Raw genomic sequence first — 115,343 nt, 5'->3', positions numbered from 1 at the left:
GCGGAGTCGTGACCGTCGGCGGCATCCCCGTCACCCGGCTCGCCGAGGAGTACGGCACCCCGGCCTACGTCTTGGACGAGGCCGACTTCCGGGCCCGTGCGCGGGCCTGGCGCACGGCCTTCGGGGCCGAAGCCGACGTCTTCTACGCCGGCAAGGCCTTCCTCTCCCGTGCCGTGGTGCGCTGGCTCGACGAGGAGGGGCTGAACGTCGACGTCTGCTCGGGCGGCGAGCTGGCCACCGCCCTCTCCGCCGGCATGCCCGCCGACCGCATCGCCTTCCACGGCAACAACAAGTCCGTCGACGAGATCACCCGGGCCGTCGAGGCCGGGGTCGGGCACATCGTCCTCGACTCCTTCCAGGAGATCGTCCGCGTCGCCCACATCGCGCAGAGCCTCGGCACGAGGCAGAAGGTCCTCATCCGGATCACCGTCGGCGTGGAGGCCCACACCCACGAGTTCATCGCCACGGCCCACGAGGACCAGAAGTTCGGCATCCCGCTGGCCGGCGGTCAGGCCGCCGAGGCCGTACGCCGGGCGTTGCAGCTCGACGGGCTCGAGCTGGTCGGCATCCACAGCCACATCGGGTCGCAGATCTTCGACATGTCGGGGTTCGAGGTCGCCGCCCACCGGGTGGTCGGGCTGCTGAAGGACATCCGCGACGAGCACGGCGTCGAGCTGCCCGAGATCGACCTCGGCGGCGGGCTCGGCATCGCGTACACCAGCGACGACGACCCCTGCGAGCCGCACGAGATCGCCAAGGCGCTCACCGAGATCGTCACGCGGGAGTGCGAGGCCGCCAAGCTGCGGACTCCTCGTATCTCGGTCGAGCCGGGGCGGGCCATCGTCGGGCCGACCGCCTTCACGCTCTACGAGGTCGGCACCATCAAGCCCCTCGACGGGCTGCGCACCTACGTGTCCGTCGACGGCGGCATGTCGGACAACATCCGCACCGCGCTGTACGACGCGGAGTACAGCGTCGCGCTGGTCTCGCGCACCTCGGACGCCGAGCCGATGCTCGCCCGCGTCGTCGGCAAGCACTGCGAGAGCGGGGACATCGTGGTCAAGGACGCGTTCCTGCCGTCCGACCTGGCACCGGGTGACCTCGTCGCCGTACCGGCCACCGGCGCGTACTGCCGCTCCATGGCCAGCAACTACAACCACGTGCTCCGCCCGCCGGTCGTCGCCGTCGACGGCGGTGAGGCGCGGGTGATCGTCCGCCGGGAGACGGAGGAGGACCTGCTGCGTCTCGACGTCGGCTGAACGACAAAAGGCCGAAAGCCGAAGCAAGCGGGCGGCGGAAGATCTCCTGTCTGCCGCCCCCGTGAAAATGAAATAGACGTCTCACGATCCGGACCGGGGGCAGAAACTCCCGTCCGGTGAGTGAGACTGGTTCCACCGTAGACGGTAAAGAGGAAACGAGGTCGGATGATGCGTACGCGTCCGCTGAAGGTGGCGCTGCTGGGCTGTGGAGTGGTCGGCTCAGAGGTGGCGCGCATCATGACGACGCACGCCGACGACCTCACGGCCCGGATCGGGGCCCCGGTGGAACTCGCGGGTGTGGCCGTGCGGCGCCCCGACAAGGTGCGCGAGGGCATCGCCCCCGAGCTCGTCACCACCGACGCCACCGCCCTCGTCAAACGCGGCGACATCGACGTCGTGATCGAGGTCATCGGCGGCATCGAGCCCGCGCGCGGCCTCATCACCACCGCCTTCGAGCACGGCGCCTCCGTCGTCTCGGCCAACAAGGCGCTGCTCGCCCAGGACGGTGCCGCCCTGCACGCCGTCGCCGAGCAGCACGACAAGGACCTCTACTACGAGGCCGCCGTCGCCGGTGCCATCCCGCTGATCCGGCCGCTGCGCGAGTCCCTCGCCGGCGACAAGATCAACCGGGTGATGGGCATCGTCAACGGCACGACGAACTTCATCCTCGACGCGATGGACTCCACCGGCGCCGGCTACCAGGAGGCCCTCGACGAGGCCACCGCCCTGGGGTACGCGGAGGCCGACCCGACCGCCGACGTCGAGGGCTTCGACGCCGCCGCCAAGGCCGCGATCCTCGCCGGCATCGCGTTCCACACACGCGTGCGCCTCGACGACGTCTACCGCGAGGGCATGACCGAGGTGACCGCGGCCGACTTCGCTTCCGCGAAGGAGATGGGCTGCACCATCAAACTGCTCGCCATCTGTGAGCGGGCCGAGGACGGGGGCTCCGTCACCGCGCGCGTGCACCCGGCCATGATCCCGCTGAGCCACCCGCTGGCCTCCGTCCGCGGCGCCTACAACGCCGTGTTCGTCGAGTCCGACGCCGCCGGGCAGCTCATGTTCTACGGGCCCGGAGCGGGCGGTTCCCCGACCGCCTCCGCCGTGCTCGGCGATCTCGTCGCCGTCTGCCGCAACCGGCTGAGCGGCGCGACCGGACCGGGCGAGTCCGCCTATGCCGCGCTGCCGGTGTCCCCGATGGGCGACGTCGTCACGCGGTACCACATCAGCCTCGACGTGGCCGACAAACCGGGTGTTCTCGCCCAGGTCGCGACCGTCTTCGCCGAGCACGGAGTCTCGATCGATACGGTTCGCCAGTCGGGGAAGGACGGCGAGGCCTCCCTCGTCGTCGTCACGCACCGTGCGTCCGACGCGGCCCTCACCGGGACCGTCGAGGCGTTGCGCAAGCTCGACACCGTGCGTGGTGTCGCCAGCATCATGCGGGTTGAAGGAGAGTAACCAGCAATGACCCACCAGTGGCGCGGAATCATCGAGGAGTACCGGGACCGGCTGCCCGTCTCCGACAGCACGCCGGTCGTGACGCTCCGCGAGGGCGGTACGCCCCTCGTGCCCGCGCGGGTGCTCTCCGAGCGCACGGGCTGCGAGGTCCACCTCAAGGTCGAGGGCGCGAATCCGACCGGGTCCTTCAAGGACCGCGGCATGACCATGGCCATCACCCGGGCCAAGGAGGAGGGCGCGCAGGCCGTCATCTGCGCCTCCACCGGCAACACGTCGGCCTCCGCCGCCGCGTACGCCGTGCGGGCCGGGATGGTCTGCGCCGTGCTCGTGCCGCAGGGCAAGATCGCGCTCGGCAAGATGGGCCAGGCCCTCGTGCACGGCGCGAAGATCCTCCAGGTCGACGGCAACTTCGACGACTGCCTCACACTCGCCCGCGGCCTGAGCGACAACTACCCCGTCTCGCTGGTCAATTCGGTCAACCCGGTACGTATCGAGGGTCAGAAGACGGCGGCGTTCGAGATCGTGGACATGCTCGGCGACGCGCCCGACATCCACGTCCTGCCGGTCGGCAACGCGGGCAACATCACGGCCTATTGGAAGGGCTACACGGAGTACGCCGCCGACGGCGTGGCGACCCGGAAGCCGCGGATGTGGGGCTTCCAAGCCTCCGGCAGCGCCCCTATCGTGCGCGGCGAGGTCGTCAAGGACCCCTCGACCATCGCCACGGCCATCCGCATCGGCAATCCGGCCTCCTGGCAGTACGCGCTCGCCGCGCGGGACGAGTCGGGCGGCTCCATCGACGAGGTGACGGACCGTGAGATCCTGCGCGCCTACCGGCTGTTGGCCTCGCAGGAGGGCGTCTTCGTCGAACCGGCGTCCGCCGCGTCCGTCGCCGGTCTGCTGAAGGCCGCCGAGCAGGGCAAGGTCGACCCGGGGCAGCGGATCGTGTGCACCGTCACCGGCAACGGGCTGAAGGACCCCGACTGGGCCGTCGCCGGCGCCCCGCAGCCGGTGACCGTACCCGTCGACGCGGCGGCCGCCGCGGAGCGCCTCGGCCTGGTCTGACCTGCGGCGACGCACCGGGCGCCGGTGCAGCGCCGGACACGGTCCGGCGTAGGACGGCGCGCGCCCGGGGGCGATTCCCACGGGGGGTGCACAGGGGGCTTACGACACGCATCGTGCGCCTCCTGTGCGCCCTATGTCGCCACAGAACCTTCCTTCGATAGGCTGTACTGAACCCGCCCGCCGCATATGCCTCCGCACGGAGCGCGGTGCCGCGCCGTCTCCACGGCCGGGACAGCGGCCGGCCATCGCGGTCGGCAGCGGCCCCCGGGGTTCTCGTACGCCATCGAATGTCCACTGAACGTCATTCGACAATCACCGCAGCTCAAGGAGAGTCATCGAGCGATGGCCGGTCCAGCGTTCCGCGCCGCCGCCGTCCGGGTGCGCGTCCCCGCCACCAGCGCCAACCTCGGCCCGGGCTTCGACGCCCTCGGCCTCGCGCTGGGCTTGTACGACGACGTGGTCGTCCGGGTGGCCGACTCCGGGCTGCACATCGACATCGCGGGTGAGGGAAGCGAGACGCTCCCGCGCGACGAGCAACACCTTCTCGTGCGTTCCCTGCGCACCGCCTTCGACCTGCTGGGCGGACAGCCTCGCGGTCTGGAGATCGTCTGCGCCAACCGCATTCCGCACGGCCGGGGCCTCGGCTCCTCCTCGGCCGCCATCTGCGCCGGGATCGTCGCCGCCCGCGCCGTGACCATAGGGGCCGACGCCAAGCTCGACGACACGGCGCTGCTGGAACTCGCCACCGAGATCGAGGGCCACCCCGACAACGTCGCGGCCTGCCTGCTCGGCGGCTTCACGCTGTCGTGGATGGAGGGCGGCGCCGCCCGCGCGATCAGGATGGACCCCGCCGATTCCATCGTTCCGGTGGTTTTCGTCCCCGGAAAGCCGGTCCTGACCGAGACGGCGCGCGGCCTGCTCCCGCGCACCGTTCCGCACGTCGACGCAGCCACCAATGCGGGCCGGGCCGCCCTGCTCGTCGAAGCCATGACGCGCCGCCCCGAACTGCTGCTGCCCGCCACCGAGGACCGTCTGCACCAGGAGTACCGCGCACCGGCCATGCCCGAGAGCACGGCACTGGTGGAGCGGCTGCGGGGCGACGGCATCCCCGCGGTCATCTCCGGGGCCGGACCCACGGTCATGGCCCTGGCCGACGCGGAGACCGCCGACAAGGTCGAGGCCCTGGCGGGCGTGGACTGGGCCGCGAACCGGCTGAGCCTCGATCAGCGGGGCGCGAGCGTGCTGCCGCTCGCGGCCTCCGGTGACATCTGAAACGGCGCGATTACCGGATTTCGAGAGGGGGAATGTTTGTTGGATCCGGTAGTGTTAACCTCAAGTCTGCACCCGGCCCCACCATGGCGAGGTGCCTTGTGTCCCCGTCCGGGACAGACATTCTTCCGGGAGCCCCCCAAGCCGCACTGTGTTCCGTACGTCGGACCGTACGCCGTACAAGGGCACTGAGCGGGGCGCAGGGCATGCTCCGGAACCGGTGCGACCACGCCGCGTGACACTGACACTGGGTGCCACGACTCAAGGAAGCGCCATCACCAGATTCCTCCGCCGTTCAGGCGGACCACCGCCCCGGCACGGTTCACACCACACGGACCGAAGTCGGACAGCACAACCGGTCGCCGAGCCAGACAGGCCGACGTCCGCTCCAGGGAAGGACCCTTCGTGAGCGACACCACCGATCTGATGGGCGCACGTGTCGAGGAGACCGCTGCCGCGCCCTCCACGGACGCCTCCGCGCCTGCCACCGGTGCCGGCTCCCGGCGGCGCCGCGGTACCGGCCTCGAGGGCATGGTGCTGGCCGAGCTGCAGCAGGTCGCATCCGGCCTCGGCATCAGGGGCACCGCGCGTATGCGCAAGAGCCAGCTGATCGAGGTCATCAAGGAGGCACAGGCGTCCGGCGGCGCCGCTCCGGCCGCGAAGGCCGACGCGCCCGCCGAGACCAAGCCCAAGCGCCGCGCCACCTCGCGCACCCGTACGGGCGACAACGCCGAGAAGGCGGACAAGAAGGCGGACGCGAAGGAGGCCTCCCAGGCCCCCGCGGACAAGGCCGACAAGGCCGTGGCCCAGCAGCAGATCGAGATCCCCGGCCAGCCGGCCGGCGGCCCCTCCCGCGACGGGGGGGACGACGCGCCCGAGCGCCGTCGTCGCCGGGCCACCGCAGAAGCCGGAGCCCCGGCCTCCGCTGCCGCGGAGACCATCGTCGCCGAGGCGAAGAACGACACCAAGGCCGAGGCGCCCGCTCAGTCGCAGCAGCAGTCCCAGGGCAACAACGAGGCCAAGTCCGACGCCGGTGACGGCGGCGAGGGCCGTCGTCGCGACCGCCGTGACCGTGACCGCGGCCGGGACCGTGACCGGGACCGCGACCGTGACCGCCGTGGCGGCAAGGGCGACGACCAGCAGGGCGGCCAGCGCGGCCAGCAGCAGGGCCAGGGCGGCGGCGGCAGGCCGGACCGCGGCCAGCAGCAGCAACAGGACGACGACGACTTCGAGGGCGGGCGTCGTGGCCGTCGCGGGCGCTACCGCGACCGCCGGGGCCGTCGCGGCCGCGACGACATCGCCTCCGAGCCGCAGATCAACGAGGACGACGTCCTGATCCCCGTCGCGGGCATCCTGGACATCCTCGACAACTACGCGTTCATCCGCACGTCGGGCTACCTGCCCGGCCCGAACGACGTGTACGTCTCCCTCGCCCAGGTCCGCAAGAACGGCCTGCGCAAGGGCGACCACGTCACCGGTGCCGTGCGTCAGCCCAAGGACGGCGAGCGGCGCGAGAAGTTCAACGCGCTGGTGCGTCTGGACTCCGTCAACGGCATGGCGCCCGAATCGGGGCGCGGGCGGCCGGAGTTCAACAAGCTGACGCCGCTGTACCCGCAGGACCGGCTCCGTCTGGAGACGGACCCGGGCGTCCTCACCACCCGCATCATCGACCTCGTCGCGCCGATCGGTAAGGGCCAGCGTGGTCTGATCGTGGCCCCGCCGAAGACCGGCAAGACCATGATCATGCAGGCGATCGCCAACGCGATCACCCACAACAACCCCGAGTGCCACCTGATGGTCGTCCTCGTCGACGAGCGTCCGGAAGAGGTCACCGACATGCAGCGGTCGGTGAAGGGCGAGGTCATCTCCTCGACCTTCGACCGCCCGGCCGAGGACCACACCACGGTCGCCGAGCTGGCCATCGAGCGCGCCAAGCGTCTGGTGGAGCTGGGCCACGACGTGGTCGTGCTGCTCGACTCGATCACCCGTCTGGGACGTGCGTACAACCTCGCCGCCCCGGCCTCCGGCCGCATCCTGTCCGGTGGTGTCGACTCGACGGCGCTGTACCCGCCGAAGCGCTTCTTCGGTGCGGCCCGCAACATCGAGGACGGCGGCTCGCTGACGATCCTCGCCACCGCCCTGGTGGACACCGGGTCCCGCATGGACGAGGTCATCTTCGAGGAGTTCAAGGGCACCGGCAACGCCGAGCTCAAGCTCGACCGGAAGCTCGCCGACAAGCGCATCTTCCCGGCGGTGGACGTCGACGCGTCCGGCACCCGCAAGGAAGAGATCCTGCTCGCTCCCGACGAGCTCGCCATCGTCTGGAAGCTGCGCCGGGTGCTGCACGCCCTCGACCAGCAGCAGGCGGTCGAGCTGCTTCTCGACAAGATGAAGCAGACGAAGTCGAACGCCGAGTTCCTCATGCAGATCCAGAAGACCACCCCGACGCCGGGCAACGGCGACTGAGGCAGGTCTGCCGAGTAACGACCGCACAAGAGGGCCGTCCCCCGAACTGGGGGCGGCCCTCTGTGGTGTTCGTGTGCGGGTAGGATCACGCTCTCTTCGAACTTGTGATCCCGAGGGGGGACATTCGTGGGTACAGCCATGCCCGGGGGCGGTCGGCACAGACGCCGAATACGCATCGCACTTCCCGTCGCCGCGGCGGGTGTCGCCGCCGCCGTGGCCGGCGCGCTGCTGACGACGTCCGCCGGGGCGACCACCCCGCTGCCCGAGCCGATGGTCAGGCCCGCCACCGCCTCGCCGTCGCCCGCCGAGCTGCAGAAGCGCGTCGCGGGCGCCATGGCCGGTGACGACGTCGCCGGCAAGACGGGCAAGGCCGCGCTCACCGCGGGCACCGTCGCCGGCCGCATCGACCCGAAGGTCATCGGCGGCAACGAGACCACCATCAGTACGGCCCCGTGGATGGCGCAGCTCCTCTACTCCGACAACCGGGGCACCTCCAGCACTCGTGACGACATCGGGTTCTTCTGCGGCGGCGCGGTCATCGCGCCGACGAAGATCCTCACCGCCGCGCACTGCGTCAAGGGCTACAACTGGGGGGCCCACGGCGCCGTCGTCACCGGCACCTCCAGGCTGCCCTCGGACAACGGCACCGACCTGCACGGCGGTACCGCCACGGCAGTCCTGAGGCAGTGGAACCACCCGTTGTACAACGCGACGACCATCGACAACGACATCGCGGTACTGACGCTCGACACACCGGTCAAGGCCACGCCCATCCGGATGACGACGTCCGGTGACACCGCGTCGTACAAGGCGGGCACCAACGCCAAGGTCTACGGCTGGGGCCGCACCAGCTCCACCAGCGACGACATCTCCGAGACGCTGAAGACCGCCACGCTGCCCATGCAGTCCGACACGACCTGCTTTGGCGCGTACGGCAGGGACTTCGTCAAGGGCCACATGGTCTGCGCGGGCAAGCCCGCCACCGGCAGCGACGCCGACACCGTCTCCGCCTGCAACGGCGACTCCGGTGGCCCCCTGGTGGTCGGCAACCGGATCGTCGGCGTCGTGTCCTGGGGCGTCACCGACTGCGTCGCCAAGGGCGCCTACAGCGTCTTCAGCAAGGTCAGCACGTACGTCGGCGCCGCCTACCCGCGCGTCGACGACGCCAACCTCAGCGGCGACAGCAAGGCCGACCTGTGGGTGCGCAACGCCTCCACCAAGACCGGCTACTCCAAGAACTCCAACGGCACGTCCTTCGCCGCCCGCGAGTCCTGGGGCAACTGGAACGGCGTGAACGTCGTCCTGCAGACGGACCTCGACCGTGACGGCTACCAGGACCTCGTCCACCGGCGCAGCAGCGACGGCGACGTCTTCTGGGCCTCCGGCCGTACGGGCACCACCAAGCAGATCGCCGACAACTGGAAGACCCGCACCCGGATCGTCGCCCCCGGTGACGTCACCGGCGACTACCTGCCCGACCTGCTCTCGGTCGACTCCGCGGGCGTCATGTGGATCTACCCGGGCAAGGGCAACGGCACCTTCGCGTCCCGTGTGAAGGTCGGCTCCGGCTGGAACCAGTACAACTCCGTGCGCGGCAAGGGCGACTTCACCGGGGACGGCAAGACCGACCTGATCGCCCGCAGCAAGTCCGGCAGTGCCATCTACCTCTACAAGGGCACCGGCAAGGCCGGCTCGGGCGCCTTCTCGGCCCGGGTCAAGGTGCGCACGTGGGACGGCTACAACGCCTTCGACGCGCCCGGCGACGTCACCGGCGACGGCAAGGCCGACTTCCTGGCCCGCACCCCCGGGGGCACGCTCTACCTGTACGCGGGCACCGGCAAGGGGACCAGCGAGATCTTTGCCACACGGAAGTCCGTCGGCACCGATTTCAAGCAGTACGACATCTTCGGCTGAAATTGCAGGTGAGCGAGGCTCACCCCGCTGTGACGAACACGGACTGTGCCCACCGCCGCACGCGGTGGGCACAGTCCGTTGTGCAACCCTTTCCCGAGTTTCTCCGTCTGACCAGGTGGGGCGACGATAGTGCGAGGAAGGGCCTTTCTCGGCCACGCCTGGCACTGACCGCAGGGGGTAACCGACCGTAGAAGAGCTGAGGAGTACATGTCTGCCGAGAGCACGCCGGATCCGGGTATACCGGGCAATACCGGCACCAACGGAGCGCGTCACCGCGGCAAGGGCAAGCGCCGCAAGCCCCAGCAGCGACGCAAGGGCTTGATGATCGCGGCCTGGACGGCCGCGGGCATCGTCGTGCTGGGCGGCACCGGGGCCGGGTACCTGTACTTCAAGCTCAACGGCAACCTCAAGAGCGTCGACATCGACCAGGCCCTCGGCACGGACCGGCCCAAGAAGGCCGACAACGGCTCCGAGAACATCCTGGTCCTCGGCTCGGACACCCGCGCCGGCGGCAACAAGAAGCTCGGCGGCGGCACCGACGACGGCAGCGCCCGCTCCGACACGGCGATGATCGTGCACGTCTACAAGGGCCACAAGAAGGCCAGCGTGGTCTCCATCCCGCGCGACACCCTCATCGACCGCCCCTCGTGCACGGACACCAAGGGCGACGAGCACCCCGCCGCCCGCAGCGTGATGTTCAACTCCGCGTACTCCACCGGTGGGGCCGCCTGCGCCGTGAAGACCGTCGAGTCGATCACCGACCTGCGCATGGACCACTACCTCGAGGTCGACTTCGCCGGCTTCCAGAAGCTCATCGACGACCTCGGCGGCGTCGAGATCACCACGACCAAGAACATCGACGACCCCGACAGCCATCTGAAGCTGAAGGCCGGCACCCACACGCTCGACGGCAAGCAGGCCCTCGGCCTGGTCCGCACCAGACACGGCGTCGGCGACGGCTCCGACCTGGGCCGCATCCAGCTCCAGCAGGCCTTCATCAAGGCCCTGGTCAACCAGATCAAGGACGTCGGCGTCTTCTCGAATCCGAAGAAGCTGCTCGACCTCGCGGAAACCGCGACCAGGACGGTGACGGCCGACTCCGACCTCGGCTCGGTCAACAAGCTCGCGTCCTTCGCGAACGGACTCAAGGGCATCAGCCCGTCCAACATGCACATGATCACGATGCCGGTGGCCTACGACCCGGCCGACCCCAACCGCGTCCTCCTCCAGGAGAAGAAGGCCGACCAGATCTGGAAGGCACTGGAGCAGGACAAGCCGATCCCGAAGAGCGCGACGAAGGGCGGCGCCTCCGGCGAGGCCAAGGGGGTCGTCAGCGCCCCGTAGGGGCGCGTGGCCGTGCCGATGGGCCGCTCCGCCGCACGGGCGCGAACAACCCCCACCGGCCCGCGGGGGAATAGATCACCACAACCCCCGGTTTTGGGAGTAGGCCCCAGTCCTGGCAGACTGGTACGTCGGCTCCGGTTCACGCTCCCGCACCCCGCGTCAGCGACCCGGCGCCCTCCCGAACCTAGGAGACACCTTGAAGCGCGACATCCACCCCGAGTACGTCGAGACGCAGGTCAGCTGCACCTGTGGCGCGTCGTTCACCACCCGCAGCACCATCGAGTCCGGCAGCATCCGCGCCGATGTCTGCTCCGAGTGCCACCCGTTCTACACGGGCAAGCAGAAGATCCTCGACACCGGTGGCCGTGTGGCCCGCTTCGAGGCCCGCTTCGGCAAGGCCGCCGGCTCCAAGAAGTAGCGAGCCTCAATTCGCCGGTCCACGGAGGCGCCCCACACCGGGCGCTCCGGGACCGGCGTTTTTGGTCGCCCGCCCTTCACCCCCGTCCGTTCACAGGAGCCCAAGATGTTCGAGGCCGTCGAGGAACTCGTCGCCGAGCACGCCGACCTTGAGAAGAAGGTCGCCGACCCGTCGGTCCACTCCGACCAGGCCAACGCGCGCAAGCTGAACAAGCGTTACGCCGAGCTCACCCCGATCGTCGCCACGTACCGCTCCTGGAAGCAGACCGGCGACGACATCGAGACCGCGCGCGAACTGGGCGCCGACGACCCGGAGTTCGCCGCCGAGGTCAAGGAGCTGGAGAAGGCCCGCGAGGAGCTGACGGAGAAGCTGCGGCTTCTCCTCGTCCCGCGTGACCCCAGCGACGACAAGGACGTCATCCTCGAGATCAAGGCGGGCGCGGGCGGCGACGAGTCGGCGCTGTTCGCAGGCGACCTGCTGCGCATGTACCTGCGCTACGCCGAGCGGGTCGGCTGGAAGACCGAGATCATCGACGCCACCGAGTCCGAGCTGGGCGGCTACAAGGACGTCCAGGTCGCCGTGAAGACCAAGGGCGGCCAGGGCGCCACGGAGCCCGGCCAGGGCGTCTGGGCGCGGCTGAAGTACGAGGGCGGCGTGCACCGCGTGCAGCGCGTCCCCGCGACGGAGTCCCAGGGCCGTATCCACACCTCCGCGGCCGGTGTGCTCGTCACGCCCGAGGCCGAGGAGGTCGACGTCGAGATCAACCCGAACGACCTCCGCATCGACGTCTACCGGTCCTCCGGGCCCGGCGGACAGTCCGTCAACACCACCGACTCCGCCGTGCGCATCACGCACATTCCCACCGGAGTCGTCGCCTCCTGCCAGAACGAGAAGAGCCAGCTGCAGAACAAGGAGCAGGCACTGCGTATCCTGCGCTCCAGGCTGCTCGCAGCGGCGCAGGAGGAGGCGGAGAGGGAGGCCGCCGACGCCCGCCGCAGTCAGGTCCGCACCGTCGACCGCTCCGAGAAGATCCGCACGTACAACTTCCCGGAGAACCGTCTCTCGGACCACCGTGTCGGCTTCAAGGCGTACAACCTGGACCAGGTCCTGGACGGCGATCTCGACGCGGTGATCCAGGCCTGCGTCGACGCGGACTCCGCTGCGAAGCTGGCGGCCGCGTAAGGCAGGCACGAGCACGTACGAGTAATACGGAGGACTTGCGTGAATCTGCTGCTCGCGGAGGTGGCCCAGGCCACCCAGCGGCTCGCCGACGCCGGCGTGCCCTCGCCGCGTACCGACGCGGAGGAACTCGCCGCGTTCGTGCACGGCGTCAAGCGCGGCGAGCTGCACTCCGTCAAGGACTCCGACTTCGACGCCCGCTACTGGGAGGTCATCGCCCGCCGCGAGGCCCGCGAACCGCTCCAGCACATCACCGGGCGTGCCTACTTCCGCTACCTGGAACTCCAGGTCGGTCCCGGGGTGTTCGTGCCGCGGCCCGAGACGGAGTCGGTGGTCGGCTGGGCCATAGACGCCGTGCGGGCCATGGACGTCGTCGAGCCGTGCATCGTCGACCTGTGCACCGGCTCCGGAGCCATCGCGCTGGCCCTCGCCCAGGAGGTGCCGCGCTCGCGCGTGCACGCCGTGGAGCTGTCCGAGGACGCCCTCAAGTGGACCCGCAAGAACGTCGAGGGATCCAGGGTCGACCTGCGGCAGGGCAACGCCCTCACCGCCTTCCCGGACCTGGACGGCCAGGTCGACCTGGTCATCACCAACCCGCCGTACATCCCGCTCACGGAGTGGGAGTACGTCGCCCCCGAGGCGCGGGACTACGACCCCGGCCTCGCCCTCTTCTCCGGTGAGGACGGCCTCGACCTCATCCGCGGCCTGGAACGCACCGCGCACCGGCTGCTGCGCCCGGGCGGTGTGGTCGTCGTCGAGCACGCGGACACCCAGGGCGGCCAGGTGCCGTGGATCTTCGCCGAGGACCGCGGCTGGACCGACGCGGCCGACCACCCGGACCTGAACAACCGCCCGCGCTTCGCCACGGCCCGCAAGGCGCTGCCGTGAGCACACCGGGCACCCCGCGCTCTTCGCGGACTTCATCCCAGCAGCACGTGTACGAGGAGGCCAGCTAAAGATGGCACGGCGATACGACACCAACGACGCGACCGACCGTGTGACCGGTCTGCGCGAGGCAGCGTCCGCCGTCCGCCGTGGCGAGCTCGTGGTGCTGCCGACCGACACGGTGTACGGCATCGGCGCCGACGCGTTCTCCTCGGAGGCGGTCGCCGACCTGCTGGACGCGAAGGGCCGGGGCCGCAACATGCCCACCCCCGTCCTCATCGGCTCGCCGAACACGCTGCACGGCCTCGTCACGGACTTCTCCGAGCTGGCCTGGGAGCTGGTCGACGCCTTCTGGCCGGGCGCCCTGACGCTCGTCGCCCGGCACCAGCCGTCCCTCCAGTGGGACCTCGGGGACACCCGGGGCACGGTCGCCGTGCGCATGCCGCTGCACCCGGTCGCCATCGAGCTGCTGACCGAGGTCGGTCCCATGGCCGTCTCCTCCGCCAACCTGACCGGCCACCCGGCGCCGGAGGACTGCGACGCCGCTCAGGAGATGCTCGGCGACTCCGTCTCCGTCTACCTCGACGGGGGCCCGACCCCCGGCATCGTGCCGTCGTCGATCGTCGACGTGACCCGGGAGGTGCCGCTGCTGCTGCGCGCGGGCGCCATCTCGGCGGACGAGCTGCGCAAGGTCGTACCCGACCTCGAGGTGGCGAATTGACGGCCCCTGGATCGGGGCGTGGCATAGGCAACGGGGAAAGCGCGGCGGAGATCACGACGACCTTCGTGGGACTTCCGCGCGACAGCTTCCGCATCCTCCACGTCAGCACCGGCAACGTGTGCCGCTCGCCCATCACCGAGCGGCTGACCCGCCATGCCGTGCGGGAGCGGCTCGGGATCCTGGGCGGCGGGCTGATCGTGGAGAGCGCGGGCACCTGGGGCCACGAGGGCGCGCCCATGGAGTCCCACGCGGAGACCGTCCTGGCCGACTTCGGTGCGGACGCCTCCGGCTTCACCGGGCGCGAGCTCCTCGACGAGCACGTGATCCGCGCCGACCTGGTGCTGACCGCCACCCGGGACCACCGGGCGCAGGTCATCTCCATGGGGCACTCGGCGGGCCTGCGCACCTTCACGCTCAAGGAGTTCACCCGCCTGGTCAAGGCCATCGACCCGGCGACCCTGCCGCCCCTGGAGGAGGGTGTGGTCTTCCGCGCGCGTGCGCTGGTCCGCGCGGCGGCCGCTCTACGCGGGTGGCTGCTGGCGCCGACCGCCGAGGCGGACGAGGTCTACGACCCCTACGGTGCGCCGCTGACGTTCTTCCGTTCCATCGGGGACGAGATACACCAGGCACTCGATCCGGTCGTCACGGCTCTCACGGGCGTCCCCGCAAAGACGTAACAGCCGAGCGCTCCGCAGGCCCCGGGCCTACATTGGTCGTACGTGCCACCGTCGACGCCCGGAGCCCACCATGACGGTCACCCCTGCCATCGAGGCCGACGTCCTGCGCCGCCAGGACCCCGAGCTCGCCGACATCCTGCTCGCGGAGCGGGAGCGGCAGTCGACGACGCTCCAGCTGATCGCCGCCGAGAACTTCACGTCCCCGGCCGTGCTCGCCGCGCTCGGCTCCCCGCTGGCCAACAAGTACGCCGAGGGCTACCCGGGGGCGCGGCACCACGGCGGCTGCGAGATCGTCGACGTCGCCGAACGCGTCGCGGTCGACCGGGCCAGGGCGCTGTTCGGCGCCGACCACGCCAACGTCCAGGCCCACTCGGGCTCTTCGGCGGTGCTCGCCGCCTACGCCGCCCTGCTCCGGCCCGGCGACACCGTCCTCGCGCTCGGCCTGCCCTACGGCGGGCATCTCACGCACGGCTCGCCCGCCAACTTCTCCGGCCGCTGGTTCGACTTCGTCGGCTACGGCGTGGAGGCCGAGTCCGGGTTCATCGACCACGAGCAGGTGCGCACGCTGGCCCGCACGCGCCGGCCCAAGGCGATCGTGTGCGGCTCGATCGCCTACCCGCGCCATGTCGACTACGCCTTCTTCCGCGAGGTCGCCGACGAGGTGGGCGCGTACCTCATCGCGGACGCCGCGCACCCCCTCGGCCTCGTCGCCGGAGGAGCGGCCCCGAATCCGGTGCCGTACGCGGACATCGTCTGCGGGACCACCCACAAGGTCCTGCGGGGCCCGCGCGGCGGCATGATCCTGTGCCGTGCGGAGCTGGCCGAGCGGGTCGACCGGGCCGTGTTCCCTTTCACACAGGGTGGTGCGCAGATGCACACCATCGCCGCCAAGGCCGTCGCCTTCGGGGAGGCGGCAACACCGGCATTCGCCGCGTACGCCCATCAGGTGGTGGCGAACGCGCGGGTTCTGGCCGCCCGGCTGGCCGCGGCGGGCATGGTCGTCACCACGGGCGGCACGGACACGCATCTGATCACCGCCGACCCGGCGCCGCTCGGCGTCGACGGACGCACCGCCCGGGGGCGTCTCGCCGCGGCGGGCCTGGTCATGGACTGTTGTGCGCTGCCGCACGGCGACGCCCGGGGCCTCAGGCTCGGCACGGCCGCGATCACCACACAGGGCATGGGCGAGGCGGAGATGGTCCGGATCGCCGAGCTGCTCGCCGGGGTCCTGCGGGGCGTGACGGAGATCTCGAGCGCCCGTGAAGATGTGCGGGAGCTGGCCGGTGGATTTCCGCCGTATCCCGCTTGAGCCGGGGTAAGCGCATCAGGGTGCACAGCCACTCGTGCAACCATCGTCGCTACCCGGAAGTCCACACTCATATGCGCGCATCGCTAGGGTGTGGGGCTGAGATGGCCAGCGAGACCTGTGGGGAAGCCCGTGCGTGAATACCTCCTGACGCTCTGCATCACGGCCGCGGTGACGTATCTGCTGACAGGGCCGGTACGGAAGTTCGCGATCGTGGCCGGAGCGATGCCGGAGATCCGGGCACGTGACGTGCACCGGGAGCCCACTCCGCGCCTCGGCGGTATCGCGATGTTCTTCGGCCTGTGCGCGGGCCTGCTGGTCGCCGACCACCTGACCAACCTCAACCAGGTCTTCGAGACGTCGAACGAACCCCGGGCGCTGCTGTCCGGGGCGGCCCTGATCTGGCTGATCGGGGTGCTGGACGACAAGTTCGAGATCGACGCCCTGATCAAGCTGGGCGGCCAGATGATCGCCGCGGGCGTGATGGTCGTGCAGGGTCTGACGATCCTGTGGCTGCCGATCCCGGGCGTCGGCTCGGTCGCGCTCACCCCGTGGCAGGGCACCCTGCTCACGGTCGCGCTGGTCGTCATCACCATCAACGCGGTCAACTTCGTCGACGGCCTGGACGGCCTCGCGGCGGGAATGGTGTGCATCGCCGCCACGGCGTTCTTCCTGTACGCCTACCGCATCTGGTACTCGTACGGCATCGAGGCCGCCGCTCCGGCCACGCTCTTCTCGGCGATCCTGATGGGCATGTGCCTGGGCTTCCTGCCGCACAACATGCACCCGGCGCGGATCTTCATGGGTGACTCGGGCTCGATGCTGATCGGCCTGGTCCTGGCCGCCGGCGCGATCTCCGTCACGGGCCAGGTCGACCCGGACGCGCTCAACCTGTACGTGGGGTCCGAGAAGGAGGCCGTGCACCAGACGGTCCCCGTCTACATCCCGCTGCTGCTGCCGCTGACGATCATCGCGGTGCCGGCCGCCGACCTGATCCTGGCGATCGTGCGCCGCACCTGGCGCGGCCAGTCCCCGTTCGCCGCCGACCGCGGCCATCTGCACCACCGGCTGCTGGAGATCGGCCACTCGCACAGCCGCGCGGTGCTGATCATGTACTTCTGGTCGGCGCTGATCGCCTTCGGCGCGCTCGCCTACTCGGTCAACTCGGCGTCCATGTGGATCGTGCTGGGGGTGGTGTTCCTCAGCGCGATCGGGCTGCTGCTGCTTCTGCTGCCGCGCTTCACGCCGCGCGCCCCGCGCTGGATGGAGCGCTTCGTGCCGCCGCGCTACCGGCGCCGCGGCTCGGTCGCCGTCGCCGAGCCGGCCGTCCCATCCTCCGCCGACGCCCCCGCCCAGGCCTCCGGCGCGGCCCGCGAAGCGGATGCCAGGATCCCGCACGGCAGCACCGCTCTGTCGGAGCTGGAGAAGGCGGCTGCGCCGGCGGGCTTCCGTGCACACGAGAGGGAGCGGGCGTAGCGCCTGTTCCTGCGGCTGAGCGGGCGTAGCGCGTGTTCTTGCGGTTGAGCGGGCGTGGGGCCTGTTCCTGCGGCTGAGCGGGCGCAGGGCCTCTTCCTACGGCTCGGTGGGGGAGGGCCGGGGGTTGGGCGCCCAGGTCTCGCGCAGTACGGTGCAGACCTCGCCGAGGGTGGCCCGGGACGCCAAGGCCTCTCGTAGCGGGTGGAGGATGTTCCCGTCGCCCTGCGCGGCCCTGCACAGCCGCAGGAGGGCCTCGTCCACGGCGGGCTGGACACGCCAGGCGCGGAGCTTGGCCAGACGCTCGGTCTGAAGGGCCCGCACGGCGTGCGACGACGTCCAGGGACGGGCCAGGCGGGGGTGGGGCGCGGGCCGGCCGGCGCCGTGGACGCCGAACAGCTCGGGGCCGCGGTGCCGCTCCAGGACCGCGAGCAGCCCGCCGAGTCGTCCGACGCGGTCCAGCAGGTCGGCCACCGCCGCTTCGAGGCCGGCCGACGCCGGCGCCGCGGTGAGGGTGTGGCCGGGGACGACCACGTGCAGGCGTGGGGTGGGGGCCGGGCCGAGGCGGGCGTGGACCGTATCGGCCCACAACCGGCGTACGACGCGCAGCTTGGCCCGGGTGCCGCGCCCGGTGCGGGCGGCGGCGACGCACAGCGCCGTACGGGCGGCGACGGCAGCGGGATCCAGGCCGGCCGCGGCCGCGGCCAGCAGGTACTCGGCGCCGGCCGCGACGGTGAAGGCGATCTCCTGGGTGGGGTCCGCTCCGGCGCCCGCGAGCCGGTGGCCCCGGACGGTCAGACATCGCCAGCGGGGCAGCTCGGCCAGGCCGTAGGCGCACACGTCCCGTGCGAGCCGCAGGGACGCCCGCAGCGGGAACGGGCCGGGGTCGGCCAGCAGGAGCTCCGTCAGGACGTCGTTGCCGACGCTTCCCGCCAGCCGGCCGGCCGGCGCCCCGTGCTCCTCGGCGACGAGCCGGTACAGGACGAGGAGCGGTGCCGCGCAGGCGTCGGCGGCCAGGGACACCGTGATGCGGGCCAGCGGCAGCCCGCCCAGCAGCACCCGCATGTCGTCGATGGAGTCGACGGGCACGCCCCGGTGGCCGACCAGGCCGAAGGCGGCCGGTGCCGGCGAGTCGAGGCCGGTTCGGGTGGGCGTGTCGAAGCCCACCGCAAGCTCGCGGGCGCCGCCGCCGACCAGGTGCCGCAGCCGGGCGTTCGCCTGTACGGCACTCTCACAGCCGCTCACGGCCCGCCCGGCCTCTCCTCGCGTTCCGTGCGGGATCGTCGCGGTCGGTACCGGCCGTCCGGGCGTGGCGCGGGGCCGCTGGTGGCCGGGGGCAGGGTGGTGGCGTGGTGCACGGTCGAGGTGGTGAGGCGGGGGTTGACGGTGGCCGTGTCGGAGGGCTCGGGGGTGGGCCGTCTCCGCGGGTTCTGGCGGGGTGGTGCCGGGGGCCTGGCGAGTCCGGGCGCCCGGGGGCATGGCGGCGGTAGGTGCTGGCTCATGGCTCCAGATCGGGTTCCGGCGGGGTGGGCGCGCGGGCGGCCCCTCGCTCAGGAGGGGATCGTGACCGGTGCGGCGACGGGTGAGGAGCCCAGGACGGGGACCGGCCATTGGGCGGGGCGGGGGAACCGCTGCCATTCCCTGGGATAGCCCAGGGACACCTCGTGGTGCGGCACGCCGTCACATCGCAGGGTGCGGGGGATGTGCAGGTGGCCGTACACCACGGCGGCGGCCCGGTACCTCAGGTGCCAGTCGGCGGTGGCGGTGGTGCCGCACCACAGGGCGAACTCGGGGTGGCGCAGGATGTGGAGCGGGTCGCGGACCAGGGGGAAGTGGTTGACCAGGACGGTGGGCAGACCGTCGGGCAGCGCGTCCAGCCGGGGCAGTGTCTCGGCGATGCGAGCCCGGCACCACGCCTCGCGGCTGGGGTACGGGGCGGGGGACAGCAGGAACTCGTCCGTGCAGACCACGCCGGCCTCGTCGGCCAGGCGCAGTGCGTGGGCCTTGGAGAAGGCGCCAGGGGGCCTGAAGCTGTAGTCGTAGAGCAGGAAGAGCGGGACGATGACGGCCGGGCCGCCCGCGCCGTGCCATACGGGGTAGGGGTCCTCGGGGGTGTCGATGCCCAACGTGCGGCAGACGTCGACCAGATGGCGGTACTTCCTCTCACCACCCAGCTCCTCCGGGTCATCGGGTGCGGTCCACAGCTCGTGGTTGCCGGGAACCCAGATCACGCGGGCGAACCGGTCACGCAGCTGCTTCAGGGCCCACGTGACGTCCGCGACGGACTCGCCCACGTCACCGGCGACGAGCAGCCAGTCGTCGGGGGACCCGGGGCGCAGGTTCCGTACGATGTCGCGGTTCTGCTCATGGCGTACGTGCAGGTCGCTGACGGCGAGCAGGCGGCCGTCACGGGAGGGGGAAAGGGGAGCGTCGGTGGCATCGACGTGGTGACCTCGGCCCACTGCTCCCCCTCCCGTGTGAAGGACGGGGCCACCGTGCTCGGCGACCCGTGGCTCACAGCCTGGGCCACTCGCCGGGCCGGCGGGAACCCCTAAACCGCGCGCTGCCACGTCGTGCCCGCCGCCCTGCCGGGCATCGGGGTGGTCGGTACGGGTGCCGACGGCGTGGCTTGAACCCAGCGGTGCGGAGCACCGGCCGGACTGTGGTGTGGGCCACACCCTGGAGTGAGATGTCCGTCACCTCTTGCGCCGGGTCGTCCGCGGAGCGCGGTCGGCCGGAATCCGGCACCGCCGTTGCCCGCTCGGTGTGCGCGGTCCCGGCGCTCCGGGGATCGGCCACCCCGAGCGTGAGCCCGGTAGGGGGGTGCTGTTCCGGTTAGGGGTTGTGGGGGCCTCACGGGGCGTCCAAGCATGGTTGTGCGAGTCAACAACCCTTGTGTGTAAGCCCGCGAGCCACGAAGGAAAGGTTCTATCGTGAGTACCCCCCACGTGGACGAGAATCTGTGGGTGCGTCAATTCCACCCTGCCCCGGCCGCGGCGACCAGGCTCGTCTGCTTCCCCCACGCCGGTGGATCCGCCCCGTACTTCCTCCCGGTCTCCAAGGCCCTGAGTCCAGGGGTCGACGTACTGGCCATCCAGTACCCGGGGCGGCAGGACCGCCGCCAGGAGAAGTGCGTCGACAACATCGCCGACCTGGCCGACGCGGTGACGGCGGAGCTGCTGCCTTGGACGGACCGGCCGCTGGTGCTCTTCGGGCACAGCATGGGAGCCACGCTCGCCTTCGAGGTGGCCCTGCGGCTGGAACGCAAGGACATCGTGCCTCTCGCGCTGTTCGCCTCGGGCCGGCGGGCGCCTTCGCGGTACCGCGACGAGCGCGTGCACCAGCGCAGCGACGACGAGATCATCCAGGAGCTGAAGGCTCTGAGCGGGACCAGCTCCGAGGTCCTCGGCAACGAGGAGATCCTGCGGATGGCGATGCCGGCCATCCGCGGTGACTACACGGCCGCCGAGACCTACCGGCACACCGGCGGGGCGCGGCTTTCCGCGCCGATCCACGTGCACTACGGCACGGAGGATCCCCGAGTCAGCCGCGAGGAGGCGGAGGCCTGGGCGGAGCACACCAGCGGCCGCTTCGACATCCAGTCCCATCCGGGCGGGCACTTCTACCTCAACGACGAGGGGCCGCGCGTGATCGAGGCGATTGCCCGCGTCTGCTCAGCGGCCACGACGTAAGGCGCATCGGGACGGGCAAGGTGCGGCCCGATGGGGGTCCTGCTGTGAACTGCGGCGGCATTTCTCTTTCCCCCGGTTTATTAACCGGCGCGTAATTCAGCGGTCCTTGTAGCGCCCTGTCCTGCACGTGAATGGCTGTGATTTCTCTCTGGGGCGCCTGTGGGCCGCTCCCCGCGGCCCCGCTCGTGGCCTGCTGGTATACAGACCGGCTGGGCGTCGTGGGGCAATGATGGCCGGGTTCTTGCCGATCCATGGCCAAAAGTTTTCGACGTTGACATGCGTTGCGTGCAAGTGTTCTACTCGTATGGGATTCGGGGTCCGAAAGCATTGACCGACGGGGCGGTGAGTGGTGAGTGGGGGATTTCTTGCCCCATTTGCCGGTCGCTGTGTGCCGCGGCCCCCGGCTTGGCTTGGATCGATACGGGGTGTTTAGCGATTCATGGTGTTTACTGGGCGACGTCTGGAAAAAACTCGACTGCACGCGGCCTATTCTTCGGTCCGGACCACCGGTAGATCCCATGTCGTGGTCGTCGAGGCGGCGGCGGGATGCGGCAAGAGCGAGCTGCTGGAAGAGTTCGCGCACCGCGTCGAACCTCTCGGCCCGAGCCTGCTGCAGGCCACCGCGATCGCCGAAGAGCGCGGCACCCCGCTGAGCGTGCTGCGGAATCTCGTCAACGGCGCGCCCTTCCCGGACGACGTGGTGCGCCGCTTCCAGACCACGAGCGATGCCACGATCCGGAAGATCTCGGCCGAGGGCCGGGAGCGGGCGCGGCATGACGCCGCCTGGTACGACCTGACGCGGACGTTCTGCGGCGAGGTACGGGCCCTGGCGCAGCGCACGCCCGTCGTGGTGGCTGTCGACGACCTCCACCACGCGGACCCCGACTCGGTGCGGCAGCTGGTCCACCTGGCCCGGCACTGCCGCAACGTCCCCCTGCTGCTGGTGCTCACGCGCTCGCCCGTCGGCGGCCCGGCCGACCGGACCGTCGGTGACGAGCTGTTCAGGCAGCCGAATGTCGAACGCATCCAGCTGCCCAGACTCCGCCTCGAGGACGTCGTCGACATCCTGGGCCACCAGAGCCGGCCGGACACCGCGGTGGCGGAACGCTACCTGGCGGTCAGCGGCGGCAATCCGCTGCTGCTCGGGGCGCTGCTGGAGGACACCCGCGCCGAGCCCGGCTCCGTGGGCGGCGCCCCGGACACCGGGCCCCGGCCGGGACAGGCGTACGGCAAGGCGGTCCTCGCCTGTCTGGACCGCGGCGGCGAGCGCACCCGCGAGGTGGCCACCGGCATGGCGGTGCTCGGCGAGGCATGCACCGACGAGCTGCTGTCCCGGCTCCTGGACGTCTCGCTGGTCGAACTCGCCGAGAACCTCGGAGCCCTGCGCGGCTCCGGAATCGTCACCGGGGACGCGTTCCAGCACCCGGCGGTCGAGGCGGCGGTGCTGGAATCCCTGGAGCCGTCCTTCCGGCTCGACCTGCACTGGCGCTCAGCGCGGCTGCTGCACGCCTCCGGCGCCGCGGCGGCCCTGGCCGCCGAGCACCTGCGGGAGGCCGGCCGGGCCGAGGGCGCCTGGGCCGTCGGGGTGCTCATGGAGGCCGCCGACGACGCACTGTCCGCCGACGAGGTGCGACGGGCCGTCTCCTACCTCGAACTGGCCCACGGCGCCGCCGCCGACCCGCTGGTGCGCACCGACATCAAGATCAAGATGGGCGCGGCCACCCGGCGGATCAGCGCCGGCGAGGCCGAACTCCATGTCGACGACGCCCTGCGGAACCTGCGGGCCGACCGGCTCGACCCCGCCGACGCGCGGGGTCTCGGCGCCGCGCTGCTCGCCCACGGCCGACTGGAGCAGGCACAGGCCCTGCTCGGCCCGGGGCTGCTGCCGGCCGAGGGCGAGGCCGTCCTGGCAGTGGCGGGGCGGCGGATCGCCGAGCCGCAGGAGGGCGCACCCGGCGGCGGACCCTACCCCGCGGCCGCGCTGCGGGCGCGGACCGGCGAGGCCACCACGGACGGCCCGCAGCTGCGCCGCACGGGCATCCCCGTCCTCACCCGGCGTGCCGCCCCCCGCCCCGACCGGCTCACCCAGCGCGTCGCGGACGCCGACGGGCTGCTGGAGGCCAACCGGCTGACCGACGCCACCTTCGACCTGGTCCTCGACGCCCTGTGGACGCTGCTGTCACTCGGCGCTCTCCAGCGGGTCCGGCGCTGGTGCGACCACTTCATACACGAGTCGGCGACGCGTGGCGCGCCGGGATGGGAGGCGGCCTTCACGGCCGTACGCGCCGAAGGAGCCCTGCACGGCGGCAACCTCGCCGAGGTGGACCGCGACGCGCGCCGCTGTCTGACGCTGCTGTCGGGACGGCACCCGGCGCCCCTGGAGGCCAGCGCGGTCTCACACCTGGTGACGGTCCTGGTGGTGCGGGGCAAGTGCAAGGAGGCGGCCCGGCAGCTGAGCCGGCCCATGGCGGACTCCCTGTCGGGCACCATCCACTGGCTCGACTACCTGCGCGCCCGGGGGCTCTACTACCTGGCCACCCAGCAGCATCACGCGGCGCTGCGGGACTTCCACGAGGTGGGCCGCATCGCCGAACGGTGGGGAGCCGACCGGCCCGCCCTGCTGCCGTGGCGCACCGACATCGCGCAGGCCCTGCTGTTCCTGGGGGAGCGGGAGCAGGGACTGAGGCTGGCCACCGAGCAGCTCGCCATGACCGAGGGTGACACCCCCCGCATCCGCGGCATCTCGCTGCGCATGCAGGGGCTCGCCTCGGAAGGCGCAGCCCGGCTGGACCTGCTGGACCGGGCCGTGGTGGAGCTGGACCGGGCGGACGACCGGCTGGAACTGGCCCGCGCCCTGTTCGACCTGGCGGACGCCCACCGCCAGGCCCGCCAGTCCCGGCAGGCGGCGATGACGCTGCGCAAGGCGCGGCAGGTGGCCAAGGGCTGCGGGATGCGACCGGCCCCCAACCGGATCGGTTCGTCCGGCGGCGCGCCCAGGGGGGAGCGCATCTTCGCGGCGACGCCCGAGCAACGCGACGACTGGGGGCATCTCAGCGAGTCGGAGCGCAAGGTGGCGAGCCTGGCGGCCGGCGGTTACACCAACCGTGAGATATCGGTGCGGCTTTACATCACCATGAGCACGGTTGAACAACATCTTACTCGTGTATACCGGAAGCTGAAGATAAGGGGGCGAGAGGAATTACTTGCCGCTCCCCGGGCTTACGATTTCGAAAACTCTGCATGAGCCGATGGCGCAGGCCGTCGTGGTCTTTGTGAATAGGGGGGTGGAAATATAGGGGTGGGCTCCCGGTCCGACGCTGGATAGGCTGAATATGCCGGAACGGCGACGAGCGAGACCAACTGCGGTCGGACACGGGGAGAACGAGTGGTACTGGGAGAGTCCAGTGGCTTTTCGGAAATCGTAGAACGCGCCGAGGAAATGTCGGTGCTCACGCGGGCGCTGGCGAACACCGAGTGCGGCGAGGGCCGTGTGGTCCTGGTCAATTCGGGACCGGGGGTCGGTCGTACCACACTGCTCAACGAATTCCTGCGGCAGGCCGCCGACTCCGGGGCCCGGGTGGGCGCCGCCACCGGGTCGTCCGCGGAGACGGGGATGGAGCTCGGCGTCGCCGCACAGCTCTTCCCGTCCGATGGGCCGCTCGCGGCCGGGCTCCGTCTCGCCCGGGCGATCGGCGGCGGCGACGGCGGCGGCGACGGCGTCCTCCCGCCGGATGCCGACCGGCTGTTCGAGGAGCTGTGCGGGGAGTTCAGGCACGGACCCGTGGTGCTGGCGGTCGACGACGTCCAGCTCGCCGATGCCGCGTCACTGCGGGTCCTGCTCTACCTGGTGCGCCGGCTGCGCACCGCCCCGGTCCTGATCGTGCTCACCGAACCCACCGGCCCGGACGCGATGTCCCCGGCCTTCCAGGCGGAACTTCTGCGGCACCCGCGGTGCCGGCGCCTCCGGCTGCAGCCGCTGTCCCCGGACGGCGTCACCCGGATGATCGCGCCGTACGTGGACGCGGCCGACACCGCGCGGGTGGCGGCGGAGTTCCACGCCGTCAGTGGCGGCAACCCTCTTCTGCTGCGAGGGCTCGTGGTGGACCACAGGGCCGCGCGGCGAGCGGACCGGCAGGGCCAGGGGGCGACTGTCCAGCCCGTCGGCAGCGCGGCCTTCGCCCACGCCGCTCTCGCCTGGGCCTATCGGGACAAGCCCGTGCTCTTCGACGTCGCCTGCGGTTTCGCCGTACTCGGCAGGAACGCCACCCCGGCCCTGGTGGCCTGTCTGGTCGACCGGGGGGCCGACGCGGTGGCCCGGGTCATGACAGCGCTGGACACGGCGGGCTTGCTGGACGGCACGGCCTTCCGCAGTGCCCTCGTCAGCAAGGCGCTGCTGGAGCACGTGGACGTGGAGGTCCGGGCGGGACTGCACCGCCGCGCAGCCTGGCTGCTCCACGGCGACGGCGTACCCGCGGTCGACGTCGCGCACCATCTCCTCGCGGCCCCGGTGGCCGAGCCCTGGGCGGGCCGCACCCTGATCGCCGCGGCGGAGCAGGCCGTACGTGACGGGCAGGAGGAATTCAGCCTCGACTGTCTCCGGCTGGCCGGTCAGTACGCGACGACCGAGGAGGACCGCGCCGCCGTCGTCATGGCGCGGGTGCGGATCGGCTGGGAGATCGACCCCCGCCTGGTGAGCCCGTGGCTCGACGAACTCGGCACCGCGCTCGAGCGGGGCCACGTCGACAGTGCGGACGCCGCCTGGATCGTCAAACACCTCGCTTGGCAGGATCGCTTCCCGGAAGCGGCGCAGAGCCTCTCCGTCCTCGCCGGGCGCGCCGGTGACGAACCCGGGGCGCAGGCCGAACTCCACCTCGTCCGGCAGTGGTTGCGGCACACCTGCCCCGCGCTGGATCCGGACGCCGACCCCGCCGCGTCCACCGCGCAGGCCACCGCCCCGCAGCCCCGCCGGCTCAGCCCGGCCTCGTACGCCGTGGAGATGCTCGGCAGGGTCCTGGCCGAGGGGCCCGGCGACCACGCCGTCGCCATGGCCGAGGAGATCCTGCGCGGTTGCCGGTTCGGCGAGACGGCCGTGGAAGCCCTGGAAGCGGCGCTGCTGGTCCTCGTCTACGCCGAGCACCCCGAACGGGCGCTGTTCTGGTGTGAAGCGCTGCTGCGGGAGGCCGGCGACCGGCCGACCGGGACGCAGGTGGCGATCCTCTCCGGGATTCGCGCCGAAGCGGCCCTGCGACAGGGCGCGTTGCAGGCCGCCGAGCAGTACGCGGGCCGAGCCCTGGAGGCGATCTCCCTGCACGGCTGGGGCGTGGCCATCGGCTCCCCCCTGGCCGCCCTGGTACGGGCCGCCACGGCGTCGGGCAGGACCTGGGAGGCCGGTGCGTGGCTGAACCAGGACGTGCCCGAGGGCGTCTTCCGCACTCGTCACGGGCTGCTCTACATGCATGCGCGCGGCCACTACCACCTCGCGGTGGACCGGCCGGCGGCGGCCCTGGAGGACTTCCTGACCTGTGGTGCGCTCGCCAAGGAGTGGGGCATGGACATGCCCGCCTTTCTTCCCTGGCGTACCTCGGCCGCGCAGGCGCACCTGGCCCTGGGCAACGGCGGCCAGGCGCGGACGCTGGTGCGGGAGCAACTGGCACGGCCTGGGGGGAGCACCCCGAGATCCCGGGGTGTCTCGCTGCGACTCCTCGCGGCCACGAGTGAAATCGCCTGCCGCCCCGCTCTGTTGCGGGAGTCCGTGAACCTGCTGGAGAGCTGTGGCGACCGTCTGGAGCTGTTGCGCTCCCTGGCCGATCTCTCCGACGTCCAGCACCGGACCGGCGCACCCGCCAAGGCGCGGATGACCGCCCGCCATGCCCGGACCGTCGCCGACACCTGCGGAGGGGACGCGCTGTTCCGCAGGCTCTTCAAGGAAGAGGCATCCGAGGGCGACGACGAACCGGTGCCCCTGGCAGGCGACCACCACGGCTCGGCCAGCCTGACGGCCGCCGAGCGGCGGGTCACCGCCCTGGCCGCCCTGGGCCACTCCAACCGGGAGATCGGGCGCAAGCTGTTCATCACCAAGAGCACCGTGGAGCAGCACCTCACCCGGGTGTACCGGAAGCTCGGCGTGCGCAACCGGGCCGACCTCGGCGACCTGCTCGCCGGGACCAACCTCGCCGCCCAGGCCCAGGCCATGGGCAGGGCGAGCTCGGTCGCCGCCGGCTGACTCCGCGCACAGCGGCCGGCGCCCCGTCGGCCGCCGGCCGTGGACGACGGGCGTGCTCGGGTGCGACGACCGGCGCGCTCGGGTACGGCGACCGGCGCGATCCGAACACCGCGACTGTCGAGCCCGGCGCGACGACTGCCGAGCTCCGACACGAGACCCGCCGAGCCCGGCGCGATGACCACCGAGCCCTGACACGACGACCGCCGAGCCCCGGCGCGATGACCACCGAGCCCTGACACGACGACTGCCGAGCCCTGACACGACGACTGCCGAGCGCCGGCGCGACAACCGCCGAGCCCGGCGCGACGACTGCCTCGCCCCCCACGAGAACCGTCACGACACCCGTCATGACGACCGACACGAGGAGATCCACCGTGACCACCGAGCATGCCCTGACCGTGCCCTCCCCCCGCGAGGCCGGCTGCCCCTTCGACGTGCCGCGCCCGTACAGGCAGGCGGCGGAGGAGGGTCCCGTCGTGAAGGCCGCGACCTTGAGCGGCGGCGAGTGCTGGATGATCACCCGGCACGAGGAAGTGCACGCGGTCCTGGGCGACCGGCGGTTCAGCGCGGACGCACTGCTGCCCAACTTCCCCCTCATGACCGAGGAACTGCGCAAGATGGTCGCGGAGTCCCGCAAGTCGACCCCGGAGATCGACGAGCAGGAACACATCCGGCGTCGCCGGATGCTGACCGCGGAGTTCAAGGGCAAGCGGGTCGAAGCGCTGCGCCCGCAGATCCAGAGCATGGTCGACGGCATCCTGGACGGGATGATCGCGGACGGCGGCCCGGTGGACCTGGTGTCCCGGTTCGCGCTGCCCGTGCCGGCCGCGGTCATCTGCCTGCTGCTCGGCGTCCCCTTCGAGGACCACCAGTTCTTCAAGGACCGCGCCCGTCAGATGCTGGACTTCCGGGTCGGCCCCGAGGCGATGATGAAGGCCCGCATCGAGCTCACCGAGTACATGAACAAGCTCACGGCCGAGAAACAGCAGCAGCCGGACGAGGCGCTCATCAGCACCTTGCTGACCAAGGGAGAGCTGGCCACCGACGAAGTGGCGGGCACCGCACTGCTGTTGCTGCTCGGCGGTCTCGAGACGACCTCCAGCATGCTCAGCCTGTCCACCCTCGCCCTGTTGCAGCACCCCGAGCAACTGGCACAGCTGCGTGCCGACTCGTCCCTGATCAAGGGCGCCGTCGAGGAACTGCTGCGCTACCTCACGGTCGTGCAGAACGGCCTCGCACGCGTGGCCCTGGAGGACGTCGAGATCGGCGGGCAGCTGATCAAGGCGGGCGACGGCGTGCTGTGCATGCTCTCCATCGCCAACCGGGACGAGACGGTCTACCCCGGCGGCCACGAACTCGACCTGCAACGCGGCGCCCGCACCCATCTGAGCTTCGGCTTCGGTATCCACCAGTGCGTGGGTCAGACCCTGGCACGCGCCGAACTCCAGATCGCCCTGGAGACGCTGCTGCGCAGGCTGCCGGAGTTGCGGCTGACCGTCCCCGTCGAGGAACTGCGCTTCCGCGACTCCCTCGGGTTCTACGGCGTGGAGGAACTGCCCGTCGACTGGTGAACCGCGGCCGGTTCCGGCAACGGACGAACAGCGGTGCGGCGGCACCCCGGAGCGGGGGTGCCGCCGCACCGCTGTGCCCGGCCCCCGCCCCTGGGGCGACGACCCCGCCCCGGATTACGGAAAGGGCCGGTCAGCAGGGGTGAAAGCCGCACCGGAGTCCCGTCTAAGGGGTCGCGTAGTGGTTGAGGCTAGGGGCCGTCCGATCGGATATTCGGTGTGACCTGCGGCCGCCGCGCCGCATGGAGTGCGCTTCGTAGATTCCGAGCGACGTAAGGGAAACGCATGGCGGGTGGATCCGAGTCAGAGGTCGCTGAATTCGCGGCGCGATCCGCCCAGCCGATTGCGGTGGTCGGAATGGCGTGCCGGCTGCCCGGTGCGGCTGGGCCGGCCGAATTCCGCGCCATTCTGCGAAACGGTACGGATGCCGTCGGCGCCGCCGCACCGGATCGTCCGTACGCACCCCGGCGGGGTGGCTTCCTGGATTCGGTCGACCGTTTCGACGCCGGATTCTTCGGCATCTCACCGCGCGAGGCCGCGGTCATGGACCCGCAGCAGCGGCTGATGCTGGAACTGTGCTGGGAAGCCCTCGAGGACGCCGGCGTCCTGCCCGCCCGCCTCGACGGTGGCAACGCCGGTGTCTTCGTCGGCACCATCGCCGACGACTACGCCGCGCTGTCCCGGGCCTCCGGTGCGGACGCCACCACCCCGGAGACGACCACCGGCCTCAACCGGGGCATGATCGCCAACCGCGTCTCCTACACGCTGGGCCTGCACGGGCCGAGCTTCACGGTCGACTCGGGGCAGTCGTCGTCCCTGGTCGCCGTGCACCTGGCCGCCGAGAGCCTGCGTCGGGGCGAGTGCTCCGTGGCTCTGGCCGGAGGCGTGAACCTCATCCTCGCCGAGGACAGCACGGCCGCCGTGGAACGGTTCGGGGCGCTCTCCCCGGACGGCCGCTGCTACACCTTCGACGCGCGCGCCAACGGCTATGTGCGCGGCGAGGGCGGCGGTGTCGTCGTCCTCAAGCCGCTGGCCGACGCCGTCGCGGACGGCGACGACATCCTGTGCGTGCTGGCCGGCAGTGCGGTGAACAACGACGGCGGCGGCGAGGGGCTCACCGTCCCCGACCGCGAGGGCCAGCAGGCGGTGCTGAGCACCGCGTACGAGCAGGCCGGGATCTCCCCGGACACCGTCGGCTACCTGGAGCTGCACGGCACCGGCACGCCCGCCGGCGACCCCGTGGAGGCCGCTGCCGTCGGCGCCGTGCTCGGCGCGGGCCGCAGTGCCGAACGGCCCCTGCTGGTCGGCTCGGTGAAGACCAACATCGGCCATCTCGAAGGCGCCGCCGGCATCGCGGGCCTCCTCAAGGCCGTGCTGGCCGTACGCCACAGGGAGATCCCCGCCAGCCTCAACCACGCCACCCCGAACCCCGCCATTCCCCTGGAGGAGCTGGGCATCCGGGTGGTCACGGCGCTCGAACCCTGGCCGCGGGAGGCCGGCCCGCTCACCGTGGGCGTGAGCTCCTTCGGCATGGGCGGCACCAACTGCCATGTGGTGCTCACCGAATGGGACGGCGTCGCCCCGGACGCCGGGCCCGGCGTCCGGCCCACCGGCGCACCCGTGCCGCTGCTCGTCACGGGCCGGGACGAGCAGGCGCTGCGCGACCAGGCACACCACCTGCGCCGGCACCTCGACGAACACGGTCCGCTGCGCGTGAAGGACGTCGCCCACACCCTGGCCACCGGCCGCACCGCGTTCGACCACCGTGCCGTGCTGCTCGCCCACGAGCCGCGGGACATGGCCGACGGCCTCGCCCGGCTCGCCGACGGCGCGCCCGGCCCGGACGTGGTGCGCGGCACCGTGACCGGCGGCCTGCTCGCGGTCCTCTTCACCGGGCAGGGCAGCCAGCGTCCCGGCATGACCGCCGGGCTGTACCGGTCGTCGCCGGAGTACGCGGCCGCCCTGGACGAGGTGTGCGCCCACCTGGACCCCCAGCTGCCGGTGCCCCTGCGGGAGGTGCTCTTCGCCGCGGAAGGGTCCGAGCAGGCGGCCCTGCTGGACCGGACCGAGTTCACCCAGCCCGCGCTGTTCGCCGTCGAGGTCGCCCTGTTCCGGCTCGCCGAGCAGTGCGGCCTGACTCCTGGGCTGCTGCTCGGCCACTCCGTCGGCGAACTGGCCGCGGCGCACGTCGCCGGCGTGCTGTCCCTCGCGGACGCGTGCAGGCTCGTCGCGGCGCGCGGCCGTCTGATGCAGGCCCAGCCGACGACCGGGGCGATGGTGTCCGTCCAGGCCACCGAGGAGGAACTGGCGCCGTTCCTCGGTGAGTCGGTGGCCTCGGCCGCGCTGAACGGCCCGGCCTCCACCGTGCTCGCCGGTGACGAGGACGCCGTCCTGGCCGTCGCCGCGCACTGGGCGGCCCAGGGCCGCAAGACCAAGCGGCTGCGCGTCAGCCACGCCTTCCACTCGCCGCACATGGACGGCATGCTCGCTGAGTTCCGCCGGATCGCCGGGGAACTGACCTTCGCGGCACCGCGCATCCCGATCGTGTCGAACGAGACGGGCGCCCTGCTCACCGAGGCCGAGGCGCGCTCGCCGGAGTACTGGGTACGGCACGCCCGCGCCACCGTGCGCTTCCTGGACGGGGTGCGCCTGCTGGAGGAGCAGGGCGCGACCACCTTGCTCGAACTCGGCCCCGACGGCACGCTGTCGTCCCTGGCCCGGGACTGCCTGCTCGGCGCCGAAGCCGTGGCCGTGCCCCTGCTGCGCGGCCGGGACCGGGAGGAGCCGGAGGCGGTTGTCGCCGCGCTGGCCGCCCTGCAGGTCCGCGGTGTGCCGATGCACTGGGAGGAGTTGGCCACCGAGGCCGGTGCCCGGCGGGTGCCGCTTCCCACGTACGCGTTCCAGCGGCGGCGCCACTGGCTGCCCGACACGGCCGCCCCGGCCTCCTCGTCCGCCCCCCGCAGGGGCCCCGGCGGACACCAGCCCCGTCGCGCCGACGAGCCGACGCCACAGCGCGCACCGCGCGGCGACCGTACGACGCTGGAGACCGTCCGGGCGGCCGCGGCACTGGTGCTCGGGCACGACTCCCCGGACGACATCGCCGCACACGCGCCGTTCAAGGAGCTGGGGTTCAGCTCCCTGATGCTGTCCGAGCTCGGCGAGCGGCTCACCGAGGCGACCGGGCGCCGGGTCCCCACCACCCTGCTCTTCGACCATCCGACCCCGGACGCCCTCGCGCGCAGGCTGTCGTCCGACGGCGCCGACCGGCCCGCCGCCCTGCCCTCGGTTCCCCCGGCGGCGCACACCGACGACCCCGTCGTGATCGTGGGCATGGCCTGCCGGCTGCCCGGAGGGGTCCGCTCGCCCGAGGAGTTCTGGCAGTTCGTGTCGGCGGACGGCGACGCCATCTCCCCGTTGCCCGCGGACCGGGGCTGGACCCTCTCCCGGGACTTTCCCGGCGAGGGTGGTTTCCTCGCGGACGCGGCGGGGTTCGACGCGGCGTTCTTCGGGATCTCGCCGCGTGAGGCGCTGGCGATGGACCCGCAGCAGCGGTTGCTGCTGGAGACGTCGTGGGAGGCGCTGGAGCGGGCCGGGGTGGACGCGCTGTCGCTGCGCGGCAGCCGCACCGGCGTCTTCGTCGGCGCCAGCCCCTCCGAGTACGGCCCCAGGCTCCACGAGCCCTCGGAGGCCGACGGGCACGTGCTGACCGGTACGGCGCCCAGTGTGCTGTCCGGTCGGATCGCCTACGTGCTGGGCCTGGAGGGCCCGGCGCTGACGGTGGACACGGCCTGCTCCTCCTCGCTGGTGGCGCTGCATCTGGCGGCGCAGGCACTGCGCAACGGCGAGTGCGACCTGGCCCTCGCGGGCGGTGTCACGGTGATGGCGACCGCGGGCATGTTCGCCGAGTTCGCGCGGCAGGGTGGTCTGGCGCCTGATGGCCGGTGCAAGGCGTTCGCCGACGGTGCGGACGGCACCGGCTGGGGCGAGGGTGTCGGCCTGCTGGCGGTGCAGCGGTTGTCGGACGCGGTGCGTGACGGGCGTCCGGTCCTGGCGGTGGTACGCGGCTCGGCGGTGAATTCCGATGGTGCGTCGAACGGTCTGACGGCGCCGAACGGTCCGTCGCAGCAGCGGGTGATCCGGCAGGCGCTGGCGTCGGCGGGGCTGTCGCCGGCCGATGTGGACGTGGTGGAGGCACACGGCACCGGGACCAGCCTGGGTGACCCGATCGAGGCGCAGGCGCTGCTGGCCACCTACGGTCAGGACCGTGCGGACGGCCGGCCGTTGTATCTCGGGTCGGTGAAGTCGAACATCGGTCATACGCAGGCGGCTGCCGGTGTGGCGGGTGTGATCAAGTCGGTGCTGGCGCTGCGGCACGGGACGCTGCCGAAGACGCTGCACGTGGACGCGCCGTCGCGGGAGGTCGACTGGTCGGCGGGGGCGGTCGAGCTGCTCACCGAGGCCAGGGAGTGGCCGGAGACGGGACGGCCACGCCGGGCGGGTGTGTCGGCGTTCGGGATCAGCGGCACCAACGCCCACGTGATCCTGGAAGAGGTCCCGGAGCAGACGCGTGTCGACGACCGTGCGGAGCGGCCCGCCGGGGTGGTTCCGTGGGTGGTGTCCGGCCGTGGTGAGGACGCGCTGCGTGCGCAGGCCGCACGGCTGCTGGACCGGGTGGCGGGCGACCCCGGCCTCGATCCGCTGGATGTGGGCTGGTCGCTGGCCGGAACGCGTGCGGCGCTGGAACACCGGGTGGTCGTGTCGGGCGCGGATCGGGACGAACTGCTCGCCGGGCTTCGCGCCGTTGCCGAGGGCGTTTCGGCGGCCGGTGTGGTGCGGGGTGTGGCCGGTGACGGTGGGACGGCGTTGCTGTTCACCGGCCAGGGCGCACAACGCCTGGGTATGGGCCGGGAGTTGTATGAGGCGTTCCCGGTGTTCGCGGCCGCCTTCGACGAGGTGTGCGCGCACGTGGACGCCGGGCGGGAGCGGCCTCTGAAGGAGGTCGTCTACGGCGGTGACCCGGCCCTGCTGGAGGGCACGGGGTGGGCGCAGCCGGCGCTGTTCGCGGTGGAAGTGGCCCTCTACCGGCTGCTGGAGGCGTGGGGCGTGCGGCCGGACGTGCTGCTGGGCCACTCGATCGGTGAGCTGGCGGCGGCGCATGTGGCCGGTGTGTGGTCGTTGGAGGATGCCTGCCGGGTGGTGGTGGCGCGGGGCCGGTTGATGCAGGCGCTGCCCGCCGGTGGGGCGATGGTCGCGGTAGAGGCAGCCGAGGACGAGCTGCCGGAGTTGCCGGGCGGGGTCTCTGTGGCGGCGGTGAACGGGCCGCGGTCGCTGGTGCTGTCCGGGGACGAGGAGCCGGTGCTGGAGCTGGCGGCGCGGCTGGCGGGGGAGGGCCGGCGTACCAAGCGGCTGTCGGTGTCGCACGCTTTCCATTCGGCGCGGATGGAGCCGATGCTGGCCGAGTTCGCCGAGGTGCTGGCATCGGTGGAGTTCCGGCCGGCCGCGCTTCCGGTGATCTCCAACCTGACCGGTCAGCCGGCCGGTGCGGAGCTGACCACACCCGAGTACTGGGTGCGCCAGGTCCGCGAGGCCGTCCGCTTCGCCGACTGCGTCACCACCGCGCACGGCCAGGGCATCCGGCGCTACCTCGAACTCGGACCCGACGGCGTCCTGACCTCACTCACCCACGACACCCTGGCCGAGCAGGGCCTCGACGCGGAAGTCGTCGCCGTACCCGCGCTGCGCGGTGACCAGCCCGAGCCCCACGCGCTCCTGACCGCACTCGGCCGGCTGCACGCCACCGGCCTGGACGTGGACTGGGAGGCCTTCTTCGCGCCGTACGGCGCCCGCACGGCCGAGCTGCCCACGTACGCCTTCCAGCACCGCCGCTACTGGATGGAACCCGTCACGCCGTCCTCGGCGCCGGTGGATCCCGTCCGCTACCACGCCGAGTGGGAGATCGTGCCGGACGGCGCCACGCCGTCGCTCGGTGGTGCCTGGGCCGTCGTAGTCCCCGCGGGCGACGACCACGACACCACCGTCCTGCCGGAGGTGACGGCCGCCCTCCGGGAGCACGGTGCGCGGCCCGTGGTGGTCGAAACCGACCCGGCGGGCGCCGACCGTGAAGAGATCGCCGACGCCCTGCGCGCGGCGCTCGGCGAAGAAGAAGTCCGCGGAGTGATGTCGCTGCTCGCCCTGGACAGCGGGCCCGCCGCAACCGCCGTGCTGCTGCAGGCCCTCACCGGGCTCGGCGGCAGCGGCCGGCTCTGGTCGCTGACGCGGGGCGCGGTGTCGGTGGGCCGCACCGACGCGCTCACCGCGCCCGCACAGGCCCAGGTGTGGGGCATGGGCCGGGTCGCGGCACTGGAACACCCCGAGCGCTGGGGCGGCCTCCTCGACCTGCCCGACGTGCTGGACGAGCGGGCGCGGACCCGGCTGGCCGCCGTCCTGGCGGGCGGCACGGGCGAGGACCAGGTGGCGGTGCGGGCGGCGGGGATGTACGCCCGGCGACTGCACCGCGCGGCGCCCCGGACGCCCCTCACCTCCGACGCGGGCACCACGTCCGAACCGGGCGCGGGGGACCGCGGCCGGCGCCCGCACGGCACCGTGCTGGTGACCGGCGGCACCGGCGCCCTGGGCGCGCACATCGCCGACTGGCTCGCCGGGTCCGGAACACGGCACGTGCTGCTCACCAGCCGGCGCGGCCCCGACGCCGAGGGCACCGCCGAACTCACCGCGCGGCTGCGGGAGCTGGGCACCGAGGTGACCGTCGCCGCATGCGACGTGGCCGACCGGGAGGCCCTGGCGGACCTGATCGCCGCACTGCCCGCCGACCGCCCGCTGACCGGAGTGGTGCACGCAGCCGGTGTCCTCGACGACGGGGTCCTCGACTCGCTCACCCCCGACCGGTTCGCCGCGGTCGCCGGACCCAAGGTGACCGGCGCCCGGCACCTGCACGAACTCACCCGCGACCTCGACCTCTCCCTGTTCGTGATGTTCTCGTCCTTCGCCGGCACGGTCGGCCTGGCCGGACAGGGCAACTACGCGGCCGCCAACGCCTACCTGGACGCCCTCGCCGTGCACCGGGCCCAGCTCGGCCTGCCGGCGACGGCCGTGGCCTGGGGCTCCTGGTCCGGCGCGGGCATGGCCGGAGACAGCCGGGTGGCCCGCGACCGGCTGGCGCGCACCGGCCTGGTGCCCCTCGACCCCGCCGCCGCCCTCGCCGCGCTCGACCGGGTCATCGCCGACGGCGAGACCGCCGTCACGGTCGCCGACGTCGACTGGGAGCGGTTCGCCGCCGGGTTCGCCCCCGGCAGGCCGCACCCGCTGCTCACCCGGATCCCCGAGGCGGTACGGGCCCGGCCCCAGGAGACCGGACCGGGCTCCGCCCGCCCGGCGGACCGGCTCGCCGGACTGGCGGGCGACGAACTGCGCCAAGCGCTCGACGACATGGTCGGCGCCGAGGCCGCCGCCGTGCTGGGACTCCCGGCCACCGACCGGGCGCCGGCCGACCGCACCTTCAAGTCCCTCGGCTTCGACTCGCTCATCGGTGTCGAGTTCCGCAACCGGCTCGCCGCCGCACTCGGCACCCGGCTGCCGCCGAGCCTGATCTTCGACCACCCCACGCCGGGCCGGCTCGTGGAGCACCTGGCCGCCGGGCTGGAGAACACCGGCGACCGGCCCGGGGCCGCCGACGCGCGGCCGGCCGCCCGCGCACGCACCCACGACGACCCCGTCGTGATCGTGTCCGCCGCCTGCCGGTTCCCCGGCGGCGTGCGGACCCCGGAGGACCTGTGGCAGCTCGTCCTCGACGGCGGCGACGCGATCGGGCCCTTCCCGGTGGACCGGGGCTGGGACCTCGACGGCCTCTACGACCCCGACCCCAGCACGCCCGGCACCAGCTACGTCCGCGAGGGCGGCTTCCTCACCGGTGTGGCGGACTTCGACGCGGCGTTCTTCGGGATCTCGCCCCGTGAGGCGCTGGCGATGGACCCGCAGCAGCGGCTGCTGCTGGAGACGTCGTGGGAGGCGCTGGAGCGGGCCGGTATCGTCCCGGCTTCCCTGGCCGGCAGCCGGACCGGCGTGTTCGTCGGCTCCAACGGCCAGGACTACGCGACCCTGCCGCACTCCTCCGAGGTCGAGGGGCACGTGCTGACCGGCACGGCCTCCAGTGTGCTCTCCGGCCGTATCGCCTACACCCTGGGGCTCGAAGGACCCGCGCTCACCGTCGACACCGCCTGTTCCTCCGCGCTGGTCGCCCTGCACCTCGCCGTCCAGGCGCTCACCAGCGGTGAATGCGACCTCGCACTCGCCGCCGGCGTGACCGTGATGTCCGGCCCGGACATCTTCGTGGAGTTCTCCCGGCAGCGCGGCCTGTCCGCCGACGGGCGCTGCAAGGCCTTCGGCCCCGACGCGGACGGTACCGGCTGGGCCGAGGGCGTGGGCACCGTCGTCCTGGAGCGGCTCTCCGACGCCCGCCGCCTGGGACACGAGGTGCTGGGTGTGGTGCGCGGCACCGCGGTCAACCAGGACGGTGCCTCCAACGGGCTCAGCGCGCCCAACGGGCCCGCGCAGCAGCGGGTGATCCGTCAGGCGCTGGCCGAGGCCGCCTGTACGCCGTCCGATGTGGACGCGGTGGAGGCGCACGGCACGGGCACGAGGCTCGGCGACCCGATCGAGGCGCAGGCGCTGCTGGCGACGTACGGCCAGGACCGCCCCGCCGGCCGGCCGCTGTACCTCGGCTCCGTCAAGTCGAACATCGGGCACACCCAGGCCGCCGCAGGGCTGGCCGGTGTGCTGAAGACGCTGTTCGCGCTGCGGCACGGGCAGCTCCCGAGGACCCTGCACGCCCCGCGGCCGACCCCGGAGGTCGACTGGTCCGAGGGCGCGGTCGCCCTGCTCACCGAGACCCGGCCGTGGCCCGCCGTCGACCGGCCGCGACGCGCCGGCGTCTCCGCCTTCGGCGTCAGCGGCACCAACGCCCACGTGATCCTGGAGCAGGCGCCCCCGCCTGCCGCCCCCGACCCGGCACCGGCCGTACGGATGCCCGCGCTGGACGGCCCCGTCCAGCCGTGGGTGTTGTCCGCCGCGTCCGGGCAGGCGCTGGCCGAGCTCGCGGACCGGCTGCGCGAGGCGACGCCCGCCGCTGCACCGGCCGACGTCGCACAATCCCTCGTGTCGACCAGGACGATCTGGGCGGAGCGCGCCGTTCTGCTCGCCGACGGCCCTGAGGAGTACACCTCCGCGCTCGCCGCGCTGGCCGGTGGCGAAGGAGACCCGCGGGTGGTGCGCGGCACCGCCGACACCCGCGGCCGGGTCGTCTTCGTCTTCCCCGGCCAGGGCGCGCAGTGGGCCGGCATGGCCGCCCGGCTGTGGGAGTCGTCGCCGGAGTTCGCACGGTGGATGGACCGCTGCGACAAGGTCCTCGCCGACCTGACCGACTGGTCCCTCGCCGACGTCATTCACCAGGCGGACGGCGCGCCCGGACTGGACCGGGTGGACGTGCTCCAGCCGGCATCCTGGGCCGTGAGCGTCTCCCTGGCCGCCCTGTGGCGTTCCTGCGGGGTGGAGCCGGCCGGCGTGGTCGGACACTCGCAGGGCGAGATCGCCGCGGCATGCGTGGCGGGCGCCCTGACGCTGGAGGACGGCGCCGCGCTCGTGACCCTGCGCAGCCGGCTCATCCGCGAGGAGCTGTCCGGCCACGGCGGCATGGTGTCGGTGGCCCTCTCCCCGGCCGACACGGAGGACCGCATCGCCCGCTGGGAGGGCAGGATCTCGCTCGCGGCCCACAACAGCCGCCGCTCCACCGTCGTGGCCGGGGAGCCGGAGGCGCTGGCCGAACTGCTCGACGCCTGCGAGGCGGACGGCGTACGGGCCCGCCGGATCCCCGTCGACTACGCCTCCCACTCGCCCCACGTGGAGCGGATCGAGCGACAGCTGACCGAGAGGGCGGCCGGGATCGTGCCGCGCTCCGCGGAGATCCCCTTCCACTCCACCACGGCCGGCACCAGGATCGACACCGCGGGCCTGGACGCCGGGTACTGGTACCGCAACCTCCGCAGGCCCGTGCTGTTCGGGCCGGTCACCGAGGAACTCCTGGCCCAGGGCCACGACGTGTTCCTGGAGATGAGTCCGCACCCCGTGCTCGTGCCGGCCGTGCAGGACTCCGCCGACGCGCTCACGGCGACGGCCGTGGCGGTGGGCAGCCTGCGCCGGGACGACGGCGGCCCGGAGCGCTTCCTGCTCTCGCTGGCCGAGGCCTTCGTCCGCGGCGCCCCCGTGGACTGGGCGGCCGTGTTGGGCGGCACCGGCACCGTCACCCGCCCGGTCGAGCTGCCCACCTACCCCTTCCAGCGCACGCGGTTCTGGCCCGAGCCCGTCCCACCGGCCACCGCGCCCGGTGGCGAGGACGACGCACCGCTGTGGCAGGCCGTGGAGCGAGGCGACCTGGACGCCGTGGCGGCCGAACTGGCCCTGCAGGACGGCGAGGCGCTGCGTGACCTGGTACCCGCGCTGTCCGGCTGGCGCCGGCGCCGCAAGGACTCCGAGACTCTCGACACCTGGCGCTACCGCGTCACCTGGGCGCCGGTGCCCCCGTCCGCACCGGCCGCTCCCGCCGGTGACTGGCTGCTGGTGACCGACGACCCCGATGCGGCGGTCACCCGATGGGTGAGCGCGGCCCTCGGCGAGGGTGCCGCCACCGTGGTCCGGCCGGCCGACGTGCCCGCCCGGTCGCGTACGCCGCAGGACACCGCCTGGACGGGCGTCGTGTCCCTGCTCGGCCTCACCGACCGCCCGCACCCCCGCCACCCCGCTCTGCCCACGGGGGTGGCCGACACCGTGGCCCTGCTGACCGCGCTGCGCGAGGCCGGCGTCGAGGCACCCCTGTGGTGCCTGACCAGCGGCGCCGTCGGCACCGGCGGCTCCGACCAGGTCACGGCACCGCGGCAGGCCCAGCTCTGGGGGCTGGGCCGGGTGGCCGGCCTGGAGACCCCCGCCACCTGGGGCGGACTCGTCGACCTGCCCGCCGAACCCGACGAGCGCACCGCCGCCCAACTGCGGGCCGTGCTCGCCGCCGACGGGACCGAGCAGGAGTACGCCCTGCGACCCGCCGGAGCGTATGTACGCCGACTGGTCCGCGCTCCCCTGGCGGGCGCGGCGGCGCCGCGTTCCTGGCGTCCCCGGCACGACGGCACCGTCGTCGTCACCGGCGGCACCGGAGCGCTGGGCGCCCGGGTGGCCCGCTGGCTCGCCCACGCGGGCGCCGGGCACCTGCTGCTGACCAGCCGGCGCGGACCGGCCGCCGACGGCGCCGCCGAACTCGCCGACGAGCTGCGTGCGCTGGGCACCGAGGTGACGGTCGCCGCCTGCGACGTCGCCGACCGCGCCCAACTCGCCGAGGCGCTGGCGGCCGTACCCGAGGCGTTCCCGGTCAGCGCCGTGATCCACACCGCGGGGGTGAGCCGCGACGCCCCGCTCACCGGGACCACCCTCGCCGAGCTGGCGGACGTCGTCGCCGCCAAGGCCGTCGGCGCCCGCAACCTGGACGAGCTGCTGGCCGGCCACGACCTCGACGCCTTCGTGCTGTTCTCCTCCGGCGCCGCGATCTGGGGCAGCGCGGGCCAGGGCGGCTACGCCGCGGCCAACGCGTACGCCGACGCGCTGGCGGCCGACCGGCGCAGGCGCGGGCTCGTCGCCACGTCGGTGGCCTGGGGCAGCTGGGCCGGCGGCGGCATGGTCGACGACGACCTCGCACGCGAACTGATCCGCCGCGGCGTCCGTTCGATGGACCCCGAGCGTGCGATCGCCGCACTCCAGCAGGCGCTCGACCACGACGAGACCGCGCTGACGGTCACGGACATGGACTGGGCCCGCTTCGCCCAGACGTTCACCGCGGCCCGCCCGCGGCCCCTGATCGACGGCATCCCGGAGGCCGCCCCCGCCGCCCCGGCCGAGCCGGCCGCCGATGTGCCCGCCCTGGCCGCACGGCTGGCGGACCTGCCCGACGGCGAGCGCGACCGGGAACTGCTGGACCTGGTCAAGACCGCCGCGGCGCTCGCCCTCGGGCACAGCGGCACCGAGTCCATCACTCCGTCGAAGCCGTTCAAGGAACTGGGCTTCGACTCGCTGACCGCAGTCGACCTGCGCAACCGACTGATGGCGGCCACCGGGCTGCGGCTGCCCGCCACGCTCGTCTTCGACCACCCCACGCCCCGAGCGGCCGCCGAATCGCTGCGGACCCTGCTGTTCGGCTCGGGCACGCCCGCCCAGACGGCCACACCGGCTCCCACCGCGCCCGCCCAACCGGCGGCCGAGGACCCGGTCGTCGTCGTGGCGATGGCCTGCCGGTACCCCGGCGGAACGACGACACCCGAGAAGTTCTGGGACCTGGTCGCCGCGGGCGACGACGGGATCGGAGGCTTCCCCACCGACCGCGGCTGGGAAGTCGCCCCCGACGCCGCCTTCTCCCGGACCGGCGGTTTCCTCGCGGACGCGGTGGGATTCGACGCGGCGTTCTTCGGGATCTCGCCGCGTGAGGCGCTGGCGATGGACCCGCAGCAGCGGTTGCTGCTGGAGACGTCGTGGGAGGCGCTGGAGCGGGCCGGGGTGGACGCGCTGTCGCTGCGCGGCAGCCGCACCGGCGTCTTCGTCGGCGCCGGCTCGCACGACTACAGCACCCTGGTCACATCCCTGGAAGGAGGCCAGGACTACGCCCTCACCGGCGCCGTCGGCAGTGTGCTGTCCGGTCGGATCGCCTACGTGCTGGGCCTGGAGGGCCCGGCGCTGACGGTGGACACGGCCTGCTCCTCCTCGCTGGTGGCGCTGCATCTGGCGGCGCAGGCACTGCGCAACGGCGAGTGCGACCTGGCCCTCGCGGGCGGCGTCGCCGTGATGGCGACGCCCGACGCCTTCGATGCCTTCGCGCGGCAGGGTGGTCTGGCGCCCGATGGCCGGTGCAAGGCGTTCGCCGACGGTGCGGACGGCACCGGCTGGGGCGAGGGCGTCGGCGTACTGGTTCTCTCCCGACTGTCCGAGGCACGCCGGCACGGTCGCACCGTGCTGGCGGTGGTGCGGGGTTCGGCGGTGAATTCCGATGGTGCGTCGAACGGTCTGACGGCGCCGAACGGTCCGTCGCAGCAGCGGGTGATCCGGCAGGCGCTGGCGTCGGCGGGGCTGTCGCCGGCCGATGTGGACGTGGTGGAGGCACACGGCACCGGGACCAGTCTGGGTGACCCGATCGAGGCGCAGGCGCTGCTGGCCACCTACGGTCAGGACCGTGCGGACGGCCGGCCGTTGTATCTCGGGTCGGTGAAGTCGAACATCGGTCATACGCAGGCGGCTGCCGGTGTGGCGGGTGTGATCAAGTCGGTGCTGGCGCTGCGGCACGGGACGCTGCCGAAGACGCTGCACGTGGACGCGCCGTCGCGGGAGGTCGACTGGTCGGCGGGGGCGGTCGAGCTGCTCACCGAGGCCAGGGAGTGGCCGGAGACGGGACGGCCACGCCGGGCGGGTGTGTCGGCGTTCGGGATCAGCGGCACCAACGCCCACGTGATCCTGGAAGAGGTCCCGGAGCAGACGCGTGTCGACGACCGTGCGGAGCGGCCCGCCGGGGTGGTTCCGTGGGTGGTGTCCGGCCGTGGTGAGGACGCGCTGCGTGCGCAGGCCGCACGGCTGCTGGACCGGGTGGCGGGCGACCCCGGCCTCGATCCGCTGGATGTGGGCTGGTCGCTGGCCGGAACGCGTGCGGCGCTGGAACACCGGGTGGTCGTGTCGGGCGCGGATCGGGACGAACTGCTCGCCGGGCTTCGCGCCGTTGCCGAGGGCGTTTCGGCGGCCGGTGTGGTGCGGGGTGTGGCCGGTGACGGTGGGACGGCGTTGCTGTTCACCGGCCAGGGCGCACAACGCCTGGGTATGGGCCGGGAGTTGTATGAGGCGTTCCCGGTGTTCGCGGCGGCCTTCGATGAGGTGTGTGGGCAGCTGGATGTGCTGTTGGAGCGGCCGTTGAAGGAGGTCGTTTTCGGCGGTGACGAGGCGGTGCTGCGGCGGACGGAGTGGGCGCAGCCGGCGTTGTTCGCTTTGGAGGTGGCGCTGTTCCGGTTGGTCTGTTCGTGGGGTGTGCGGGCGGATGTGCTGGTGGGTCATTCCATCGGTGAGTTGGCGGCGGCGCATGTGGCCGGTGTGTGGTCGTTGGAGGATGCCTGCCGGGTGGTGGTGGCGCGGGGCCGGTTGATGCAGGCGCTGCCTTCTGGTGGGGCGATGGTCGCGGTGGAGGCGGCCGAGGACGAGCTGGGTGTGTTGCCGGGTGGGGTGTCGGTGGCGGCGGTGAACGGGCCGCGGTCGCTGGTGCTGTCGGGGGACGAGGAGCCGGTGCTGGAGGTGGCGGCGCGGCTGGCGGGGGAGGGTCGGCGTACGAAGCGGCTGTCGGTGTCGCACGCTTTCCATTCGGCGCGGATGGAGCCGATGCTGGCCGAGTTCGAGCGGGTTCTGGCGTCGGTGGAGTTCCGTGCTGCGCGGGTGCCGGTGGTGTCGAATCTGACGGGTGAGGTGGCTGGTGCGGAGCTGACGACGCCCGGGTACTGGGTGCGTCAGGTGCGTGAGGCGGTGCGTTTCGCGGACTGTGTCGGCACGGCGCTGGGCCGGGGTGTGGAGACGTTTTTGGAGCTGGGGCCGTCGGGTCCGTTGACCGCGATGGTGGAGGAGGTCCTCGACCAGGCCGGTGCCGGGGCCGTGTGCGTCCCCGCCCTGCACCCCGAACGCCCCGAGGACGCCGCACTGCTGCACGCCCTGGCGACCGTCTTCACCACGGGTGCCACGGTCGACTGGACGGCACCGCTCGCCGGTACGGGAGCCCGTACGGTGGAACTGCCCACCTACGCCTTCCAGCACAAGCGGTACTGGCCGCAGCCGGCCGGCGTGGCCGCCCGGGACCTGTCCGCGGCCGGACTGGCCGAGGCCGGGCACCCGCTGCTGACCGCCTGGCTCCCCTCGCCCGCGGGTGAGGAAGTGCTGTGCACCGGCCGCGTCTCCCTCGCCACGCATCCCTGGCTGGGCGACCACACGGTGCTGGGCACCGTACTCGTTCCCGGCACCGCGTTCGTGGACCTCGCGTGCTGGGCGGGAGACCGCATCGGATGCGGCGCGCTGCGGGAACTGACCCTCGCCACGCCGCTGACCCTCGCCGAGGACGCGGCGGTGCGGCTGCGCCTGGTGCTCGGCGCGCCCGACGACACCGGATGCCGCTCGGTCGCGGTCTACTCGCAGCCGGACGGCGAGGACGAGACGACGGACTGGACCCGGCACGCCGAGGGCCTGCTGGCACCGTCCGGCGACGCGTCCGTCCTGCCACCCACGGACCTCGAGGCCTGGCCGGTGACGGGCGCCGAGCCCATCCCCCTGGACGGGTTCTACGACGAGCTCGCCGACGCGGGCTTCACCTACGGTCCGGTCTTCCGCGGGCTGCGAGCAGCCTGGCGGCGCGACGGCGAGGTCTTCGCCGAGGTGAGCCTGCCCGCGGGCGAGACCGGCGGCTTCGGCGTCCATCCCGCGCTGCTCGACGCCGCCCTGCACGCGCTCGGGCCGGCCGCGCAGGCCACTGACGAGCCTGGCTCGGCCCGGCTGCCGTTCTCCTGGCGCGACATACGGGTGCACGCGGTCGGCGCGGACCTGCTGAGAGTGCGTCTGGTGCGTACCGAGGACGGCACCGTCACCCTGCACGGTGCCGACGCCGCGGGCCGCCCCGTGGTCACCGTCGGCTCGCTGGTCCTGCGCCCGCTCTCGCCCGAGCGGCTGCGCGCCGCCGCCCCGGCGTCCGGCGATGCGCTCTTCAGCACCCGGTGGGTGCCGCTGGACGGCGCCGACGGCACCGTGGGTCCCCCCGCCGACTGCGTCCTGCTCGGCGACCCGCTGGACGGCGCATGGCGGCACCATCCCCACCTCGACGCGTTCGCCGAGGCCCTCGCGGACGGCAAGGAGGAGCCGGGCACGGTGCTCGCCCGCTGCCCGAACGACGCCGCGGACGGCGGCGACCCCGCAGAAGCGGCCCGGCGCTGCGCCCAGTGGGCACTCGACCTGCTCCAGCGGTGGCTGGACGACGACCGGCTGACGGACTGCCACCTCGTGATCGGCACCCTCCACGCGGTGACCACCGGCGCCGAGGACGAGGCCGCCACCGGGACGGCGGACCTTGTCGGGCTCGCCCAGTCCACGGTGCTCGGCCTGGTCCGCTCGGCCCAGACCGAGAACCCCGGCCGTATCACCCTGGCCGACTTCGACGGCACCGCGCCCGACCCGGCGCACCTCGCCCTGGCCGTACGGCAGGCGGAGCCGGAGGTGGCCGTACGCTCGGGCACGCTGTACGCCCGCAGGCTCACCCGTCCGGACACCGGCCGGGCCCTGGCCGTGCCGCCCGGACCGGGCCCGTGGCGGCTGGACAGCACCGGCCGCGGCACCCTGGACAACCTGGCGTTGGTCCCGCACCCCGAGGCCGGGCACCCCCTGGCCGAGGGCATGGTGCGCATCGCCGTTCGGGCCGCCGGGATGAACTTCCGGGACGTCCTGATCGCACTGGACATGTACCCCGGCCGCGCCGACCTGGGCACCGAGTGCGCCGGAGTCGTCATCGAGACCGGGCCCGGTGTCAGCGAACTGGCCCCGGGAGACCGGGTGATGGGCATGGTGGCCGGGGCCTTCGCGCCCACCGCCGTCGCCGACCGCCGGTACCTGACGCGGATCCCGGACGGCTGGTCCTACGAGACGGCGGCCGCCACCCCGGTCGCCTTCCTGACCGCCTACTACGGCCTGATCGACCTGGCCCGGCTCGGCGCCGGGGAGTCGGTGCTCGTGCACGCCGCCGCCGGCGGGGTCGGCATGGCCGCCGTCCAGCTGGCCCGGCACCTGGGCGCCGAGGTGTACGGCACCGCGAGCGAACCGAAGTGGGGCACGCTGCTCGACGGCGGGCTGGACCGCGCGCACATCGCCTCCTCACGGACGACCGCCTTCGCCGACACGGTGCTTGCGGCCACCGGGGACGCCGGCGTGGACGTGGTCCTGAACTCGCTCGCGGGCGAGTTCGCCGACGCCTCGCTGCGCACCCTGGCGCGGGGCGGCCGGTTCATCGAGATGGGCAAGACCGACCTGCGCGACCCCGAGCGGATCGCCGCCGAGCACCCCGGGGTCCGTTACCGGTCGTTCGACCTGGGCGAGGCAGGTGCGGACCGCATCGCCGAGATCCTCGCCCACCTCGCCGAGCTCTTCGCGTCCGGTGTGCTCACCCCGCTGCCCGTGACCGTCTGGGACATCCGGGACGCCCCGGCCGCCTTCCGCGCGCTCAGCCAGGCCACGCTCACCGGCAAGGCCGTGCTGACCGTCCCCGCCACCTCCTTCGAGGCCGGTGAGACGGTGCTGATCACGGGCGGCACCGGAACACTGGGCACCCTGCTCGCCCGGCACCTGGTGACCGAGCACGGACTGCGCCACGTCACCCTGGCCGGACGCCGCGGCGACGACACCGAGGAGATACGGCAGCTGCGCGACGAGGTGGCCGGAGCCGGCGCACGGATCGACGTGGTGGCCTGCGACGCGGGGGACGAGGACGCCCTGCGGCACGTGCTGGACACCCTCACGGCCGAGCGGCGCCTCGCGGGGGTCGTGCACGCCGCCGGCGTCACCGACGACGGGGTCGTGTCCGCCCTGGACCACGGGCGGCTGTCCGCCGTCCTCCACCCGAAGGTCCACGGCGCGTGGAATCTGCACCGGCTCACCGCACACCTGCGGCCTCGGATGTTCGTCCTGTTCTCCTCCGCCTCGGCCACCCTGGGCGCGGCCGGACAGGGCAACTACGCCGCCGCGAACGCCTTCCTCGACGCACTCGCCGAGCACCGCCACACCCTGGGACTGCCCGCCACCAGCCTCGCCTGGGGCCTGTGGGAGCAGGCCAGCGGGATGACCGGGCGGCTGCAGGACCGCGACCGGCAGCGGATGAGCCGGTCCGGCATCGCACCGCTCAGCTCGGCACACGGCCTCGAGCTGTTCGACATCGCACGGCTCACCGGCCTGGCCGCACTCACCCCGGCACGCCTGGACCTGGCCGGGCTGCGCGCACGATACGCACACGAGCCGGTCCCCGCGGTCCTGCGGGAACTCGTCCGCATCCGGCCGTCCGCGGCCCCGGACGCGACGACCCCGGCAGCGGCACCGTCCGGACCCACGACGCTGGCCGAGCGGCTGGCGGGACTGTCCGCCGCGGAGCAGCAGCGGCACGTCCTGGACCTGGTGCGCCGGCACACCGCCGCCGTACTGGGCCATGGCTCGGCCGACGAGATCGACCCCGACCAGGCGTTCAAATCCCTCGGGTTCGACTCGCTCACGGCGGTCGAACTGCGCAACCACCTGCGCACGGCGACCTCCCTGGCCGTCCCCGCGACGCTTGTCTTCGACCACCCGACACCGGCAGTGCTCGCCGCGCACCTCCTGGAACTGGCAGCGCCGCCGGAGCAGGACCCGGCCCTGCGGGTCATGGGCGAACTCGACCGGCTCGAAGCGGGCGTGGAGGCGATGGCCTCCGGCGACCCCGGGCACCACGAGGAGGTCGTCACGCGGCTGCGCCGCATCCTGCGACACCTGGAGACGAGCCCGGCGGCCGCCGACGCCGGCGCGGAGGAAAGCTCCCTCGAAACCGCCTCGGCGGCGGAAGTCCTCGCCTTCATCGACAGCGAATTCGGCGATCTCGCCTGATACACGTACGGAGTTGATCGCAGTGGTCAGTGACGACAAGCTCGTCGACTACCTCAAGCGGGTCACCGCGGACCTCAAGCGGACCCGGCAGCGGGTCCACGAGCTGGAGTCGGGCAGCGCCGAACCGATCGCCGTCGTGGCGATGGGCTGCCGCTTCCCCGGGGGCATCACCACCCCGGAGGACCTGTGGGAGTTCGTGCGCCTGGGCGGTGACGCCGTCTCGGCGTTCCCCACCGACCGCGGCTGGCACACCGACCGACTGCGCGGGACCTTCCGGCGGGCCGGCGGATTCCTGTACGACGCGGGCGACTTCGACGCCGGGCTGTTCGGGATCTCGCCGCGCGAGGCGCTGGCGATGGACCCGCAGCAGCGGCTGCTGCTGGAGACCTCCTGGGAGACCCTGGAACGGGCCGGGATCGACCCCACCTCGGTGCGGGGCGCCGACGGCGGCGTGTTCGTCGGCATGGCCGACCAGAAGTACGGCCCCCGTGAGGACGAACTGCTCGACGAGGTCAGGGGACTCGTCCTGACCGGTACGACCAGCAGTGTCGCCTCCGGCAGGATCGCCTACTCGCTCGGCCTGCAGGGGCCCGCGATCACCATCGACACCGCCTGCTCGTCGTCGCTGGTCGCGCTGCACCTCGCGGTGCGTTCCCTGCGCGCCGGGGAGTGCTCGTTCGCCCTCGTCGGCGGCGCCGCGGTGATGGCGGAGCCCACCTTGTTCGCGGAGATGGCCGAGCAGGGAGGCATGGCCGGCGACGGCCGCTGCAAGGCCTTCGCCGCCGCCGCGGACGGCACCGGCTGGGGCGAGGGCGTCGGCGTGCTCCTCCTGCAACCGCTGTCCACCGCACGGGAGCAGGGCCTGCCCGTCCTGGCCACCGTACGAGGCTCCGCGGTCAACCAGGACGGGGCCTCCAACGGCCTGTCGGCCCCCAACGGGCCCGCCCAGCGCCGCGTCATCCGCAAGGCGCTCGCCGACGCCCAGCTCGGCGTCGGGCAGGTGGACGCCGTGGAGGCCCACGGCACCGGTACCGCGCTCGGCGACCCGATCGAGGCGCAGGCCCTGCTGGCCACCTACGGCCAGGACCGGGCCGGCGACGAGCCCCTGTGGCTCGGCTCGGTGAAGTCCAACATCGGGCACACCCAGGCCGCGGCCGGCATGGCCGGAATGATCAAGATGGTGCAGGCGATGCGGCACGGGCTGCTGCCGCGCACCTTGCACGTGGACGAACCGACCCCGCAGGTCGACTGGTCGGCGGGGGACGTACGGCTGCTGACCGAGGAGCAGCAATGGCCGCGGACGGGACGGCCCCGCCGCTCGGCCGTCTCCTCCTTCGGCATCAGCGGCACCAACGCGCACGTCGTCCTCGAGTACGACCCCGAGACGAGCGAACGCGACCCCGCGGCCGAGCCGGAGCCCGACACCTCGGCGAAGGCCCCCGTCCCGTGGACCCTGTCGGCCGCGAGCGAGGCCGCGCTGCGCGCCCAGGCGCGGCGGCTGCACGGGCACGTGTCCACCGGCGCGCAGCGGCCACTGGACGTCGCCGCGTCCTTGGCCTCCGGCCGCGCCCGGCTCGCCCACCGCGCCGTCGTCCTCGGCTCCGGCCCCGGCGAACTCCTCACCGCTCTCGCCGCCCTCGGCACGGGCCAGGCGGACCCCCGCGTGGTACGCGGCCGGACCGCCCCGGCCGGACCGGTGGCCTTCCTGTTCACCGGGCAGGGCTCCCAGCGGGCGGGGATCGGGCGGGAACTGTACGAGGCCTTCCCCGTGTTCGCCCGCGCCTTCGACGAGGTGCGCGACCGGCTCGACCCGCAACTCGCCCACTCGCTCGACGACATCCTCGACGGACGCGTCGTGGACGGGCTGCCGCTGATCGAGCAGACCGGATACGCACTCCCCGCGGTGTTCGCGCTGGAGGTGGCGCTGTTCCGGCTCGTCGAACACGCCGGTGTCACCCCCGACTACGTCCTCGGCCACTCCACCGGCGAACTCGCCGCCGCACACTGCGCCGGAGTCCTCTCCCTGGACGACGCCTGCACCCTGGTGGCGGCGCGCGGCCGACTGGTACAGACCCTGCGCACCGACGGCGCGATGGTCGCCGTCGAGGCGTCCGAGGCGGAACTGGCCGCCGCCATCGACCACGCCGACGTCGGCGACCGGGCGACCATCGCCGTGGTGAACGGGCCCCGCGCCGTGGTCGTCTCCGGCGACGCCGACGCCGTCGAACGGGTCCGCGAACTCTGCGAGGAGCGCGGACACAAGACCCGCAAGCTGCCCATCAGCCACGCCGCGCACTCCGTGCACATGGAGCCGATGCTGGAGCCGCTGCGCGAGGTGGCCGAGGGACTGCGACACCACGAGCCCCGCATCCCCATGGTGTCCAACCTGACCGGCGCGCCCCTCGACCCCGCGTCGCTCAGCTGGCCGGAGTACTGGGTCCGGCAGGTCCGCGAGACCGTCCGGTTCCACGACGGCATCCGCTGGCTCGGCGCACGCTCGGTCACCGCCTGCCTCGAACTGGGACCCGGCGGGGCGCTCATCGCCATGGCCCGCGACGGACTCGGCGACCAGGGCCGCGACATGGCGCTGGTGCCCACCCTGCAGCACGACAGGCCCGAGGCGGACACGGTGCTGACCGCGCTGGCCGAACTGCACGTGCACGGCGTCGGCGTCGACTGGAGCACCATGCTGGCCGCCCGCGGCGGGGCCCGCACCGCGCTGCCCACCTACGCCTTCCAGCACGAGCGTTACTGGCTACCCGCCACCCCCACGGCACCGCGCACCGCCGAGCCGGCCGACGAGGCCGGACGCGTGCGCTACCGGGTCCGCTGGACGCCCGACACCTCCTTCGGCCCCGACGCCCGCCCGGCCGGCCCCTGGCTGGTCGTCGCCCCGGCGGACGGCGACGGCGCCACGGTGGCCGAAGCCCTCGGGGAGTCGACGGTCCTGGTGACCGCCGGGCCCGGCGAGGACCGCGCCGCCCTCGTGGAGCGGCTGCGCGCGGCGCTGCCCGCCGAACGCCCCGCGGCGGGCGTCCTCGCGCTGCCCGCGGCGTCCGGCGACCCCCTGGAAACGGCCCTGACCCTGCGGCAGGCCCTCGCCGACGCCGGCGTCAGCGCCCCCGTGTGGTACGCGACCAGGGCCGCGGTCTCCGTCGACGCCGAGCCGGCGCCCGGAGCCGCACAGGCCCCCGTGTGGGGGCTCGGCCGGGTCCTGCCCGGCGCGGGCGGTGTGGTGGACCTGCCGGCCGACCTCGACGCGCGCTCGCTGCGCCTGCTCGCGGCCGTCCTCGCCGCGCCCGGCGACCGCGACGAACTCGCCGTACGGCCCGGCGGGGTGTTCGCCAGGAAGGTGCTGCCGGCCGAGCGCCCCCGGACCGTCCGTCAGTGGCGCCCCGCGGGGACCGTCCTGATCACCGGCGATGTCGCCGACGTCACGCCCGACCTGCTGCGGTTCCTCTCCGCCGACGGTGCCCGCGAACTGCTGCTGGCGCACCGCCCGGACGCCGTGCTGCCCGACGCCGCCGTCCTGGACGCGGCGGGCGGCCCCTGCACCCTCACCGCATGGGACCCGGACGACGGGCAGCCTCCGGTGGACCCGGCTTCGGTGACCGCCGTGGTACACCTCAGCGGCATCGACCCGGCGGGCCCCTCCACGGTCGACGAGCTCGCCCCCGCCGGCCTCGCCCGTGCGGTGCGGGACCGGCTGCGCCCCGTCGCCCGGCTCCAGGAGCTGTTCCTGGACGAGGACCTGGACGCCTTCCTGCTGCTGTCCACCGTCGCCGGTACCTGGGGCGGTACCGAGGACGTCGTGCACACCGTCGCGCACGCGGCCCTGGAGTCCCTGGCCTGGCGCCGCACGCTCGACGGCCGGACCGGCACCTGCGTCGGGTGGGGCCCCTGGGTGACCACCGCGGACGACGGGAACCCGGCGGTGCCCGGCCTGCTCCCAATGCCCGCACGGCTCGCGATGTCCGCGCTGACGGCGTCCCTCGACGCCGACGACGCGGTCTGCGCGATCGCCGACATCGACTGGACGCGATTCCACCCGGTCCTCACCGGCCGCGGGCCGCGCCCGCTCGTCGCCGACCTGCCCGCCGTCCGGGCCCTGCCCGCCCCCGGCGCGGCCGAGGCGGTCCCGGCGCCGTCCGCCGACCGGGCACATGACCTGCTGGAACTGGTGCGGGCGCAGGCCGCCGCCGTGCTCGGCCACGCCTCCGCCGACGCCATCGATCCCGCCCTGCCGTTCCGCGACCTCGGCTTCGAATCCCTGGCAGCCGTACGGTTCCGGGACCGGATCGCCGCCGAGACGGGTCTGCGGCTCCCAGCGACCCTCGTCTTCGACCACCCCACCGTGCAGGCGGTCGCCGCGCACCTGATGGCCGAACTGTCCGGGACGGTCCCCGACGAGGACGACACCGCGCCGGCGGCCGACCACGACGACCCGATCGCCATCGTCGGCATGGCCTGCCGCTATCCCGGCGGCGTCCAGGACCCCGACGGCCTGTGGGACCTGGTGCACTCGGGACGCGACGGCGTCGCGGACTTCCCCGCCGACCGGGGCTGGGACCTGCCCGCCCTGCGCCGGGCCGCACCCGACCTCGCCATGAAGGGCGGATTCCTGCCCGACGCCGCAGACTTCGACGCGGCCTTCTTCGGTATCTCCCCCCGCGAGGCGACCGCCATGGATCCCCAGCAGCGGCTGCTGCTGGAGGTGTCCTGGGAAGCCCTGGAGAACGCGGGCCTCGACCCGGCCACCCTGCGCGGCAGCCGCACCGGAGTCTTCGCCGGCGCCGCGGGCTCGGACTACGGAGCGGCCCTGGCCGGCGCGCCCGAGGCGGACGGATACCTCACGACCGGCACCGCGACCAGCGTCATCTCCGGCCGGATCGCCTACACCCTCGGCCTGCACGGGCCCGCGGTCACCGTGGACACGGCGTGCTCGTCGTCGCTGGTGGCCCTGCACACGGCGGTGAGCGCCCTGCACCGGGGCGAATGCGACCTCGCTCTCGCCACGGGCGTCTCCGTCATCTCGACACCGGGCGCGTTCGTCGACTTCGCCCGGCAGAGCGGACTGGCCGCCGACGGCCGCTGCAAGGCGTTCGCCGCGACCGCCGACGGCACCAACTGGGCCGAAGGCGCGGGCGTCCTGGTGGTGGAACGGCTCTCCGACGCACAGCGCAACGGGCACCGGGTGCTGGCGACGATCCGGGGCAGCGCCATCAACTCCGACGGAGCCTCCAACGGGCTGTCCGCCCCCAGCGGAGGGGCGCAGCAGCGGGTGATCCGGCAGGCGCTGGCCACCGCGGGACTGTCCACCGCGGAGGTGGACGCCGTGGAGGCACACGGCACCGGCACCACCCTCGGCGACCCCATCGAGGCCCAGGCGCTGCTGGCCACCTACGGGCGCGACCGGTCCGCGGAGCAGCCGCTGTGGCTGGGCTCGCTGAAGTCGAACATCGGGCACAGCGGCGCGGCGGCCGGCGTCGGCGGCGTCATCAAGATGGTGCAGGCCATGCAGCACGGTGTGCTGCCCCGGACGCTGCACGTCGACGAGCCGACGGACGAAGTCGACTGGTCCGCGGGCACGGTGCGGCTGCTCACCGAGAACCGCCACTGGCCAGAGACCGGCAGGCCACGCCGCGCGGGTGTGTCGGCGTTCGGCGTCAGCGGCACCAACGCCCACGTCGTCCTGGAACAGGGCCCGGATCTCGCCGAAACCCCGCGGCCCGAACCCGAACCCGCCCCCGCCCCGGCGGACCGGCCGGAACCCGGCACGCGGCCGGACAACACCGTGCTGCCGTGGCTGCTGTCAGCCCGTAACGCCGAGGCGCTGCGCGCGCAGGCCGCCCGCCTGGACGCCCACGTGGCCCAGCGGGAGCTGCCCGCCGCCGGCGTCGGGCACGCCCTGCTGACCTCCCGCTCGGCCTTCGAGCACCGGGCCGTCGTGCTCGGCACCGGACACGGCGAACTCACCGAGGCGCTGCGCGCCGTCGCGGCCGGCAGGCCCGCCGACGGCACGGTCACCGCGGTGGCCCGCCAGGCCGGCCGTGGCCCGGTCTTCGTCTTCCCCGGCCAGGGCGGGCAGTGGCCCGGCATGGCAGCCGAACTCCTCGACAGCTCCCCGGAGTTCGCCACCCGATGGGCCGAGTGCGAGCGCGCTCTCGCGCCCTACACGGACTTCTCCGTGACCGAACTCGTACGCTCCGGGCAGGTCCTCGAACGCGTCGACGTCGTCCAGCCCGTGCTCTTCGCGGTCATGGTGTCGCTGGCGGCCCTGTGGCGCTCCCACGGAGTGGAGCCCGCGGCGGTGATCGGACACTCCCAGGGCGAGATCGCCGCCGCCTGCGTGGCCGGGGCGCTGACCCTGGACGACGCGGCGCGGGTGGTCGCGCTGCGTGCCCGGGCACTGCGCGCGCTCGTCGGCGAGGGCGGCATGGTCTCCGTCGGCCTCCCGCTCGCCGAGGCCGAGCAGTGGCTTCCCCGGTGGGACGGACGCATCTCCGTGGCGGCCGTCAACGGTCCCTCCGCGGTGGTGTTCTCCGGCGAGCCGGACGCCCTGGACGAGCTGGTGGCCCACGCCCGCGCCCAGGAGGTCCGGGTCCGGCGCATCGATGTCGACTACGCCTCGCACTCGGCGCAGGTGGAGCGCATCGAGGACGAGATCATGGCCGCCCTCGGCCCGGTCGCCCCCGGCCCGGCCGGAGTCCCGTTCTTCTCCACGGTGACCGCCCGGTGGCAGGACTCCACCGCGCTGGATGCCGCCTACTGGTACCGCAACCTGCGCGAGCCCGTTCTGCTCGAACCGTCCGTCACGGCACTGGCCGAACAGGGCTACGACGTCTTCGTCGAGGTCAGCCCGCACCCCGTGCTCCAGGCCGCTCTCACCGAGACGGCCGAGCTGGCCGGCGGCGAACCCGTGGTCACCGGCACGCTGCGCCGTGACGACGGCGGGCCGAGGCGGTTCCGTACGGCCCTCGCGGAACTCTGGGCGCACGGCGTCCCCGTCGACTGGGCGCCCCTGTTCGACGGGTTCCGCGGCCCGCCCGTGGAACTGCCCACCTACCCCTTCCAACGCACCCGCTACTGGCCGGCACCCCGGCCCGCGGCGGCCGGGGACCCGCAGGACGACCGCTTCTGGCAGGCCGTGGACCAGCAGGACCTGCCCGCCCTGGCGGACACGCTGGGCCTGAGCGACGAACAGCCGCTGCGGGCGGTCGTACCGGCTCTGTCCGCCTGGCGGCGCGGCCGCAGGGAACAGGCCGTCATCGACTCCTGGCGCTACCGCATCGAGTGGCGGCGACTGCCCGAGCCGCAAGGCCGCACCCTGCCCGGCACCTGGCTGCTGGCGGTGCCGTCCGGCGTCACGGGCGACCCGCTCGCCACCGACGTCGCCGAAGCCCTCGGCGACCTCGCGGACGACCTGGTGGTCCTGACCGTGGACAGCGGAGCGGACCACACCGCCCTGGCCACGGCGATCCGTGGCGCGCTCGACGGCAGGGACGCGGCCGGAGTGATCTCGCTGACCGCCACCGACTCCACCCCGCACCCGGACCGGCCCGCCGTACCCGCCGGGACGGCGCTCACCCTCGCCCTGCTGCGGGCACTCACCACCGCCGAGGTCGGCGCGCCGCTGTGGTGCCTGACCCACGGCGCCGTCGCCACCGACGACGACGCCGGACCCGCCCACCCCGAGCAGGCGGCCGTATGGGCCCTCGGCCGCGTCGCCGCGCTCGAGTTCCCGCACACCTGGGGCGGCCTCGTCGACCTCCCCGACACCCTCGACGACCACACCGCGCGCCGCCTCGCCGCGGTCCTCACGGGCCTGGACACCGAGGACCAGATCGCGCTGCGCCCGTCCGGCGTGTTCGGCCGCCGGCTGGTCCGCGCCGCGCCGCGCACCGCCGCGGCCGCGGGATGGCGGCCCCGCGGCACCGTCCTGGTGACGGGCGGTACCGGAGCGCTCGGCCGGCGGGTCGCCCGCTGGCTCGCCCGTGAGGGCGCCGAACACCTGGTCCTCACCAGCCGGCGTGGCCCGCACGCACCCGGCGCGGAGGAACTGGCCGCCGAACTGACCGCGCTCGGCACCCGGGTGAGCCTGCTCTCCTGCGACCTCACCGATCCGGACCAGGTGACCGCGATGGTCGCCGCCGCGCAGGGCGACGGCGACCTGATCAGCGCCGTGGTGCACACCGCCGGCGGCGGCGGACTCGGACCCCTGGCCGAGGCAGGGCTCGACGACCTGGCCGAGGCGATGGCCGCCAAGGTGAGCGGCATCGCGCACCTGGAAGCGGCCCTGGACCCCGCGCAGCTCGACGCCGTCGTCTACTTCTCCTCCATCAGCGCCTCCTGGGGCGCCGGCAACCACGGCGTCTACGCCGCCGCCAACGGCGCCCTCGACGCCCGCGCCGAGCACCGCAGCGCGGCCGGGGTGCACACCGTCTCCCTCGCCTGGGCGCCCTGGGCGGGCGGCGGCATGGCCGACGACCCCGTCTTCGACACCCTCGCCCGCAAGGGACTGCCGCTCATCGACCCGGACCTCGCCGTCTCGGCCCTCGCCGCGGTGCTCGCCGAAGGCGAGTCCTCGCTCCTGCTGGTGGACGTCGACTGGCAGCGGTTCACCCCCCAGTTCACCTTCGAACGGCCCAGCAGGCTGCTGTCCGAGCTGCCCGAGGCCCAGCCCGAACCGGCCGCCGGCGACATCGCGGAGGACGACACGGCCTCCCCCCTCGCCCGGCGGCTGGCCGGCCTGACGGACCCGCAGCGCTCGGCGGCCCTGCGCGAGATGGTGCGCGAGCAGGCCGCGGCCGTACTCGGCCACCAGGAGGCCCGGACCGTCGACGCCGACCGCGCCCTGAAGGAACTGGGCTTCGACTCACTCACCGCCGTCGAACTGCGCAACAGGCTCAGCGCCGCGACCGGACTGCGGCTGCCCGCCACCCTGGTCTTCGACCACCCCACGCTCGCCGGAATCGCCGACTTCGTGGCCCGCGGACTCCAGCCCGAGACCGCCCCGCAAACCGCACCCGCCACCGTCGTACGCGTCGACCAGGACGAGCCGGTCGCCATCGTCGCCATGGCCTGCCGCTACCCCGGCGACATCGCCTCCGCCGAGGAGCTGTGGCGCGCGGTCCTCGACGAGAAGGACCTGATCACTCCGTTCCCCACCGACCGGGGCTGGCCGGTCGGCCGGCTCCTGGACGCCGACCCCGACCGGCCCGGCACCAGCTACGTGGACCACGGCGGATTCCTGCACGACGCGGGCGACTTCGACCCCGGCTTCTTCGGCATCTCGCCGCGCGAGGCACAGGCCATGGACCCGCAGCACCGGCTGCTGCTCGAATCGTCCTGGGAGGTCCTGGAACGCGCCGGCATGGTCCCGAAGTCCCTGCGGGGCAGCCGGACCGGCGTGTACGTCGGACTGACCGACCAGGCCTACGGCACCCGGCTGCGCGGCTCCGCGGACGGCATGGAGGGCTTCCTCGTCAGCGCGTCGTCCAACCTCGCCTCCGGCCGGATCTCCTACTCGCTCGGACTCCAGGGCCCCGCGCTCACCGTGGACACGGCCTGTTCCTCCTCGTTGGTGGCCCTGCACCTGGCCGCCCAGGCGCTGCGGGACGGCGAGTGCGACCTGGCGATCGCGGGCGGCGCCACCGTCATGCCGGACCCCACCTCCTTCGTGGCCTTCAGCCGGCAGCGCGGCCTGGCCGCCAACGGCCGCTGCAAGCCGTTCGCCGCGGCCGCCGACGGGTTCTCCCTCGGCGAGGGCGTGGGCGTCCTGTTGGTGGAGCGGCTGTCCGACGCCCGCCGGCTCGGGCACCCCGTGCTGGCGCTGCTCCGCGGCTCCGCGGTGAACCAGGACGGCGCCTCCAACGGCATCACCGCGCCCAACGGCCCCTCTCAGGAGAGGGTCATCCGGCAGGCCCTGGTCAACGCCGCGCTGCCCGCCTCCGCGGTGGACGTGGTCGAGGCGCACGGCACCGGTACCACGCTCGGCGACCCGATCGAGGCGCAGGCCCTGCTGGCCACCTACGGTCAGGACCGCCCGGCCGGCCGGCCGTTGCGACTGGGCTCGGTCAAGTCGAACCTGGGGCACACGCAGGCGGCCGCCGGCATGGCCGGCGTCATCAAGATGGTGCAGGCCATGCGGCACGGACTGATGCCGCGCACCCTGCACGTGGACGAGCCCAGCCCGCACGTGGACTGGAGCTCGGGAGCGGTGGAACTCCTCGTCGAGGCACGGGAATGGCCACGAGGCGGTGAACCGCGCCGTGCCGGGGTCTCCGCCTTCGGGATCAGCGGCACCAACGCGCACGTCGTCCTGGAGGAGGCGCCCGAGGAGCCGCAGTCCGACGGCTCCGCCGGGAGCGCCGGGGTGCCGGAGGCGGCGGCGGACACCGGCCGTCCCGTGCCGCTCGTCGTCTCCGCCCGCACCCAGGACGCGCTGCGTGACCAGGCCGCCCGCCTGACCGCCCTTCTGGACCGGGACGACGACGACCTCCTCACCGACCTCGCCTACTCGCTCGCCACCAGCCGCGGCGTGCTGGACCGGGCGGCGGTCGTCGTCGCCGCGGACCGGGACGAACTGCGCCGCGGCCTGTCCGACCTGGCCACCGGCGCGGTCGCCGAGGAGCGGGCCGAGGGCGGCCTCGCCTTCCTCTTCACCGGCCAGGGCGCCCAGCGCGCCGGCATGGGACGCGCCCTGTACGACGCGTTCCCCGAGTACGCCGCGGCCTTCGACACGGTGTGCGCGGAACTCGACCGGCACCTGCCCCGCCCGCTGCGCACGGTCCTGTGGGCCGAGCCCGGGACGGACGAAGCCGCGCTGATCGACCAGACCCTCTACACCCAGACCGGTCTGTTCGCCGTCGAGGTGGCACTGTTCCGGCTGCTGGAGCACTGGGGGGTACGACCCGACGCCCTGCTCGGCCACTCGGTCGGCGAACTCGCCGCCGCGCACGTGGCCGGCGTGTGGTCGACCGCGGACGCGGCCCGGGTGGTCGCCGCCCGCGCCCGGCTGATGCAGGAACTGCCCCAGGGCGGCGCGATGCTGTCCGTCGCCGCGTCCGAGGACGAGGTGTCCGCCGTGCTCGGCGACGCGCTCGCCGAGATCGCCGTCGCCGCGGTCAACGGCCCCGCATCGCTGGTGCTGTCCGGGACCGACGAGGCCGTGACCGCCGCCGGTGCCCGGCTTGCCGACGCGGGGCTGCGCACCAAGCGGCTCACCGTCAGCCACGCCTTCCACTCCGCCCTGATGGAGCCCATGCTCGCCGCGTACGAGCACGAACTCGCCCAGGTCGCCTTCGCGGAGCCCGCCCTGCCCGTCGTCTCCAACCTCACCGGGGAGGTGGCCGGCGCGGAACTGTGCGACCCCGCCTACTGGGTGCGGCAGGTGCGGCAGGCCGTGCGGTTCGCGGACGGGGTGCGCACCCTGCTCGACGAGGGCGTCACCACCTTCCTGGAACTGGGACCGGACGGCGTCCTGACCGCCATGGCCCAGGAGTCGGCCGGGGAGCGGGCCACCGGCATCGCGGCCCAGCGCCGGGACCGCGACCAGGTACGCACCCTGCTCACCACGCTCGGCAGGCTCCACGTGCGCACCGAACGCGTGGACTGGGCCGCGTTCTTCCGCGGCACCGGCGCCCGCCGGGTGGAACTGCCCACCTACGCCTTCCAGCGTCGGCGCTACTGGCTGGACGCGCCCACCGGCGGCGCCGAGGCCCTGGCCGGCGCGGGCCTGGCAGGCACCGGCCACCCGCTGCTGACGGCGTCCGTGACGCTGCCGGGCACGGGCGAATCCCTGTTCAGCGGCAGCCTGCCCGCGGCCCCGGACGGGCAGGCCCTGTCCGGCGGCGAGATCCTCGACATGGTGCTGTGGGCGGGCGGAAGCCTCGACTGCGACCGGATCGCCGAACTCGATGTGGCCGGCCCGGTGCCCCATGCTCCCCAGGCTCCGCTGCAACTGGTGGTGGCCGCGCCCGACGAGGACGGAAACCGCGGCTTCACGCTTCACCTGGGCCCGGCGGACGGCCCGCACGGCGCCGGCCAGGACCCCTGGACGCGGATCGCCGACGGCGTGCTCGGCGGCACCTCCACCCGGCCGCGGCACGAGCCCGGCACCGCGCCCTGGCCGCCGGCCGACGCCGAGCCCGTGGGCGCCGACCTCGTCTGGCGCCGGGAGGACGAGCTGTTCGCAGAACTGGCGCTGGCCGAACGTGACGCGGCGGACGCCGACCGGTTCGGCCTGCACCCCGAGCTGCTGGCACAGATGACGGAGCTGATCGCCGAACTGGCCGGGCAGCCGGTCCACTTCACCGGAGTGACCCGGTACGCGACCGGCGCCACCGCACTGCGGGTGCACCTGACCCGCAGCGCCCCCGACGCCGTGACCGCGCTGCTGACGGACACCGACGACGAACCGGTGCTGGCGGTGGACCGGATCCGGGTCCGCACCGGCGACGCGCCCGTACGTCCCGGCCCCGGGGCCGCACCCGACGCCCTGTACCGGCTGACCTGGACACCGGTGGAGGCCGTGGCCCTCGCCCCGGACCCGGGCTGGGCGGTGGTGGGTGCCGCCGCCGACGACCTGGCCAAGGCCCTCGCGGCGGAGGGCGCCGAGGTGGTCACCCACCCGGACCTGGCGTCCCTCGCCGACGAGGCCGACCGCGGTGACGGGCCCGGTCTCGTCGTCCTGCCCGTGGAGACGGAGCCCGGCGCACCCGCCGAGTCCGCGCGACGGACCGTCCACCGCACGCTGGAGCTGGTCAGGGAACTGCTCGCGGACACCCGGCTGGCCGGCACCCGGATCGTCTTCGTCACGAGGACGGCCGTGTCCACCGGCGACGGCACCCCCGTCGACCCGGCGCAGGCCGCGGTCCGCGGCCTGCTGCTCTCCGCCCAGGCCGAGCACCCGGACCGGTTCGTCCTGGCCGACCTGGGTAGCCGGGCGGAGGACACCGATCTGCTCGCGGCGGCCGTCGGCACCTGCCTGGCGCAGGCCGAGCCGCACCTCGCGATCCGCGACGGCCGGCTGCTCGTGCCACGGGTGGCCCGGGTCACCGAGCCGCCGCAGGCCCGCGCCCCCGAGCCCGACGAACACGGCACGGTGCTGGTCACCGGCGCCACCGGAGGCATCGGCACACAGATCGTGCGGCACCTTGCGGCCGAGCACGGCGTGCGCCGGCTGCTGCTGCTCAGCCGCACGGGCCCGGACGACCCGCGCGCGGCCGAACTGGGCCGTGAACTGGCCGCGTCCGGTGCCGAGGCGACCTTCAGGGCCTGCGACATCGCCGACCGCGCGGCCCTCGAAGCCGCCCTGGCCGAGGTGCCGGCCGCGCACCCGGTGACCGCGGTCGTGCACATCGCCGGAATCGTCGACGACGGCGTGCTCACCACACTGACCCCCGAGCGGGTCGACCACGTCCTGCGGCCCAAGGCCGAGGCCGCCGTGCACCTGCACGAGCTGACCGCGGGCCTGGAGCTGTCGCACTTCGTGCTGTTCTCCTCCGGTGTCGGCGTGTTCGGCGGCGCCGGACAGGCCAACTACGCGGCGGCCAACGCCTTCCTCGACGCGCTCGCACACACCAGGCGGGCGGCCGGGCTCCCGGCGACCTCGCTCGCCTGGGGCCTGTGGGAGACCGACTCCGGCATGTCGGCCCGCCTGTCCGACGTGGACCGCCGGCGCATGGCCCAGGCGGGTGTCCTCGCCCTCTCCCCGCGCCAGGGCCTCGCACTGTTCGACCGGGCGTGGAACTCCGGTGCGGCCACCCTGGTGCCGATGGGCCTGGACATGGCCGTACTGCGCCGCAAGGCGGCCGACGCCACGTTGCCCGCCCCGTTCCGCGCACTGGTCCCCGCCCCGCTGCGCCGGGCCGCGGCCGGCACCGGACAGGCGGCCGGACAGTCCTTCGCGCAGCGGCTGGCCGAGCAGTCCGAGAGCGGCCGGCGGCAGCTGCTGCTGGAGCTGATCCAGCGGCAGGTGGCCACCGTGCTCGACTACGGGGCCGACACCCCGCTGGACGCCCGGCGCTCCTTCCGGGAACTGGGCTTCGACTCGCTCACCGCGGTGGAGCTGCGCAACGGACTGGTAGCCGCGACGGGCGTCCAGCTCTCCGCCGCGCTGGTCTTCGACTACCCCACGGCGGCCGCGCTCGCCGAGCACCTGGAGAGCAAGGTGCTGCGGTCGGTGGCCGGGGCGCCCCTGCCGGTGCTCACCCAGCTCGACCACCTGGAAGCCGCACTCGCGGCACCCCCCGCCGACACCGCCACCCGTGAGCAGATCACGGCCCGGCTGCGCGCTCTGGCCTCCGCGTGGAGCGCGCAACCCGACGACGGCGCCGACGACGGCGACGTCACCAGCAAGCTCGATTCCGCCTCGGATGAAGAGCTGTTCGACTTCATCAACGCGGAACTCGGAGAGGACTGAGCCCGATGGCCAACGAGCAGCAGCTGCGTGACTACCTCAAGCGGGTCAGCGCCGACCTGCATCGCACGCGCCGGCGCCTGGCCGACGTGGAGGCGCAGAGCAGCGAACCGGTCGCGATCGTCGGCATGGCCTGCCGCTACCCCGGCGGGGTGAGCTCGCCCGACGACCTGTGGCGCCTCGTGATCGAGGAGACCGACGCGATCGGGCCCTTCCCCACGGACCGCGGCTGGGACCTGGACGGTTTCCACCACCCCGACCCCGATCACCCCGGCACCTGCTACGCCAGCGCCGGCGGGTTCATCGACGACATCGCCTCGTTCGACGCGGCCTTCTTCGGCATCTCCCCGCGTGAGGCGCAGTCCATGGACCCCCAGCAGCGACTGCTGCTGGAGACCTCCTGGGAAGCGCTGGAACAGGCCGGCCTCGACATCCACGCGCTGCGCGGCAGCCGTACCGGCGTCTTCGCCGGACTGAACCAGCAGGACTACGGCACCCTGCTCGCCGCCTCCGCGGACGGGCTGGACAGCTACGGCGGCACCGGCACCTCCAACAGCGTCCTGTCCGGCCGCGTCTCCTACGTCCTGGGCCTGGAGGGCCCCGCCGTCACCGTCGACACCGCCTGCTCCTCCTCGCTGGTGACCCTGCACCTCGCCGTGCAGGCGCTGCGCAACGGCGAGTGCGATCTCGCCCTGGCGGGCGGCGCGACGACGCTCTCCACCTCCGCCGTCCACCTGGCCCTGTCCAGCCAGCGCGCCCTGGCGCCCGACGGCCGCTCCAAGGCGTTCTCCGCGGCGGCCGACGGCGCCGGGTGGAGCGAGGGCGTGGGCGTCCTCGCCGTCGAGCGGCTCTCCGACGCCCGCCGGCTCGGCCACCGGGTCCTCGCCGTCCTGCGGGGCAGTGCCGTCAACCAGGACGGCGCGTCCAACGGGCTGACCGCGCCCAACGGCCCCTCGCAGCAGCGGGTCATCCGCCAGGCGCTCGCCAACGCGGGCCTCACACCCGCCGACGTGGACGTCGTCGAGGCGCACGGCACCGGGACCAGCCTGGGCGACCCGATCGAGGCGGACGCGCTGCTGTCCACGTACGGCCAGGCCAGGCCCGCCGACCGGCCGCTGCGGCTGGGCTCGCTGAAGTCCAACATCGGCCACAGCGGAGCGGCGGCCGGCGTGGGCGGTGTGATCAAGATGGTGCAGGCGCTGCGGCACGGCGTCATGCCCAGGACACTGCACGCCGAGGAACCCACCCCCAACGTCGACTGGTCCTCGGGCGCCGTGGAACTCCTCGGCCAGGCCCGCGAGTGGCCCCCCTCCGGCAGGCCCAGGCGGGCCGCCGTCTCCTCCTTCGGCATCAGCGGCACCAACGCGCACGTCATCCTCGAAGAGGCTCCCGAGGAGACCCGCCCGGAGCCCGGCGACGAGGCGCCTGCGGTGCTGGAGGCCCCCGCCCCACCGCTGCTGCCCTGGGTGCTCTCCGCGCGCAGTGAATCCGCGCTGCGCGGCCAGGCCCGCGCCCTGCACACCCACCTGCTGGCCCACCCCGAACCCGCCGACGCCGACGTGGCGCTCTCCCTCGCCACCACCCGTACCGGGCTGGAGCACCGGGCCGCCGTCCTCGCCGGCGACCGGGACGGCTTCCTCGACGCCCTGGACGCGCTCGCCGACGACCGCCCCGCCCAGGGAGTGCTGCGCGCCACCCCCGTCGAGGGCAAGGTCGTGTTCGTCTTCCCCGGCCAGGGCGCGCAATGGGCCGGCATGGCCCGGGAACTCCTCGACACCTCACCGGTGTTCGCCGCCAAGGCCGCCGAATGCGCCGCCGCCATCGAGGAGTTCGTGGACTTCAGCGTCCTCGACGTGCTGCGCGACGAGCCCGGCGCCGAGTCCATGGACCGCATCGAGGTCGTCCAGCCCGTGCTGTTCACCGTCATGGTGTCGCTGGCCGAGCTGTGGCAGTCCTACGGCGTCCGGCCCGACGCCGTGGTCGGCAGCTCCCAGGGCGAGATCGCCGCCGCCCACGTCGCGGGCGGCCTGACCCTCCAGGACGCGGCCCGCGTGATCTGCCTGCGCAGCCAACTGCTGGCCGACACCCTGGTCGGCAAGGGCGCCGTCGCCTCGGTGGCGCTGCCCGCCGACGAGGTCCGCGAGCGGCTGCTGCGCTTCGACGGCCGGCTGTCCGTCGCCGGCGTCAACGGGCCCCGCATCGTCGCGGTGGCCGGAGACGACGCCGCGCTCGCCGAGTTCGTCGCCGAATGCGCCCGCGACGACATCCGCGCCCGGATCGTGGCCGCCACCGTGCCGACGCACTGCGCCCTCGTCGACCCGCTGCACGAGCGGCTGCTGGAACTCCTGGCCCCGGTCCGGCCGCGCACCGGAACCGTGCCGCTGTACTCGACGGTGACCGGCGGTCTGCTGGACACCGCCGCCATGGACGCCGGCTACTGGTACGACAACACGCGGGCGCCCGTGCTCTTCGAACCCGTCGTGCGCACCCTGCTCGCCGACGGACACAGCGCGTTCGTCGAGTCCAGCGCGCACCCCGTGCTCGCCATGGCCGTCGAGCAGACGGTCGACGCCACCGCCGTGCCCGGCGTCGTCGTGGAGTCCCTGCGGCGCGGCGAGGGCGGCCTCGGCCGGATGCTGACCTCCCTCGCCAAGGCCCACCTGGGCGGCATCGAGGTCGACTGGCACAAGGCGCTCACCGGCACCGGCGCCCGCACCGTGGAACTGCCCACCTACGCCTTCCAGCGCACCCGGTACTGGGCCGAGGCCGACGCCCGCACCGGTGACGTCGGTTCCGTCGGCCTGTCGTCGGTCGACCACCCGCTGCTCGGCGCCCTGGTGCGGATGGCCGACGGCGACGGAGCCGTCCTCACCGGGCGGCTGTCCCTGCACACGCAGACCTGGCTGGCCGCACACGGCGTGAACGACCGGGTGATCTTCCCCGGCACCGGCTTCGTGGAACTGGCCGTGCTCGCCGGCGACCAGGTCGGCTGCGGCCGGATCGACGAACTGACCCTGCACACCCCGCTCGTCCTGCCCCGCACCGGCGCGACGGTCGTACAGGCGCACGTCGAGGCGGCCGACGAGACGGGGGCACGTACGGTCGGCGTGTACTCCCGCCCGGAGGACGCCGCAGCCGACACGGCCTGGGTCCGGCACGCCTCGGGCATCCTCACCGCCGGATCCGGCGAGACGAGCGAACCCCCCGCCGAGGTCCTCGCCGGGGCCTGGCCGCCCGAAGGCGCCGAGCCGGTGGACATCTCCGGGATGTACGAGCGCATGGCCGAGGCCGGCTACCAGTACGGCCCCGAGTTCCGCGGCCTGCGCCAGGTGTGGCACCTCGACGGCGAGGTGTACGCCGAGGTGGCACTGCCCGACGACCAGACGTCCGCCGCCGAGCGCTTCGGCCTGCACCCGGCGCTCTTCGACTCCGCCCTGCACGCCATGTTCACCTGGGACGGCGACGACGGCGGCGGCGTCGGCATGCCGTTCTCCTGGACCGGGGTACGGCTGCACGCCACCGGCTGCGCGCGGCTGCGCGTACGGCTGGCGCGGCGCGGCGAGAACGAGGTCGAGGTGACGCTGGCGGACGAGGCCGGGGAGCCCGTCGTGTCCGTCGACTCCCTCGTCGTGCGCCGGATGACCGAGGCCGCGCTGAGCACCGCACGCGCCGACGCGCTGTACCGGCTCGACTGGAAGACCGTACGGACCGACGAGGAGGAGCCCGCACCGCGCTGCGTCGTGCTGGGCGACGACCCGCTGGGCATCGGCGCCGCCCTGCCCGGTGCCGCGGCCGTGACCGGGATCGAGGAACTCGTCGCGCGCGTCGCCGCGGACGGCACCGCCGTCACCGCACTGCTGCCCGTCAGCGGCGGTCAGCAGGCGGACGGCGCGGGCGAGACGGTCGTCGACACCCTCGCCCTGCTGCAGACGTGGATCGCCGACAGCCGCCTCGACGACAGCCGGCTCGTCGTCGTCACCCACCGCGCCGTGGTGAGCACCGCCGGCGAGGACGTGACCGACCTCGCCGCCGCCGGCGTGTGGGGACTGCTGCGCTCGGCGCAGAACGAACACCCCGGCCGCTTCGGCCTCGTCGACCTCGACGGGTCCGTCGAGTCCGCCGCGGCCCTGGGCGCGGCCCTCACCTCGGGCGAGGAGCAGATCGCCCTGCGGGCCGGCGTGCCGCGCACCCCGAGGCTGGCCCGCTGGGACACGGCCACGGCGATCGTGCCGCCCGTCGGGGAGAGCGCCTGGCGGCTGGAGAACACCAGGCCCGGCACCATCGAGGGCCTGACCGCGATGCCCTGCCCGGAACTCCTCGAACCGCTTCAGCCGCGCGAGGTGCGCATCGCCGTCCGCGCCGCCGGCATCAACTTCAAGGACGTGGTCGTCGCCCTCGACCTGGTGCCCGGACTGACCGGACTGGGCGGCGAGATCGCCGGCGTCGTCACCGCCGTCGGCCCCGACGTCACCCACCACCAGGTCGGCGACCGGGTGTTCGGCCTGTCCACCGAGGTCTTCGGCCCGGTGACCCTCGCCGACGAACGCACCGTCCACCGCATACCCGACGGCTGGACCTTCGAGGAAGCCGCCTCCGTCTGCGTCGCCTACCTGACCGCCTACTACGGACTCGTCGACCTCGGCGGTCTGCGCACCGGCCAGGCCGTGCTGATCCACGCCGCGGCCGGCGGCGTCGGCAGCGCCGCCGTCCAGCTCGCCCGCCACCTCGGCGCCGAGATCTACGCCACCGCCAGCCCCGGCAAGTGGGACACGCTGCACGGCTGGGGACTGGACGCCGCGCACATCGCCAACTCGCGGACCCTCGACTTCGAACAGTGGTTCCTGCAGTCCACCGACGGGCGCGGCATGGACGTCGTCCTGGACTGCCTGGCCGGGGAGTTCGTCGACGCGGGCCTGAGGCTGCTGCCCCGCGGCGGCCACTTCCTGGAGATGGGCAAGACCGACAAACGCGATCCCGAACAGGTCGCCGCCGCCCACCCGGGCGTCGTCTACCAGGCCTACGACCTGCCCGAAGCCGGGCTCGACCGCATCCACGAGATGCTGGCCACGCTCGCCCCGCTGTTCGCCGACGGCACCCTGCGCCCGCCGAACATCACCACCTGGGACATCCGCGAGGCCCGCGCCGCCTTCCGGGCCCTGAGCCAGGCCGCACTCGTCGGCAAGGCCGTGCTCACCGTCCCCGGCGACCCGTTCCCCACGCACGGCACCGTCCTGATCACCGGCGGCACCGGTACCCTCGGCACGCTGCTCGCCCGCCACCTGGTCACCCGGCACGGCGTCACCAGCCTGCTGCTGACCAGCCGGCGCGGCACGGACGCCCCGGGCGCGGCGGAACTCGCGGAGGAGCTGACCCGGGCGGGCGCCCGGGTGACCGTCGCGGCCTGCGACATCGCCGACCGCGACGAACTGGCCGCCCTCCTCGCGGACATCCCGGCAGACCAGCCGCTCACGGCAGTCCTGCACACCGCCGGCGCACTGGACGACGGACTCCTCGAGTCCCTCACCGCCGAACGGACCAGGGCCGTGCTGCGCCCCAAGGTGACCGGCGCACTCAACCTGCACGAGCTCACCCGCGACCTCGACCTGAGCGCCTTCGTGCTGTTCTCCTCCATGGCCGGCACCATGGGCGCCCCCGGTCAGGGCAACTACGCGGCCGCCAACGTGATGCTGGACGCCCTCGCCGCCCACCGGCGCGCCAACGGACTGCCCGGCCTCTCCCTGGCCTGGGGCTTCTGGGCGCAGCGCAGCGAGATGTCCGGTCACCTCGACGACCGCGACATGCAGCGGATGAGCCGCGGCGGTGTCGTGCCGATGAGCAGCGAGGAAGGGCTCGCCGTCTTCGACCTGGCATGCCGCGGCGATCACGCCCAGCTCGTGCCCGCCAAGCTCAACCCGGCCGCGCTCGCCGGCACCTCCGGCCGCGTCCCGCCCGTCATGCGGGCTCTGGTGCCCTCCCCGGCCCGGCGGTCCGGGCGCCGGGCGGCACAGGCCGAGGGCGGCTCGCTGCTCGAACGGCTGACACCCCTCACCGGCACCGAACGCATGCGGATCCTGCTCCAGTTGGTCCGCTCGCACGCCGCCACCGTGCTCGGGCACTCCGACCCCGACGGGGTCGGCTCGACCACGCCCTTCCGCGAACTGGGCTTCGACTCGCTGACCGCCGTGGAGTTCCGCAACCGGCTCACCGGCGCCGTCGGCTTCCGCCTGCCCGTCACCGTCGTCTTCGACCACCCGACCCCCGGCGCGCTGGCCGACTTCCTCGCCGCCGAACTCCTCGGCGACCTCGACGAACCCACGGCCGCCCCGGCCGCGCCCACCACGACCGCCGCCGGCCCCCGCGCCGACGACGAACCCCTCGTCATCGTCGGCATGGCCTGCCGCTACCCGGGCGGCATCAGCTCCCCGGAACAGCTGTGGGACTTCGTCATGGACGAACGCGACGCCATCTCCGGCTTCCCCGCCGACCGCGGCTGGCACGACGCGCCGCCCACCGACGGCTCCGTGCCGCAGCAGGGCGGATTCATCGAACGGGTCGCGGAGTTCGACGCCGCCTTCTTCGGGATCTCCCCCCGCGAGGCCCTGACCATGGACCCGCAGCAGCGGCTGTTGCTGGAGACGTCCTGGGAGGCCCTCGAACGCGCCGGCATCGCCCCCGCCACCCTGCGCGGCAGCCGCACCGGCGTCTTCGTCGGCGCCGCCGCCTCCGGATACACCAGCCTGTTCCGGCGCGGCTCGCAGGCCCTCGCGGGATACGGCGTGACCGGCGCCTCCACCAGCGTGGTGTCCGGCCGCGTGGCCTACGTCCTCGGCCTGGAGGGGCCCGCCCTCACGGTGGACACCGCCTGTTCGTCCTCGCTGGTCGCCCTGCACACCGCGGCCCGTGCGCTGCGCGACGGCGACTGCGACCTCGCCCTCGCCGGCGGTGTCGCCGTGATGACCAGTCCGTTCCTCTTCGACGACTTCGCCCGCCAGGGCGGCCTGTCGCCCGACGGCCGCTGCAAGGCCTTCGCCGCCGGTGCGGACGGCACCGGCTGGGCCGAGGGCACCGGCATGGTCCTGCTCGAACGGCTTTCCGACGCCCGTCGCAACGGGCACCAGGTGCTCGCCGTGCTGCGCGGCAGCGCCGTCAACCAGGACGGCGCGTCCAACGGTCTCACCGCGCCCAACGGCCCCTCCCAGCAGCGGGTCATCCGGCAGGCCCTCGAACGGTCCGGGCTCACCGCCCAGGACGTCGACGCCGTCGAGGCGCACGGCACCGGAACCACCCTCGGCGACCCGATCGAGGCCCAGGCCATCCTCGCCACCTACGGACGCGACCGGGACGCCGAGCGGCCCCTGCTGCTCGGCTCGCTGAAGTCCAACATCGGGCACAGCCAGGCCGCGGCCGGCATCGGCGGCGTCATCAAGACGGTGCAGGCCCTGCGGCACGGCATCCTGCCCCGCACCCTCCACGTCGACGAGCCGACCCCGCACGTCGACTGGTCCGCGGGCGCCGTCGACCTGCTCACCGAGACCCGCTCCTGGCCCAGCACGGGCCGCCCCCGCCGGGCCGGGGTGTCCTCCTTCGGCGTCAGCGGCACCAACGCCCACGTCATCCTCGAACAGGCCACCGAGCCCGACCCCGCGCCCGCCGGCCCGGCCCCCCTGCCCGTCACCCCGTGGCTGCTGTCCGGGCACGACGACCAGGCCCTGCGCGCCCAGGCCCAGGCACTGCTGACCCGGCTGCGAGAGCACCAGGAGGGTTCCGTCACCGACGTCGGCCATGCGCTGGCGACCCGGCGTGCCGCCCTGGAGCACCGGGCCGCACTGCCGGCCGTCGACCGGGACGAAGCGCTGGCCCGGCTCGCCGAGTTCGCGGCCGGCCGCACCCCCGAGGGGCTGCTGCGCGGCACCGCCGGTGAGGGCGGCCTCGCCCTGCTGTTCGCCGGCCAGGGCTCCCAGCGGCCGGGCATGGGACGCGAACTGTACGCGGCCTTCCCCGCGTTCGCCCGTGCCTTCGACGACGCCTGCTCCCACCTCGACCCGCTGCTCGGACGACCGCTGCGCGACACGGTGTTCACCGCAGGCGCCGCCGAACTCGACCGGACCGCGATCACCCAGCCCGCCTTGTTCGCCCTGGAAGTGGCCCTGTTCCGGCTGCTCGAAGCCTGGGGTGTGACACCCGGCTACGTCCTCGGCCACTCCGTCGGCGAGATCGCCGCCGCCCATGTGGCGGGCGCTCTGGACCTTGCCGACGCCGCCCGGCTCGTGGTCGCCCGGGGCCGCCTCATGCAGGCCCTGCCGCCCGGCGGAGCGATGCTCGCCGTACAGGCGGGGGAGGCGGAGGCCACGGCGGCGCTCACCGAGCTGCTCGGCGAGAACGCCGGCACCGTCGACCTCGCCGCCGTCAACGGCCCCCGTTCCGTGGTGTTCTCCGGCGCCGAGGAATCCGTGGACACACTCGCCGCGTACTTCACGGAGGAGGGCCGGCGGACCCGCCGGCTGGAGGTGAGCCACGCCTTCCACTCGCCGCTCATGGAACCGATGCTCGACGAGTTCGCCGAGCTGGTGGCCGGGCTCACCTTCGCCGCGCCCCGCATCCCGGTCGTCTCCAACCTCACCGGAGCCGTCCTGGGCGCCGACGAGATCGCCGACCCCCGGTACTGGGTGCGGCACGCCCGGCACACCGTCCGCTTCGCCGACGGCGTCGCCGCCCTCGCCGGCGAAGGCGTCACCGGTTTCCTGGAAGTCGGGCCCGACGCCACGCTCACCACGATGGCGGAGGACTGCTTCGACACGGCCCCGGCCGGCGTGTGCACCTCACTGCTGCGCCGCGACGGATCCGAACCGGCCACCCTGCTGACCGCGTTGGCCCGCGCCCATGTACACGGCGTCGGCGTCGACTGGGCCGCCATCTTCGACGGCACCGGCGCCCGCTGGGTGGATCTGCCGACCTACGCCTTCCAGCGGGCGGCCTACTGGCCCGCCGAGTCCACCGCCGACCGCGGCGACCTGTCCTCGGCCGGCCTCGACGACACCGGGCACCCCCTGCTCGGCGCCATGGTCCGCGCGGCCTCCGGCGGCGACGTCCTGTTCACCGGCGAACTCTCCCTCGCCGCCCAGCCCTGGCTGGCCGACCACCGCATCCTGGACGCCGTCCTGTTCCCGGGCACGGGCTTCCTCGAGCTCGCCCTCTGGGCGGGCGACCGACTGGACGCCGGAGCGCTGGAGGAACTCGTCGTCCACAGCCCCCTGATCCTGCCCGAGCACGGCGGGGTCACCGTGCAGGTCGCCGTCGGCGAGGCCGACGACGAGGACCGCAGGACCGTCGGCATCTACTCCCGCGCCGCCGGCACCACCGAATGGACCCGGCACGCGGAAGGAGTGCTCGCCACAGGCCCCGCACCACAGCCGGCCGGTCCGCCCACGCTCTGGCCGCCCCAGGGCGCCGAACCCGTCGCCCTCGACGAGTTCTACGCCGGCCTGGCCGCGACCGGCACCGCCTACGGGCCGGTGTTCCAGGGCCTGACCGCGGCCTGGCGACTGGACGGCGAGGTCTACGCGGAGGTCACGCTGCCGGCGCAGGCGTCCGACGACGCCCGGGCCTTCGGTGTGCACCCCGCCCTGCTGGACGCCGCCCTGCACACCCTCGCCTTCCTGCCCTCCGCCGACCGCGGCAGCGGCCCGTTCCTGCCGTTCGCCTGGCGCGACGTCGCCATGCCCGCCCCCGGCGCCACCACCTGCCGGATCCGCCTCGCCGCCGGAGCCGGTGCCGACGAGGTCGTCGCCACCCTCTGGGACGGCGACGGCCAGCCGCTCGTGTCGGTGGGCGGACTGAGTCTGCGCACCGTCTCCCGTGCCCAACTGGGCACGGCCGCAGCCGCCTCGTCGCTGTTCCGCATGGACTGGACGCCCGCTCCGCAGCCCCAGGCCGCCGGCACCCCGACGGTCCGCTGGGCCGTGGTGGGCCCCGACGCCCCACAGACATCCGACGTCGATCACTACCCGGACCTCGCCGCGCTGCGCCGGCACCTCGCCGACGGCGGCCCGGCACCCGACCAGGTCCTCCTGCCCTGTGTCCCGTCCACCGCGGGCATCGACGCGGCCGCGGCCCGCGCCGCCGTGCACACGGCCCTCGGCACCCTGCGCACCTGGGTGGAGGACGAACACTTCGTCAAGAGCCGCCTCGTCCTGTGCACCCGGGGCGCCGTCGAGGCGCAATCCGGAGAAGGCGTACGGGACCTGGCGCACAGCGCGGTGTGGGGCCTGGCCCGCAGCGCCCAGCTCGAACACCCCGACCGGCTGATCCTGGTCGACCTCGACGACGACACCACGCTCGACGACCTCACGCGATCGCAGATCCTGGCCCGGACAGAGGCCACCGAGGCCGCCCAGTTCGCGATCCGCGGCGACCTGACCCTCGTACCGGCACTCAGCCGCCACACCGCGCAGGGCCCGGCACCGGACGGCACCTGGCCGACCGACGGCACCACCCTCATCACCGGCGCCGGCGGAATGATCGGCGGCCTGATCGCCCGGCACCTCGTCCGCGCCCACGGCGTACGCCACCTGTTGCTGCTCGGCCGCCGCGGCGAAGAGACGCCGGGCATGGCCGAACTCCACCGGGAACTGGCCGAGTCGGGTGCCGACGTCCGTGTCGCCGCCTGCGACGCGGCCGACCGCGACGCGCTGGCCGCCGTACTCGACCGGATCCCGCCCACAGCACCGCTGACCGCCGTCGTACACGCCGCGGGCGTCGTCGACGACGGGCTGCTCGGCTCGCTCACCACCGAACAGGTCGACCGGGTGCTGCGGCCGAAGACCGACGCCGTTGTGAACCTGCACGATCTCACCGCGCCCCTCGGCCTGCGTGCCTTCGTCGTCTGCTCCTCGCTCGCCGGAGCCCTCGGCGGCGGCGGCCAGTCCGCCTACGCCGCCGCCAACGCCTACCTCGACGCCCTGTGCCTGCGACGGCGGGCCGACGGCCTGCCCGCCCTCTCCCTCGCCTGGGGCCCCTGGGAGAGCAGCGCCGGCATGACCGCCCAGCTCGCCGCCGCCGACCTGCGGCGCATCGCACGCGCGGGCATGCTGCCGCTCAGCCCCGACGACGGGCTGGCCCTCTTCGACGCGGCCCACGCCACCGGCGAACCGGTGCTGCTGCCCTTCCGCTTCGAACCCGGCGGCCTGTCCACCGCCGACCGGGCAGCCCTGCCCGCCCCGCTGCGCGCCCTGGTGCCCCAGCCCCGACGCCGCGCCGACGAGGCCACCACCGGCCTCTCCGGGCTCCGCGAACGGCTGCGGCCCCTGTCCCAGGACGACCGGACCGGCGCCCTGGAGAACCTCGTCCGCACCGAGGTCGCCTCGGTCCTCGCCCTGCCGTCGGCGGACGCGGTACCGGTCACCAAGGCGTTCAAGAGCCTCGGCTTCGACTCCCTGATGGCCGTCGACCTCCGTAACCGCCTCAGCACCCTCACCGGAGTACGGCTCCCCGCGACCCTGGTCTTCGACCACCCCAACACACGGGCCCTGGCCGCCCGGCTGCAGGACGGCATGGAGCTGGACCCGGTCACCGCCACCGACCCGGCCCTGCTCGCCCTGCGCGAACTGGAGACCGCGGTCCGTTCCATGGGCCCCGGGGCCACCGAGGACCGCGGGGTGATGGCGACCCGGCTGCGGGTGCTGCTCGCGGCGCTGGAGGAGACCGCGGACGACACCCGCGACGAGGACACGGACGGCGAGGTCGACCTCGACTCGGTGAGCGCCGCCGAGCTCGTGTCGCTGCTCGACGACGAGTTCGGCCTGTCCTGAACACGGGCCCCTACCTGCGCCACCGGCCCGGAACTTAGGGGTGTTCGCGGTCCATAACTGGGGCCGGGTTCCACGTCCCGGCCTCTTAGCCTGCAAACAGGCCTGTCCTAGCGCATTGACGAAACACGTGAGTGGGAGTTGAGCATGAGCAGTTCCATGTCGGAGGTCGTCGACGCGCTGCGGGCCTCGCTGCTGGAGAACGAGCGGCTGCGGAAGCAGAACCAGCAGCTCACCGCCGCCTCCTCGGAGCCCGTCGCGATCGTCGGCATCGGCTGCCGCTATCCCGGTGGGGTGAACGACGCCGAGGGCCTGTGGCGGCTGGTCTCCGAGGGCCGGGACGCCATGTCCGGCTTCCCCACCGACCGCGGCTGGGAGAACTGGGACGTGCCCACCGCCCGTACGGGCGCCTTCCTCTACGACGCCGGGAACTTCGACCCCGCCTTCTTCCGCATCTCACCGCGTGAGGCCATGGCGATGGACCCCCAGCAGCGACTCCTGCTGGAAACCTCCTGGGAGGCGCTGGAACGGGCCGGTATCGACCCCCGCTCCCTCAAGGGCAGCCGGACCGGGGTGTTCATCGGCGGCGCCCCGCAGGAGTACGGCGCTCTGGTGATGAACTCGGCTGAAGGCGCCGGCGGTTACGCGCTCACCGGCGCCCCCGGCAGCGTGCTCTCCGGCCGCGTGTCCTACGTGCTGGGGCTGGAGGGCCCCGCGGTGACCGTGGACACGGCGTGCTCGTCCTCGCTGGTCGCCCTGCACCTCGCCATCAAGTCGCTGCGCACCGGCGAATGCGACCTCGCCCTCGCCGGCGGGGTCCTGGTCCTGGTCACCCCCTCCATCTTCGCCGAGTTCTCCGCGACCGGCGGCTCGGCCGGCGACGGCCGTTGCAAGGCGTTCGCGGCCTCGGCGGACGGCACCGGCTGGGGCGAGGGCGCGGGCGTCATCGCCATCCAGCGCCTCTCCGACGCGCTCCGGGACGGCAACCCCGTCCTGGCGGTGATCCGTGGCTCGGCGGCGAACCAGGACGGTGCGTCGAACGGGCTGAGCGCGCCGAACGGCCCGTCACAGCAGCGGGTGATCCGCGCGGCGCTGGCCAACGCGGGCCTGACGCCGGCGGACGTGGACATGGTGGAGGCGCACGGCACCGGCACGACACTCGGCGACCCCATCGAGGCCGAGGCACTGCTGGCCACCTACGGCCAGGACCGGCCCGACGACCGGCCCCTGTGGCTCGGCACCCTGAAGTCCAACATCGGCCACACGCAGGCCGCCGCCGGCATCTCCGGTGTCATCAAGGCCGCCCTCGCACTGCGGCACGGCATCATGCCGAAGACGCTGCACGTGGACGAGCCGACACCCGAGGTGGACTGGTCGGCGGGTGCGGTGGAGCTGCTGACCGAGGCACGGGAGTGGCCGGAGACGGGGCAGCCGCGCCGCGTGGGTGTGTCGTCGTTCGGGATCAGCGGGACGAACGCGCACGTGATCCTGGAGCAGGCTCCCGAGGCCGGCCCGGCGGAAGGGACGGACGGCGAGGCGACCGCCGCGCCGCAGGTGACGCCGTGGGTGCTGTCCGGCCGGAACGAGGCGGCGTTGCGGGCGCAGGCGGCGCGGCTGCTGGACCACCTCGCGGGACAGCCCGGCCTGAGCCCGCAGGATGTGGGTTTCTCGCTGGTCGGGACGCGGTCGGCGTTCGAGCAGCGGGCGGTCGTGCTCGGCACGGGCCAGGACGACCTGCTCGCCGGGCTCCGCTCCCTCGCGGACGGCACGGACGACACCGGCGCTGTCAGCGGCCGTGCCGCCGGCGAGGTGGGCAACGGTGTGGTGTTCGTGTTTCCGGGTCAGGGTTCGCAGTGGGTCGGTATGGGGCGTGAGTTGTGGGATGCCTCGCCGGTGTTCGCGGAGTCGATGGTGGCGTGTGAGCGTGCGCTGGCGCCGTTCGTGGACTGGTCGTTGCGGGATGTGGTGTTCCGGGGCGCTGAGGATCCGCTGTGGGCGCGGGTGGATGTGGTGCAGCCGGTGTTGTGGGCGGTGATGGTGTCGCTTGCGGCGGTGTGGCGTTCGTTCGGGGTGGAGCCGGCCGCGGTGGTGGGTCACTCGCAGGGTGAGGTTGCGGCTGCGTGTGTGGCTGGGGGGCTGTCGTTGGAGGACGGTGCCCGGGTGGTTGCGGTGCGTTCGCGGCTGGTGCGGGAGAAGTTGTCGGGCCGGGGTGGGATGGGCTCGGTTTCCCTGCCGGTCGAGGCGGTGGAGGAGCGTCTGGTCCGGTTCGGGGGCCGGGTGGGTGTGGCTGCGGTGAACGGGCCGTCCTCGGTGGTGGTTTCGGGTGAGGTCGAGGCGCTGGATGCGCTGTTGGCGGAGTGCGAGGAGGCGGGGGTTCGGGCCCGTCGTATCGCGGTGGACTATGCCTCCCACTCGGCCCAGGTGGACGCGCTGAACGACGAACTCCTCGCGGAGCTGGCGCACATAGAGCCGCGGTCGTCGTCGGTTGCGTTCTATTCGACGGTGACCGGTGAGCGGTTCGACACGGCGGGGCTGGATGCCCGGTACTGGGTGACGAATCTGCGGGAGCGGGTGCGGTTCGAGCCGGTCACGCGCCTGCTGGTGGAGAAGGGGGCGGGTGTCTTCGTCGAGTCCAGCCCGCACCCGGTGCTGACGGTGGCGGTGGCGGAGACCGGTGAGACGGCGGACCGGCCGCTGACGGCTGTGGGTTCGCTGCGGCGTGAGGAGGGCGGCGTCCAGCGGTTGTTGACGTCGCTGGCCGAGGCGTATGTCGCCGGTGTTCCGGTGGACTGGTCGGTGGTGTTCGCCGGGTGCGGGGCACGCCGGGTGGACCTGCCCACCTACGCCTTCCAGCACCAGCGCTACTGGCTCGATGACGTGGTACTGCCGGGGCAGGGCGGTGGTGGAACGACCGATCCGGTGGATGCCGCGTTCTGGGGTGCGGTCGAGCGTGCGGACGTCGACAGCGTGGCCTCGCTCGTCGACGGGGTGGACACGCAGGCGTGGGAGACGGTGGTTCCGGCGCTGTCGGCCTGGCGCACGGGCCGTCGGACGCAGACGACCATTGATTCGTGGCGGTATCGCACGGTGTGGCGTTCGGTGACGGTGCCGTCGGCGGCCTCCTTGAGTGGTGTGTGGCTGGTGGTCAGCCCCGGTGTGGATGCTCCGGTGGAGGAGGTCACGGGGGCGCTCACTTCGGCGGGTGCCGAGGTGCGGGTGCTGGACGGGTCTGCGGATCGTGCGGCTCTGGCGGAACGGCTCGCCGGTGCGGGTGAGGTCGGCGGTGTCGTGTCGCTGCTGGCCTGGGGCGAGGAGACGGCGCTCGCATCGTCGCTGCGGTTGGTGCAGGCGCATGGGGATGCCGGGTTGGTGGCGCCGGTGTGGGTGCTGTCCCGGGGTGCTGCGGCGGTGGGTTCGGATGATGCCGTGAGCGCGGCGCAGTCGGCGCTGTGGGCGTGGGGCCAGGTCGCTGGCCTGGAACTGCCCGGTGTGTGGGGCGGCTTGGTCGATGTTCCGGCCGTGTGGGACGAGAAGGTGTCGTCGTCGCTGACGGCGGTGCTGGCGGCGGGTGAGGGTGAGGACCAGGTCGCGGTGCGGTCCTCGGGCGTGTACGCACGCCGACTGGTACGTGCGCCGTTGGGTGCGAGTGCGGTGCCGGTGCGGGAGTTCAAGCCCCGGGGCACGGTGCTGATCACCGGCGGCACGGGCGGTCTCGGTGGGCATCTGGCGCGTTGGCTGGCGGGTGAGGGTGCTGCGCGTCTGCTGCTGGTGAGCCGCCGCGGACCCGATGCCGAGGGGGTCTCCGACCTCGTCGAGGAACTGCGTGCGCTGGGCTGCGAGGCCACGGTGGTCGCGTGTGACGTGACCGATCGTGCGGCCCTCGCCGAGGTGATCGCGGACGTTCCGGCCGAGCACCCGTTGACCGCGGTCTTCCATGCCGCGGGTGTGTCCGGGTATGCCCAGGTCGTCGAGGCCACCCCGGATCATTTTGGGGAGGTGTTGTCGGCTCGGGTGGATGGTGCTCGTCATCTGGATGAGCTGGCTGCGGGGCTGGAGCTGGATGCGTTTGTGGTGTTTTCCTCCGGTGCTGCGGTGTGGGGGAGTGGGGGTAATGGTGCGAACGCGGCTGCGGGTGGCTTCCTTGACGGGTTGGTGAGGGAGCGTCGGGCGCGTGGTCTGTCGGGTTCGTCGGTGTCGTGGGGTGGCTGGCAGGCCACCGCCATGGCGGAGGGGGAGACGGCGGCGCAGTTGTCGCGTCGTGGTGTGCGGTTGCTGGATCCGGCGCCGGCGGTGCGGGCGTTGCGGCAGGTGCTGGAGCAGGACGAGGTGTCGGTGACGGTTGCCGACATGGACTGGGGACTGTTCACGCCGGGGTATGCGATGGCCCGGCGGCGGCCGCTCATCGAGGACATCCCCGAAGCCGCCCAGGCGCTGCGGGAGACCGGGGAGGCCGCGGACGAGGCGGACACCGGAGTGGCCGGTGCGGGTCTGCGGGAGCGGCTTGGTGGGCTGACGGAGGCGGAGCAGCGGGCGTTGTTGCTGGGGCTGGTGCGGCAGGAGGCCGCGCAGGTGCTGGCGCACGGGTCGACGGCGGAGATCACGCCGGGCAGGCCGTTCAAGGATCTCGGGTTCGACTCGCTGACCGCGATGGAGTTGCGCAACCGGCTGCAGAAGGCCACCGGCCTGCGCCTGCCCGCCACCCTCGTCTTCGACCACCCCGACCCGGAACGACTGGCCGCCATGCTGCGCGCCGAACTCGTCGACAGCGAGCCGGGCTCCGGCACGGTGACGCCCACGAGCCGGCCCGCGAACGACGAACCCCTCGCGATCGTCGGCATGGCCTGCCGCTACCCCGGTGGCGTACTCGATGCCGAAAGCCTGTGGCGGCTGCTGGCCGAAGGCCGGGACGAACTGTCCGCCTTCCCCACGGACCGAGGCTGGGAACAGTGGGGCACACCCGCGGTCGACCAGGCCGGATTCCTCCAGGGAGCCGGTGACTTCGACGCCTCCTTCTTCGGCATCTCCCCGCGCGAGGCCACCTCGATGGACCCGCAGCAGCGGCTGCTGCTGGAGGTTTCCTGGGAGGCCGTGGAGAAGTCCGGCATCGACCCGCAGTCGCTGCGCAACTCGGCCACCGGTGTCTTCGTCGGCGGTGGCCCGCAGGACTACCCCGCTGTGCTGATGGGATCCTCCGAGGCGGGCGGCGGCTACGGCATGACCGGCGCGCTCGGCAGCGTGATGTCGGGTCGTGTCTCCTACGTACTGGGCCTCGAAGGGCCCGCGGTGACCGTGGACACGGCGTGCTCGTCCTCGCTGGTCGCCCTGCACCTCGCCGCCCAGTCCCTCCACAACGGCGAATGCGATCTGGCGCTGGCGGGCGGCGTGACCATCATGGCCACGCCGGGCGCCTTCACGGAGTTCGACACCTTGGGCGGCATGGCCGGTGACGGCCGTTGCAAGGCCTTCGCCGCCGGTGCGGACGGCACCGGCTGGGGCGAGGGCATCGGCATGGTCGTCGTGGAGCGTCTTTCGGACGCGCGCCGCAACGGTCACGAGGTGCTGGCGGTGATCCGTGGTTCGGCGATCAACCAGGACGGTGCGTCGAACGGACTGAGCGCCCCGAACGGACCCTCGCAGCAGCGGGTCATCCGTACGGCGCTGGCCAACGCGGGTCTGAAGCCGGCCGACGTGGACATGGTCGAGGCGCACGGCACCGGCACCAGGCTCGGTGACCCGATCGAGGCGCAGGCGCTGCTGGCCACCTACGGCCAGGACCGCCCCGCCGAGCGGCCCCTGTGGCTCGGCTCGGTGAAGTCCAACTTCGGCCACACGGGTGCCGCTGCCGGTGTCGCGGGCGTGATCAAGTCCGTACTGGCACTGCGGCACGGACTGATGCCGAAGACCCTGCATGTCGACGAGCCGACACCCGAGGTGGACTGGTCGGCGGGTGCGGTGGAGCTGCTGACCGATCCCCGCCCGTGGCCGGAGACGGACCGGCCCCGCCGGGTGGGTGTGTCGTCGTTCGGGATCAGCGGGACGAACGCGCACGTGATCCTGGAAGAGGCCTCGCCGGCCGCGGCCGAGGAGGAGGAGCGGGACGAGCCTGTGGCCCCGGTGTCGTTGCCGGTGGCGCCGTGGGTCGTTTCGGGTCGCTCAGAGATCGCGCTGCGGGCACAGGCGGCACGGCTGGCGGAGCACCTGACGCAGCGGCCGGAAGCGGGCCCGCTGGATGTGGGGGTGTCGCTGGTGGGGACGCGGTCGGCGTTCGAGCAGCGTGCGGTGGTGCTGGGCGCGGGCCGGGAGGAGTTGCTGGCCGGGGTGCGGGCGCTGGCCGGGGGCGGGCATGTCTCCGGTGTGGTGACCGGGCGGGCCGTCGACTCCGGTGTGGTGTTCGTGTTTCCGGGTCAGGGTTCGCAGTGGGTCGGTATGGGGCGTGAGTTGTGGGATGCCTCGCCGGTGTTCGCGGAGTCGATGGTGGCGTGTGAGCGTGCGCTGGCGCCGTTCGTGGACTGGTCGTTGCGGGATGTGGTGTTCCGGGGCGCTGAGGATCCGCTGTGGGCGCGGGTGGATGTGGTGCAGCCGGTGTTGTGGGCGGTGATGGTGTCGCTTGCGGCGGTGTGGCGTTCGTTCGGGGTGGAGCCGGCCGCGGTGGTGGGTCACTCGCAGGGTGAGGTTGCGGCTGCGTGTGTGGCTGGGGGGCTGTCGTTGGAGGACGGTGCCCGGGTGGTTGCGGTGCGTTCGCGGCTGGTGCGGGAGAAGTTGTCGGGCCGGGGTGGGATGGGTTCGGTTTCCCTGCCGGTCGAGGCGGTGGAGGAGCGTCTGGTCCGGTTCGGGGGCCGGGTGGGTGTGGCTGCGGTGAACGGGCCGTCCTCGGTGGTGGTTTCGGGTGAGGTCGAGGCGCTGGACGCGCTGTTGGCGGAGTGCGAGGAGGCGGGGGTTCGGGCCCGTCGTATCGCGGTGGACTATGCCTCCCACTCGGCTCAGGTGGACGCGCTGAACGACGAACTCCTCGCGGAGCTGGCGCACATAGAGCCGCGGTCGTCGTCGGTGGCGTTCTATTCGACGGTGACCGGTGAGCGGTTCGACACGGCGGGGTTGGATGCCCGGTACTGGGTGACGAATCTGCGGGAGCGGGTGCGGTTCGAGCCGGTCACGCGCCTGCTGGCCGAGCAGGAACACCAGGTCTTCGTCGAGTCCAGCCCGCATCCGGTGCTGACGGTGGCGGTGGCGGAGACCGGTGAGACGGCGGACCGGCCGGTCGTCACGGTGGGTTCGCTGCGGCGTGAGGAGGGCGGCGTCCAGCGGCTGCTGACGTCGCTGGCAGAGGCGTATGTCGCAGGGGCGCCTGTCGACTGGGCCAGGGCCTTCGACGGCACCGGCGCCCAGTCCGTGGACCTGCCCACCTACGCCTTCCAGCACCAGCACTACTGGCTGGCCGACGCCATGCTGCCGGGCCAGAGCGGTGGTGGAACGACCGATCCGGTGGATGCCGCGTTCTGGGGTGCGGTCGAGCGTGCGGACGTCGACAGCGTGGCCTCGCTCGTCGACGGGGTCGACCAGCAGGCGTGGGAAAGCGTCGTCCCGGCGCTGTCGGCCTGGCGCAAGGGGCGGCAGGACCAAGCGGTGCTGGACTCGTGGCGGTACCGGACTCTGTGGCGTTCGGTGACGGTGCCGTCGGCGGCCTCCTTGAGTGGTGTGTGGCTGGTGGTCAGCCCCGGTGTGGATGCTCCGGTGGAGGAGGTCACGGGGGCGCTCACTTCGGCGGGTGCCGAGGTGCGCACCCTGGATATCGAAGCGGGCACGGATCGTGCGGCTCTGGCGGAACGGCTCGTCGAGGCGGGTGAGGTCGCCGGTGTCGTGTCGCTGCTGGCCTGGGGCGAGGACACGGCGCTCGCATCGTCGCTGCGGTTGGTGCAGGCGCATGGGGATGCCGGGTTGGTGGCGCCGGTGTGGGTGCTGTCCCGGGGTGCTGCGGCGGTGGGTTCGGATGATGCCGTGAGCGCGGGGCAGTCGTCGCTGTGGGCGTGGGGTCAGGTCGCGGGTCTGGAACTGCCGGGCGTGTGGGGCGGCTTGGTCGATGTTCCGGCCGTGTGGGACGAGAAGGTGTCGTCGTCGCTGGCTGCGGTGCTGGCGGCGGGTGAGGGTGAGGACCAGGTCGCGGTGCGGCCCTCGGGCGTGTATGCACGCCGCCTGGTACGTGCGCCGTTGGGTGCGAGTGCGGTGCCGGTGCGGGAGTTCAAGCCCCGGGGCACGGTGCTGATCACCGGCGGCACGGGCGGCGTCGGTGGGCATCTGGCGCGTTGGCTGGCGGGTGAGGGTGCTGCGCGTCTGCTGCTGGTGAGCCGCCGCGGACCCGATGCCGAGGGGGTCTCCGACCTCGTCGAGGAACTGCGTGCGCTGGGCTGCGAGGCCACGGTGGTCGCGTGTGACGTGACCGATCGTGCGGCCCTCGCCCAGGTGATCGCGGACGTTCCGGCGGAGCATCCGCTGACCGCGGTCTTCCACACCGCCGGCGTCGCCAGCTACGGCACTGTGCACGAGTTGGCCCCCGGCGACATGCACGCGCAGATGGCCTCGAAGACCCTCGGCGCCCGTCATCTCGACGAGTTGACCGCCGGGCTGGAGTTGGACGCGTTCGTGCTGTTCTCTTCGGGTGCCGCGGTGTGGGGCAGTGCGGGCAATGGTGCGTACGCGGCGGCGAACGCGTTTCTGGATGGTCTGGCGTGGGAGCGCCGGGCGCGTGGTGTGGTGGCGACGTCGGTGTCGTGGGGTGGCTGGAAGGCCACGGGTATGGCGACGGACGGTACCGCTGAGCAGCTTGAGCGTCGTGGTGTGCGGGCGATGGATCCGGCGTTGGCGGTGGAGGCGCTGCGTCAGGCGTTGGAGCAGGACGAGACGGCGTTGACGGTGACGGACATGGACTGGGGGAGGTTCACTCCCGGGTATGCCATGGCGCGCCGCAGGCCGTTGATCGAGGACATTCCCGAGGCCGCACGGGCGCTCGCGGAGGAGTCCGACGACACCACCGGCGAGGACACGGGCGGCACGGCCTTCCGGGCGGAGCTCGCGGCCATGGGCCAGGCCGAGCAACTCGACCTCTTGCTGGACCTGGTGCGTGAAGAGGCCGCCGGCATCCTGGCGCACTCCTCCACTGCCGAGATCACCCCGGACAGGCCGTTCAAGGATCTGGGCTTCGACTCGCTGACCGCGATGGAGTTGCGCAACCGGCTGCAGAAGGCCACCGGCCTGCGCCTGCCCGCCACCCTCGTCTTCGACTATCCCAACCCGCGACAGCTCGCCGCCCACCTGCGCGGCGAACTCGTCGGCACCGACGCCGATGCCGTACCGGCCGGTGAGGTGGTCAGGGCCTCGACCGACGAGCCGCTCGCGATCGTCGGTATGGCCTGCCGTTACTCGGGCGGGGTGTCCTCCCCGGAGGACCTGTGGGAGCTGGTGGTGGAGAACAGGGAGGGAATGTCCGACTTCCCCTCCTACCGAGGCTGGGACCGCTGGAACCTCGGCAGCCTCCGCCGTGCCGGATTCCTTCACGAGGCGGGCGACTTCGACGCAGGCTTCTTCGGGATCTCCCCGCGCGAGGCCATGGCGATGGACCCACAGCAGCGACTGCTGCTGGAGTCCTCCTGGGAGGCGGTGGAGCGGACCGGTATCGACCCGCAGTCGCTGCGCGGCAGCGACACCGGCGTCTTCGTCGGCGGCACGGCAGTCGAGTACGGCGCCCTGCTCATGAACTCACCGGCAAGCCAGGGCTATGCCGTGACCGGCTCTTCCGGAAGCGTCATGTCCGGACGGATCTCCTACTCCCTCGGACTGGAAGGACCGGCCGTCAGCGTGGACACGGCGTGCTCGTCCTCGCTGGTCGCCCTGCACCTCGCCGCGCAGGCCCTGCGCAGCGGCGAGTGCACCCTCGCGCTGACCGGCGGAGTCGGTCTCATGGCCACGCCCGGCGCGTTCGCCGAGTTCGACACGCTCGGCGGACTGTCGCAGGACGGACGTACGAAGGCGTTCGCGGCGGCGGCCGACGGCATCGGCTGGGGCGAAGGCGTCGGCATGATCGTTCTGGAGAGGCTTTCGGACGCGCGCCGCAACGGTCACGAGGTGCTGGCGGTGATCCGTGGCTCGGCGATCAACCAGGACGGTGCGTCCAATGGGCTGAGCGCGCCGAACGGACCCTCGCAGCAGCGGGTGATCCGTGCGGCCGTCGCCAACGCCGGGCTGGCACTGGCGGACGTCGACATGGTCGAGGCGCACGGCACGGGCACGACGCTGGGTGACCCGATCGAGGCGCAGGCGCTGCTGGCCACCTACGGCCAGGACCGGCCCGACGACCGGCCGCTGTGGCTCGGATCCGTGAAGACGAACATCGGCCACACGGGTGCCGCTGCCGGTGTCGCGGGCGTCATCAAGTCCGTACTGGCACTGCGGCACGGACTGATGCCCAAGACCCTCAACGTGGACGAGCCGACGCCCGAGGTCGACTGGACCGCGGGTGAGGTGGAGCTGCTGACCGAGGCACGGCAGTGGCCGGAGACCGACCGGCCGCGCCGCGCGGGCGTCTCCTCCTTCGGGATCAGCGGCACCAACGCCCACGTGATCATCGAAGAGGCACCGGCGGAAGAGGAGGCACCGACCTCCCCCGACACCGAGAGCCCGGCGACTCCGGCACTGGTCACATCCGTCGTCCCCTGGGTGCTCTCCGCCCGGTCCGGCGGTGCCCTGCGCGGCCAGGCCGAGCGCCTGCGCGATCTGGCGGAGCGCACGCCGGCCCTCGACCCCGTCGACGTGGCGTTCTCGCTGGCGACGACACGCGCGGGCCTGGAGCACCGCGCGGTGGTGCTCGGCAGCGACATGGCGTCCCTGACCGAGAAGGTCCGCGCCGTGGCGGCCCAGGAACCGAGCACCGACGTCGTCACGGGCAGCGCCGAAGCCAACGGCCGCATCGTCTTCGTGTTTCCGGGTCAGGGTTCGCAGTGGGTCGGTATGGGGCGTGAGTTGTGGGATGCCTCGCCGGTGTTCGCGGAGTCGATGGTGGCGTGTGAGCGTGCGCTGGCGCCGTTCGTGGACTGGTCGTTGCGGGATGTGGTGTTCCGGGGCGCTGAGGATCCGCTGTGGCAGCGGGTGGATGTGGTGCAGCCGGTGTTGTGGGCGGTGATGGTGTCGCTTGCGGCGGTGTGGCGTTCGTTCGGGGTGGAGCCGGCCGCGGTGGTGGGTCATTCGCAGGGTGAGGTTGCTGCGGCGTGTGTGGCTGGGGGGCTGTCGTTGGAGGACGGTGCCCGGGTGGTTGCGGTGCGTTCGCGGCTGGTGCGGGAGAAGTTGTCGGGCCGGGGTGGGATGGGTTCGGTTTCCCTGCCGGTCGAGGCGGTGGAGGAGCGTCTGGTCCGGTTCGGGGGCCGGGTGGGTGTGGCTGCGGTGAACGGGCCGTCCTCGGTGGTGGTTTCGGGTGAGGTCGAGGCGCTGGACGCGCTGTTGGCGGAGTGCGAGGAGGCGGGGGTTCGGGCCCGTCGTATCGCGGTGGACTATGCCTCCCACTCGGCCCAGGTGGACGCGCTGAACGACGAACTCCTCGCGGAGCTGGCGCACATAGAGCCGCGGTCGTCGTCGGTTGCGTTCTATTCGACGGTGACCGGTGAGCGGATGGACACGGCGGGGTTGGATGCCCGGTACTGGGTGACGAATCTGCGGGAGCGGGTGCGGTTCGAGCCGGTCACGCGCCTGCTGGTGGAGAAGGGGGCGGGTGTCTTCGTCGAGTCCAGCCCGCACCCGGTGCTGACGGTGGCGGTGGCGGAGACCGGTGAGACGGCGGACCGGCCGGTCGTCACGGTGGGTTCGTTGCGGCGCGAGGAGGGCGGTGCCCAGCGGCTGCTGACGTCGCTGGCCGAGGCATATGTCGCCGGTGTTCCGGTGGACTGGTCGATGGTGTTCGCCGGGTGCGGGGCACGCCGGGTGGAGCTGCCCACCTACGCCTTCCAGCACCAGCGCTACTGGCTCGAAGGCGTCACCATCGGCGGCGAACTCGACACCGCGTCGACGGACGAGGTGGATGCCGCCTTCTGGGACGCCGTCGAGCGAGAGGACCTCGCGGATCTCGCCCAGGTGCTCGACGCCTCCGACGGCGTGGACTCCGCCTCCCTCGAGGCCGCCGAGACCTGGCTGCCCGCTCTGTCGGCCTGGCGCAAGGGCCGTCGTGCGCAGACGACCATCGACTCCTGGCGCTACCGCACCGAATGGCGCGCCAACGGCATGTCCCTCCAAGCCCGCTTGAGTGGGGTGTGGCTGGTGGTCAGCCCCGGTGTGGATGCTCCGGTGGAGGAGGTCACGGGGGCGCTCACTTCGGCGGGTGCCGAGGTGCGGGTGCTGGACGGGTCTGCGGATCGTGCGGCTCTGGCGGAACGGCTCGCTGGTGCGGGTGAGGTCGCTGGTGTCGTGTCGCTGCTGGCCTGGGACCAGGAGACGGCGCTCGCATCGTCGCTGCGGTTGGTGCAGGCGCATGGGGATGCCGGGTTGGTGGCGCCGGTGTGGGTGCTGACGCGGGGTGCTGCGGCGGTGGGTTCGGATGATGCCGTGAGCGCGGGGCAGTCGTCGCTGTGGGCGTGGGGCCAGGTGGCTGGCCTGGAACTGCCGGGCGTGTGGGGCGGTCTGGTGGACGTTCCCGCCGAGTGGGATGGGCGGGTGTCGTCCGGGCTGGCTGCGGTGCTGGCGGCGGGTGAGGGTGAGGACCAGGTCGCGGTGCGGCCCTCGGGCGTGTATGCACGCCGTCTGGTGCGGGCGCCGTTGGGTGCGAGTGCGGTGCCGGTGCGGGAGTTCAAGCCCGGGGGCACGGTGCTGATCACCGGCGGCACGGGCGGTCTCGGTGGGCATCTCGCGCGTTGGCTGGCGGACGAGGGTGTGAGCCGTCTGCTGCTGGTGAGCCGCCGCGGCCCGGACGCCGAAGGTGCGGACGAGCTGGTCGCTCAGTTGCGGGAGTCGGGTGTGGACGTGTCGGTGGTCGCGTGTGACGTGACCGATCGTGCGGCCCTCGCCGAGGTGATCGCGGACGTTCCGGCCGAGCACCCGTTGACCGCGGTCTTCCATGCCGCGGGTGTGTCCGGGTATGCCCAGGTCGTCGAGGCCACCCCGGATCATTTTGGGGAGGTGTTGTCGGCTCGGGTGGATGGTGCTCGTCATCTGGATGAGCTGGCTGCGGGGCTGGAGCTGGATGCGTTTGTGGTGTTTTCCTCCGGTGCTGCGGTGTGGGGGAGTGGGGGTAATGGTGCGAACGCGGCTGCGGGTGGCTTCCTTGACGGGTTGGTGAGGGAGCGTCGGGCGCGTGGTCTGGCGGGTTCGTCGGTGTCGTGGGGTGGCTGGCAGGCCACCGCCATGGCGGAGGGTGAGACGGCGGCGCAGTTGTCGCGTCGTGGTGTGCGGTTGCTGGATCCGGTGCCGGCGGTGCGGGCGTTGCGGCAGGTGCTGGAGCAGGACGAGGTGTCGGTGACGGTTGCCGACATGGACTGGGGACTGTTCACGCCGGGGTATGCGATGGCCCGGCGGCGGCCGCTCATCGAGGACATCCCCGAAGCCGCCCAGGCGCTGCGGGAGACCGGGGAGGCCGCGGACGAGGCGGACACCGGAGTGGCCGGTGCGGGTCTGCGGGAGCGGCTTGGTGGGCTGACGGAGGCGGAGCAGCGGGCGTTGTTGCTGGGGCTGGTGCGGCAGGAGGCCGCGCAGGTGCTGGCGCACGGGTCGACGGCGGAGATCACGCCGGGCAGGCCGTTCAAGGATCTCGGGTTCGACTCGCTGACCGCGATGGAGTTGCGCAACCGGCTGCAGAAGGCCACCGGCCTGCGCCTGCCCGCCACCCTCGTCTTCGACCACCCCAACTCACAGCGCATCACCGAACTCCTGCACACGGAGCTCGCCAAGGACGGACAGCAGGGCATCACCGACGTCCTCGACATCAGGCGGGAGCTGACGCGGATCGGGGAAGCGCTCACCGGCGTGGCCACGGACCCACAGGCCCGCGAGGACATCGCCGACCACCTGCGTGACCTCATCGCCCAGCTCAGCACCGCTGAGAAGGACGCCACCACCGATCTCGACGCCGCCACGGACGACGAGATCTTCGACTTCATCGACCGCGACCTGGGCGTGTCCTGAACAGCAATCAGCCGGGCCCTCAACTGCTTCAGAGTGGGATTTCACGATGACCGAGGACAAACTCCGTACCTATCTGCGCAGGGTCACGGCCGAACTGCAGCAGACCCGTCAGCAGCTCAAGGACAGCCAGGACCGCGTCAGGGAGCCCCTTGCCATCGTGGGCATGGCCTGCCGGCTCCCCGGCGGCGTCGACTCGCCCGAGCAGCTGTGGAAGATGGTGATCGACGGGGCCGACGGGGTGAGCGGCTTCCCCGACGACCGCGGCTGGGACCTGTCCGGCCTCTTCGACCCCGACCCCGACCGGCCGGGGACGACGTACACCCGGGAGGGTGCGTTCCTCCAGGGAGCCGGTGACTTCGACGCCTCCTTCTTCGGGATCTCACCCCGCGAGGCCATGACCATGGACCCCCAGCAGCGGCTGCTGCTGGAGACCTCCTGGGAGGCACTGGAGCGAGCCGGGATCGACCCGCACACGCTGCGTGGCAGCCGCACGGGTGTGTTCGTCGGCGGCACGGCCATCGAGCACACGGTCAAGCTCATGAACTCGCCGACCGACCAGGGCTACGCGATCACGGGCGGCTCCGCGAGCGTGATGTCCGGCCGTGTGTCCTACGTACTGGGCCTCGAGGGCCCGGCGGTGACCATCGACACGGCGTGCTCGTCCTCGCTCGTCGCCCTGCACTCCGCCGCGCATTCGCTCCGGCAGGGTGACTGTTCCCTCGCGCTCGCCGGCGGCGTCGCCGTCATGGCCACCTCGTCGGCCTTCGTCACCTTCGCCCGGCAGCGCGGCCTGGCCGCGGACGGCCGCTGCAAGGCCTTCTCCGACGACGCCGACGGCATCGGCTGGGGCGAGGGCGCCGCCATGGTCCTGCTGGAGCGTCTTTCGGACGCGCGCCGCAACGGTCACGAGGTGCTGGCGGTGATCCGTGGCTCGGCGGCGAACCAGGACGGTGCGTCCAATGGGCTGAGCGCGCCGAACGGACCCTCGCAGCAGCGGGTGATCCGTGCGGCCGTCGCCAACGCCGGGCTGGCCCTGGCGGACGTCGACATGGTCGAGGCGCACGGCACGGGCACGACGCTGGGTGACCCGATCGAGGCGCAGGCGCTGCTGGCCACCTACGGCCAGGACCGCCCTGACGACCGGCCCCTGTGGCTCGGCTCGCTCAAGTCCAACATCGCGCACACCCAGGCGGTCTCCGGCGTCGCCGGCGTGATCAAGAGCGTGCTGGCCCTCCAGCACGCCGTCATGCCCAAAACGCTGCACGTGGGCAAGCCCAGCACGCAGGTGGACTGGTCGGCGGGCGCGGTGGAGCTGCTGACCGAGCCCCGCCAGTGGCCGGAGACGGGGCAGCCGCGCCGCGTGGGTGTGTCGTCGTTCGGGATCAGCGGCACCAACGCCCACGTCATCCTCGAGCAGGCCCCCGAGGAGAACGACGACACGGAGAAGCAGCCCGATGACGCCGCCGCGCCGCCGTTCACCGCGCGGCCCGTGCCGCTGCCCTGGCTGATATCCGGAAACACCGAGGCCGCGCTGCGCGCCCAGGCCGCGCGCCTCCAGGCACACCTCGACGCCAACCCCGGCCTCGGGGCCGCCGACGTCGGCTATTCGCTGCTGACGAGCCGTTCCGTCCTCGCCCATCGCGCCGTGCTCTTCACCCACCAGGACGCGGACCGGCCCACCACCCTCGCCGAGCTCGCCGCCGGAGTCGACGCCCCAGGCCTGGTCCGGGGCACCGGCGACGTGGGCAACGGTGTGGTGTTCGTGTTTCCGGGTCAGGGTTCGCAGTGGGTCGGTATGGGGCGTGAGTTGTGGGATGCCTCGCCGGTGTTCGGGGCCCGCATGGAGGAGTGCGCGCAGGCTCTGGCGCCGTTCGTGGACTGGTCGTTGCGGGATGTGGTGTTCCGCGACGCCGAGGATCCGCTGTGGCAGCGGGTGGATGTGGTGCAGCCGGTGTTGTGGGCGGTGATGGTCTCGCTTGCGGCGGTGTGGCGTTCGTTCGGGGTGGAGCCGGCCGCGGTGGTGGGTCATTCGCAGGGTGAGGTTGCTGCGGCGTGTGTGGCTGGGGGGCTGTCGTTGGAGGACGGTGCCCGGGTGGTTGCGGTGCGTTCGCGGCTGGTGCGGGAGAAGTTGTCGGGCCGGGGTGGGATGGGTTCGGTTTCCTTGCCGGTGGCCCAGGTGGAGGAGCGTCTGGTCCGGTTCGGGGGCCGGGTGGGTGTGGCTGCGGTGAACGGGCCGTCCTCTGTGGTGGTTTCGGGTGAGGTCGAGGCGCTGGATGCGCTGTTGGCGGAGTGCGAGGAGGCGGGGGTTCGGGCCCGTCGTATCGCGGTGGACTATGCCTCCCACTCGGCTCAGGTGGACGCGCTGAACGATGATCTGCTGGCGGAGCTGGCGGAGATACGGCCGCAGACCTCATCCGTGGCGTTCTATTCGACGGTCACCGGTGAGCGGATGGACACGGCGGGGTTGGATGCCCGGTACTGGGTGACGAATCTGCGGGAGCGGGTGCGGTTCGAGCCGGTCACGCGCCTGCTGGCCGAACAGGAACACCAGGTCTTCGTCGAGTCCAGCCCCCACCCGGTCCTCACCATGGCCGTCCAGGAAACCGTGGAGGGCGTGTACGGCGCGGGGGCCGCCGTGGGTTCGCTGCGGCGCGAGGAGGGCGGCGTCCAGCGGCTGCTGACATCGCTGGCCGAGGCGTATGTCGCCGGTGTTCCGGTGGACTGGTCGATGGTGTTCGCCGGGAGCGGGGCACGCCGGGTGGACCTGCCCACCTACGCCTTCCAGCACGAGCGCTACTGGCTCGAGGACGTCGTGCAGCCCGGCCAGGAGGCCGGTGGAACGACCGATCCGGTGGATGCGGCGTTCTGGGGTGCGGTGGAGCGCGCGGACGTCGACAGCGTGGCCTCGCTCGTCGACGGGGTCGACTCGCAGGCATGGGAAAGCGTCGTCCCGGCGTTGTCCGCCTGGCGCACGGGCCGTCGGACGCAGACGACCATTGATTCGTGGCGGTACCGGACTCTGTGGCGTTCGGTGACGATGCCGTCGGCGGCCTCCTTGAGTGGTGTGTGGCTGGTGGTCAGCCCCGGTACGGATGCTCCGGTGGAGGAGGTCACGGGGGCGCTCACTTCGGCGGGTGCCGAGGTGCGCACCCTGGATATCGAAGCGGGCACGGATCGTGCGGCTCTGGCGGAACGGCTCGTCGAGGCGGGTGAGGTCGCCGGTGTCGTGTCGCTGCTGGCCTGGGGCGAGGACACGGCGCTCGCATCGTCGCTGCGGTTGGTGCAGGCGCATGGGGATGCCGGGTTGGTGGCGCCGGTGTGGGTGCTGTCCCGGGGTGCTGCGGCGGTGGGTTCGGATGATGCCGTGAGCGCGGTGCAGTCGTCGCTGTGGGCGTGGGGGCAGGTCGCGGGTCTTGAACTGCCGGGCGTGTGGGGCGGCTTGGTCGATGTTCCGGCCGTGTGGGACGAGAAGGTGGCGTCGTCGCTGACGGCGGTGCTGGCGGCGGGTGAGGGTGAGGACCAGGTCGCGGTGCGGCCCTCGGGCGTGTATGCACGCCGTCTGGTGCGGGCGCCGTTGGGTGCGAGTGCGGTGCCGGTGCGGGAGTTCAAGCCCCGGGGCACGGTGCTGATCACCGGCGGCACGGGTGGTGTCGGTGGGCATCTGGCGCGTTGGCTGGCGGACGAGGGTGTGAGCCGTCTGCTGCTGGTCAGCCGCCGCGGCCCGGACGCCGAGGGCGTGGCGGAGCTGGTCGGGGAGCTGCGTGCGCTGGGCTGCGAGGCCACGGTGGTCGCGTGTGACGTGACCGATCGTGCGGCCCTCGCCCAGGTGATCGCGGACATCCCGGCCGAACACCCCCTGACCGCGGTCTTCCACACCGCCGGCGTCTCGGGGTACGCCGTACTCGCCGACGCCACGCCCGAGCACTACGACCAGGTGCTGTCGGTCAAGACGCGAGGTGCGCAGAACCTCGACGAGTTGACCGCCGGGCTGGAGTTGGACGCGTTCGTGCTGTTCTCTTCGGGTGCCGCGGTGTGGGGCAGTGCGGGCAATGGTGCGTACGCGGCGGCGAACGCGTTTCTGGATGGTCTGGCGTGGGAGCGCCGGGCGCGTGGTGTGGTGGCGACGTCGGTGTCGTGGGGTGGCTGGAAGGCCACGGGTATGGCGACGGACGGTACCGCTGAGCAGCTTGAGCGTCGTGGTGTGCGGGCGATGGATCCGGCGTTGGCGGTGGAGGCGCTGCGTCAGGCGTTGGAGCAGGACGAGACGGCGTTGACGGTGACGGACATGGACTGGGGGAGGTTCACTCCCGGGTATGCCATGGCGCGCCGCAGGCCGTTGATCGAGGACATTCCCGAGGCCGCGCGGGCGCTCGCGGAGGAGTCCGACGACACCACCGGCGACGCGGAGACCGACTCCGCCCTGCGCCAGAGCCTGGCCGCACTCACCGTTCCCGAGCAGCACGACCGGCTGCTCGAACTGGTCCGTGCCGAGGCGGCGACCGTACTCACCCACGGGACGACGGACGACATCACCCCCGCGAAGCCGTTCCGGGATCTCGGGTTCGACTCGCTGACCGCGATGGAGCTGGCACCGCCTCAACACCGCCACCGGGCTGCGGCTGCCCGCGACCCTCGTCTTCGACCACCCCACACCGCATCGGCTCGCCGGCCACCTCCACGAGCAGCTCTTCGACAGCGCCACGGAGGCAGCGCTGCCCGCGCTGCGCGCGACGGACGACGACCCGATCGTGATCGTGGGCATGGCCTGCCGTTTCCCCGGCGGCGTACGCGGACCCGAGGACCTGTGGCAGCTCCTCGTCGAGGGCCGCGACGAGATGACGGACTTCCCCGCCGACCGGGGCTGGCACGGACTCGCCATGAACTCCTTCCTGGAGGAGTCCGGCGGAGCACGGCAGGGCGCCTTCCTGACCGAAGCCGGAGACTTCGACGCGGCGTTCTTCGGGATCTCGCCGCGTGAGGCACTGGCGATGGACCCGCAGCAGCGGTTGCTGCTGGAGACGTCGTGGGAGGCGCTGGAGCGGGCGGGCTTCGACCCGGCCGCCCTGCGTGGCAGTCGTACCGGCGTGTTCGTCGGCGGCACCCCGCAGGAATACACGACGGTACTGATGAACTCGGCCGAGGCGGGCGGCGGTTACGCGCTGACCGGTGCCTCGGGCAGCGTGATGTCGGGCCGGGTCGCCTACGCGCTCGGCCTCGAAGGGCCCGCCGTCACCGTGGACACGGCCTGCTCCTCCTCGCTGGTGACCCTGCACCTGGCGGCGCAGGCACTGCGCAACGGCGAGTGCGACCTGGCCCTCGCCGGCGGCGTCACCGTGATGGCGACGCCGGGCGCTTTCGTGGAGTTCCAGCGGCAGGGTGGTCTGGCGCCTGATGGCCGGTGCAAGGCGTTCGCCGACGGTGCGGACGGCACCGGCTGGGGCGAGGGTGTCGGCCTGCTGGCGGTGCAGCGGTTGTCGGACGCGGTGCGTGACGGGCGTCCGGTCCTGGCGGTGGTACGCGGCTCGGCGGTGAATTCCGATGGTGCGTCGAACGGTCTGACGGCGCCGAACGGTCCGTCGCAGCAGCGGGTGATCCGGCAGGCGCTGGCGTCGGCGGGGTTGTCGCCGGCCGATGTGGACGTGGTGGAGGCACACGGCACCGGGACCAGTCTGGGTGACCCGATCGAGGCGCAGGCGCTGCTGGCGACGTACGGCCAGAACCGTGCCGACGACCGGCCGCTGCTGCTGGGATCGGTCAAGTCCAACATCGGACACACCCAGTACGCCGCCGGAGTCGCCGGACTGATCAAGTCGGTGCTGGCGCTGCGGCACGGGACAGTGCCGAAGACGCTGCACGTGGACGCGCCGTCGCGGGAGGTCGACTGGTCGGCGGGGGCGGTCGAGCTGCTCACCGAGGCCAGGGAGTGGCCCGAGACGGGCCGGCCACGCCGGGCGGGGGTCTCCTCGTTCGGGATCAGCGGGACGAACGCCCACGTCATCCTGGAACAGCCCCCCGAGACCGCTCCGGTGACGGACGGGGCGGACCGGCCGACGCCGTCCGTGGCACTTCCGGTGACACCATGGGTGCTCTCCGGCCGGACCGAGGCGGCACTGCGCGAGCAGGCCGCGCGACTGCGGAACCGTCTCGTGAACCGGCCCGACCTCGGCACGCTGGACGTGGCGTGGTCGCTGGCCGGAACGCGTGCGGTGCTGGAACACCGGGCGGTGGTGGTCGGCCGGGAGCGTGAGGAGTTGCTGACCGGGCTGGAGGCACTGGCCGAGGGCGTTTCGGCGGCCGGTGTGGTGCGGGGTGTGGCCGGTGACGGTGGGACGGCGTTGCTGTTCACCGGTCAGGGTGCGCAACGCCTGGGTATGGGCCGGGAGTTGTATGAGGTGTTCCCGGTGTTCGCGGCGGCCTTCGATGAGGTGTGTGGGCAGCTGGATGTGCTGTTGGAGCGGCCGTTGAAGGAGGTCGTCTTCGGCGGTGACGAGGCGGTGCTGCGGCGGACGGAGTGGGCGCAGCCGGCGTTGTTCGCTTTGGAGGTGGCGCTGTTCCGGTTGGTCTGTTCGTGGGGTGTGCGGGCGGATGTGCTGGTGGGTCACTCGATCGGTGAGTTGGCGGCGGCGCATGTGGCCGGTGTGTGGTCGTTGGAGGATGCCTGCCGGGTGGTGGTGGCGCGGGGCCGGTTGATGCAGGCGCTGCCCGCCGGTGGGGCGATGGTCGCGGTGGAGGCGGCCGAGGACGAGCTGGGTGTGTTGCCGGGTGGGGTGTCGGTGGCGGCGGTGAACGGGCCGCGGTCGCTGGTGCTGTCGGGGGACGAGGAGCCGGTGCTGGAGGTGGCGGCGCGGCTGGCGGGGGAGGGCCGGCGTACGAAGCGGCTGTCGGTGTCGCACGCTTTCCATTCGGCGCGGATGGAGCCGATGCTGGCCGAGTTCGAGCGGGTTCTGGCGTCGGTGGAGTTCCGTGCTGCGCGGGTGCCGGTGGTGTCGAATCTGACGGGTGAGGTGGCTGGTACAGAGCTGACGACGCCCGGGTACTGGGTGCGTCAGGTGCGTGAGGCGGTGCGTTTCGCGGACTGTGTCGGCACGGCGCTGGGCCGGGGTGTGGAGACGTTCCTGGAGCTGGGGCCGTCGGGTCCGTTGACCGCGATGGTGGAGGAGGTCCTCGACCAGGCCGGTGCCGGGGCCGTGTGCGTCCCCGCCCTGCACCCCGAACGCCCCGACGTGCAGTGCCTGACCCTCGCCCTCGGCCGGATCCACGCGGCCGGCGCCTGCGTCGACTGGCCCGCGCTGTTCGCCGGTACGGGAGCCCGCACGGTGGAACTGCCCACCTACGCCTTCCAGCACAAGCGGTACTGGCTCGACTCCCTCGCGACCGGCAGCGGTGACCCCACGACCCTGGGACTCACGGCGACCGGCCACCCGCTGCTCGGCGCCGGTGTGGCGCTGCCCGACTCGGACGGCTTCCTGTTCACCGGACGGCTCTCCCTGGCGACACAGCCGTGGATCGCCCATCACGCACTGCTGGGAACCGCCCTCCTGCCGGGCACCGCGTTCGTGGAAGTGGCGTTGCACGCCGGCGGCCAGGTGGGGTGCGAAACGATCGAGGAACTCACCCTGGAAGCCCCGCTGATCCTGGGCGAGCAGGGCGGGCGCGCGGTCCAGGTGGTGGTCGGCGGCCTCGACGACACCGGCCGGCGGAGCATCACCGTCCACTCGCGGTCCGAGGACGACGGAGACGACCAGCCGTGGCTGCGCAACGCCACCGGAGTGCTGAGCGAACACAAGGCAGCGGAACCCGAAGCCGAACCGTCGGCATGGCCGCCGGCAGGCTCGACGGAGATCGCGGTCGACGACTTCTACCCGACCATGGCCGAGGCCGGTTTCACCTACGGACCGGTCTTCCAGGGCCTGCGCGCCCTGTGGACCAGGGACGGCGAACTGTTCGCCGAGGTCCGCCTCCCTCAGGAGGCGGGTGACGGGGACGACGGCTTCGGGGTGCATCCGGCGCTGCTGGACGCGGCCCTGCAGCCGCTGGCGCTCGGCGTCCTGGGCGGCACGGCCGACCGTGAGCCGATCAAGGGGGGCATGCCCTTCGTCTGGACCGGAGTCCGGCTGCACGCCACTCATGCCACCGTCGCGCGGGTCCACCTGGCACCGACGGGACGCAGCGAGGTGTCCGTCACGGTGACCGACGACGCGGGCCTGCCGATCGCCACGGTCGACTCGCTGGCGATGCGCGACCCGGCACTGGAGCAGTTCACCGCCTCGGCCCCGCACCAGGACGCGCTGTTCCACCTGAAGTGGACCGCGCTGCCCCTCGGAACGCAGGAGGTCTCCGGGGAGTGGGCGATGCTCGGGTTCGACCCGCTGGAGATCCGTCCGCGCCTGGTCGAGGCGGGCCTCACCGGCACGCCGTACCTCGACCCGCAGTCCCTGACCGACAGTCTGGAAGCGGGCGTGGCCGCCCCGGCGGTGGTGGCCATGTGCTGCTTCGGCGGTGACCAGGGCGGCACCATCGCGGCCACCCACGACGTCGTACGCCGGGTACTGGAAGTGCTCCACCACTGGCTCGCGGACACCCGCCTCACGGGGTCCCGGCTGGTGCTGCTGACCCGGGGCGCGGTCGCGGCCGGCGACCCGGACCGCACCGGCGACCCGGCGGCCGCGGCGGTCTGGGGCCTGGTGCGGGCAGCGCAGTCGGAGCACCCGGACCGGATCGTGCTGGTCGACCTCGACGACGACCCGGCCACCTACCGGGCGCTGCCCAAGGCGCTCGCCACCGGCGAACCGCAACTCGCGCTGCGCGCGGGCACCGCGAGCGTGCCCCGGCTGGCCCGGCACACCGCGGCACCCCAGACCGATCCGGGCTTCGGGCCCGACGGCACCGTGCTGGTCACCGGCGGCACCGGCGCGCTGGGCTCGGTGGTCGCACGCCATCTCGTCACCGCCCACGGAGTGCGCCATCTGATGCTGGCCAGCCGCAGCGGCGAAGACGCGCCGGGCGCGGCCGGACTGCTTGCCGACCTGACCGGACTCGGCGCCGACGTACGGATCGTGGCCTGCGACGTCGCGGACCGCGAAGCGCTCGCAGCGGTGCTGCGGGACATCCCGTCCGACCGTCCGCTGACCGGAGTCGTCCACACGGCGGGCGTGCTGGCGGACGCCACCGTCGAGTCGCTCACCCCGGACCAGCTCGACACGGTGTTGCAGGCCAAGGCAGACGCCGCCTGGCACCTGCACGAGCTGACCGAGGGGACACCGCTGCGGGAGTTCGTGCTGTTCTCCTCCGCCGCCGGGCTGCTGGGCAGCCAGGGACAGGCCAACTACGCCGCCGCCAACTCGTTCCTGGACGCCCTCGCCGCCCACCGGCGCGACGCCGGACTGCCCGGCACCGCACTGGCCTGGGGCTGGTGGGAGCAGTCCGGCGGTATGGGTGCCGACCTCGGCCGGGCCGAACGCGCCCGGATGGCCCGCGGCGGACTCAGCCCCTTCACCGCCGAGTCCGGCATGGCGGCCTTCGACCAGGCCCTCGCGGCCGGCACCGACCCGCTTCTGGTGCCGATGCGGCTGAACACCGCCGCCGCACGGGCGGCCAGTGAACAGCAGATACCCCCGCTGCTGCGCGGACTGGTACGCGCCCCGCAGCGCCGGGCGACCCGGTCGGACACCCGGGCCACCTCCCACCTGCACGAGCAGCTGACGCGGACCGCCGAGGCCGAGCGGCCGGCGCTGCTGACCGAGCTGATCCGTGGGGAGGTCGCCCAGGTGCTCGGGCACAGCGGAGCCGAGGCCATCGCGGACGACAACGGTTTCGTGGAGCTGGGCTTCGACTCGCTCACCTCGGTGGAACTGCGCAACCGGCTCAACGAGCGCACCGGGCTGCGCCTGGCGTCCACGGTCGTCTTCGACCACCCGACGCCCGCAGCGCTCGCCGCCGAACTGAACGACCAGCTGCGCATCGCGGCGGGGGCGCAGGCACCTGCCGTGGCCGGCGCACCGGCCGTTCAGACGGCCCAGGACACCGACGGTGCCGAGGACGCCGACACGATCAGCGACCTCGCGGTCATCAACGGAGTGGAGGCCCTCTACCGGCGCTCCATCGAACTGGGGCGGCTCGACCTCGGTCACAGCGTGCTGCGCAACTCGGTCGACCTGCGGACGAGCTTCTCCACCGCGGACGAGCTGCGCAACGCACCGACCCTGGTCAGGCTCGGCGAGGGAGACCGGCACCCGAAGATCATCGGGTTCCCGTCGCAGTCGGTGTGGGCGAGCAACCAGGAACTGGTCAGCATGGCCACGCCGTTGCGCGGTGTGCGGGACGTGTGGTCGCTGATGCTTCCCGGGTTCGTCACCGGGCAGCCCGTCGCCGCCGACGTGGACGCGGCCGCCGAGTTCGCGGTACGCCTCATCGAGGACCTGGTCGGGGACGAGCCGTTCGTCCTCGCAGGACGCTCCTCCGGCGGACGCGTCGCCCACGAGGTGACGTCCAGGCTGGAAGAGCGCGGACGGTCGCCGCAGGGCCTGGTGCTGATCGACAGCTACCTGGCGGGCTACGACGCCACCTCGTACATCGTCCCCGTGATGGAGTCGAAGGCCATCGAGCTGGAGAGGGACTTCGGCCGGATGACCGGGACGCGTCTGACGGCGATGGCCGCGTACTTCGGCATGTTCGAGCACTGGCAGCCCAGGGAGATCTCCACTCCGACGCTGCTGGTGCGGGCCTCCGAGTGCTACGGCGTCGAACCGGGGCAGGAACAGCCGCCGGCCGAGCAGTGGCAGTCAGCCTGGCCGCTGCCCCACGATGCGATCGACGTACCGGGCAACCACTACACCATGCTGGAAGGCCACGGAGACGTGACGGCGGCCGCCGTGCACGAGTGGCTGACCCGGCTCCCGCAGTAGAGCGCACACCGACGGGCCGTGCTCCGCTCTCGCGGAGCACGGCCCCTCGCGCGAACCGTTCGGCACGAGCCGGGCCCGGCGCACCGCACCGGGCCCGGCTCTTTCGCGCCCCCGGCGCCGGTTCGCAGGGGCCCCAGCCCCTCGAGGGCCGGCGTTCCCGAGCCCAACACCCTCCGGTACGTTCCCGCTCCCGGCAGGATCTCCCGGCGCGTCACCCTCTGCGCGGACATGCAGAAGGGCCCGGCAGGCTCACCGGCCTGCCGGGCCCTTCGCCGCTCCGGGCGGTCACCAGGTGACGGGAAGACCTTCGAGCCCGCGGATGATCGAGGCGGACTTGAGCCGGAGCTCCGACTCGGGTACCGCGAGCCGCACCGACGGCATCCGCTCCAGGATCGCCTTGAAGGCCTCCTGCAGCTCGATACGGGCCAGCTGGGCACCCAGGCAGTAGTGGATGCCGGCGCCGAAGGCCAGATGGGGGTTGTGCTCGCGCGCCAGGTTCAGCCGCTCCCCGTCCTCGAAGACCTCGGGGTCGCGGTTGGCGGTGGCGACCGCGGGCATGACCACGGTCCCGGCGGGCAGCACCGTGCCGTTGCTCAGCTCCACCTCGGCGGTGGTGAGCCGCGGGATGATGCCGCCGGTCGTGGTGAGGGGCACGAAGCGCAGCAGCTCGTCGACCGCCCGGGGGATCCCGTCGGGGTTCTCGCGCAGCTCGTCGAACTGGTCGCGGTGGTGCAGCAGGTGCACCAGGAACATGCTGATCTGGTTGGCGGTCGTCTCGTGGCCCGCGCTCAGGATGCCGATGCTCAGCGCGATGATCTCGCGCTCGGTGAACGTCGTGTCCTCCTCGCTGACCTTGATCAGCGCGGTGATCAGATCCTCGCCGGGGTTCTCCCGCTTGCGGGTGATGAGTTCACCGAAGTACTTCACCAGGGAGACGGTCGCGAGCTCCTTCTCCACGACCTGGCTCCAGTCCCCGAGCAGCGAATTGGACCAGGCGTGGAACGTGTCCTGGTCCTCGGCCGGCACCCCGAGGAGCTCGCAGATCACCCGAACCGGCAGCGGAACGGAGAAGGCCTTGACCAGGTCCACCGGGCGAGGCAGGTTCTCCATCTCGTCGAGGAGTTCGGCGACCATCTCCGCGATGCGCGGCCGCAGTTGCTCCACGTTGCGCGCGGTGAAGGCCTTGGTCACCAGTTTGCGCAGCCGCGTGTGCTCCGGCGCGTCCATACCGACGAGCGACTCGTTCATCAGCTTGCCGGTCTCGGTCTCCGACATGGCCGCGGCCGCGGTGGCCATGACCTTGCTGCTGAACCGGGAGTCCACGAGCACCTTGCGTACATCGGCGTGCTTGGTCACCATCCAGCCGCTGATGCCGTCGGGGAACTTCACCTCCACCACGGCGGCGCCGTCCCGGATCTCGGCCAGCTCAGGGGGCAGTTCACGGACTGAGGGCGGATCGGGAAACGGGAACGCTACGGGCTCGGAAGGTGCTTCGGCCATGACATGCTCTCCAGATTCGTGAGACGTACAGAACAACCAAGGACGGATCGGCCGGGTTTCTCGCAGGCTATGCACGCCCAGCCCCTACACCCGCCCCCTAAGGCGCCCCACTCGCCGCGGCGCCGGCGCACCGCCCGCGTCGCGGCGCAGGGCGCCCGGTCACTGCGTGGTGGTGCTCTTGGCCATCGCCAGCAGCGCGGCCACGTCCATGGACTTGATCTCCTCGCTGCGGTCGGCCGGCTGCGGCGGCCCCTCCGGGCCGTCGCCCGCCAGGGCGAGCAGCGTGTCGAGGAGGCCGTGCTCGCGCAGCCGGGCCGGCGGGATGGACAGCAGGGCGCGGCGCACGGCCGCCTCCCGGTCGTCCTCGGGCGTTGCGGCCCCCTCCGCCCCGTCCGGGCACAGCCTCTTCGCCAGCAGGGCCACCAGCTCGCCCAGCGTCGGATAGTCGAAGACCAGGCTGACCGGAAGCCGCAGGCCGGTCACGGCGTTCAGCCGGTTGCGCAGCTCCACCGCGGTCAGTGAGGTGAAGCCGAGGTCGCGGAAAGGCCGGTCCGTCCCGACCCCCTCGGGGGAGGCGTGTCCGAGCACCTCGGCGATCCGCTCCCGCACCAGCCCGAGCAAGGTCTCCTGGCGCTCCGCGGGCGTCATCTCCGCGAGCCGACGCCGCAGCCGGGTGCCCGCGTCCTGGCTGCCGGCCTGCGCCGACCGCCTGGCAGGGATGCGGAACAGACCGCGCAGCACCGGCGGCAGGGAGCCGGCCGAGGCCTGCGCGCGCAGGGCGGCGCCGTTGAGCCGTGCGGGGAACACCACCGGCTCGGCGCAGCGCCAGCCGAGGTCGAACAGGGCGAGACCCTCCTCCGTCGGCAGCGCGGACACCCCGCGCATCGGCGTGCCCGCAGAGGCCGCCTCGGCGAGACCACCGCCCATACCGCGCTCGGCCGCCCACAGGCCCCAGCCGAGCGACGTGGCCGCAAGACCGCGCCCGCGCCGGTGCTGGGCGAGCGCGTCCAGGAAGGTGTTGGCGGCGGCGTAGTTGCCCTGACCGGTGCCGCCGAGCGTGCCCGCGATGGAGGAGAACAGCACGAAGGCCGACAGGTCCAGATGCGCGGTCAGCTCGTGCAGATGCACTGCGGCGTCCACCTTGGCACGGAACACCCGGTCGACCAGCTCGGGACCGAGCGAGGCAAGCAGCGCGTTCTCGGCGGTGCCCGCGCAGTGCACCACGGCGCCGAGCGGGTGCTCGGCCGGGATCCGGTCGAGGACGGCGGCCAGCGCCGCGCGGTCCGCCACGTCGCAGGCCACCAGCGTCACCGTGGCGCCCGACTCCTCCAGCCGGGCGACGAGTTCACCCGCGCCGTCGGCGTCCGGACCCCGACGGCTGAGCAGCACCAGGTGGCGTACGCCGTGCTGCTCCGCCAGACGGGCGGTGACCAGTGCACCGAGACCGCCGGTCGCCCCGGTCACCACCACCGTGCGGCCCGGATCCAGCGCGTCGAGTTCCGTGCCGGGCACGGTGTCCGGGACGTCCGCGGCCGGCAGCCGAATCAGGCGGGGGACCAGCGCCTCCCCGCCCCGCAGGGCGAACTCCGCCTCCCCCGACGCGACCGCGGCCGGAACCGTCTGCCCGGATTCGGCGCTCCCGTCGGTGTCCAGCAGGACGAACCGGCCGGGGTTCTCCGACTGCACCGAACGCATCAGCCCCCACAGCGGCGCGGAGCCCAGTCCGCTCACCCGGTCCCGCTCCGAGGTGTGCACGGCGTCCGTGGTGGCCACCACCAGCGGTATCGCGGCGAGCCGTTCGTCGAGATCCTCCGATACCCACGCGCGCGCCGCGTCCAGAACCAGACCGGTGCGCTCCCGGGTGACCGCCGGAAGCTCCCCACCGGCCGCACCGTCGTCGGCGGGCAGGGCGAGGACGACGAACGCGGGTACGGGTCCGCCCGCGGTGACCGACGCGGTGAGCGCCGCGAGGTCCGGGTGGTGAACGGCACCGCCGTCGGGGCCCGCCCACGACGGTGCCGCACCCACCACCGCCCACGACGCCGGCTCGACCGAGGGCAGGGGCACCGGCGTCCACGTCATGGCCAGCAGCGAGGAGTGCACAGGGGAGGGCCCGGCCTGCGGCCCGGTGAGGTCGACCGGCCGCAGCAGCAGCGAACCGACGGTGACGACCGGCGCACCGGTGCCGTCCACCGCGTGCAGGGCGACGGCGTTCTCCCCGGCGGGCGAGAGGGTCACGCGCAGGGTGGTGGCCCCGGTGGCGTGCAGCGACACCGCGTTCCAGGCGAACGGGCGCAGCGGCAGCCCACCGGTGTCCAGCAGGTCGCCCAGGCCCACCGCGTGCAGCGCCGCGTCCAGGAGTGCGGGATGCAGGAGGTAGTCGCCCGCCTCCTCGTGCAGTTCCTGGGGGAGACGGATGTCGGCGAAGACCTCGCGGCCACGGGACCAGGCCGCCCGCAGGCCGTGGAAGGCCGGTCCGTAGGCGAACGGGCTGTCCTCCGGCTGTTCGTACAGACCGCTCACGTCGATGCGTTCCGCACCGCGCGGAGGCCAGGCCGCGCCCGTCTCCTCGGGGCCGGGGCCGGGGCCGGGGCCGGCCGGGCCGAGCACACCCGTGGCGTGCCGGGTCCAGGAACCGGCCGAGATCCCGTCGTCCGTACGGGCGAAGAACCCGATCTCGCGTCGCCCGCCCTCGTCGGGGGCGCCCACCGTGAGCTGCAGGTCGAGGGTGCCGCTCTCCGGCAACGGGAGCGGCGCCTGCATGGTCAGTTCCTCGACGTGCGGGCACTCGACGAGGTCGCCCGCGGCCACCGCCAGCTCGACGAACGCGGTTCCCGGCAACGGGATCGCGCCCATGACGCGGTGGTCGGCCAGCCATGGGTGGTCGCGCAGCGCGAGGCGCCCGGTCAGCACCAGGCTGTCGGACTCCGCCGGCTCCACGGCGGCCCCGAGCAGCGGATGCCCGGGGGAGCGCAGACCGGCGGCGGTCACGTCGCCGGAGCCGGAGGCCGGCGGACGCAGCCAGTACCGCTGCCGCTGGAAGGCGTAGGTGGGCAGGTCCACGGGCTGGGCGCCGGTGCCGTCGAAGGTCCTCGTCCAGTCGACGGGCGCACCCGCGACATATGCCTCGGCGAAAGAGGCCAGCAGCCGTCCGAGGCCTCCGTCGTCGCGGCGCACGGAGCCGGAGACGTGGGCCGCGACTCCCGCCCCGTCGATGATTTCCTGCACGGCCATGGTCACCACGGGATGCGGGCTGATCTCCAGCAGGATCCGGTGCCCCTCGTCGATGGTGGCCCGTACGGCGGCTTCGAAGGCGACCGTCTCCCGCATGTTCCGCAGCCAGTAGGCGGCGTCGAGCCCGGCGGTGTCCAACTGCTCTCCGGTGACCGTGGAGTGGAAGGCCACCGACGACGATTGCGGCTCTATGTGCGCCAGCTCCGCGAGGAGTTCGTCGTTCAGCGCGTCCACCTGGGCCGAGTGGGAGGCATAGTCCACCGCGATACGACGGGCCCGAACCCCCGCCTCCTCGCACTCCGCCAACAGCGCGTCCAGCGCCTCGACCTCACCCGAAACCACCACCGAGGACGGCCCGTTCACCGCAGCCACACCCACCCGGCCCCCGAACCGGACCAGACGCTCCTCCACCGCCTCGACCGGCAGGGAAACCGAACCCATCCCACCCCGGCCCGACAACTTCTCCCGCACCAGCCGCGAACGCACCGCAACCACCCGGGCACCGTCCTCCAACGACAGCCCCCCAGCCACACACGCCGCAGCAACCTCACCCTGCGAGTGACCCACCACCGCGGCCGGCTCCACCCCGAACGAACGCCACACCGCCGCAAGCGACACCATCACCGCCCACAACACCGGCTGCACCACATCCACCCGCTGCCACAGCGGATCCTCAGCGTCGCGGAACACCACATCCCGCAACGACCAGTCCACGAACGGCGCCAGCGCACGCTCACACGCCACCATCGACTCCGCGAACACCGGCGAGGCATCCCACAACTCACGCCCCATACCGACCCACTGCGAACCCTGACCCGGAAACACGAACACCACACCGGAGTCGACGGCCCGCCCGGTCACCACACCGGAGACATGCCCGCCCCCGGCCAGCGCCCGCACCCCGGCCAGCAACTCCTCCCGGCCCGCGCCCAGCACCACCGCACGCTGCTCGAACGCCGACCGCGTCCCCACCAGCGACACCCCCACATCCAGCGGGGACACCCCGGAATCAGCCGCGAGACGGTCCAGCAGCCGTGACGCCTGCGCCCGCAACGCCGCCTCGTTCCGGCCGGACAGCACCCACGGCACCGAGCCGCCCGGCGCGGGACGTTCCACGGCGCTCTCCGGCGCGGGCTCCTCCTCCGGTGCCTGCTCGAGGATCACGTGCGCGTTGGTCCCGCTGACACCGAAGGAGGACACGGCGGCCCGGCGGGGGCGGCCGGTGTCCGGCCAGGGCCGGTTCGCGGTCAGCAGCTCCACCGCACCCGCCGACCAGTCCACGTGCGGCGTCGGCTCGTCCACGTGCAGCGTCTTCGGCATGACCGCGTGCCGGAGCGCCATGACCGTCTTGATCACGCCACTGATTCCGGCCGCGTACTGGGTGTGGCCGATGTTCGACTTGACCGAGCCGAGCCACAGCGGCCGGTCGTCCGGGCGGTCCTGGCCGTAGGTGGCCAGCAGCGCCCGGGCCTCGATCGGGTCGCCGAGCTTGGTGCCCGTGCCGTGCGCCTCGACCAGGTCGACGTCGGCGGTGGCGAGACCCGCGCCGTCGAGGGTGCGCAGGATGAGCCGGCGCTGCGCGGGGCCGCTGGGCGCGGTCAGGCCGTTGCTGGCCCCGTCCTGGTTGACTCCGCTTTCCCGGACCACGGCGAGCACCTTGCGCCCGGCACGCAGGGCGTCGGAGAGCCGCTCCATGACGAGGACACCGACGCCCTCGCCCCAGCCGGTGCCGTCCGCCGAGGCCGCGAACGCCTTGCACCGGCCGTTGGAGGCCAGACCGCCCTGGCGGGAGAACTCGGGGAAGGCACCCGGGGTCGCCAGCACCGACACACCACCGGCCAGCGCCAGCGAGATCTCGTCCTTGCGCAGCGCCTGCACGGCCAGGTGCATGGACACCAGGGAGGACGAACAGGCGGTGTCCACGGTCACCGCGGGCCCTTCCAGGCCCAGCAGATACGCCACCCGCCCCGAGAGCACGCTGCTGGACGTGCCGGTCAGCATGTAGCCGTCCAGAGCCTGCGGCGACGCGGCCAGCAGGCCGGCGAAGTCGCCGCCGGTACCGCCGAAGAACACCCCGGTGGCGCTGCCGCGCAGGGACCGCGGGTCGACCCGGGACCGCTCCAGCGCCTCCCACGACGTCTCCAGCAGCAGCCGCTGCTGGGGGTCGGTCGCGATCGCCTCACGCGGTGAGATCCCGAAGAAGTCGCCGTCGAAGTCGCCCGCGCCCTGGAGGAAGCCGCCCTCCAGCGTGGTGGAGGCGCCGGACTCCTGGGCGTCGGAGCGGTACAGCCGGTCCACGTCCCATCCACGGTCGTCGGGGAAGCCCGAGACCCCGTCGACGCCCTCGGAGACCATGCGCCACAGGTCCTCCGGCGTCTCCACCCCGCCGGGGAACCGACAGGCCATGCCGACGATCGCGATCGGCTCGCGCGCCTTGTCCTCTACCTCACGCAGGCGTCGCTGGAGTCCCCGCGCTTCCGCGACGGCTCGCTTGAGGTAGTCGCGGAACTTCTCCTCGTCGGACATTCGGTAGCAGCTCCTTGGTGGTGTTCCCGGACGATCGGCGCCGGTCAGAGACCGAAACCCTGGTCGATCGCGTCGAAGAGGTCGTCGGTGGTGGCCTTGTCGAGGTCGCCGAGCCCGTCCTCGGCGGCCGGTTCGCTCTCCGGCACGCTCCACTTGGACACCAGCCCGCGCAGCCGCCGCACGACCCGCTCGTGGTCTCCGTCGGCTGCCGCGATCTCGGCCAGCGCGGTCTCCAGCGCGTCCACCTCGGTCAGCGCCGCCTCGACGCCCGACAGCCCTGCCGGAGCCAGCTCCGCCAGCAACTGCCCGGCGAGCGCGGCCGGTGTCGGATGCTCGAAGACGAGCGTGGCCGGCAGCCGCAGACCGGTGGCCGCCCCGAGCCGGTTGCGGAACTCCACGGCGGTCAGCGAGTCGAAGCCCAGATCCTTGAAGGACTGTTCCGCCGTGACGGCCTCGGCCGACGCGTGACCCAGCACGGTGGCCGCGTTCGACCGGACGAGGTCCAGCAGCCTGCGCCGTTGCTCCCCCGCGGGCAGCCCGGCCAGCCGGGTCCGCAGCTCCGAACCGTCGCTTCCGGACCGGACCACCCGCCGGGCGGTGCCCTGCGCCAGCCCCCGGAACAGATGTGGCACGGTGTCCGGCCCGCCGCGCAGGGCCCCCGCCGTCAGCCGGGTGATCACTTGAAGCGGTACGTCCGCCCCGACGGCCAGGTCGAACAGGGCCAGCCCCTCCTCGTCGTCCAGCGGTCGCATGCCCGCCCGCTCCATGCGCTGGACGTCGTCGACGTCGAGGTGGCCGGTCATGCCGCTGCGCTGGGCCCAGAAGCCCCAGGCGAGGGAGGTGGCGGGGCGCCCATGGGCGCGGCGGTGGTGGGCGAGGGCGTCGAGATAGGTGTTGGCGGCGGCGTAGTTGGCCTGCCCCGCGGTGCCGAGCTGTCCGGCGGCGGAGGAGTAGAGGACGAAGGTGGTGACGGGGTGGTCGAGGGTGAGGGAGTGCAGGAGGGTGGCCGCGTCGATCTTCGGGCGCAGCACGGTGTGCAGCTGGGAGTCGGTGAGGTTGGCGGTGGTGGCGTCGTCGAGGGTGCCGGCGGTGTGGATGACGGTGGTGAGGGGGTGGGTGGAGGGAACGGCGCCGATGAGGCCGGCGAGTTGGCCGGGGTCCGCGGTGTCGCAGGCGGTGATGGTGACGTCGGCGCCGGCTTGGGTGAGTTCGTCGTGAAGTTCCCTGGCGCCGGGGGCGTCGGGGCCGCGTCGGCTGGTGAGGACGAGGCGGGTGACGCGGTGGTGGTGGACGAGGTGGCGGGCGAGGAGGGCGCCGAGGGTGCCGGTGCCGCCGGTGATCAGGGCGGTACCGTTCGGGTCGATCCCCCGCGGCACCGTGAGCACGGCCTTGCCGACCAGCTTGGCCTGGCTCAGGTCCCGCATCGCCTCACGCGCTCGCCGCAGGTCGTAGACGGTGACCGGCGGCCGGCGCAGGCCCGCTTCGCGGTACAGCGCCATCACCTCGACCAGCATCTGCTGGATCCGGTCGGGTCCGGCCTCCAGCAGGTCGTACGCCTGGTAGCGCACGCCCGGATGGTCCGCGGCGACCTGCTCGGGGTCGCGCTTGTCGGTCTTGCCCATCTCCAGGAACCGGCCGCCGCGCGGTAGCAGGCGCAGCCCGGCCTCGACGAACTCACCGGCGAGGCAGTCCAGGACGACGTCCATGCCGCGGCCGCCGCCGGCCTCCAGGAACGCCTGCTCGAACTCCAGGGTCCGCGAGTTGGCGATGTGCTTGTCGTCGAGCCCGTACTCCCGCAGCGTCTGCCACTTCCCGGGGCTGGCGGTGCCGTAGACCTCCGCCCCCAGGTACCGGGCCAGCTGCACGGCGGCGAGGCCGACACCGCCCGCCGCCGCGTGCACCAGCACCGACTCGCCTGGTTGTACGCCGCCCAGGTCCACCAGGCCGTAGTACGCGGTGAGATGCGTGATCGGGATCGTCGCCGCCTGCTCGAAGGACCAGCCGTCCGGCATCGGCGTCAGGAACCGGTGATCGCACACCGCGACCGGGCCGAACGAGTCGGAGCACAGGCCCAGCACCCGGTCGCCCACGGCCACATTGGTCACACCGGGCCCCACATCCAGGACCGTGCCGGCCACGTCGCCGCCGATGCCGTTCTGCCCCTCGACCATGCCGAGGGCGACGATGACGTCACGGAAGTTGAGCCCGACCGCGTGCACGGCGAGGCGGACCTGCCCCGGCTCCAGCGGGTCCAGGACCTCTGGGCAGGGCACCAGCGCCACGTTCTCGATCGTGCCGCGGCCGGTGCTCTCCAGCCGCCACGGGACCGGCCCGGGCGGCGGCAGCAGCGCCGGATGCGAGCCGGCCCGGGCCAGCCGGGGGGCCGTGATCGTGCCGCGGCGGATCGCGACCCGGGGCTCGTCGCTTCGCAGCGCGGCCCCGAACGCCTGCCGGGACTCGCCGCGCCCGTCCAGGTCCACCAGCGTCAGCCGTCCCGGATTCTCGGTCTGGGCCGAGGTCACCAGACCCCAGCTCGCCGAGTTGCCCAGGTCGGTCACGTCCTCGCCGTCGCCCGCGGCGACCGCGCCGGAGGTCACGAACACCAGGCGTGAGCCGGCGAACCGGTCGTCGGCGAGCCAGGCGCGCAGCCACCGGAGCGTCTCCTGCGCCGCCGCGTGCGCGGCCGCGGCGGGATCGTCCGACGCCCCGCGCCGCAGGCAGCGGACCACGAGGCCGGGGACGGGGCCGTCGGCGGCCAGTTCGTCCAGGCCGGACGCCACCGGCACGTCCGGGGCCGCATCGGCCAGCCCGAACGGGTCGTCGCCGACGATCGCGTACGACCCGGTCGGCTCGCGGTCGTCGGCCTCGGCGGGCAGCTCGGCCCAGTCGAGGTGCAACAGTGCCTCCTCCAGCGCGGCCTCCGCCGGCCGGTCGAGGGCGGCGGGCCGTGTGACCAGCGACCGCACCGACACCACCGGTTGCCCGGCCTCATCGGTGAGCAGCACCGCGAGCTGGTCCCCGGACGGAGTCAGCCGCACCCGGGCCGTGGTCGCCCCGGTCGCGTACAGGTGCACCCCGGTCCAGGAGAACGGCAGCCGCACCCCCGCGTCCTGATCCGCGGCGAACGCCATGGCGTGCAGCGCGGCGTCCAGCAGAGCCGGGTGGACGCCGTAGCGCGCCGCCTCCCCCCGCTCGGGCTCCGGCAGCCGGATCTCGGCGAACAGCTCCTCGCCGCGCCGCCATACCGCGTGCAGGCCCTGGAAGGCCGGACCGTAGTGGTAGCCCGCCCCGGCGAGCTCCTCGTAGACGCCGTCCGCCGCCACCGGCTCCGCCCCGGCCGGCGGCCAGGCCGTGTCGGGTGCGGGTTCCTCAGCCGCCTCCCGGCTCAGGGCGCCGGACGCGTGCAGCACCCAGCCGCCGTCGCCGGTACGGGAGTGCACAGTGACCGTGGAGCGGCCCGAGTCGCCGTCCGGCGTGGCCCGGACCTGCACCGTGACCTCGTCCTTTGCGCCCGCCCCCAGCAACAGGGGCGCGTGCAGGGTCAGTTCCTCCAGGTGGGACTGCCCCACCTGGTCGCCCGCCCGGATCGCCAGGTCCACGAAGGCGGTGCCCGGCAGCAGGGCCGTGCCCGAGACGGCGTGGTCGAGCAGCCAGGGATGGGTACGCCCGGAGAGCCGGCCGGTGAGCAGTACGCCCTCGCCGCCCGCCAGCGCCACGGCCGCGCCCAGCAGCGGGTGGTCCGCCGTCTCGAGCCCCGTCGCGGTCAGGTCGCCGGCGCCGCGGCGGGACTCCAGCCAGAACCGCCGGCGCTGGAAGGCGTAGGTCGGCAGGTCCACCGGCGGCCGGCCGCCGGGCGCGGCGAGCACCGGCGCCCAGTCGACCTCGACGCCCAGCACGCCGAGTTCGGCCACCGAGGTGCGCCAGCGACGTGCGCCGCCGTCGTCCCTGCGAAGCGAACCCACCGCCACCGCGGCGCGCCCCGTCGCGTCGATGGTGTCGTGGACCGAGGGCACCAGCACCGGATGCGGGCTGATCTCCGCGAAGACCGTGCAGCCCTGGTCGAGCGCCGCCCGCGTCGCCGCCTCGAACTCCACGGTGTGCCGCAGGTTCCGATACCAGTAGCCGGCGTCCAGCTCCGTGGTGTCCAGCGGGGCACCCGTGAGGGTCGAGATGAACGGCACGGTCGCCGAACGCGGCGTGATCCCCGCCAGCGCGGCGGCCAGACCGGCCTCGATCGCCTCCACCTGAGCGGTGTGCGAGGCGTAGTCCACCGGGATGCGCCTGGCCCGTACACCGTCGCCGTCGCACCGGGCGAGCAGTTCGTCGAGCGCGTCGGGCTCGCCCGCCACCACGGTGCTGGCCGGCCCGTTGACGGAGGCCACCGAGATGCGCCCCTGCCACCCGGCGATCAGCTCCTCGGCCGCGGCGGCGGGCAGCGCCAGGGACACCATCCCGCCCAGCCCGGCCAGCTCCGACCCGATCGCCTTGGCCCGCAGCGCGACGACCCGGGCACCGTCGTCGAGATCCAGGGCTCCGCAGACACAGGCGGCGGCGATCTCACCCTGCGAGTGACCGATCACGGCATCCGGTTCCACGCCGTACGCACGCCACAGCGCGGCCAGCGACACCATCACCGCCCACAGCGTCGGCTGCACCACGTCCACCCGGTCCCACGGGGGCGTGCCCGGTTCCTGCCGCAGCACGGCGAGCAGTGACCAGTCGACGTACGGGCTCAGCGCCCGCTCACATTCCACCAACCGGTCCCGGAAGACCGGCTCGGAGTCGAGCAGCTCGGCCGTCATCCCCGCCCACTGCGCTCCCTGGCCGGGGAAGACGAAGACGACTCGGCTCTCGCCGAGCACCGAACCCGTCACCACGCCGGGCGGGGGCGCTCCGTCCGGCTCTTCGGCCAGCCGTGCCAGCCCGGCGGCGCCCGCCAGCAATTCCTCCCGGTCGCCGCCCAGCACCACCGCGCGGTGCGACAGCGCCGTCCTGTCCGCCAGGGCGCCGGCGACGTCCACCGGGGACAGCCCGGGACGCTCCGTGACATGGGCGACGAGCCGTCCGGCCTGGGCGTACAGCGCGGTCGGGCTGTGCGCGGAGATCACCCATGGCAGCACCCTGCCCGGGACCGGCCCGGAGGGCGCCGCCGGCTCCTCGGCCGGTGGCTGTTCGAGGATGACATGGGCGTTGGTGCCGCTGATTCCGAACGAGGACACCCCGGCCCGGCGCGGACGGTTCGTGTCCGGCCACGGTTGCTGCTCGGTGAGCAGCTCCACCGTGCCCGGGGACCAGTCGACCTCGGGCGTCGGCTCGTCCACGTGCAGGGTCCTGGGCAGCACCCCGTGCCGCATGGCCATGACCATCTTGATGATGCCCGCGGCGCCGGCGGCGGCCTGCGTGTGCCCCATGTTGGACTTCACCGAGCCGAGCCACAACGGCTGTTCGGCGGTCCGCGCCCGGCCGTAGGTCGCCAGCAGCGCCTGCGCCTCGATCGGGTCGCCCAGGGTCGTGCCCGTGCCGTGCGCCTCCACCGCGTCGACGTCCGCGAAGCCGAGCCGGGCGGAGGCCAGTGCCTGTTCGATCACCCGCTGCTGCGCGGGGCCGTTGGGCGCGGTCAGCCCGTTGGACGCGCCGTCCTGGTTGACCGCGCTGCCGCGCACGACGGCCAGCACCGGATGGCCGTTGCGGCGCGCGTCCGACAGTCGCTCGACCAGCAGCAGGCCGGTGCCCTCGCCCCAGCCCGTGCCGTCCGCGCCGGCCGCGAAGGACCGGCAGCGGCCGTCGGGGGACAACCCGCCCTGCCGGGACAGCTCCACGAACACGCCCGGCGTGGACATGACGGTCACGCCACCGGCCAGGGCCAGGTCGCACTCGCCGCTGCGCAGCGCCTGCACCGCCAGATGCAGCGCCACCAGCGAGGAGGAGCAGGCCGTGTCGAGCGTGACCGCGGGCCCTTCCAGCCCCAGCGTGAACGCGATACGGCCCGAGGCCACACTGCCGGCCGAGCCGGTCCCGATGAGCCCCTCGACCTCTTCGGGCAGCCCGTCGCGGTCGGCGCCGTAGTCGTGGTACATCACACCGGCGAACACCCCGGTCCGACTGCCGCGCAGCGTGCGCGGATCGATGCCGGCCCGCTCCAGCGCCTCCCACGAGGTCTCCAGCAGCAGCCGCTGCTGCGGGTCCATGGCCAGGGCCTCGCGGGGTGAGATGCCGAAGAACTCCGGGTCGAACTCGGCCGCGTCGAGAAGGAATCCGCCTTCCCGCACATACGACGTGCCCGGCCTGGTCCCCTCCGGGTCGTACAGCTCCTCCACGTCCCAGCCGCGGTCGTCGGGCATCGCGTCGATCGCGTCCCGCCCGGCCGCGACGAGGTCCCACAGCTCCTCCGGCGAGGCCACCCCGCCGGGATAGCGGCAGGCCATGCCGACGATGGCGATCGGCTCCCCGGCCTCGACGGCGGCCGGCCGCGGCACGTCCACCGCCGGCCCGTGACCGATCAGCTCACCCAGCAGGAAGTCCACCACCGCCGACGGCGTCGGATGGTCGAAGACCAGGGTGGCGGGCAGCCTCAGCCCGGTCGCGGCACCCACCGCGTTGCGCAGCTCGATGGCGGCCAGGGAGTCGAAACCCAGCTCCCGGAAGGTCCGCTTCGCGTCCAGCGCGTCGGGCGTGGCATGGCCCAGTGCGGTCGCCGCACCGGTGCGGACCAGGTCCAGCAGGACGCGTGCGCGTTCCGGCTCCGGCAGCTCCCGCAGCCGGGCCGCGAACGCCGAGCCCGCGCCGGCCGGTTCGACGGTTCCGGCCGCCCGCCGGACCGGAGCCCGCACCAGGCCGCGGAACAGCGCGGGCAGCGTGCCCGCGGCCGCCTGGGCGCGCAGCGCGCCGAGGTCCAGCGGCAACGGCGCCACCACCGGAGCGTCCAGCGCGACCGCCGCGTCGAAGAGGGCCAGGCCCTGTTCCTCGGAGATCGCGGGCAGCCCCGCCTCGGCCAGGCGGCGCAGTGTCTGCTCGTCGTCGAGATGGCCGGTCATGCCGCTGCCCTTGGCCCAGAAGCCCCAGGCGAGGGAGGTGCCCGGATGGCCCTGGACGCGGCGGTGCTGGGCGAGGGCGTCGAGATAGGCGTTGGCGGCGGCGTAGTTGGCCTGCCCCGCGGCCCCGAGCTGTCCGGCGGCGGAGGAGTAGAGGACGAAGGTGGTGACGGGGTGGTCGAGGGTGAGCGAGTGCAGGTGCTCCGCGGTGTCGATCTTGGCGCTGAGGACGGTGTGGAGCTGCGCGTCGGTGAGGCTGGTGGTGGTCGCGTCGTCGAGGACGCCCGCGGTGTGGATGACGGTGGTGAGGGGGCGGTCGAAGGGGATGGTGCCGAGGAGGTCGGCGAGTCGGCAGGCGTCGCTGGTGTCGCAGGCGGCGATCGTGACGTGGGCGCCCGCGGCGGTGAGTTCCTCGGCGAGGAGGTCGGCGCCCGGGGCGTCGGGGCCGCGCCGGCTGGTGAGGACGAGATGGGTGACGTGATGGTGACGCACCAGGTGACGGGCGAGGAGCGAGCCCAGGGCGCCGGTGCCGCCGGTGATCAGGGCGGTGCCGTCCGGATCGATCCGCGGCGCCTGCGGCGTCCCCGTGGCCCGCGCCAGCCGGGGTGCGAGGACCTCGCCCGCCCGCAGGGCCACGCGCGGCTCGTCCGCGCCGGCCGCCTCGCGCAGCGCGGCCAGGGACTCGGCGGTGCCGTCGAGGTCCACGACGACGATCCGCCCCGGGTGTTCGGTGACGGCCGAGCCGAGCAGACCCCACACGGCCGCCTGCGCCGGATCGGGGGCCGAACCGTCCTCCGTGGCCACCGCGTTCCACGTCACCAGCACCAGCCGGGCCGTTTCGAACCGTTCCTCGGCGAGCCACGACCGCAGTAGCTCCAGGGACCGCGCCGCGGCATCGTGGGCGGCCCGCGCATCGCCGGAACCGTCGGAGACCCCGGCCGTGGCGACGACGAACTCCGGCACCGCACCGCCGGCGTCCACCGCGGCCACCAGCCCGGGCAGATCGTCGTGCCGCTGCACACCGGCGAGGTCCGCGAGCGGCCCCGCGCCCAGCACGGCCCAGCGGCCCGCGGGCTCCGACCGGCCGACCGGCACCCAGGACGGCACGAGCAGCATGCTCCCGGCGGCGTCCGGCGCCGCGGGCCGGCCGGCGGGCCGCACCACCAGTGAGTCGACCGTGGCCACCGGGTGGCCGGTGGCGTCGGCGAACAGCAGCGCGAGCGTGTCCGGGCCGGTCGGGGTCAGCCGGACCCGCAGCTGAGCGGCGCCCGCCGCGTGCAGGGACACCCCGCGCCACGCGAACGGCAGTCTGCCCTGATGCTCCCGGCCGAACTCGCCCGGTACGAAGGCGGACGCGTGCAGCGCGGCGTCGGCGAGCGCGGGATGCAGCCCGAACTCCCCGGCGTCACCGGCGGCGGCATCGGGCAGCCGCACCTCGGCGTACACCTCCTCGCCGAGCCGCCACACCGCGCGCAGCCCCTGGAACACCGGGCCGTAGTGGAAGCCGGCCGCCGCGAAGTCCGGGTAGAGACCGGCGATGTCCACCTCCTCGGCACCCGCCGGCGGCCAGACCGTCAGCTCCTCGTCCGGCAGGCCGCGGGCCGCGGTGAGGACGCCGTCGGCGTGCCGCGTCCACACGTCCTCGGCGGACTGCTCGGGCTGCGCGTACAGGCCGAACTCGCGCTCGCCCGCCGCGTTCTCGGCACCCACGGTGAGCTGGACGCGCAGCCCGCCCTCGGCCGGCAGGACGAGCGGCGCCTCCAGGGTGAGGTCGGCCACCCGGTCCAGCCCGAGGTGCCCGCCCGCCCACAGCGCCAGCTCGGCCACGGCCGTGCCGGGCAGCAGAACCGTGCCGTCGATCGCGTGGTCCGACAGCCACGGATGGCTGTCGGCGGACAACCGCCCCGTGAACAGCCGCCCGCCCTCGGCGGCCGGGACCACCGTGGCGCCCAGCAAGGGGTGCTCGGCCGGGACCAGGCCCGCCGCGGCCACGTCGCCCGCCCCGGGCACGCCCCGCAGCCAGTACCGCGTCCCCTGGAAGGCATACGTCGGCAGCGGCACCCGCAGCGTCGGAGGGCCGGCGAAGAACGCCGGCCAGTCGATACCCACCCCGGCCGTGTGCGCG

At 73.2% G+C, this 115,343-nt stretch carries 26 protein-coding genes and 3 pseudogenes (2 of these 29 only partly in view); 23 read left to right on the top strand and 6 right to left on the bottom strand.

What is annotated here, in order from left to right; genetic code table 11:
- The 14 genes from lysA to BJ965_RS12250 form a co-directional block, all read left to right on the top strand.
- Window positions 1-1,259 carry the 3' portion of a diaminopimelate decarboxylase gene (gene lysA / locus BJ965_RS12315; RefSeq protein ID WP_184908686.1) on the top strand. The gene continues 133 nt to the left of window position 1, outside the view, so only the last 1,259 of its 1,392 coding nucleotides appear in the window; its start codon lies off the left edge, out of view; the stop codon is at window positions 1,257-1,259.
- Window positions 1,260-1,424: 165 nt separating this feature from the next.
- Window positions 1,425-2,717: a homoserine dehydrogenase gene (locus BJ965_RS12310; RefSeq protein ID WP_030854989.1), complete on the top strand. Its 1,293-nt coding sequence runs from the start codon at window positions 1,425-1,427 to the stop codon at window positions 2,715-2,717.
- A gap of 6 nt (window positions 2,718-2,723) precedes the next feature.
- A complete protein-coding gene (gene thrC / locus BJ965_RS12305) occupies window positions 2,724-3,782 on the top strand; it encodes a threonine synthase (RefSeq protein WP_184908685.1) in 1,059 nt (352 codons plus the stop codon).
- A gap of 342 nt (window positions 3,783-4,124) precedes the next feature.
- Window positions 4,125-5,054, top strand: coding sequence for a homoserine kinase (thrB, locus tag BJ965_RS12300; RefSeq protein WP_184908684.1), 930 nt, complete (start codon window positions 4,125-4,127; stop codon window positions 5,052-5,054).
- A gap of 402 nt (window positions 5,055-5,456) precedes the next feature.
- Complete coding sequence (rho, locus tag BJ965_RS12295; RefSeq protein WP_184908683.1) at window positions 5,457-7,517, top strand: transcription termination factor Rho; 2,061 nt, start codon at window positions 5,457-5,459, stop codon at window positions 7,515-7,517.
- 138 nt (window positions 7,518-7,655) lie between these two features.
- Window positions 7,656-9,431 (top strand): trypsin-like serine protease, encoded by a 1,776-nt coding sequence (locus tag BJ965_RS12290; protein WP_184917087.1) that lies wholly within the window; start codon window positions 7,656-7,658, stop codon window positions 9,429-9,431.
- A gap of 207 nt (window positions 9,432-9,638) precedes the next feature.
- Window positions 9,639-10,775: an LCP family protein gene (locus BJ965_RS12285; protein ID WP_184908682.1), complete on the top strand. Its 1,137-nt coding sequence runs from the start codon at window positions 9,639-9,641 to the stop codon at window positions 10,773-10,775.
- 196 nt (window positions 10,776-10,971) lie between these two features.
- Window positions 10,972-11,193, top strand: coding sequence for a 50S ribosomal protein L31 (rpmE, locus tag BJ965_RS12280; RefSeq protein WP_184908681.1), 222 nt, complete (start codon window positions 10,972-10,974; stop codon window positions 11,191-11,193).
- 105 nt (window positions 11,194-11,298) lie between these two features.
- Window positions 11,299-12,375: a peptide chain release factor 1 gene (prfA, locus tag BJ965_RS12275; RefSeq protein ID WP_184908680.1), complete on the top strand. Its 1,077-nt coding sequence runs from the start codon at window positions 11,299-11,301 to the stop codon at window positions 12,373-12,375.
- Window positions 12,376-12,414: 39 nt separating this feature from the next.
- The gene (prmC, locus tag BJ965_RS12270) at window positions 12,415-13,260 is read left to right on the top strand and encodes a peptide chain release factor N(5)-glutamine methyltransferase (RefSeq protein WP_142159458.1); all 846 of its coding nucleotides are present in this window, start codon (window positions 12,415-12,417) and stop codon (window positions 13,258-13,260) included.
- 70 nt (window positions 13,261-13,330) lie between these two features.
- Entirely contained in the window at window positions 13,331-13,978 is a 648-nt protein-coding gene (locus BJ965_RS12265; protein WP_030854964.1) for an L-threonylcarbamoyladenylate synthase, read from the top strand.
- The gene (locus BJ965_RS12260; protein WP_097220581.1) at window positions 13,975-14,655 is read left to right on the top strand and encodes an arsenate reductase/protein-tyrosine-phosphatase family protein; all 681 of its coding nucleotides are present in this window, start codon (window positions 13,975-13,977) and stop codon (window positions 14,653-14,655) included. Before BJ965_RS12265 ends, BJ965_RS12260 begins: the two co-directional genes overlap by 4 nt.
- Before the next feature lie 70 nt (window positions 14,656-14,725).
- A complete protein-coding gene (locus BJ965_RS12255) occupies window positions 14,726-15,964 on the top strand; it encodes a serine hydroxymethyltransferase (RefSeq protein ID WP_184908679.1) in 1,239 nt (412 codons plus the stop codon).
- A 129-nt stretch (window positions 15,965-16,093) separates the two neighbouring features.
- A complete protein-coding gene (locus BJ965_RS12250) occupies window positions 16,094-17,437 on the top strand; it encodes an MraY family glycosyltransferase (protein ID WP_184908678.1) in 1,344 nt (447 codons plus the stop codon).
- A 96-nt stretch (window positions 17,438-17,533) separates the two neighbouring features.
- Here the strand turns inward: BJ965_RS12250 and BJ965_RS39295 are convergent, their stop codons facing one another.
- Both BJ965_RS39295 and BJ965_RS12240 read right to left on the bottom strand, forming a co-directional pair.
- A complete protein-coding gene (locus BJ965_RS39295) occupies window positions 17,534-18,679 on the bottom strand; it encodes a methylmalonyl-CoA mutase family protein (RefSeq protein WP_313666832.1) in 1,146 nt (381 codons plus the stop codon).
- Window positions 18,680-18,984: 305 nt separating this feature from the next.
- Window positions 18,985-19,896, bottom strand: coding sequence for a metallophosphoesterase family protein (locus BJ965_RS12240; protein WP_184908677.1), 912 nt, complete (start codon window positions 19,894-19,896; stop codon window positions 18,985-18,987).
- Window positions 19,897-20,367: 471 nt separating this feature from the next.
- On the opposite strand from BJ965_RS12240, the gene BJ965_RS12235 reads away from it, so the two are divergent.
- The 9 genes and pseudogenes from BJ965_RS12235 to BJ965_RS40605 form a co-directional block, all read left to right on the top strand.
- Complete coding sequence (locus BJ965_RS12235; protein ID WP_030854944.1) at window positions 20,368-21,126, top strand: thioesterase II family protein; 759 nt, start codon at window positions 20,368-20,370, stop codon at window positions 21,124-21,126.
- 439 nt (window positions 21,127-21,565) lie between these two features.
- Window positions 21,566-24,370, top strand: coding sequence for a helix-turn-helix transcriptional regulator (locus tag BJ965_RS12230; protein WP_184908676.1), 2,805 nt, complete (start codon window positions 21,566-21,568; stop codon window positions 24,368-24,370).
- A 141-nt stretch (window positions 24,371-24,511) separates the two neighbouring features.
- The gene (locus tag BJ965_RS12225) at window positions 24,512-27,349 is read left to right on the top strand and encodes a helix-turn-helix transcriptional regulator (protein WP_313666829.1); all 2,838 of its coding nucleotides are present in this window, start codon (window positions 24,512-24,514) and stop codon (window positions 27,347-27,349) included.
- 374 nt (window positions 27,350-27,723) lie between these two features.
- On the top strand, window positions 27,724-28,920 hold the full coding sequence (locus BJ965_RS12220) for a cytochrome P450 (RefSeq protein WP_313666828.1): 1,197 nt from the start codon (window positions 27,724-27,726) through the stop codon (window positions 28,918-28,920).
- 282 nt (window positions 28,921-29,202) lie between these two features.
- On the top strand, window positions 29,203-47,646 hold the full coding sequence (locus BJ965_RS39290) for a type I polyketide synthase (protein WP_281402924.1): 18,444 nt from the start codon (window positions 29,203-29,205) through the stop codon (window positions 47,644-47,646).
- Between the two features lie 22 nt (window positions 47,647-47,668).
- On the top strand, window positions 47,669-62,071 hold the full coding sequence (locus tag BJ965_RS12160) for a type I polyketide synthase (RefSeq protein WP_184908673.1): 14,403 nt from the start codon (window positions 47,669-47,671) through the stop codon (window positions 62,069-62,071).
- A gap of 5 nt (window positions 62,072-62,076) precedes the next feature.
- The gene (locus BJ965_RS12155) at window positions 62,077-73,875 is read left to right on the top strand and encodes a type I polyketide synthase (protein ID WP_184908672.1); all 11,799 of its coding nucleotides are present in this window, start codon (window positions 62,077-62,079) and stop codon (window positions 73,873-73,875) included.
- Between the two features lie 144 nt (window positions 73,876-74,019).
- Window positions 74,020-88,023, top strand: a complete 14,004-nt coding sequence (locus BJ965_RS12150) for a type I polyketide synthase (RefSeq protein WP_184908671.1) — start codon at window positions 74,020-74,022, stop codon at window positions 88,021-88,023.
- A gap of 79 nt (window positions 88,024-88,102) precedes the next feature.
- A pseudogene (locus tag BJ965_RS40605) lies at window positions 88,103-98,927 on the top strand (type I polyketide synthase); the annotation flags it as partial.
- A gap of 285 nt (window positions 98,928-99,212) precedes the next feature.
- Here BJ965_RS40605 and BJ965_RS12140 read toward each other — a convergent pair.
- The 4 genes and pseudogenes from BJ965_RS12140 to BJ965_RS12130 form a co-directional block, all read right to left on the bottom strand.
- On the bottom strand, window positions 99,213-100,427 hold the full coding sequence (locus BJ965_RS12140) for a cytochrome P450 (protein ID WP_184908669.1): 1,215 nt from the start codon (window positions 100,425-100,427) through the stop codon (window positions 99,213-99,215).
- A 159-nt stretch (window positions 100,428-100,586) separates the two neighbouring features.
- Window positions 100,587-101,024 (bottom strand): annotated as a pseudogene (locus BJ965_RS40600) (acyl carrier protein); the annotation flags it as partial.
- Between the two features lie 243 nt (window positions 101,025-101,267).
- A pseudogene (locus BJ965_RS12135) lies at window positions 101,268-106,235 on the bottom strand (type I polyketide synthase); the annotation flags it as partial.
- Window positions 106,232-115,343, bottom strand: partial view of a type I polyketide synthase gene (locus BJ965_RS12130; protein WP_184908667.1) — the 3' portion only. It continues 2,669 nt past the right edge of the window; the window shows 9,112 of its 11,781 coding nt (coding positions 2,670-11,781); the start codon falls outside the window, past its right edge; the stop codon is at window positions 106,232-106,234. The gene BJ965_RS12130 and the pseudogene BJ965_RS12135, both read right to left, overlap by 4 nt.

This window comes from Streptomyces luteogriseus, assembly GCF_014205055.1.
Lineage (GTDB): Bacteria > Actinomycetota > Actinomycetes > Streptomycetales > Streptomycetaceae > Streptomyces > Streptomyces luteogriseus.
This window is presented reverse-complemented; position numbering and strand designations above follow the sequence as displayed.

Excerpts from the sequence above, each read along its gene's own strand:
- prfA (WP_184908680.1), top strand. The coding sequence starts at position 11,299 with ATGTTCGAGGCCGTCGAGGAACTCGTCGCCGAGCACGCCGACCTTGAG.
- thrC (WP_184908685.1), top strand. The coding sequence starts at position 2,724 with ATGACCCACCAGTGGCGCGGAATCATCGAGGAGTACCGGGACCGGCTG.
- BJ965_RS12310 (WP_030854989.1), top strand. The coding sequence starts at position 1,425 with ATGATGCGTACGCGTCCGCTGAAGGTGGCGCTGCTGGGCTGTGGAGTG.
- BJ965_RS12150 (WP_184908671.1), top strand. The coding sequence starts at position 74,020 with ATGAGCAGTTCCATGTCGGAGGTCGTCGACGCGCTGCGGGCCTCGCTG.
- thrB (WP_184908684.1), top strand. The coding sequence starts at position 4,125 with ATGGCCGGTCCAGCGTTCCGCGCCGCCGCCGTCCGGGTGCGCGTCCCC.
- BJ965_RS12265 (WP_030854964.1), top strand. The coding sequence starts at position 13,331 with ATGGCACGGCGATACGACACCAACGACGCGACCGACCGTGTGACCGGT.
- BJ965_RS12155 (WP_184908672.1), top strand. The coding sequence starts at position 62,077 with ATGGCCAACGAGCAGCAGCTGCGTGACTACCTCAAGCGGGTCAGCGCC.
- BJ965_RS12255 (WP_184908679.1), top strand. The coding sequence starts at position 14,726 with ATGACGGTCACCCCTGCCATCGAGGCCGACGTCCTGCGCCGCCAGGAC.
- BJ965_RS39290 (WP_281402924.1), top strand. The coding sequence starts at position 29,203 with ATGGCGGGTGGATCCGAGTCAGAGGTCGCTGAATTCGCGGCGCGATCC.
- BJ965_RS12285 (WP_184908682.1), top strand. The coding sequence starts at position 9,639 with ATGTCTGCCGAGAGCACGCCGGATCCGGGTATACCGGGCAATACCGGC.
- BJ965_RS12140 (WP_184908669.1), bottom strand. The coding sequence starts at position 100,427 with ATGGCCGAAGCACCTTCCGAGCCCGTAGCGTTCCCGTTTCCCGATCCG.
- BJ965_RS12230 (WP_184908676.1), top strand. The coding sequence starts at position 21,566 with ATGGTGTTTACTGGGCGACGTCTGGAAAAAACTCGACTGCACGCGGCC.
- BJ965_RS12290 (WP_184917087.1), top strand. The coding sequence starts at position 7,656 with ATGCCCGGGGGCGGTCGGCACAGACGCCGAATACGCATCGCACTTCCC.